Below are 100,830 nucleotides of genomic sequence, written 5' to 3'. Positions count from 1 at the left end.
AAATGAAAACCGGCTTCGGCTGGATTCAGGCCAAGCCGCCCTGCTCGATGGCGCCCTTTGCGGTCACGCCCGACGAATTGGGCGCGGACTGGGCCGAGGGGCGGATCGGCGCGGACCTTTCCGTCACATGGAATGGCGAGCGTTTCGGCCTCGTGCGCGGCGACCAGATGGGCTTTTCCTTCCCCGAGCTCATCGCCCATGCCGCGCGCAGCCGCGACCTTGTCGCTGGCACGATCATCGGGTCGGGCACGGTGTCGAATGCCGAATATGCCGCGCGCGGTTCGGCCTGCATTTCCGAACGCCGCGCCATCGAGATCATCGCCGACGGCAAACCCACCACGCCCTTCATGCATTTTGGCGACACCATCCGCATGGAGGCGATCACCAGCACCGGCGCCAAACCCTTTGGCGCCATCGATCAGGGGGTCCTCTCGGCCTGAATGGCTGCGATTTGCAGGTCACTGCAAGATTGAAGCAGACAGATAAAGACCCGAGCCGCCGTTGTTTTTGCGCCCAAAACTCGGCTCAAAATCGTCGAGGTTGATCTTGAAGGCCCCAAGGCCGGTGAGGTTCTGGTGAAGATCATGGCAAGCGGCATTTGCCATACGGACGCCTATACGCTCGATGGTTTTGATTCGGAGAGCATCTTCCCCAGCATTGTGGGCCATGAAGGCGCAGGCATCGTGCGCGAAGTGGGCGCGGGCGTCACCAGTACAAAAGCTGCCTTTCGGGCAAGATCAACCTGTGCACCGCGATCCGCACGCCGCAGTTCTGGCCGGAAAAGGATGTGAAAATGCTCTTGGAACGCAAGCTTGTGTGGCTCGAACAAGAACATTGCCCAATTCTGATCCCTTGTTTCGATCAGCATTCGATGGTCCCTCAACCCTCTGTCGCGATCACGGCGAACAGTTTGTGATGACCTCGAAGGAAACTGGCCATGTTCTCAAGAAACCATCTTCGGTCCGTTCTCAGCGGCGCGCTGCTTGCCGCCCAACCCGCCGCCGCGCAGGAAACCGTCACTCCCGCGCCCAATGCAGAAGCCCTGTTCCACCATCCCAACCCCTCGCTCAACCGCAATTTGCAGACCGCCTATCATATCATGAAGGACCTGCTGGAGGCGGGGCATTGGGACCAGGCCCCGGCCTATCTCACGCCGCGCTATATTCAGCATAACCCCAATGTCGCATCCGGGCGGGACACGGTGGTCCACTTTTTTGCCTCGATCGGCATGAAACCCAAACCCATCCCGGCGCGGCTTTCCGCTCCCGTGGTCAGCGTTCTGGCGCAAGGCGACAAGGTTGTGGTGGTAACGGTCGCCACAATGCCCGATCCGCGCGCACCGGGCAAAACCTATACGACCAGTTGGTTCGACATGTGGCGCTTTGTCGACGGCAAGGCGGACGAACATTGGGACAGCGCCACGTTGATGCCCGCGCCGCGCCAATAAAGCCGCCAATAGGGCTGGCCGCGCCAGCCCTATTTCACCAGAGCCGTATCCCGCCGAAGGTACAACGCCAGCCGACAATGCCATCGCGCCCAAAGCGTAACCTTCCTCTCTTACTTGCGATGCGCCTTCAGGTTGAAGGAAAGGCCGACTTCCGAACCGATCTGATCCGTCCCGCTCCATTGCCCGGTGCCGACATGAAGCGCGGCGCGGTCGAGCCGCGCGCTGCCTTTGACGGTGGCCGCATTATCGGCAATCCGCAGGTCGAAGTTCAACGTGACCGGCACCGTCACGCCATTGATCGACAAACGACCCTCGGCGGCAAATTTGCTGCCCCCGGCGGGCTTGAACCCATTGGCCACAAACACCGCCCGTCCCATCGGCGAAGAGCCGAAGAATTCCGGCCCCTGCAACATGCCGTCGCGCGTCTGGTCGCCGCTCGATGCGCTGACCAGTTGAACCGTTACGGTCAGTTTGGCTGCCTCCGGGTGGTCGGGATCATAGGTGACCTTGCCCGTCCATTTGCCAAAACGGCCCTCCACCGGCCCGCCATTGACTGTGGCAGAAAAACCCAGACGCCCGCCCGGCTCGATGGCCCAGTCATGGGTCAAGGGCTTGTCCGGCTCCGCCGATGCGGCGGCAACCGGGGCTTCCTCGACAGCAGGCGCTTCAGAAGCGACAGGCACAGGCGCAACGGGCGTGGGCGTAACGGGAGCGGGCGTGACGGCAGCGGCCGACACAGGGGCCGCCCGATAGATCCCCCAAGGCAGCGCGAAACTGACCCCCAGCCCGCCCAGCGCCAGCACCAACGCACCCCACACAGAGCGGACATGGGCGGGCATCATGCGCGGCACCACCCATTCCTCACGCCGCGCTGCCAACTGATGCTTCAGCGCCCCGCCGATATGCAGAACAATCAGCCCCGCGCCCAGCCATGCCAGCAGCGAATGCCCCGCCTCAATCCCATCATGCCAGTCATGGCTGATCGGCAGATGCGGCAGGGGCACCGTGTGAAACAGCAAGGTCGCCATCGCCACCGGCGCGGTTGAAACCAGCGCCCATCCCGTCAAAGGCCCGCCGATCATGAAGAGATAGAGCAGCCCATGGACGCCCGAGGCCAGCAAGGTCTGCCATCGCGGCCCCTCTACCGGCGCGGGCCGGGGCGAGGCAACCCGCACCGCCACCCTCAGCACCGAGAGCAGCAGGATGGCCATGCCGATGCTCTTGTGGAACTGAAACGCCGCGAACATCACCGCCGATCGCGGCATGTCGGTCATATGCCATCCCAGCCCCAGTTGAAATATCAGCAGGGCGGCAATCGCCCAGTGCAGGATGATGGCCATCGGGCGATAGTGGAGAGGGGCGCTGCTCATCTTTTACTTCTTCTTTGAAAATTCGGCGTCAATGTCGATGCTCACATCGTCGCCGACAAAGGGGAGGAAGGTTTTCATGCCGAATTCCGACCGCTTGATCTGCATATGGCCGGTCACCCCAATCCGCTTGTCATTGGCAAGACCCGTGCCCACCCCGATCAGCGTCACCTCCATCGGCACATCGCGCGTCACACCCAGCAAGGTGAGCCGACCATTGACCCGCGCATGGGTGGCGTCCACCCGCACCAGCCCACCGGCGACATAATGCGCGGTAGGAAAGGCCGCGACATTGAAGAACCCCGCCCCGCGCAATTCCTTGTCGCGCGCCTCCGTATCGGTGCTCAGCGAAATGGCGTCGACCGAAACGTCCAGCGTGGCGGCCTCAGGCTTTGCCGGATCGAAGGTCAATTCCCCGCTTGCCTTGGCAAAGCGCAGGGTGGTCTTGGAAAAGCCAAGATGATCGACCCGCGCGGCAACGGCGGTATGAGTGGGGTCGGCGGCATAGGTGCCGGATTCGATCCGGGCCACATCGGCCCCCTGACTGGCGGCCAGTGCGGGGGCGGCAACAAGAGCGGAAAGCAGCAGCGGGGTAAGGCGTTTCATGGATGGAGACTCCAAAGATACTTAACCATAGCAAAAATCAGCGCGTGTCGCGCGAAATCAGACGCACCGGCCCAATCAGCCCGGATGGCCGCAAGGGCGCATCGGCGCGATAGGTTTTCACCGCCGTCCAGGTGACCGGTCGGGCATCGGGCTGGGCGTCACCAATCAGGCGGTTAACCCACAAATTGGCCACCCGCACCGTCAGTTCATTGCGCCCCCGGCGCACCAGCGCGCCAATATCCACCCGATCGCCGCCAAACCACACTGTCCCGGCCAGACGGCCATTCACCAGCACCTGCGCCACATCGCCATAGCGCCCCAGGTCGATCATCAGCGGCGCGCCCGGCCGGGTTGAACGCGGCAAGGTGAAGCTGTTGCCATAGGTTATCTTGCCGGAGAAATAGCGCTGCGCCTTGTCCGCGCTGGTGTTGAGAGCGCTCAGGCGCGGCATCATCATGGGCGCGGGCGCGGCGAGGCCGGTGAAACTGACCCGCCATGGCGTGGTCAAGGAGAGGACCGGCTTTTCCACGCCCTGTGCAACCTTGGGCGGCGGGGAGTTGTGGAAGACGACAAACCGGGAATCATGCGGGGCAAGATCGAGCGGGATGATGGTCGCCGCGCCAGTTTTGCGCGCGGGGGCCGGAATGGCCGAACCATCGCGCGGGTTCCAGATTTGCGGCGCAGAGCCGGTGGCGCGCAGGGCGACCTCGGTTTTAACCACCTGATCGCCCGGATTGCTGACATAATAGAGGTCGCCTTCGGGCAGGATGCGGTGGACGAATTGCAAATCCGCGCCAGCAGGGGTCAAACTCTTCCAATCCGGGGCAAGGCCGAGCTTGCCCATAGCCGCTTCGACATCGCCGCTCGCGATGATGCGCGGATTGCGCCAAAGCGCATCGGCCTCACGCTCGAACTGCGCCGGATCGTCGGCCATGCCGGGTGATCGCTGCGGCTTGTCGCCAATGATCGGCACACCCGCCTCGGCCAGAGCTTTGAGACGACGCAGCGCGCCCAACGTCATGAACCGGCTGGTGCCGCCCAGCATGATGGCGCGATAGCGTGCGCCGCCGGGGCTGACCACCTCACGCCCCCCTTCAACCTTGAGAAGGCCCAGCATTTCGGCATTGAGGAAATCATAGCCGTAATGGCGCGGCAGGCCCTTGGGAATCCCGGCTGAAAAACCGGTGGTCACGGGCGTATCCTCACCGTTGAACACGGCAATATCGGCCCCGAACCGGCCCTGTTGCAACAGATAGGAACTGCGCGCGATATAATCGACCCATGGTCGCGCCATCTCGGCCCAGCTTTCGTGCCGGTTGAAATATTGCCCGAAAATGCCCAGCGAAAGGCCCGGCAGTTTCGTATCCTCGGGCTGGTGAACGCTGGTGTGGATGATGGGCCGGTTGACGCCCGCTGCAAATTCCAGATCGACCACGGGTTTGAGATCAGCGGGCGCAAAGGCCCATGGCGAATAGGCCGAGGTCATCGATTCCGCCGCCACCAGATTTTGCCCATAGAAATGCGCCACCGAGGCCGCGCTGCGCATATCACCAAGATAACCGCTGCGCGCGCCCTTGCCCCCCGTCCACGCCCAAAGCGCGGCCATCGGCACATCGGCACGTGCCCGCATCGCCATATCATCGCCCAGCACCGGGCGCCCCGCTTCCAGCGCCTCACCATACACCTTGAGGCCATTTTCATGCGCGACGCGGGCCACGGTGCCATAATGCGAGTCCGCCATCAGATCGGCCAAAGTCTGCCGAAAATCATGCAGAAACCGGTCCGATTGCACCGCCGAACTCACTACCACCCCGGTCAGCGCAGGCAGGAAGGGCAGCGGATCATAGCCGCGCCTGCGGCGGAATTCCTCCATCAGGCGCGGTGTCCAATTTGAGGCACCCACCTCGATACTGTCGGTCAGGATCGCGCGTATGCCTTTTTCGCCCATCCATTCCGGCCCAACCGCATCGCGGTAGAGCGCCAGATAACGCCGCATATAGCGTTCGACCGCCGCCGCATCATATTTGTCCACCTCAAGCCCGGTGGCCTCGGCGGTTGCGGGGTGGTTCGACTTGCCGGTCAGCGACCAGCCGAAGCGCAGGATGCGCCAGGCCCCGCCCGCAGGCGGAGTCCAGTCCAGTGTGCCGTCAGGTTTGACCTGCCCGGTCAGGTTCACAATATCAGCGGCGGGCACGCCGCCCTGCCCCGCAACGGGCGTCTCGATGGCGGCATAATCGGCAACGGTGGCAAAGCCCGCCTTGGTTTCGGCCTGATGCACGACAGGGCCGGACAGAAAGCGCAATTCGCCGATGCGGACCTTCGTCACAGGGCCGGAGGATGGGAACAGCGGAGTGATGTCGGCGCCCGCCACGCTGCCCAGAAAATTGTCGGCGGAGGGGACCGAGTTGGTCGAGATCACGAAGCGGAAGCGTGATGCGATGATCGGGCCGAATGCCATCGTGCTGGCCACCGCCGAGAGGCCCACATCGCCCACCTTGCGCCATGCGCCATCGACCTGCGCCTCCAGATGGGCGCGATAGCGCGGCGGGGCAAAGGGAGGCTGGGCATCGTGAACAAAAACACGAAGCGATTGCACCGAGACGGGGTGGTCATAAGCCATTTCCAGCACGGCGCTGCCATCAGCAGCCAAGGGCAGTTCTAGTGCGGTTTGCAGATCATCGTCCAGCAGCGCCGCCGCATCGCCCCCCATCACGCGCGGCATGGGCAAGGCCGCCGCGCGAACCGGCACCGCCAGAACGGCCACCTGCCCCGATGCCTCAGGCAATTTGCCATCCGCGCCGGAGGCAAAAGGTTCCGAACTCGGCAGGTTTTGAAATGGCCCGGTGACATGGGGCAGATCAGCCAACCTGCCGTTGAAACTTTGCCCGCCCAGCACATCGGTTTGTGACCAGACCAGTTTTTTCATCCCGTCTTCGGGCGGCACCCATGGGCCGCCTGTCTCGCTCCAGCCAGGCGAGGAAGCGATGGTGAATTCCAGCCCTTTTGCCTCGGCGCTCATCACAGCATGACGAAAGGCCTCTTTCCAGTCGGGCTGCATATAGACCAGCCGCTTGGGCACGATCTGCGGCGTGGCCAGCCCGGCATCGAAATTCTGCACCCCGCCGATCCCCATCCGGGCCATCCAGTCAAGATCCTTGTCGATCCCCTCACGCGTGATATTGCCGTTCAGCCAATGCCACCACACACGCGGACGCGCCGAGGCGGGCGGGTTTTGAAACCCCTCAACCAGCGTGGTCTGCGCCGCCAGCGGAGCGGCCAGCGCGCAACCGGCGAGCAGGGAAAAGAAAAGCAAGGGCTTGGGCATCAGCCGGACTCCGGTAAAAAGTATCCTCCGCAGCCTGCACGAGGCTGCGGAGGATCAGGAGAGGAACGTGGTCTATCCGCGCATCAGAACCGGGCCGACACCGTCCAGACGAAGGAGCGCGCCTGGCTGGGCACGACGGGATAGATGGCATTCGGGTTATATTGCGCCGCCGTCAGCCCCTGCCGGTTAAGGCTGGCAAGGAAGCCGGTGGCCGACCATGACATGATGCCGACCTGATTGAACAGGTTGCTGACGTTGAACTGGGCCTTGATATGCTTGGTGATGTTCCATGATGCGCCCATGTCCACCGTGGTGAAGGCGGGCAGATAGAAGGCGTTGGCCGCATTGGCCGCCCGCTTGCCAAGATAGGACACGGTGCCGAAGATTTTCACGTCCGCGATGGGCGCGTAATCGAACCCGCCGCGCAGGATGATCTTGGGATTATTATCCGCATCCCCGCGCGCGATCAGCGTCTTCACATCATCCGTGCCATCGCCTTTCGGCCCCTGCGCCCAGTTGTAGAAATTGCTGGCCTTGGGGTCCTGCAGCGTCAGATTGCCATGGAGATTGAGGCTGGGCGTGACGCGGGCGGCGGCGGCGATTTCGATACCGAAAGTCTTGATCTGGCCCTGAAACGCCGGTTCGACATATTGCTGGCCGGTCTGCGGCCCGGACGTATAGTTGAACACGGCGGGCACGTTCACGTTTTGCAGCAGGCTGTAGAACGGGAAGAATTGCAGGTTGAGGCCGCCGCGCACATATTTGATGCCCAATTCGACCTGTTGAATCCGCTGGGGCGCGGGGAAAGAGGTGGCGATTTGCCCCGGCGTGTTGATGCTCTGGATGCCGCCGAAATCGGGCGCCTTCTTGCCGTTGGAATAGCGGACATAGGTGGTCAGATTGTTGTTCACATCGTAATCGATGGCCAGCGAGTAGTTGAAGTAATTGTAGTTCCGCTGTGTACGATAGACCGCGCCCGCGCTGGAAACGCCATTGTCATAAAGCGTATAGGGATTGCCATCGACCCCGCCCACCGGCGAGCCAAAGCCCATGGGGAACAGGGCAAAGGGGCTGGAATTCCATGATTGGTTGCGGATGTCGTAATCAATCGCCTCCCAGCGACCGCCAGCTTCCAGCGTCAGCTTGTCGGTCACTTTCCAGCTATCGCCGAAGAAGAGTGAATATTGTTTCTGCGTGCCGTTATAGCTGGTCAGCGCAGGCTGACCCATACCGCCAAAGCCCGCCGGGCTGGTGACGAGATAGGGCGTGGAGGAACCATTGGGCGTATAGGTGACGGTCAGCATCTGGGGCTGAGGCGTCATGGTCATCAGGCCGATGCCCGGCGCGCCCGAATAATCGGTCGAGAGCTTGGCCAGACCGATAAACCCGCCCAGCGCAAGGTGATGATTGCCCACATCCCCCGTCAGCGTGAGCTGGTCCGAGATCTGGTTCGACCAAGACTTCTGCGCATTGCCAAAGCCGACATAGGCGCCGATATTGCCGGGCAGATTGCTGTTCGCAATGATGTTCTGATTGGGCAGATTGTTGGCGGTGACATTGAAATAGCCCGGCGCAAACACGCTGGCCGAACCGCCCGCTTGCATCGATGCGGCCAGAGTACCGCTGTTCGCATTGTAATAATTGAGCGTGCCGGGCTGGAGGAAAGCCGTGCCCATCAGGATGTTGACGATGGGGTCCTGCAGCGAAACCACCGACAGCACAGCGCCCGCGCCCCAGTTCGAGCGGTTATAGCTATAGCGCAGCTTGTTATCGAGCTTGAACGTGCCGCCCAGATCCTGCCGCCAATTCAGGCCCAGCGCCATCGACTCGTTCTGCACCAAATTGGACGGGTTCCAGCAACCGCTGCCACCGCCCACCACCGGATAGCAATGGCTGCCCGACACCGGTTGCAGGTTCGAGGTCACATTGGAAAAGCCCGGCGCGATCCGCGTGCCGCCAAAGGCGGGCGTGAACTCGTTCCACGTATTGGCATCATTGAGATATTTGCCGGTCAGTTGCAGCGAGCCGCCCTCATAGTCATAGAGCAGATTGGCCTTCACCTGACCGCCTTTGTTCAGCGCATAGCCGGCATCATGCGTGCCATTATCCAACCGCAGGAAACCGCCGATAGAATAATAGAGATTGTCGCGCAACTGCCCGCCGATATAGGCATCGGCGCGATATTGCGGCAATTTGCCATTGCCCTGAAGGCCGAATTTCAGATCAACCGCGACGCCCGGATCGGTCTTGCCGTTCTTTGAGATATAGTTGAAAATCCCGCCCGGAGCATTCGGCCCGGTGATCACCGCCGTGCCCCCGCGCAGACCTTCCAGCCGCCCCAGATTGATGTCCGAACGCAGGTAATAGTCCGGCCCGTAATTGCTGGCCGTCAGCAGATCGACCGGCAACCCGTCTTCCTGCAACGAGACGTAATAATAGCCGCCCGCGCCATCGAGCGAGTTGGCCGAAATCCCGCGCGAAAACACCACATTGCGGATTTCGCCCAGCGCCGAATTCACGAAAACGCCCGGCACGTTCTTGAGCAGATCGGCCGAGGAAACCGCCACCTGCTGGGCCAGATCCTTGGCCGTGACGACATTGACCGAGATGGGCGCTTTTTCCGCCGCCTTGGCCGCGAAAACGCCGGTCACGATGATCTCCTTGGCCTCCTGCGGGGCAGGCGCAGTCTGCGCGAAGGCAGCGCCTGCGGGCGCAAGGTTGCAGGCCATCGCCGTGGCCGAAAGCAGAAACCATTTCCTCATGTACAATCCTCCTGAATTTATTGAATGGAGGATGAAGATTTTCATGAAAATCACAGCAATTTATTCCCAATATCTTGAGAATAAATCAACCTCTCCACCCTATATAATTATTGTGATACTTTTTCATCACAGGCCGAAAACAATCCTCTGCGCACAGCGGTCCATCACCTGTTGGTCCATGCATTAGGACTTGCGCCGAAGGGAAAAGAGGGTCCAAAATCGCGCAAGGGACGGCATCCAGAACAAGCAACCCCGCCCCGGAACCATTCCATGCTGACAAAATCGCTCGAAATTGCGTCGCAAATCCCATCCCACGGCCCGCGCAAGGCCGCCATCCAACTGGTCGCGGAATTTGAAACCGCGCTGCTGGCCCATCACCGCGACGGCAGGCCGGTGTTCGGCCCCGAACGCGATCTGGCGCAGGACTATCAAGCCTCGCCCAAGGCGGTGCGGCAGGCGCTGCGGATTCTCGAATCGCGCTTTCTCGGCTCGGTGCGGCGGGGCGTGCATGGCGGGCTGGCGCTGCGGGTTCCCGCGATCGAGGAATCGGCCGAGCTGATGGCCATCTATCTGTCCGCCATCGGCGCCGGGCGGGACGAAGTGCGGGGCGCACAGGACATTCTGATGCCCGAAATGGCGCAACGTCCGACCGCCTCGCTCGATTTCGTGGGCGGCATCCTATCGGCGCTGGCGCAGACCTTTGACCGAGCCGATAACCACCTGCCCGCGATGGGCGACACGCGCGCGTTGGTCATCGCGCGCCGGATCGTGGCCGATCTTCAGGCCCGCCCGGTCCCGCCCGGCGGTCGGGCCAGGCTGGGCACGCTGGTCGAACTGGAGGAAACCCATTCCAGCGGGCGGCCTATCATTTTGCAGGCGATCCGCATTCTGGAAGAACTGGAGATGATCGAAATGGTCCCCGGTCGCGGCGGCGGCATCGCCTTGCGCCAGCCGTCGCCCGGCGCGGTGGTGCGCGCGCTTTATCCGCATTTCGTGCTGCAAAACCTGAACCGGGAAACCTCGCGCGACATCATCTGGTCGATCAATCTGGCCACCGCAACCTATGCCGCCGAGCGAAGAACGCCGAAACAGGCCTACCTGTTGCGGGCCACGCTGGACGAATTGCAGGCCCGCGATTTCGACACAGCCGACCATTCCGGACAAGTGCTGATCTGGCGGATGCTGGGCGATGTGGCGGGCAACAGGGTGCTGCATATGCTGGCGCGCTGCATCTTCTATTTTCAATTGCAATCCGATGCCGTGGCGCTCGAACGCATCCTCGAACCGCTGCCCGATGTGCTGCTCGACTATACGTGCCAATTGGCCCGCGCGGTGTGCGAAGGCGATGCCATGGCCGCACGCCATGCCGTGACCCTGTGCGAAAGCGTTGCGCGCAGTTGATTTAGGACCCTGTTTGCCACGCCCGATTATCGCAAGAAGCATCGCCATCCGGCCACCGGCGCAAGGGGCGCATAATCCCCACGCTCCATGGCTGTTCTTGCGGGGATCTTGTGATGGCGGCTTTCGATGCGTTCAACCGGCGCAGCTTTCTTCAAACCGGCGGTCTGGCTTTGATCGGCGCGCCGAGCCTGTTGCGCGCGGCCGCGCCCGACCGGCCGATGGTGGAAGCCGACGATGGCCGCCTGCTGGGTATCCATGACCGGGGCGTGAAAGTGTTTCGCGGCATTCCCTATGCCGGTTCAGTGTCCGGCACGGACCGCCGTTTCCGCCCGCCCGTGCCGCCGCCGACATGGAGCGGCATCCGCGATGCCTCGGCCTTTGGCGCCCCCTCGCTCCAGCCCGCCGGGCAACCGATGGGGCCGGGCCGCCCCGCCCCGGCCGAGGATTGCCTGTTCCTCAACGTCTGGACCCCGGCGCTGGATGGCAAACCCCGCCCTGTCATGGTCTATCAGCACGGAGGCGGCTTCGTCGTCGGCTCGGGCGCGGCCCCTTGGCAGGATGCGGCAAGGCTGGCGGCGGAGAATGATGTGGTGGTGGTGCAATCCAATCACCGCCTCGGCATCATGGGCTATCTCTATCTCGGTCAAATGCTGGGCGAGGACTATCCCGGCAATCAGGGGTTGATGGATCTGGTGATGGTGCTGCGCTGGGTGGGGCGCAACATTGCCGCGTTTGGCGGCGATCCGGGCAATGTCACGATCTTTGGCGAAAGCGGCGGCGGGGGAAAGACCGCCTGCCTCTATACCATGCCTTCGGCCGCGCCCTATTTCCACAAGGCCTCGATCGAAAGCCCGATCGGCCCCGGCCATATGGATCCCGATGCGGCCAGCGCCGTAACGCGCGAGGTGATGAAACGGCTGGGGATCAGCGATGCCAAAGCCTTGCTATCCCTGCCCGCCGAGGCGTTGATGAAGGCGCAGGCGGGCGACGACGCATCGGCGCAACCCGGCACGACATTGCCCGGCCAGCCTTCCGGCCCGCCATCCTTGATGTTCTGGCCCTTCATCGACGGCACCATCCTGCCCGAGGAACCCTTTGCGCGGTCTGCCCCGGCCATTTCCGCGCATAAACCGCTGATCATCGGCGGCTGCCGGGATGAGGCGGTGTTTTTCAACCGGCTCGATCCGGCGGCCTTCCGGCTGGATGAAGCGGGCCTTTTCGCCCGAGTGATCGCCATGGCCGGACCGCGCGCGGGCGAATGGATCGCCAGCTTTCGCGCATCCCGGCCCCATGCCAGCCCATCACAGCTCTATATGGCGATTGCCACTGCTGCGCCATGGCGCGCTCATGCCATCCATATCGCCGAGGCCAAGGCGCGTCAGCACGGCGCTCCGGCCTATGCCTATATCCTCGATTACCGCGACCCCACGCCGGTCGAAGGCACCGCCTATCCGCAGGGATCTCCCCATGCCTCCGACATTCCGATGAAATTCAACACCGCGCCCGAATTCGGCCCGCGCGCCCCGGCCCGCCTGAAAACCGCGCAAAACATGAGCCAGATGTGGGCGTATTTTGCCCACACCGGACGTCCCGCAGCCAAGGGGCAACCGCAATGGCCCGCCTATACGCTGGAGCGGCGCGAAACGATGATCATCGATGCGCAATGCCGGGTGGCGCGCGACCCCGAAGGCGCGGAACGGCGGTTTTTCATGCAACAGCCGGATGCCGAAGCCATCCGATAGGGGGCAAGCAGGGCGAAGCTGGTCAGCTTCGCCGGTTGCGGAATAGTCGCCGGGGATGCTGGTTGCGGTGGCCTGTCCACGGCGCGGCCGCACGTGACGATATAGCATTGTCCATCTCAAACTGACCCATGAAAAGGTCAGCGTCCGGCTTGTGGCCGATGGCGATGGAGATGCCGTCCACCGGCACATCCTCAACGCCGCCGGTTTCGTTGGAGTTGACCTCGCCTCCATTAGGCTACGGTTTGGTTTGCCCTGCTATGGCTTGCGCCCAATAAGGAAAGCGAGAGGAATGATCCTGCCTGTGCCCCATTCTGTCACGCGCGTGCGTTGGCGCGTGGTCTTTGCGCTGTTTGCCATTGCGGCGGTGTCTTTCCTTGATCGCAACAATATCTCCATCGCCGCCACCGCAATCCAGCAGGATTTCGGCCTTTCCAACCTGCAACTGGGCGCGGTGTTCAGCGCCTTTGTCGCAGGCTATGCGCTGGCCCAACCCTTGGCCGGGCGCGTCGCCGACCTGTTCGGCCCCACCCGCGTGATTGCCCTTGGCATCGTGTGGTGGAGCGCGCTGACAGCGGCCACCGCGCTGGTGCCGGGGGGCTATGCATGGTCGATGGGCGTGCTGATGGCGGTGCGCTTCCTGCTTGGTCTTGGCGAGGCGGTGATCTTTCCGGCCAGCAATCGCATGGTGGGCAACTGGATTCCCGCCAGCGAGCGGGGTCTGGCCAATGGCATCATCTTTGCGGGCGTTGGCGTGGGGGCGGGCATTGCCCCGCCGCTCATCACCGCGATCCTGATCCATGCCGACTGGAAATCGGCCTTTTATGTCAGCGCCGCGATTGGCGTGGCGATGATGGCCTTCTGGCTGATGACGGTGCGGGACCGTCCAGAACAGATGGCGGGCGTTTCGCCGGGCGAATTGCGCCTGATCCGCGAAGGGGCAACGGCCAGGGCCGAGGTGGCGCCAATGGGCTGGGGCGCGATCCTGGGCAATCGCACGCTGGCACTACTGGCCTTGTCCTATTTCACCTACGGCTATGTCGCCTACATCTTTTTCACATGGTTTTTCAAATATCTCTCCGGCGTGCGCGGGCTCGATCTCAAAAGCAGCGGGATCTATGGCATGTTGCCCTTCCTCGCCATGGCCATCGCCTCGCCGCTGGGCGGGTTCCTTGCCGACCGCCTGACCGCCGCCAAGGGCGCGCGAGTGGGGCGGTGTTACACCGCCTCGGCTGCGCTGGCCGTAGCCGCGATATTTGTCGCGCTGGCAACGCAGGTGGCGGACGCGCGCCTTGCCACGCTGTTCCTCGCCGGCGGCGCGGGCGCGCTCTATATGTCGCAAAGCGCGTTCTGGACCATCTCGGCCAATCTGGGCGGGCGCAGTGCCGGGTCCGTCTCGGGCGTGATGAACATGGCCAACCAGATCGGCGGCGTGGTCACAGCCTCGCTCACGCCATGGCTGGCCGACAGCTTCGGCTGGACCGCCTCTTTCGTCTTTGCCGCCTGTCTCAGCCTGCTGGGCGCTCTGGCATGGCTCTTCATCAATCCGAACGACCAGCTCGACACCTCCCTTTTGCAGGACCAAACCGATGCGTAAACTTGCTCTTGCCCTGATATTGCTGGCCACGCCCGCCCTCTCGGCGGAACCCGAAGCCGCCGCCTATCCCGCCCTCGCCCCGGTCAATGACCCGATGGTCGATGAATTCAACCGCGTCGAAGCCTCCAGCGTGGCCGATGCGATGGAGCAGCTTTACGGCATCCGCAATTACCTTCCCCATCAGTTCCGCCCCAATATGACCACCAAATTCACCGGCCGCGCGCTGACGGTTTACCTCAAGCGCGAGGAGCACAAGGAGGGCAGCCCGGCCCAGCAGGGCATGATCGACGCGATTGACGCGGGCGCTCCGGGTTCGGTCTATGTGATGGCGATGGACGGGGCCGAGGATTTTGCCGGGATCGGCGCGCTGATGTCCACCACGATGAAGGCGCGCGGCTTTGCGGGCGCGATTGTCGATGGGGGCTTGCGCGACACGCCGCAACTCTCGCGCCTGCAGTTCCCGGTGTTCAGCCGCTCGGTCGTCCCCTCCACCACGGTCAACCATTTCCGCTTTGCCGGATCAAACATCCCCGTCACCATCGGCGGCGTGCGCATCGAGGCGGGCGATATCATCGTGGCCGATATGGACGGCGTGGTCGTGGTGCCCAAGGCGCGGGCCGCCGAGATCCTCAAAAAATCGCGCGAGCTCGATAATGTCGAACACGCGATGTATCCCTTTATCGAGCGTTTCCGCAGCCTGAAGGCGGCGGTCACGCAATATGGGCGGCTTTGATATGGCCATCACGCTGTCGATCAACGGCGCGGCGCGCAGCGTCGATGCGCCCGATGACATGCCCCTGCTCTGGGTTTTGCGCGACGAACTGAATATGGTGGGCACAAAATTCGGCTGCGGCGCGGGGCTGTGCGGGGCCTGCACGGTGCATATGGACGGGGCGGCGGTGCGTTCGTGCCAGACGCCGCTGGGCGCGGTGGGCGCGGCAAAAATCACCACCATCGAGGGCGTGGGCGAAACGCCCATCGGCGCGGCGGTGCAAAAGGCTTGGGTGGCGGTGGACGCCCCCCAATGCGGCTATTGTCAGGCGGGCCAGATCATGTCGGCCAGCGCCTTGCTGGCTGCAACGCCCAAACCCACGCGCACTCAGATCACGCAGGGCATGAGCGGCAATTTGTGCCGCTGCGCCTCTTATCACCGGATCATGGACGCCATCGAACTGGCGGCGAAGGAAACATCCCATGCAGGCTGAACTTTCGCGGCGGTCATTCCTGCGCGCCTCGGCGCTGGCGGGCGGCGGGTTGCTGGTGGATTTTTCCGTTCCGGTGCACGCGGCGCAGGGCGCAGCGGTGCTGACCGCCTTTGTCGCCATCGACACATCCGGCGCGATCACCATCGCCGCGCGCAACCCCGAAATGGGCCAAGGCATCAAAACCAGCCTGCCGATGATCGTGGCCGAGGAACTGGACGCCGATTGGGCGCAGGTGCGCGTGGAACAGGCCGATCTGGACCCGGCGCGCTATGGGCCGCAATTTTCGGGCGCGTCGATGTCGACGATGATGGGCTATCTCCCGATGCGTCAGGCCGGCGCGGCGGCGCGCGATATGCTGGTTCGCGTGGCGGCGGCGCGCTGGGGCGTGGCGGTGGCCGAAATTTCCACGGCGGCCAGTGTGGCGCATCACAAGGCATCCGGGCGCTCCCTGCCCTATGCCGCGCTGGCGCAGGAGGCGGCGGGTTTGGCGCCTGCGAAACCGGGCGATCTGCGCCTTAAATCACCAGAGCAATTCACCATCATCGGATCGCGGCGCGGCGGGGTGGATACGCCCAAAATCGTGCGGGGCGATCCGCTTTACAGCATTGATACGCGCCTGCCGGGCATGCTCCATGCGGTGTTTGTCGGCCCGCCCTCGCCCGGCGCGGTGCTGCGCCGGGTGGATGATGCGGCGGCCAGAGCCATGCCGGGCGTCAAGGCGGTGATCCCCATCCAGGGCGTCAAGGCCAAAGGCACCTTTGCGGGCAGCGTCGACAGCCTGACCGACGGCGTGGCGATTGTCGCGACCAATTGGTGGTATGCCCAGCAGGCGCGCGACAAGCTGGTGCTGGAATGGGATGAGAGCGCCGCGCAAGGCCATGGCGATGCGGCCTATGCGGCGCGGGCCAAGGCGCTGCTGGATGCGGGCGGGGGCAAGGTGGCGTTCAAGGCGGGCGATGCGAAAGCCGCGCTGGGCAAGGCCGCCAAGGTGATTTCGGCGCGTTATGACTATCCTTTCGTGGCGCATAACACGCTGGAGCCGCAAAATTGCACCGCGCTGTTCAAGGACGGCAAGCTGACCTTCTGGGCGCCGGCGCAGCAGCCGGAAAACGGGCGCAAGCTGGTGGCGCAATGCGTTGGCGTGGCCGAGGGCGACATCACCGTCCATGTCACGCGGATCGGCGGCGGCTTCGGGCGGCGGCTGATGAGCGATTTCATGGCGCAGGCGGGCGCGATTGCCAAGGCCATGCCCGGCGTGCCGATCAATGTCCTGTATAATCGCACCGACGATATCACCCACGATTTCTACCGCCCCGCAGGCTGGCATAAGTTCAAGGCGGGGATCGACCAGTCCGGCAGGCTCACCGCCTTTACCAACCATTTCGTCTCCTTCGGCCCCGGCGAGGATCCGCAATTCTTCGCCAATATGGCGCCTTTCCATATGCCCGAAGGCTTGATCCCGGACATTGAGATGACCCATTCGGTGTTTCCCACCATCATGCCTTTGGGCGCGATGCGGGCGCCGACCTCCAATGCCCATGCCTTTGTGTTCCAAGGCTTTCTGGACGAGGTGGCGCGCGCCGGAGGGCGCAGCCTGCCCGCGCTGATGCTCGACCTCTTCACCGCCGACAAGCAATTTGGCGAGACCGACAAGGCGGGTGAGACGCCCCGCTCGTTCAACACCGCCCGCGCCCGCGCCGTGGTGCAAAAGGCGATGGCCATGTCGGATTGGGGCAATGTCCCGCGCAAGCCGGGCATCGGGCGCGGCTTTGCCTTCTATTTCTGCCATCGCGGCTATTTTGCCGAAGTGGTCGAAGTAGCGGTAAAAGGCAAAGCCGTCACCGTCCGCAAGGTCTGGGCGGCGGGCGATGTGGGGCGGCAGATCGTCAACCCCTTGGGCGCCGAGGCGCAGGTGCGCGGCTCGATCCTCGATGGATTGTCGCAAGCCCTTAATGGCCAGAAGATCACCATCGAAAACGGTCGCGTTCAGCAAAGCAATTTCCACGATCACCCCTTTGCCCGGATAGACCGCCTGCCCCCGGTGGAGGTGGCCTTTGTCCCCTCCGATGCGCAGCCGGGAGGGTTGGGCGAACCGGCCCTGCCCCCAGTGATCCCCGCGCTGGCCAATGCGATCTTTGACGCCACGGGCAAGAGGCTGCGCTCGATGCCCTTTGCGCTCTGAAACAGAAAAGCCGCAAGGCGTTGAAGGGGCTGGGCATGGACGGACAAAGCAATTAGAGGCGCAGCGACAGATCCAGCAAAGGGAGCATGAATGATGCGCGAGATTGGCGTCGGCCTGATCGGATATGGCCTTGCCGGGCGCGTGTTTCATGCCCCCTTTGTCGCGCTGACGCCGGAGCTGGCCTTGCGCGCCGTGGTCTCGCGCGATGTGGCCAAGGTCCATGCGGGCTTGCCGGGGATGGCGGTCGTGCCCGATGTCGCCACCCTGCTGGCGCGGCCCGATGTGGATCTGGTCATCGTGGCCAGCCCCGATGAATTTCACGCCGAACACGCCATCGCCGCGCTGCAGGCGGGCAAGCATGTGGTGGTGGACAAGCCCTTTGCCACCAGCGCCGCCGATGCCCGCGCCATGGCCGAAGCCGCAAACGCCGGCGGCAAGATGCTGACCGCCTTTCAGAACCGCCGCTGGGACGCCGATTTTCTCACCCTGCGGCGATTGATCGGCGAAGGGCGTCTGGGCGAGATCGTCCATTTCGAAAGCCATTTCGACCGCTGGCGCCCGGTTCCCGCCGATGTGTGGAAAGAGGCGCGCGCGGGCGGATCATGGCTCGATCTGGGGCCGCATCTGGTCGATCAGGCGCTGTGCCTGTTTGGCCGCCCGGATGCCGTCACCGCCGATCTGGCCGCGCTGCGCCCCGGCGCGCCCGCGCCCGACTGGTTCCATGTCGTACTGCATTATCCGGGCCGCCGCGCGGTGCTGCGCTCCAGCAAAATGGCCGCCGACCATTCCCTGCGCTTTGCCGTTCATGGCACAGGGGGAAGCTGGATCAAGCCGGGCATCGATCCTCAGGAACCGGCCATTCTGGCAGGCGGCGCGCCGGGCGGGCCGGATTGGGGGCTGGACCCGGTCATCGGCCATTTCACCGATGGCGCCGACCCTTCGCAATCCGCACCCGTGCCCAATGAACGCGGTGACTATCGCCTGTTCTGGCAGGCTTTGGCCGATGCGCTGAACGGCAAGGGCGACAATCCCGTCCCCGCCGAACAGGCGATCGCCGTGATGGAAGTGCTGGAAGCAGGCATGGCCAGCGCCGAGCAGGGACGCCGGATCAGCCTAAGCTGAGCTGCGCAATGGCGGCCACGATCCGGGGATAGGTTCCGCAGCGGCACAGATTGGTCACGCCCGCACGGATCGCGGCGGCATCGGGGCGCGGATTGGACTTGAGCAATCCGGCCACCGCCATAATCATGCCGGGCTGGCAATAACCGCATTGCGGCACTTGGGCCGCCACCCATGCCGCCTGAACCGCATGCAGGCCCTGCGCCGGGGTCAGCCCCTCGATGGTGGTGATGCTGCGCCCCTGCGCCATGTTGACCGGGATCTGGCACGAACGCATCGCCTCGCCCTCGACATGCACGGTGCAGGCCCCGCACAGCCCCGCCCCGCAGCCGAATTTCGTCCCCGTCAGTCCCAGATCCTCGCGCAGCGCCCAGAGCAGGGGCGTGTCCTCCTCGGCCTCGACATGGCGTTCCTGTCCATTGACCGTGATCGTGATCATGCATTTTCCAATTCGAAACGTTGCGACAGAGGCAGGCGGCGCACCCGGCCCGCGCCCGCGTCCGCTATGGCATTGGCAAGGGCGGGCGCAATCGGCGGCGTGCCCGCCTCGCCCGCATTGCCCGGTTTGGCACCGCTGGGGATCAGCGCGACCTCGATAGGCGGCACGTCGGCAAGGCCCGGCAGGCGCACATCGTTGAAATTGCTGATGGCGGGCCGCCCCTCGGCAAAGGAGACCCCGCCCCACAGTGCAGCCTGAAGGCCAAAGATGATGCCGCCGCTGATCTGGCTTTCCACGCCCGCCGGATCGACCATCACGCCGCAGTCAAACGCCGCCACGATCCGCCGGATCGCCAGCTTGCGCTTATTCACCCGCACCTCGACCGCCTGTGCGCAGACATGGCCCTCGTTATAGGTCAGCGCGATGCCGCGCCCCACGCCTTTCGCCTTGGGCCGGTCCCATCCGATCATCGCAGCGGCCTTGTCCAGCGCGCGCGCGATGCGCGGTTCACCGGCAAGCAGGTCGCGGCGATAGGCATAGGGATCGCGACCCGCCGCCCGCGCCACCTCGTCAATGAAGCTTTCAGCAAAAAAGGCATTCTGGCTCATCGTGACGGATCGCCAGAAGCCGACCGGGATCGCCAGATCGGCCTCGTGAAACTCCATCAGCTTCATCACAGGGGCATAGCAGCCATAGATGAGCAGCCCCGCCGCCGTGGGATCGGCCATGCCGGGAAAGCCGCGACGCCCGTGATAGGTGTTGATCGATTGCCCCGCGATCCGGCTGTGGATCGCGACAAGCGCCCCATCCGCACCTATCCCGGCCACGCTTTTCACCCTATAGGCCGGGCGGAACTGGTCCATCGCCAGATCATTTTCCCGCGTCCAGATCAGTTTGACCCAGCGCCCCGGCACGGCCATCGCGGCCTGCATCGCCGGAATGGGAAAGTCAGTCGCCCATTTGCGGCCAAACCCGCCGCCGAGGAACGTCACCTCCACCCGCACCCTGTCGAGCGGCAGACCCGCCATTTTGGCGGCCAGCGCCCGCACATCCTCAGGCGATTGCATCGGCCCACGCAGGGTCAATTGCCCATCGGCCAGAATCGCGCTGCAATTCAACGGCTCCATCGCGGCATGGGCCAGATAGGGCACGTCATATTCGGCCTCCACCCGGCGCGGCGCGGCGGCAAGCGCGGCCAGAACGGCGGGCTTATCGCCTCCTCCGGCACGCGGGCGCATGGTGGAAAAATCGAAATCGGGAAAGGGCAGCGGGGTTTTCTCGGCAAAGGCGCGGATCAGCGCGGCATCAATCGCCTTGTCATCCACCCCCGCCGTGGGCGAGGACAGCACGGTGAGCTTCAACGCCTCGGCCGCCTTTTTCGCGGTCCAGAAACGCGAGGCCAGCACCGCATAGCCGCCATCGACCGGCACCACCGCCACAACGCCCGACATGGCTTTCACCTGCGCCAGATTGGCGGCCTCAACCTTAGCGCGCGGATGCGGGGCCAGAGCCAGCGCCCCCACCAGCATATCGGGGCGCATCACATCGACGCCGAACTCGGCCCGGCCCGTGACCTTGGCGGCCAAATCTTTGCGCGGGCTTTTGCCGCCGATCAGGCGGAAATCAGCCGGGGATTTCAGCGCCACATCGCCCGGCACCGGCAGACGCGCCGCATCCTGCGCCAGCGCGCCATAGGTCAGCCGCCGCCCGCTGGCCGCATGGATGACCTCGCCCGCCTGTGTCGAAATCTGGTCCGCCGCCACGCCCCAGCGCGCCGCGCCCGCCTGTATCAGCATCGCCCGCGCCGCCGCGCCTGCCCGGCGCAAGGGCAGGAAATAGCCCACCGTGGTCGCGCTGTTGGCGGTCATCTGCTTGCCCATGCCGGGGTTGATGAAGGCGCGGTCCGCCCATGGCAGCAGCACCTGCATCCGCGCCCAGTCGCAATCCAGTTCCTCGGCAATCAGACGGGCGAGGGCCTCTTGCGTCCCCTGCCCCATTTCGGAGGAAGGGCAGGTAAAATGCACCGCGCCATCGGGCGCAATCGCGATCATCGCGCCAAAGCCCGCCCCGCCCTGCGCCCGCGCGGGAAAGCCAAAGCCCAGCGCCAGCACTCCCGCGCCCAGCCCATGCAGCATTTCGCGGCGGCTGAGATTGAGCACGCGGCTCATTTGCCGTCCACCAGATCGCGCGCGACCCTAAACCCAAAGATCCAGCTCACCTGATCCTCGGGATCGCGCCCGCGCCATGTCACCCGGTTGCGGAAAGCGGCCGAAATCCAGCTTCCCCCACGCACCGCGCGGCGCGGACATGCGCCCGAAACCTCATAGGCGCGGCCATCGCGCGGGGCATCGGCCGGATAGGGCGCGACATAGCAATCCTGCGTCCATTCCCAGACATTGCCGATCATATCATACAGGCCAAACGCATTGGGCCGATAGGTCCCCACCGGCGCCACCCCGGCAAAGCCATCGCGGCAAGGCACAGCCGCCGCCATGCCCCCCGCCCCGCCAAACACCGCCAGCGCGCCATCCTTCATCCCATCGCCATCCAGCACATTGGCATGGACACAGGCCTTGGCCGCGCCGCCTGCCCACGGAAATTCTTCCGAAGTGCCCGCGCGGGCGGCATATTCCCATTCGGCCTCGCTGGGCAGGCGATAGGGCTTGCCGGTCTTTTGGCTCAGCCATGAGGTATAGGCCCTGGCATCGCGCCATGACACGCAGACCACCGGACGGTCCGGCGCACCATCACCCGCGCCCTCGCCCGGATGGCGGAAATCGGCATCGGGGATGGCTTCGACCTTGCCCGTGGCGCGGATCAGGCTGCGACACCCGCGCGAGGAAGCATAGCCGGTGGCTGCGACAAAGGCGCCATAATCGCCATTGGTCACCTCACGCGTGGCCAGTGCAAAGGCGCGGGCGATGGTGACGGGATGAGGCGCGCCTTCGGGCCGGTCGGCCTCGCCCGCATCGGCGCCCATGGTGAAATGGCCCGCCGGGATCACCACCATCGCCGGACATACATCCTTGCAATCGCGGATCGATTGCGGCGCGGCCATGGCGGGCGGGGAAACGGCCAGCGCCAATCCGGCCAGAAACCAGCGATATGTCATGATTGTCTCCCCAATCCTTAAGCGCCTACGCGGCGATCTTGGGGCAAAGACTGCCCTGCGCGGGGCGCGGGGCAGTCGCTGTTGTCGCCAATGTCCGGCGAGCGGATAGAGCCGATCAGCCCGCCCTTTCGGCCACTTCCAGCACCACGCGTTCCGAGCTTTCCATCGCACTTTCCATGCCGTAATCGCTGCGCCGCGTATGTTCGCCGCAGAAATGCAGCACCTGCCACGGCTTGATAAAGTCGCGGCCAAAGGCGTTGACCTGACCGGGCGCGAGGCTGAAGCCGCAGCCCTTTTGCAGCGGATCGCGCATCCAGTCCTTATAGGCCACCACCTTGAGCAGGCCCTTGGACGCAGGGCGCAGACGCTCCAGTTCGGACAGGACGAAAGGCACCGCATCGGCGCGCTGCGAGATCGCCTGCGCCACCTTGCCCACCATCACCACCATCGCGCGGTGCTTGCCCTCGCCGGTGTGATTGTCGATGCCCCAGAACATGCCGATCGGCCCGTCGGTCGAGAAGCTGGCGGGCAGGCCGTCCGCCTTCCAGAAGGGCTTTTCGACGCTGAGATAGAGCCGCGCGGTATTGGCATAGGGCATATGCGTGATGGCATCGCGGGCGTGGGGATTGGGCGCGCCGGTGATCTCCACCTCGCGCAGCATCGAAAACGGCAGGCTGGAGATGACAAAGCGCGCCTGATAGGCGCTGCCGTCGATACAGGTAACGATCGCGCCCTTGTCGCTCATCGCGATCCGGCCCACGCGCTTGTTCAACCGCACCACATCGCCCAGTTTCGCCGCCATGGCGAAGGGCAATTGCTGGGTGCCGCCCACAATATTGTTGATCGAGGAAAGCCCGTCGATGGCATTGTGATCGTTGGTTTCGCCAAAGGGATGGTCGCGCTGCTCGCGTTCGCGCCCGCCGATGCGCCGGTCCGCCGCCCCGCGCGTCTCCTCCTGCCACATGCGCAGCATCGAGGTTTCATCCATACCGATCCCAGGCGCGGAATAGGCCGCCAATTCGATGGCGGCGGGCGAATAGCCCTTCTGCACCATCAATTGCCGCAGCGAAATATCCTGCGAGGCCAGCGCCGGATCGAGCCAGTCCGACAATTCCTTGCACGGGTTCCACTTGCTCGTCACCGCCTGACCCATCAACATCGGCGAAATCTTGCGCTCATCGCCCACCGTCTTGTTGAGCGGATTGTCGGCCCAGGTTTTCAGGTCGATCCACTGGTCCTTGTAACGGAAGCCAAAGGGCAGCAGGTCGCGGTCCTCCGGCGTCAGTTTCAGCCCGAATTTCATGCAGGCGTCGATGATCCGCGCATAGCCGCGCCCGATCTGGCTGGCCCCGACGTCCAGCTTGCCCTCGCTGGTGTCGAGCGTCTTGACCCGCCCGCCGACCATCGCGCCGGCCTCCAGCACCACTACCTTGAACCCCAGATCGCCAAGCATGAGCGCGGAATTGAGCCCCGAAAGCCCACCGCCGATGATCACCACATCGGCCTTTTCCGCCGCCAGCACGCCCTTGGCCAGCCCGGCACCCGGCAGCATCGCCCCGGCGCCGATCAGCCCGGCATTCATCAGAAAGTCGCGTCTGTCGAACATGCTCTTTTCCACCATTCTTCCCATATGGCCTGTCGCGGCAGGAGGCCCTTTCCGCGCGTTGGGCAGCGTTGCTTGCAAATTATTGCATCACAACCGGCAATTCCATGGCCATCCGCATCAGGTTTAACCGCCACACGGCCAAAACCAGTCTGAAGCGCTGCTCTTTGGGCGCGCGGCGTTGAATGGCCATGCACATTGCGGCGGGGTTTTGCACGGAATCCGCCGCCCGTTTCGGGGAGATTTGCATGAACTGGTCGCTTGCCTTGCTCACCCTGCTCCATCTGCTGGTGCCGATCTACTGGCTGGGCGGGGATCTGGGCACATTTTACAGCGCGGGCTTTATGATGGACGAAAAGAGACCGGCGGGCGAACGCCTGCTGGCGCTCAAAATCATGAACGGAATCGACATGGCCCCGCGCACCGTGCTGATCCTGACGCTGCCCACGGGCCTGTCGCTGGCGGCGGCCAAGGGCTGGTTGAACATCGCGCCATGGGCGCTGGCGGGCCTGTGGATGTTCAGCCTGATCTGGCTGGCGCTGGCCTGGGCGGTGCATCTGATCCATGGCCCGCGCGGGACCTTGGCGCGCGGAATCGACCTCAAGATCCGCTATGCGATGATCGCGCTGCTGGCCGGATCGGGGGTGGCGGGGCTGACCGGGCATCTGACTATGCCCTTCTTCATCGCCTGCAAATTGCTGGTGCTGGCCGCTTGTGTGACCACCGGGGTGATCGTGCGTTTTCAACTGGTGCCGCTGTTTCCCGCCATCGCCGCCATGAAAGCGCAGGGGGCCACGCCCCAAAGCGATGCCGCCATCCGCAAGGTGCTGGGCCAGACGCGTCCCACGGTGCAATGCATCTGGGTGCTGGTGCTGATCGCCTGCGTGCTGGGGCTGGGCACACCGGTTTAATCCGCCACGCGGATAGGCCGTCCTTTGTGCAAAATAGTCACCGATATTTGCATTCATATTGCACATAAGGCGGCGCACCGGCGCTCCCGAACCATGCCGGAGGATTATCATGCAACGCAAAGCCTTGATCGGCTGGGGCCTTGGCTCGTTCACCTCGGCGGCGCTGGTGGGGGCGGTCGGGCTGCTCCACCTACGTTTCATGACCGATTCGCTGGGCATGGCGATGGGGGCGGCGGGGCTGCTGGTGGTCCTTTCCAAGATCTATGATGCCGCCATCGACCCGCTGGTCGGCCTGCTGTGCGACGCCACCAGCACACGCTGGGGCCGCTATCGCCCCTATCTGGCGGGCGGCGCGCTGCTGGCGGCTCTTTCGCTGGTGATGCTGTTCAATGTGCCGGGCGGGTTGGGCAGCGCGGGGCTCCAGCTCTGGTCGGGCGCCTCGCTGCTGGTCTTTTCCACCGCCTATACGCTCTATCGCATCCCCTATCTGGCCATCGGGCGCCAGATCACCCAGGATTTCCATCAACGTTCGCGCCTGATGACCTTCAGCGTCTATGGCTCCTCCTTCGGCGGATTGGCGGCCACATCGGCCGCGCCATGGATGCTGGCCGCGCTCGGGGGAGACAGGGCGGCGCATGGGTTGCTGGCGCTGGTGCTGGCCGCGCTGGTGGCGGCGGGCGGGATCAGCACGTTCCTGCTGATCGACGGGTTGGAGGACGAGGAGGCCGCGCCTGAAAGAAAACACCTGAACTGGCGGCAGGGCCTGTCCGCGATCCGCGCCAACCGGCCCTTCTGCCGCCTGATCGGCTTTAAGGTGACAATGTTTGCCGGGCTGACGCTGCATGGCGCGGCGCTGCCCTATTACACGCGCCATGTCCTGCACGCCTCGGACAAGAGCCTCGCCTCAATCTTCCTGCTCCAGACGCTGGGCATGATGGTCAGCCAGCCCGGATGGGTGCGCATCGCGGGCCGTCTGGGCCGCCGCCGCGCGCTGATGCTGGCCGCGGGCGCGCAAACCTGCGCGATGCTGCTGTGGTATCTGGTGCCCGCAGGCCATCCCATGCCATGGGTGCTGATGCTGGGCGGGGCCGAGGGCCTGTGCTTCGGCGGCCTGTTCTTCGGCCTTTACACCGTGCTGACCGACACGATGGACCACGCCCGCACCCATCCCGCCATGGCCGAAAGCGAAGGCGCGCTGGCTGGGGTGTTCGTGATGGTTGAAAAAGCCACCGCCGCCTTTGGCACGTTCATTTTCAGCACGATCATGAGTCATGCGGGCTTCGTCTCGGCCCGCGATGCGGGCAGCGCCCAAGGCGAAAGCGTGGTGTTGGGCATCGTCCTGTCCATGTCGCTCCTGCCCGCGCTGGCCGCGATTTTGGCCTGCCTGTTCCTGCGACGGCCATCAGACGGCGAAATGGCCGGAGCGGCGCCTCATGGCCTGCCCGCAACCATGGCGATCGGCGCGCTGGCCATGGTGATGGTGATCGGCACCGCGCCCTCCCCTGCCCGCGCGCAGGGATCGGGCATCACCATTCCCCAGATCACAGCCGATGCGGGCGGTGTCTCGCATCTTTCCACCATTACCCTGCCCCGTGCGCCCGGCGCCGATCCGCTGCTGGTCAACGCGCGGCTGACCACCACCGACACGGAAATCGGGGTCAGCCCGCCCGGCACCTTCATCGACTGGCACCGGGTTTCCAGCCCGCGCCTGCTGGTGGTCCTGAGCGGCACGCTGGAGGTGGGGCTGGGCGATGGCGCGATCCGGCAATTGCACGCGGGCGACATCGTTCTGGCCGCCGACACCACGGGGCGCGGCCATACCAGCCGCGCCATCGGCACCACGCCGGTGATGGCCATGACCATCCGCCTGCCGCGCGAAGAGCCGCTCAAACCGCGCGCCTCCTCCTGCCCCGATGGCGTGGCGCCGGGCGATTGCGTCGCCAATCACCTGAACATTCAGCACAACCCTCAACCCGTGCCCAAGCCCTGAGAGGACAATCCATGCCTGTCGAAATCACCGGCCTTGTTTCCCATAACCGGGGCACCCCGCTCGATCACGCCCCGCCCGATCAGTTCGACCCCGCCGCCATGCTGGAAAGCGCCCAAGCGCAGGAAGCGGCGGGCTATGACCGGGTGCTGATCGCCAACAATGCGCTGATGCCCGACAGCCATGCCATCGCAACCCATGTTCTGGCGGGAACTCAGCGGCTGAAAGTCCTGCTGGCCCACCGCCCCGGCTTTATCGCGCCCACGATGGCGGCGCGGATGCTGACCACGATCGACAGGCTGGCGCCCGGTCGCATGGCCGTCCACATCATCGCCGGGCCCAGCGACAAGGAGTTGGAGGCCGACGGCGATTTCACCGCCAAGACCGACCGCTATGCCCGCGCCGATGAATATGTCGGCATTATGCGCCAGATCTGGGAAAGCCCCGCGCCCATCGACCACGAAGGGCGCTTCTATCGCTTCAATCAAGCCTTCAGCCCGGTCAAACCCGGCGCGATTCCCGTCAGTTGGGCCGGAACATCGCCTGAGTCCATCGCCGCCTGCGGCCGTCACGCCGACGTGTTTGCCATGAGCGGCGACACGATGACCCATATCGCCGGCCATCGCGATCGCGTGCTGGCGGCCGCCCATGGCCGCCCGATGGGCTTCATGATGACGGTATTGGTGATCCTTGGCGATACCGAGGCGCAGGCATGGGAAAAGGCCGATGCCGTCCTGCATGATTTCCGCGCAATGATGGCGCGCCTGTCCGCCGCCCAAGGCCCCAGCAATTTCGCGCAGTCCAGTCATGCAGGCGAGGCCATCCTTTCCAGCGCCGCTAGCGCCCATCGCCATGACCGCTGTCTCTGGCTGGGCGTGACCCATCTGTCGCAAGGGCGCTTTGGCAATCAGGCCGCGCTGGTCGGCACGCCCGATCAGGTCTGCGCCGCGCTGATGGATTATTACGCCATGGGCATCACGCGCTTTCTGATCCGCGGTTTCCGCCCCGATCAGGACGTGGCCGACTATGGCGAAAAACTCTTTCCCCGCCTGCGCGCCGCCGCGCGCGCCCATGATGCCGCCAATCAAGGAGCCATCCGATGACCATGCCCTATGCGATTACCCAGGACCATATCGACACCTATGCGCGCGATGGCGTGGTGGTGGTGCGCGGATTGCTGGATGCGCAATGGATCGCGCGAATGCAGGCGGCGATTGCCCGCGTTGCGGCCGATCCGGGGCGCTATGGCACGCTGGGGCCGTCCAATGGGGCGATGCTTTCGGTCTGCTATCTGTGGCGCAATGATCCCGATTTCCGCGCCTTTGTGATGGACAGCCCGATTGCCGAGGCCACCGGCCGCGTCATCGGCGCGGATCATATCCGCATGTATCACGATCATCTGTTTTCCAAGCCCCCGCTCAGCCCATCGATCATGCCATGGCATTGCGACGAGACGGCATGGCCGGTCAGCGGAGAAATGGCGCCCAATATCTGGACAGCCTTTACCCCGGTGAATGAAGAAAACGGGCGAATCGAATATGTGGCGGGATGGCATAGGCATTGTGTGGAGAAGGGTTTGACCTTTGGCTTTCGCCCCGATCAGGCCGATGGTCTGTGCCCCAATTTCGAAGCCGAGCGCGACAATCCCGATTTCGCCTTCCGCTTCGTCACTTTTGATATGGAGCCGGGCGACGCGGTGATTTTTCACCCTCACACGCCGCATTTTTCCAAAGGCAATGACAGTCCCGCTCTGGCCCGCACCGGATTGGCGGTGCGCCTGTTCGGGCATGACGTGCGCTGGCGCAATGCGCCCTACAAGGCGGCGATCCCCGGCGTGGAGGCGATGCCCGAGGGCGAATTGGTTGATGGGGCGCAGGATGTCTTGCCGATCCTGTGGCGCCGTGATGATCTGATGGTTGGCGCATAAGGAGCAATGCGATGATGAACCGCCGCGATATGGCCAAGATGATGGGAATGGGCGCCGCCATGATGGCAGGCGGGGCCGCCGCAGCGCCAAGAACGCCCGCCCCGATTGTTGCGCCCGCCGGACCATGGACGCGCTTTGGCCAGATCCGGCGCGGCGGGGGCGTGCTGCATTACGCCACACTGGGCGAGGCGCGCGCCGGGGTTCCACCCGTCATCCTGCTCCACAAGCTGGGCGGATGGCTGGCCGACTGGCGACAGGTCGCTCCGGCTCTGGCGCAGGGGCGGCAGGTGATCGCCTTTGACCTGCCCGGCCATGGCGGATCGCGGATGGAGGGGCCGCCGCCCTATATTCACACGCTGGGCGAGACGGCGGCCATGCTGTTTGGCGCGCTGGACGAGATGGAAATCCCGGTGGTCGATGTGATGGGCACGTCGCTGGGGGGCTGTATTGGCGTGGTGATGGCGGCGGCCAATCCCGATCGCGTGCGACGGCTGGGGGTGATTTCCAGCGCGCTGGGCGGGCGCAAGTCGCTGGAGGAAGTGCGGCAGGCGGTGGATGTGAAATTGAAGCCGATCTTTGACGCAGGCGGCCACCCTATGCCGACCGGGCCGGAATTACTGGTGGGCACGTTCGGCATGGTCCATGCCGATGCGATCAACGGCGAGGGTATCCAGAGCCGTCAGGCCGCCGATCTCTGGCTGCAACCGAGCGAACGGGGAGTGGGCGTGACCGATCTGCGGGCGGCGCTGCGCCGGGTCGAATGCCCGACCCTGCTGGTCTATGGCCAGTTCGACAAGGCCTATCAGCGTTTCCGCCCTTTTGCCGAGGCGGTGCTGCGCCGGGGCGAGACAGTGGTGGTGCCCGACAGCGGCGCATGGGTGATTCAGGACAATCCGCAGGCAACGGCGCCCTTGCTGGCACGCTTTCTCGACGCAGGATAGTGCAAGCAAAAAGAACCCGGGCCAACGCGGCCCGGGCCAGTGAGGGTCGTTGCAGGCACGGCGGCCCTTTTTGCCGTCTGCGCCCGGTTCCTTGGCGCCCTTTGCCGCAAAGGCCGGGGGCGAATTGTAAATTTTGCGCAATTCCGTTCAATTCATGATGCACAATATTGCGATACTATGTGCAATTCAGCCACCCCATCACCCCTGTCCGACAGGCGGACAGTCCGCGCGCGCATGCCAAATTGCGCACCGGATCTGCGCAAGGCTGATCGGCCGCAGGGCATCGGCAGCGCCGGGTTTGACAATTCGTGCAACACTCGTAAGCCTGATGCACAGACCTTCACCCCGTTTACGGACCAGCAGCCGATCGCATGAAGCCCAAAGGCCCCTCCAAACCCGCCGCCCCTAAATCCATTGGGCGCAAGGTCAGCGCCGATGATGTGGCGCGCATGGCGCAGGTCTCGCGCTCGGCGGTGTCGCGAACCTTTACGCCGGGGGCCAGCGTCGCGCCCCAAACCCGCGCCAAGGTGCTGGCCGCCGCCCAAGCGTTGGGCTATCGCCTGCAATCAGCCAGCAGCCAGCAGAATCATGGCCGCCCCAAGCGCGCCGCCGTGGTGATGGCCAACCTGTTTTCGCCCTATTTCTGCCACCTCTACGCGATGTTCGAGGACGAATTGCGCCAGCGCGGCTTCGAGGTGGTCTGGCGGGTCGTCAGCGATCTGGCGCTGCTGGACGTGACCGTTGGGGACATGGTCGATGAACAGGTTGACGGCATCATCGTGCTCTCCGCCGTGCCAGGCGCGGCGGTGCGCAAAAAGGTCGTTGCGGCCCGTATCTCGCTGGTGGTGATGGATCGGCAGGATGTGGTCGAAGGCGCCGCGCTGGTGTGGATCGACGGGCCGGAAATCGGACGCAGCATTGCACAATTGATGCAAAAGGAAGGCCGCAGCCGCCCCGCCGCGATTGCCGCCAATCCGCGCCGTCTGACCGAATTGCAGGCCTTTGCCCATGCCATGGAAATGGGGGGCAGCGCGCCCTGTCGCTGGGTCGATACGGGCTGGACCTATGAAAACGGGATCACCGCGGCGCGCGTCCTGTTTGCCGGCGAGGATCGGCCCGACGCGATCTTTGCCGCTTCGGACTATCTGGCCGTGGGCATTGTCGATGTGGCGCGCAAGGAATTCGGCCTGCGCGTGCCCGAGGATGTCTCGGTGGTCGGCTTTGGCGACACTTCGCAATCGCGCTGGCTATCGCACGCAACCTCCTCGATCCATCTGCCGCTGCTCTCGCTGGTGCAGACGGCGGTGTCGACGATGGCGGGGCGACTGGGGCCCAATGTGGCGCCGCCGCCGCGCATCTGGCTGGCCTGCGATGTGATCGAGCGCGAGACGACGCTGGGGCTGAGTTTTGCCAACAATCCCGCCGCCATCCCGCAATATGCCGATTAAAGAATAAGGCGCGATTCCACCACGCCGCCGCCGTTGATGCGATGCGCCTTGCCCGCCAGATATTGCGGCGAGTTGGCATAGGCGCGCGCCGCATCCGCATCGGCAAAGCGCAGGACCACCACCAGTTCGGACGGATCGACATCACCTTCCAGCACTTCGGCAACCTTGCCGCGCAGCATATATTCTCCGCCGAATGCCTCGGCGACGCCCGCCACGGCTTTGAGATATTCGGCAAATTTCTCACGATCATGAACACGGACCGTGGCGACAATATAGGCGGCCATAGGCCCTCCCTTTGCAAAAGCGGGGCGAACCCGAAGGCCCGCCCCAAACAGGTTTACATCTTGACCTTCAATTGAAGCCCAAAGGTGCGCAGATCCGGCAGGCCCACCAGAAGGGCCGAGAAATAGGCCGAATGGGCAAAGCTGGGGTCCAACACGTAATTGTCGGTCAGCGAAGTATAGGTCTTGTCGTTAAGCAGGTTGTTGACGAAAACATCGACCGCAAACCGCCCCTTCGACACACCGGCACGCAGGTTGAACTTATGCGCGTCCGGCGTCTTGGCGATATTCGCCTCGTTCGACCATACGCCCGACTTGAAATTCCAGTCGAGGCGGGTGAACCACTTGCCATCGGCCACATTCTTCAATTCGCCGCCCAGCACCAAGCCGACATTGGCCGAATATTTCGACGTATATTTCATCTCCTTGCCGGAGAAGTCATAGATGCCGGTCAACTGGCTGATGGTCGTGCTGCGGAAATATTTGATATCGCTGCCGTTCATCGCGCCGCCGGCTTCGATGCTCACAAGATCGCTGACCTTCCAGTTCGTATCGAGTTCCACCCCGTAAAGATCGACCGAGCCGGAATTGGCCGAGGTGTTGATGAAGGTGAAGCCGGTGGACGTGGTCGGATCGGCGGCCACGATGGTGATCGCGTTGATCTGGTTGCGCCACTGGGCATAATAGGCCGCAGCCGTATAGCGCAGGCGGCCGTCGAGCGCCTTGCCCTTCATGCCGATTTCGTAATTGGTGATCTTTTCGGGCGCGATGGTCAATTGCCCGCCTGCGGCCAGAGCGGCGGCCTGAACCGAAGCGGTCTGGGCCAGAATGGTGGTGTTGAACTGCGCCGGGTTCACGCCCTTGGCCCATGAAGCATAGACCATGGTCCGCGGGTTGATCTGCCAGTTGATAATCGCGCGCGGGGTGAAATTCTTATAGGTCTGCTGCACCAACAGAGCATTGCCCGCATAGGTGCCCGCCGGGATGAAGGCGCTGGACGCGATGGTCTGGCCGCCCGAACGGGCATAGGCGCCCAAAGTATCAATCTGATAGCGCCCCTCGATGCTGGCCGAAAGATTGGGCAGAACATCATAGGTAAGGCCGAAGAACATGCCCGTGGTGCGGTTTTCGCTCTTGCCGCCCGGCACCAGCAGCGATGCTGTCAGCGCGCCCGTGCCGCCGCCGCCGCCCGACCATGTGTCGGCTTTCAGATAGCTGACCCCCGCCACCGCGCGCAAAGGCCCGTGATTATAGGCCAGACGCCCTTCCATCGACCAGTCCAGATTGCGCCGTTCGACCAGATAGGGGAAATCGTAAAAGCCCTTGGGATTGGTGGTCGATGGGAAGCCGGAGGAATCGAACCCGTCCAGATCGATCAGCGTCGACCAGACCTCGCGGTTATACCCGGCCAGGAAATCGGCGGTCAGATCGCTGGAAATCTTGTAATTGACCGCCGTATGCGCATGCTGGCTCTTGCGCAGCAGGCCATAGCCATCAACGCTGTCGCTAGTCGGAATGACCCGGTTGCTGGTCAGCGCGAGGAATTGCTTGATCGCGTCGGTATTGACCGTGTTGGCCGAAATCGGATTGATCAGGCCCGGCACCGTCCCGCAGATATAGGCGTTGGACACCGTGCTGCCGAAACCCTGAACCCCGCGCGAATTGCCATTGAGCGTGCAATTGGACTGGTTGGCCGCCACCTTTGTGCCCGAAGCGGTGGTGATGTCATAGCCATACAGACGGGTCTGGGCGGGCGCTCCATCGCGGTCCTCGCTCATCATGCCGAACAGCTTCATCGTCAGTTTCGGGCTGGGCTTGAACACGATCAGCGCGCTGCCGGTGGTGGTCTTCTGATCGCCCAGCGTGCTGCCGTCATAGGCATTGCGCCACGAACCATTTTTGGAAAACCGCTCGCCCGTCACGCGGAAGGTCAGCATGTCGCCGATGATCGGCCCTTCGACCGTGCCTTGCAGCCGGTAATTGGCGCGCGTTCCCACCATGCCGGTCATCGTGCCAGCCCATTCGCCCTTGGGCTCCTTGGTGGTGACATTGATCGCACCGGCAAAGGTGTTGCGGCCGTAATAGGCGCTTTGCGGGCCTTTCACCACATCGACCTGCGCCGGATCGGACACCGAGGTCACCTGCGAAGGCGAGGAAACCGGCACGCCGTCGATGAACATCGAGGTGGTCGTGGCCAGCGTGGTCGAGGGCGTGAAGCCGCGCAGCACCACCTGCTGGAAAGAACGGTCAGCATGGCCGGATGAGCTGTTGTTGACATTCACCCCCGGCGTCGATCCGGCCAGATCGGTGATCGAAACGATGCCTCGCTGTTCCAGCGCAGCAGCGGTCATGGCCGTCACGGTGACGGGAACTTTGAGAATATCCTCGGACCGCTTGCGCGCGGTCACGGTGATGGCGCCCGGATCATTGGCGGCATCGGCGGCGGCCGGTTCAGACGCCTGAGCCGGGCCTGCGGCGGCCAGCGTGGCGCCCATCGCCAGCGCCGAAGCGGCAAGGTGGAACACGGAGAGAGAACGGATCGGTCGTGGGTAACGCGTCATGGTGATAACCCCTCATTTCAAGCCGGCCCACGCGGGGCGGCAACTTTCATCCCGTAAGATTGTCTGGGGCGGTCCTGCGTTTCGCCCCGGTGCTCATGCTGTTTGACCGGGCGTTATGCTCGCCCGTTGGCATCCGGGCGAAGATGGGCATCATGAACGAATGTGCACATGATTCTGCCTCGGACGAGCAAAAATTGCATCACGATCCGTTTTCCTGATGCACGATATAGGGCCTATTCGCCTGTCGGATGATGATATGCGCCGTCATATAGATGCAAGATTGCTCGAAAGCGCATGCATTCCCTTCCATAAAAGGGCTCAACCATCGCCTTTTTTCCGCCGATTCTTGGTAATAACTCCGCCTGTCGGATGACACTACGCCGCATCTTGGAACCACAGAGCGAATGCACATCAATGCACATATCTTGCAAGAAAGGATGTCCGCATGTCCGACGAAGCACCCATGAGCCCGCCGCGCCGCGCCCTGATACGCAACCTTGCTCTGGCGGGCATGGCCGCGCAGCTGGCCTCCCCGGCCCCGGCCCTGGCGCAAAGCCCGCCGCCCTTTCCGCTCGATTTTCACGGGACAGGGCCGATCCCGTGGTTTGCCCGCGCCTTCCATCTCTACACCGCACAGGACGGCAAGAGCCGGATCGAGAGCCTGCCCGTAAACGCCCCCGCCATGGGCGAAATTGCCCTGTTCCTGCGCCGCGAGGCCGAGCGCGTTTCCATCGGCGGCACCGGTCCCAACGCCGGTTTCAGCTTTCATGTCGCCAATCAGCCGACCCTGCTGATCCCGATTTTCGGCACGATGCTGATCGGGCTGGAGGATGGATCGTTCCACGAATTGCGCCATGGCGACATCGCCATCGCCGAGGATTGCAGCGGCAAGGGCCATATCTCACGCGCCGGGCCGCAGGGCTCGTTCATGGCCTCCGTGCAAATGCCCAAAGCGCTATGCCCCGCGATCGGCAGCAGCGAGCGCGACAAGCTGTGGTTTCGATGAGCGCCTATCAAGCCGTGGCGATCATGCCCACAGCCGATGGCGGGTCGCGCCTGATCGACCTGCCACTGGCGCTCTGTCGCAAAACGGACGCCGGTCTTTGGCAAGGCATCGCGGGCGCCACCGGATGGGGCATCACGCAGGGAACCGGCGAAGGCTATGGCGAGTGGCACAATTCGGCCATGGCGGGCCTGTCGATCGTGCTGCGCGGATCATGGGCGGTCGAGGCGGGCGATGGGGCGCGGCGGGTGCTGCGCCCCGGCGATATACTGGTGATGCTGGACACGGTCGGGCGCGGCCATCGCTCGCACACGCTCGAACAGCCCTGCACGGTGATCGGCATCGCCTTTGACGCGCCAACCGAGGCAAGGCTGAGGCAGGAGGCCGCCGCGATCAGCTAAGAAAAGCCAGAATGTCGGGCGCAATTTCGGCCGCGTCAAAGGCCAGAAACCCATGCGCCCGCCCCGGCAAGGGCCACAGCCTCCCATGGCGCAGCACCGGTGCAACCTGCTGCGTCACCTCCCAAAGGTCATCCTGCGCATTGATCACCAGCGCCTGCTGCTCCACCCGCGCCATCGCGCCAAGGAAATCATAGCGATAGACGCCCATATAGCCCCACGGCATCCGCGCGCCCAGCCGCAGACATTCCGCCATTGCCACATGGCGCTGCTCGCTGGTCATGCGCGCATCGCCCAGCTCACCAAAGATTGCCCAGAGCTGTTCGACATGGGTCAGATCGGCGCCGGGGCGGGGGAATTTCTCCAAAAGCATCGCCAGTCGCCGCTCGCGCTCATGCGCCGGATAGGCGGCCAGACCGAACAGCACCAACCGCCGCACACGCGCAGGCAAACTGACCGCCAGTTCGGTCGCGATGATCGAGCCGGTATGCGCGCCCATCACGTCAAAATTCCCGCCCGCGATCTCGCCCCGCGCGGCCAGATGGTCGATCAATCCCGCCATCACCCCCGCAAAATCGGGGATCGAGGCGGGCTCGGGCGGAGCATCGCTCATGCCATAACCGGGCGTGTCGGGCGCAATCACCACCCGCCCCCGCGCCAGCAGCGGCAGGATCGGCATCCATTCACAGGAATTGCTGGGCGTCTGATGCAGCACCAGCAGGGGCGGCTGTGTCACCGGTCCATCCGGGCGGACAATGCGGTAATGCAACTGGCCGAAACGGCTGGGCGCATAGGCTTTTTCAACAAGCATCCAATTTCTCCTGCGCCCGCGCGGTCATCACCGCCAGCAAGGCCGAAAGGGACAGGGCAACCCCGCCCACCAAAGCCATCGACCAGCCCACGCGGGCCGGATCGGCAAAGACGCGCTCGGTCAGCGTCGCCACCGCCAGCGGCCCCAGCGAGCCGCCGATCATCGTCATCACAAAGGCATAAAGTGCGACCGCCAGCCCGCGCGCCTCGACCGGCACCGCCTCGGCCAGAATGGACAGCATCGTCGTCCCATAGATCGCGCTCGTCGCCATCACCGTGGCCGTGATCGCCAAAGCGCCCGCGCCGCTCTGGCTGACAAAGCCCATGCAGGCCGGGATGGTCAGCAGCGCCAGCAAGGCGCTCATGCGCAATTTGGCCACCGTTCCGCCTGCCCGCGTCACACGGTCCACGACAATCGCCGCCAGCCCCGCCCCGATCAGCGAACAGACCATCTGCGCCGCGCCCAATTGCTTGCCCACATCGGCGGGCGCGTAATGATAGGCCCGCCCCAGCAAAGCCGCCCCCCAGCCCGAGGCCGCCGCCGCCCCCATCGCAAACAGCGCCACCGCGCCATAGAGCGGCAGCAGCACCCCGCGCCGCGCCGCCATGGCCGCAAAGGGCAGGTTGAGCGGTTGAGCATCCTTCTCGCGTCGGGTCTGCGCAATCGAGAGCAGCAACAGCGCCACCGGCAATCCCGCCAGCCCCATCAGCACAAAGGCAATCCGCCACGGCGCCAGATCGGCAATCCCCGGCCACCCGGCAAAACCACCCGCCGCGCCCGCCTGAAGCACCGCCCCGGTGGCCATCGAACCAAGCCCATAGGCCACCATGCTGCCCAGCACATAAAGCGCCATCGGCCGCCCGCGCCGGTCGGGCGCGAACATCTCGCCGATCATGCCCACAGCGCAAGGCCCAAGCACCGCCTCGCCCACGCCGATCACCAGCCGGGCAAGGAACATCTGGGTGAAATCCTGCGCCAGACCGCAGGCGATGGTGCCCGCGCTCCACACCAGAATGCCGCCGAACAGCAGGCGGCGCCGGTTGACCCGATCCGCGACATAGCCGAGCGGCAGCCCCACCGAGACATAAAAGACCGCAAAGGCAAAGCCTTGCAGCAGGGCAATATCCACCTCGCCAATCGCCAGATCGCGCCGCACCGGATCGACCATCAGCGCCAGCATCCCGCGATCCACCGTCGAAACCACCTGCGCAATGCACAGGATCAGCACCGCGCTCCATACCCGCCAAGGCTTCATGCCGCAGGCCCGGCGGGATTGTTGACCGGAACCCCCACGCCATTGATCGCGCGCGACGCCGGGCTGAGCAGAAAAGCGATGACATCGGCGATCGCATCGGGATGGGTCCATTTGGCCGGATCGGCGCGGGGCATGTCGCGGCGGTTGGCGGGCGTGTCGATCACGCCGGGCAAGACCGCATTCGCGCGTATCCCGCGCGGGGCCAGTTCAACGCTGAGCGCCTCGACCACGCGCAGAACGGCGGATTTGGCCGAGGCATAGGCCGCCATCCCCACCCCCGCGCGCGCCGCCGCCATGCCGCCCACGGCAACAATCGCCCCGCCATCGGCCAAGTGCGGCACGGCGGCCTGGACCACCGCTATCAGACTTTCGACGTTACTCGCGTGCATCGCGCGCCAGTCCTGCGGTGTGCATTCCAGTAGGCGCTGCATGGCAAACCCCCCGGCCAGATGCACCACCCCGTCCAACCCGCCCAGCGCCTGTGCCGCCTGCGCCACAACCTGCGCGGCGGCATCGTGATCGGCCAGATCAGCCGGACCGAACCAACCGGGCGCGACTGCACCATGGCGTCCGGCGACCGGCGCGATATGCCAGCCCTGCGCGGTCAAGCGCGCCATCGCGGCCATGCCCAACGCGCCGCCTGCCCCGGTGATCAGCACTCTTTTATCCGGCATCGAATCCGCCCTTTCCCTGAGCCCGCGCACGGTGGATGCACCCATGTGCAAGCCCCGCACGCAGCATCACCTTGCCCCCTGCACTCTATCCGGCAGGAGATCAGGCCATACGCCATTCACGATCTTGCACAATTTCTTGCACGTTTTATCAAGGCATCGCGCCGGAAAATTCCGATAGGCGGACATTCCATGGGGATTTATCGCATGCACAGAAATGCACAAGATAATCTCTCCTTATGAAACTTCTTGCTTTCCTGATGCAGACCGGCGGCCATATCGCCGGGTGGCGCCACCCCGATGCGCAGGCCAAGGCGCTGACCGATATCGCCTATTTCCGGCAATGCGCGGCGGCGGCGGAAAGGGGCCTGTTCGATGCGGTGTTCATCGCCGATTCGGTGGGATACCCGCCCGCTAAGAGCGCCGAGACCTTCGCCTGTCTGGAAACGCCCAAGCTGGACCCCGCCAGCATCGTCGCCCACCTTTGCGCCACCACCAGCCAACTCGGCTTCATCTGCACCGCCTCGACCAGCTATTCCCAGCCCTATGAACTGGCCCGCCGTCTGGCCAGCATCGACCATATTTCGGGCGGGCGCATCGGCTGGAACATGGTGGCCTCGACCATGGAGAACGAGGCGCATAATTTCGGCCGCGCCGCCCATTACGGCCACACCGAGCGCTATGAACGCGCCGAGGAATTTGTGGCTGTCGCCAAGCGCCTGTGGGACAGTTGGGAAGATGCCGCGATGGTGGCCGACAAGGCCAGCGGGCGCTATGTCGATCCCGCGCGCCTGCATGGTGTCGATTTTCGCGGCGATCATTTCGCCGTGGCCGGGCCGCTCAACGTGCCGCGCGGGCCGCAGGGGCACCCCGTTCTGGTGCAGGCCGGGGCCTCGGAGACCGGCAAGCGCTTTGCCGCGCGCCATGCCGAGGTGATCTTCACATCGCACCCCAGCCCTGACACGGCCCGCGCCTTTCGGGCGGAAATGCATGACCTTCTGGCCGAAATCGGCCGCGCGCCGGAAAGCCTGAAGATCATGGCCGCGATCACGCCCATTGTTGCCCCCACGCGCGAAGAGGCGCAGGCCATCCAGCGCGAGCTGGACGCGCTGATCCCTACGCCCGTCGCCATCGGCAAGCTGGAGGGCTTGCTGGGCAATTTTGACCTGTCGGGCCATGATCCCGACGGCCCGCTGCCCGATGTGCCGCAAAGCCATCTGTCGCAATCGACATGGGAGCAGGTTGTCGGCCTGGCCCGGCGCGAGAACCTCTCGATTGCCGAATTGGCGAGGCGCGTCGCGGCGGGGCGCACCAGCCGCTCAATCGCTGGCAGCGCCGCCGACATCGCGGATGAATTGCAGCATTGGTATGAGAGCGGAGCCGCCGATGGCTTTGTCATCACGCCCGCCTATCTGCCCGCGGGGCTGGAGGCTTTCGTCGAGGGCGTGGTGCCCGAATTGCAGCGGCGCGGCCTGTTCCGCAAGGAGTATGAGGGGGAAACCCTGCGCGACCGATTGGGGCTGGCGCGGCCCGCCAATGGCTACGAAACGGGCGAATATGCCCATGTTCAGCCCGAAATCTGGCCCCTCAAGGGAGACGCATAAGATGGCCGATTATGATCTGGTGATCCGGGGCGGTACGCTGGCCGATGGCACAGGGGCGGATCTGTTCGAGGGCGACATTGCCATTGCCGATGGCCGCATCGCCGCCATCGGGCAAATCGCAGGGTCAGGCGCGGAAGAAATCGACGCGCGCGGACAGCTTGTCACCCCCGGCTTTGTCGACATCCACACCCATTATGACGCACAGGTCACATGGGACAGCCATTTCTCGCCCTCCACCAACCATGGCGTGACCAGCCTGTTGATGGGCAATTGCGGGGTGGGCTTTGCCCCCTGCAAGCCCGAGATGCGCGAACAGATGATCGACGTGATGGAGGGTGTCGAGGACATTCCCGGCATCGTCATGGCCGAGGGTCTGCCGTGGAACTGGACCAGTTTTCCCGATTTCCTCGATGCGCTGGACCAGCGGCGGATGGACGCCGATTTCGGCGTTGCCGTGCCGCATATCCCGATCCGCGTTTGGGTCATGGGCCAACGCGCCGTTAAACGCGAACCGGCCACCGCGCGCGATATGCAGCGCATGGCCGCCCTTGTAGCCGAGGGCATGGCGGCGGGCGCCTTTGGCTTTTCCACCACCCGCGTCATCGGCCATCGCACGGCGGGCGGCGAACAATTGCCCGTCACCACCGCCAGCGAGGATGAATTGATGACCATCGCGTTGGCCATGCGCCCGCATGGCAAAGCGCTGTTCATGTCCGCCTCGGAATTTGACACGGCCAATGGCTTTTCCAGCGAATTCCGCCTGTTGCAACGCATCGCGCAGGAATCGGGCCACACCGTCACCTTCCCCCTGCTGCAATATGACGAGGCGCCCGACCGCTGGCTGGAGATCGCCGAAGCCTGCGCCAACGCGCGCGCGGCAGGCGCGGATATGCTGGGCCAGGTCGTGGGCCGCCCGGTGGGCGTGCTGATGGGGCTGCAATTGACGCTTCATCCGTTTCGCGGTTGCCCCAGCTATGATGCGATTGACGCGCTGCCCTTGGCGCAGCGGGTGGCGGCGATGCGCAACACCGAAACGCGCGCGGCAATCCTGTCCGAATATGGCGGGCGGCTGGACCCGGCGAAATATCCCGCCTTCATGCGCTATATCCATCTGTGCTATCCGATGGGCGCAGAGCCGGACTATTCCCCGCCCGAAAGCCGCCGCCTCGACAATCTGGCCGCCGCGCGCGGGATGTCCTTGCCGGAACTTGCCTATGACCTGCTGCTTGAGGAAGAGGGGCAGGCGATCCTCTATTTCCCGGCGCGCAATTTCACGCGGTTCAATCTGGATGTCGTGCGCGATATGCTGACGCGGGATGACACCGTGCTGGGCCTTGGCGATGGCGGCGCGCATTGCGGGGCGATCTGCGATGGCTCGATGCAGACCTATCTGCTCACCTATTGGGCGCGCGACCGGGTGGGCGAGAGGCTCTCGATCCCCCATGTCGTGCATCGCATGACCGGCCATACGGCGGGCGTGATGGGCTTAGCTGATCGCGGCATTCTGGCGCCCGGCATGAAGGCCGACATCAATGTCATCGACCATGACCGGCTGCATCTTTACCCGCCGCGCGCCTCTTTCGACCTGCCCGCCGGCGGCCGCCGCCTGACGCAGGAGGCGCGGGGCTATACCGCCACAATCCTGTCCGGCATCATCACCCACCGCGAAGACCGGCCCACCGGCGAGCTGCCCGGCCGCCTGCTGCGCCGCGCTCATTAAAGGTTTCCCATGCTGCTCAACCGCCCCCGCGCCGATGAACTGATGGACCGTGACGGCATTGACGCCATCGTCGCCTCCACCCCGATCAACACCTATTACCTGTCAAGCTGGGCCACAGACGCCAGTTGGGGCTTTGGCGATCTGGCGCTGGCCCTGCTGCCGCGCGACCACGCCAAGGAAGCCGCCGTCCTGACCGTCGAAATCGATACCGGCCAGCCTCAACAGGGCGGCGGCACATGGATGCGGATCGTGCGCGGCTATGCCCGCAAACCCGGCATTGGCGTTGGCGGCACCCAAGGCGTGCTGACCAGCGAGGGATTGCCGCAAAACCACCCGGAGGCGGTGGCCGATTACCTGCGCGAGATCGGCCTTGCGACCGGCGGCGCACGCATCGCCTTTGAGGATCGCGGGCTGGGGCTGGATGTGGCCGAAATGCTGGGCGGGGCGATCGAGGCGGTGGGCGCGCGCGATTTCCTGCGCGACATTCGCATGGTCAAGACACCCGAGGAAATGGGCCATATGCGCGCCGCCAGTCGCAAAACCGAACTGGCCCTGCAGATCAGCGCCGAAGCCATCGCGACGGGCGCCACCTGCGCCGAGGCCGAGCGCGTGTTCTGGTCCGCCGCCGCCTTGGGCGGGGCGCGGCCGGTGTTCCTACTGATTACCCCCTATCGCCCCGGCTTTGGGCGTCTGGATAAAACCGCCACGCTCCTGCCCGGCGATACCGTCACCTTCGACGCCACCACCGAATTTGCCCATTATACCAGCGACATTGGCCGCACCGCTGTCATCGGCATGCCCAATGCAGAGCAATTGCGCGTGTTCAACGCCACCCGTCTGGGCTGGCGGGCGGCCCTGCCCCATTTCCGTGCGGGCGCGCTTTCCACCGATGTCGAAAAGGCCGTGACCGCCGCTATTCAGGCCGCGGGAAACCCCGAATTTCGCGGCTGCGGCCTGCATTCAGTGGGGCTGGAACACACCGACCACCCGCACCCCAATGGCGGGATGCACACGTTCGAGTTGGTCGATGGCATGGTGATTTCCTGCGATCTGCCATGGATCGGGCCGGATATCGGCAAATTCCATTTCGAGGATATCATCTACCTCAAGGATGGGCAGGTCGAAATCCTCAACAACCCCGATGGCCGCCTGCTGGCCTGTATCGACGGCCGCACTGTGCCGGTGGAGTGACCCGACCCATGCGCGAATATCCCCCGGCGCGACAGGTGATCTGGCCCATGCTGCTCCTGTTTCTGGGCGCCAATCTCTACAGCATCGACCGCGCGATTGTCGGCGTGCTGGCCGAACCGATCCGCAAGAGTTTCGCCATTGGTGATGCGCAGATGGGCTTGCTGATGGGCATGGCCTACAGCCTGCTTTCGGCGGTGCTGGGGCTTGGTCTGGGCTGGCTGGTCGATCATCGTGATCGGCGGCGGCTGGTGGCGGGCGCCATCGCGCTGTGGAGCGCGGCGACCATCGCCTGCGGCCTTGCGCCCAGTTTCGCCGGCTTCTTTGCCGCGCGCATGGTGGTGGGATTGGGAGAGGCGGCAATTGCGCCCGCCGCCCTGTCACTGATCGCGGATCTGTTTGCGCCCGCAAGGCGCGGGCGGGCGATGGCGGTCTATTTCATCGGGGCCAGCATCGGTTCGGGCCTGTCGTCGGTCATTCCGGGCATGATCCTGCGCCATGGCATTGCCATCACTCTGCCCCATTTCGGGGCGCTGGAGGCATGGCGGACGTGTTTTGTCCTGTGCGGTCTGGGCGGGCCTGTCGTCTCGCTGCTGCTGCTGACCGCGCAGGAACCCACGCGCCACGCCGCCGCGCGCGAGGATAGCGCCCATATGGCCGCCAAGCTGGGCGCGCTATGGACAAGGCGGGCTTTGGTCGTGCCGCTCTATCTGGGCTTCTGCCTGTTCTATGTCGCACTGCTGGGCATCACCATGTGGACCGCGCCTTTCCTGACCCGCCACTATGGCCTGCCGATCGCGGCTTTCAGCGGGGCGCTGGGGCTGATGCTGCTGGTGACAGGGGTGTCGGGCTATCTGATCAGCGGGTTGCTGGCAGACTCGCGCCTGTCGAGTGGCCGGGCGGGGCGCATTCCCCTGCTCTGCGCGCTGCCCCTACTGGGCCTGCCCGCCGCTTTCGCCAGTTTCGCGCCCGATTATCGTCTCTCGCTGGCCATGCTGGGGATGATCGGCATCGCCATGCCAATGATCAATGTCGCGATGAACACCACGCTTCAGGACATTCTGCCCAACACGATGCGCGGCTTTGGCATGGCCATGCTGGGCCTGTGCAGCGCGATCATCGCGGGCGCGGGCGGGCCGTGGGTGATGGCGCTGGCCGGTGGCGGCTCTGGCGATCTTGGCCTGGCCTTCCTGCGCGTAGGCGTGCCGTTTCTGCTGCTTTCCTCGCTTTGCTTTGCCGCCGCATGGCGCGCGGCATCCGCTTCTTCTCAAAAGGACGAAAACCCATGAACAGCCGCCAGATGGTGCTGGCCACCTTTATCCATAACAGCGGCGCGCATCCGGGCGGGTGGCGCTATGGCGCCGATGCCGACCAGCATGATGTCGACCATTACGTCCGTCTTGCCAAAACCGCCGAGCGGGGCAAGTTGCATTGCTATTTCTCCGGCGATCAGCAAGGCCTGCCCATGATAAAGGGCCGCGACGCCTATGCCGCCACCGATTACGCGGGCAAGCTGGAGCCGACCACCCTGCTGGCGGCGCTTGCCATGGTCACCAGCGACATTGGCCTGATCGGCACGGTATCGACCACCTATAACGAACCCTATGCCGTGGCGCGCCGCATGGCCAGCCTCGACCATATCACCAAGGGCCGTGCCGGATGGAATGTGGTGACCAGCGCAGGCAACAGCGAGGCGCGCAATTTCGGCCATGACAGGCTGATGGACCACGATCTGCGCTATGAACGCGCGGAGGAATTCGTCGATGTGGTCAAGGCCCTGTGGGACAGTTGGGAGGACGATGCCGTCCTGCGCGACAAGGCCAGCGCGCGCTATTTCGACCCGGCCAGGCTGCGGCAATTGAACCACAAGGGGCGGTTTTTCAACGTGGCCGGGCCGCTCAATGTCGGTCGCCCGCCGCAGGGGCATCCGGTGATCGTGCAAGCGGGCGGATCGGGGCCGGGGCGCGCGCTCTCGGCCCGCACCGCCGATCTGGTGTTCACTGCGCAGAGCAGCAAGGACAAGGCCGTCGCCTTTTACGACGATATGAAGGCGCGGGCGGCGGCGTTTGGCCGCAATCCTGCGCATATGGCAGTGCTGCCCTCGGTGCAATTGCTGGTCCGCTCGACCGAGGCCGAGGCGCGCGCGGCGCAGGAGGAATTGCTCCACCTGATCCCCGATGCGCTGGCATGGGCCACCTTGCAGATGCAGATCGGGTTCGACCTGTCCGATTATGGTCCCGATGATAAAATGCCCGACATTCCCCTGACCAATGGCGGGCAATGGGTGCAGCAGGAACTCGTCCGCATGGCGCGCGCCGAGGATCTGACGCTGGGTCAATTGGCCAAGCGCGCGACGGTCAGCCGCGCCAGTTTCTCGATGGCGGGCACGCCGGAACAGGTGGCCGACATGATGGAGGACTGGTTCCGCGCGGGCGCTGCCGATGGTTTCTCGCTTTCGCCCAATTACCTGCCGGGGGGGCTTGAGGATTTTGTGGATCAGGTGGTGCCGATCCTGCAAAAGCGCGGATTGTTCCGCACTGAATATCAAGGCGATACGCTGCGCGACAATCTTGGCATCCCCCGCCCCGCCCATGCCCAGATGGGGCACGAGCCGGACCTCTGGGCCTGATTTGAGGCCGCCCCGGCGCGCGCCGGGGCGGCAACCCGTCAGCCCGCCACGGCCAGACAGACCATCTTTAAATTGAGATAATCGTCCATGCCGTAATGCGACCCTTCGCGGCCCATGCCCGATTCCTTGACCCCGCCGAAGGGCGCGACCTCGGTGGAAATCAGGCCCGTATTGACCCCCACCATGCCATAGCGCAGCGCCTCGGGCACGCGCCACACGCGCTCGTAATCGCGGGTGAAGAGATAGGAGGCCAGACCCGCATCGGTGTCATTGGCGATGGCGATCGCCTCCTCCTCGGTTTCAAACCGCACCAGACCGGCCACCGGGCCGAACGTCTCCTCGCGGCACAGCAAGGCGTCGGCCGGAACCCCGGTGATGACGGTAGGGGCAAAAAACGTGCCGCCCCCCGCCACCGGCGCACCGCCGGTCAACACCCGCCCACCGCGCGCCACGGCATCGGCGACATGAGCGCGGGCCTTTTCCACAGCCCGCGCGTCGATCAATGGTCCCTGATCAGATGGCCCTGCAAGGCCCGGCCCAACCTTCAGTCCCGCCACCCGCGCGGCCAGCGCAGCGGCAAAGGCATCGTAAATGCCCGATTGCACGATCAGGCGGTTGGCGCAGACGCAGGTCTGCCCTGCATTGCGAAACTTGCTGGCAATCGCGCCTTCGACCGCGGCGTCGAGATCAGCGTCGTCAAACACGATGAAGGGCGCATTGCCGCCCAGCTCCAGACTGACCCGCTTGACGGTCTCCATGCAGCGCGCGGCCAGCTTCTTGCCCACGCCCGTCGATCCGGTGAAAGTGAATTTGGCGATGCGCTTGTCGCCGGTCAGCACATTGCCGATGGGCGCGGCCTGCCCGGTGATGACCGACAGCACGCCCGCCGGAACGCCCGCCTGCTCGCCCAGATAGGCCAGAGCCAGCGCCGACAAAGGCGTCAGTTCCGAAGGCTTGATGATGATCGCGCAGCCCGCCGCCAGCGCAGGCCCGGCCTTGCGCGTAATCATCGCCAGCGGGAAATTCCACGGCGTGACGGCGGCCACGATGCCCACCGGCTCCTTGCGCACAAGGATGCGGCGGTCGGTCTGATGCGGGGTCAGCACGTCGCCGGTGATCCGCCGCGCCTCGTCGGCAAACCATTCGAGGAAGCTGGCCGCATAGGCCACCTCGCCGCGCGCCTCGGCCAGAGGCTTGCCCTGTTCGGCGGTCATGATGCGGGCCAGGTCCTCCTGATGGTCCATCATCAATTCGCCCCAGCGGCGCAGCACGGCCCCGCGCCCCTTGCCCGTCACGCGCGCCCATGCGGCCTGCGCAGGCACGGCGGCATCAAGCGCCAACAGCGTCTCGGCCTCGCCCAGATCGGGCACATGGCCGACAACCTCACCATCGGCCGGGTTGGTAACGGCGATACTGGCCGCGCCCGCAACCCATACACCGCCCACAAATGCCGCATCGCGCAGCAGCGCAGGCTCGGCCAGTTTCAGATCCATCATTTCGTCCTCTTCTCGCTCTTGTCGGCCAGCACCTGTTGCATCCACCAATCGAATTCCTCGATCCAATGGTCCACCGTGGTGCCGGTTCCCTTCATGCCAAAGCCATGGCCCCCGCGCGCATAAAGGTGGGTTTCGGGGCGATAGCCGGCGGCAAACAGCTTGGCGTAATAATCCGGGACGCCCTGTCCCACGGCCAGATCATCCTGCGCCATGGCGATGAAGATCGGCGGCAGCGCATCGGGCGCGGGGATCGGCTTGGGTTGCAGCCACGGCTCCTTGGGCGTGCCGGGGGGAAAGGGCAAATTGGCCGCCGGGATGGGCGGCGTCACCTTGGTAAAGGGCAGGCCATAGATCAGCCCGACGAAATCGGCGCGATCCTCCGGCCTTGCCTCATGGGCCAACATGCCCGCGACATGGCCCCCGGCGGAAAAGCCCACCACGCCGATCCGGTGCGGATCTATGCCGTAATCGGCCCCATGGGCGCGCAGATAGCGCAGCGCCAGCCGCCCATCGGCCAGCGCCGCCTCGCCCGCCTGTTCGATCCCGATTTCGGCGTTCATCCGCTTGTGCATCGCCGCCTCGGTTTCGCCCGGCGCGATCTGGACCACGCGATATTTCAGCACAAAAGCAGCGGTGCCATGCGCGGCCAGCCAGCGCGCCACGGCAATGCCCTCACTCTGGACCGAGAGGAAGCGGAAGCCCCCGCCCGGCGCCACGATCACCGCCGCTCCATTGCCCTTTTCCGGCAGAAAAGCCTGAAGCGTGGGCTGGCTTACATTCCACAGCCTCTGCCCGCCATCGCGCGCCTCCTCCTGCACCGGAATTTTCAGCGATCCGGCCCATGCGGGCGCGCCCTGTGGCCAAAGCACCACGGGGGCCTGTTCGCGGACCGGGGCGGCATACGCCATTCCCCTGCTCAGGCTCAGCGCCAGCAAAGCGCCCATAATCCTGCGTTTCTTTGTCACGCCTGTTTTCCCCTAGGCCGGTTTCGCACCCGGATGTGCGCGGCAGCCTCGCGCACCGGCAAGGCGGCTTGCCCGCTTTTTCCGGTGGGCGGACAAAATCGGGGCCGCAGTGGCCAAAGCGGCGCGCAAAAGGCCAGCCTGCGGCGCGAACCCCATTCCAGCAAGAGGCCCCCCATGGACATAATCGGCACGAAAATGGTGAGCGACGGCAAGACCGCGCGCCAGATCTTCGAGGAGGTGATGGCCAATCCCGCCCGCGCCAAATTCGGCTTTGGGGAAAAGCTGGCGATTGTGAACATCGATTTCCAAAACGCCTATACCCGGATCGACCGGTATAAGACCGCCTATGAAACCGATCCGCGCCAGATCGAGTATGTGAACACAATCTCCGCGCTGGCCCGGCAAAAGGGTATGCCGGTGATCTGGACCCATGTGGCCTATGCCGAGGATGCCAGCGACGCGGGCGTGTGGGGCACGCGGACCAACACGCCCGATTCCCTGCAAAACATCAAATATGACAGCGACCGCCACGCCTTCGACAGCCGCTGCGACATTGCGCCAGGCGATGCGGTCTATACCAAGCGTATGCCCTCGCCCTTTTTCGAAACGCCGCTGCAAAGCCTGCTGGTGTGGCACAAGGTCGATACGGTGGTGATGACCGGTGGCAGCACATCGGGCTGCGTGCGCGCGGGCGCGGTGGATTCGCTCTCGCGCGGCTATCGCACCATCGTTCCCATCGAGACCTGCGCGGACAAGCATGAGTCCTATCACTTCGCCAATCTGACCGACCTGCAATTGAAATATGCCGATGTTGAGCCGGTGCAGAGCGTGATCGACTGGCTGGAGGGCCGCCCCGATGCGTGAAGGCGCCCCAGACCCGGAACTCTATGAATTCCAGCGCTATCGCGCGCGCAAGCCTTTCGCTTGGCCGGGCGGCAAGAAGGTGGCGGTGTGGATCTCGCCCAATCTGGAATATTACGAGATCGACCCGCCCGCCAATCCGCATCGCAAATCATGGGCCAAGCCCCACCCCGATGTGGTCGGCTATGCTCACCGCGACCATGCCAATCGCGTGGGCCACTGGCGCATGGCCGATGTGATGAGCAAACATGGCTTTCCCGGCTCGGTCAGCCTGTCGGTGGCGCTGTGTCAGCACCACCCCGATGTGGTGGCCGACGCCAATGCGCGCGGCTGGGAGTTCTTCAGCCATGGCATTTACAACACCCGCTACTCCTATGGCATGGACGAGACCCAAGAGCGCGCGATCATCGAGGATTCGATCCGCACCGTGCGCGAGGCCACGGGGCAAACGATCCGGGGCTGGCTGGCCCCTGCGCTGACGCATACTCCGCGCACGCTGGATCTGATTGCCGAATATGGCATGGATTACACCTGCGACCTCTATCACGACGATCAGCCCTTTGCCGTGAAGGTCGCAAAAGGCCGCCTGATTTCCATGCCCTACAGCCTAGAGGTCAACGACCACTACGGCTTCTTCATCTATAATATGAGCCCGCGCGAATATGCCCAGACCCTGATCCGGCAATATGAGCGCCTGGCGGCGGAGGAAAGCGGCACGGTGATGTGCATCCCGCTCCATTCCTATCTGATCGGCCAGCCCCATCGCATTGGGCCGTTTGAGGAAGTGTTGCGCCATATCGCGGCGGATGCCGGAGAAGGCGGACGCGCGTGGATCACGCGAGCGGGCGATATCGCCGATGCATGGTATGACGCGCAGGAGGGCGGACAATGAGCCTCGACCCAACCTATCTGGAATATGCCAAGCGCGGACTGGGCTATGACCACGCGCTTTACCCTTACGCGCCCCTGCCCAAGCGCGCGCCTCTGGCATGGCCGTGCGGGCGGCGGGTGGCGGTGTGGTTCACGGTCAGCCTCGAATGGTTTCCGATTACCCCCTCCGACACGCCCTTCCGCGCGCCGGGCCATATGCAGACCGCCTATCCCGACTATCGCCATTACACCTCGCGCGAATATGGCACGCGGGTGGGCTTTTACCGGCTGCTCGATGCCTTTGATAAGGTGGGGGCCAAGGTCAGCGTTGCGGTCAATGCCGCGATTGCCCAGCGCTATCCCCAGATCATCGCGGATATTCTGAGCGCGGGCCACGAGATCATCGCCCACAGCACCGACATGAACGGCACCATCGCCTCAACCCTGCCGGTGGAGCAGGAACGCGCGCTGATAGCCGAGAGCCTTGCCACGCTGGAGCAGGCCACAGGCCGGCGTCCGCGCGGGTGGCATTCCATCGCCCGCTCGCAAAGTTTTGCCACGCTCGATCTGCTGAAGGAGGCGGGCGTCGATTACTGCGTCGATTGGGCGAATGACGAAATGCCCTTTGCCTTCAGCAATGGGCTCGTGAACATCCCGCTCAACCACGAATTGTCCGACCGCCAGATCATCAATGTTCAGCAGCAGTCGGTCGATTCCTATGCGCAGCAGGTGCTCGACGCCCATGATTGGCTGAGCGCCGAGGCACAGGCGCAGGGCGGCGGGCGGATGCTGCCGCTCCATCTCACGCCCTATATCATCGGCCTGCCCTATCGGATGGATGCGTTCGAAGGGCTGCTGGCCGATCTGGCCGCCCGCCCCGACACATGGTTCGCGCGCGGCGGCGACATTTTCGATGCCTTTACGGCAAACCAAGGATAATCCGACATGAAAGCCTATGAAATCGGCCCGCAAACCGGGCTGGACAGCCTGCACGCCGTCACGCGCGAAACGCCCAAACCCGGCTTTGGCGAGGTGCTGCTCAAAACCCGCCTCGTCGCGCTCAACAACCGCGACATTCAGGTGCTTGAAGGCCGCTATGGCGCGAAAAAGGCGGAAAACCGCATCCCCGTCTCCGAAGGCGTGGGCGAGGTGGTAGAACTGGGTGAAGGCGTCTCCGGTCTGGCCTTGGGCGACCGGGCGGTCTTTGCTCATTTCGTCAACTGGATCGACGGGGCTTTCTCGCTCGGCCATTTCGGCGTGGATTACGGCATCACCCATGATGGCTGGCTGGCCGAATATATTCGCGTTCCCGCCGCCGCGCTGGTCAAGGTGCCCGAAAGCCTGTCCGATGAACAGGTCGCCCCGCTCGCCTCATCGGCGCTGACGGCATGGCACGCGGTGGTCGAGGTCGGCCAGATCAAGGCCAGCGACACCGTTCTGGCGCTGGGCACGGGGGGCGTGGCGATCTGGGCGCTGCAAATCGCCAAGGCGCATGGGGCGCGGGTTATCATCACATCGTCCAGCGATGAAAAGCTCGAACTGGCGCGCAAGCTGGGCGCGGATATCACCATCAACTATCGCACAAATCCCGATTGGGAGGCCGAGGTGATGAAGGCCACCGGCGGCGCGGGCGCGGACATTATCGTCGAGACCGGCGGCTATGACACCCATGCCAAATCGATCCTCGCCGCCGCCGCCAATGCGCGCATCAGCTTTATCAGCGTGGCCCCGCGCGAGGGTGCCCCGGCGATCAATGTCGGCCTGGTGATCTACAAGAACCTTGTCCTCAAAGGCATTGCCGAGGGCAGCCGCGCGATGCTGGCCCGCCTAGTGCGCACCATCGAGCAGCAGAATATCCAGCCGGTGATCGACAGCACCTTTGCCTTTGACGAGGCCCCGGCGGCTTATGCTCATCTGAAATCAGGCAGCCATGTCGGCAAGATCCTGATCCGCGTTTCGGAATAAACAGCGCGCAGGCGGGCCTAGTCGCCCGCCTTCTCCTGCGGATAGGGGCCAAGCGCCAAAAGCAACAGCGCCGCCAGCACAAGGCAGCCGATTCCGCCCATCAGCGCGGCGCTATAAGCGCCGGTCATATCGAACACCTTGCCATACGCCACCGGGCCAATCCCGGCGCCAATCGCGATCATCACATAGAAAAAGCCATAGATCGCGCCATAATGCCGCGCCCCGAAATAGCGCGCGACCAGATAGGCCAGCAGGTCGAATTCAAACCCTGAACCCAGCCCCATGCCGATGATCGCCAGCGTGGCCATGCCCGGCGAAAGCCCATGCCCGGCCAACAGCCAATTGCCCGCCATCGGCAGCAGCAGCACCCCAAACGCCGCCCCCGGCGCCCAGACCCGGTCGAGCACCCAGCCTCCGCCCACGCGCCCGGCCACCACCGCCAGCCCGAAGGCCGAGGCCACCGCGCCGATCTGCGGCAGGGAAAAGCCCTGCGTTTTGAGGATATTTTCCAGATTGGGGATCGGCGCGGTCAAGGCAAAGGGCAGCAACAGAAACGCCGTCGCCATCAGCCAGAAGGGCCGCGTGCCCATCACCGCCCATACCGTGGGTTCGAATCCCACCCTGTCCGCCCTGCGCATTTCCTCGCCCGGCGGCGCGCGAAACAGCGCAAAGACCAGAGGCCATGCCACCACCAGCGGCAGTGCCCCGATCACCGCAAAGCCCATCCGCCAGCCATAATGGCCGATCAGCCATGCCGCAAAGGGCTTGATCGCAAATCCGGTGATCCCCGTCCCCGCGCTGACCAGCCCGATGGCAAGGCCGCGATGGCGGAAAAACCACGCATTGGCCAACCGTGTCCATGTGGCGTTGAGCGTGCCCGCACCAACCAACCCCATGACCGCCCATTGCGCATAAAACAGCGGCAAGGAACCATTGGTCAGCGCCAGGCTCATGAAGGAGAGCGCAAACAAAGGCACCGACCACAGCGCCACCGCCCGCGCGCCGAACCGGTCCAGCGCAAAGCCCGACAACGGCCCCGACAGCACCACCACCGTCGTCTGCACCGTCAGGCAGGTCATGAGCTGGGTAAAGGTCCAGCCATAGGCCCGCGCCAGTTCGGGCGCGAACATCCCGATGGTGTAGAAAGGCACCGGGCTGAGCCCCAGCGCGATGCCCACCATCCCGGCCAGAACGACGCTCCAGCCCTTGGCGCTGTCGACCGGGCTGCTGTCCAACGGCGCGCCCATCAGCGTGACAGCTCGACCAGTTCGTACCAGGTCTGCATATAGCCGCCCACGCCGCCCTGAACGAAGATCCCATCCTCATCGGCCGTGACCCAGAGTTCATAGGGCGGATGGGGCTGGCCGCCAGAGACCATCGCGCCATGCGGATCGGTGAATTCAAACTTGTGGCAATCAAAGGTTCCGGCCGGAACGGTGATCGTTTCCTGCCCCAGATAGCCCAGCCGCATCACGCTTTCGGCGATCACCGGGGGCGTGGCCCCGCGATGGTCGGGCGAGGGCAGGAAGCAGCGGAAATTGCGCGGCTCGGTGGTGGCGCGGTCGATCTTGCGAGTGATATAGGCGTCGGCCACGATGGGGTGAGTGCCGAAGCCGTCGAATTCTCCCTCGATCGGCATACGCTGCGACAGGCGGCCGATGCTGGGGCCATAGCTTTCGCATTCGACCATATCGGGGGTGAAACGGAACCAGCCCGAGCCCATGAACTTGTCGCCAATCACCAGACGGACGAAGCAGTCCATCGGCATGTCATTTTCGTCCATGCTGTAGGTGATGTCGCGGTGGACAGTGGGGGCCGGTTCGTCGATCTCGCAGCGCGCGCGCAAGGTCTTCTTGCCGTCTGCGTGATGGGTCCAGGTGAAATATTCGCGCCCGCGCTCCTCGCCCTCACGCCCCGGCTTGCGCGAGGTGTAGAGGATCTTGCCGGTGATGGTGCGATGCTGTTGCATTGGGAAATTCTCCGTGAATGTCAGGCTGGCCCGGAATCAGGCACCGGAATCAGGCGGGACCAGCGCAAGGATCAGATCGCGGCGCGCGACGGCATAATCAGGCGCATCAAACCGGGGCAGCGGGCGCAAGCCCACCCCCGTATCGCGCGCCACATTTTCGGTTGCAGCATAGAGCGGGTCATTGGCCCCGCAGGTGATCACCATCGGACAGGCCACCAGCGGCAGCCTCTCGCGCCCTCGCCAGCGAAAGGCGGCGTGATAGGCGCGGGCATAGGAACCGCGCGCCTTCAACACCTCGCCAACCCAGCCATAGAGATCATCGGGCGGCGGCAGGCCGGTGTCGCGGCGGGCGGCCCCGCTGCGCGCATACCATGGGAAGAACAGAAACTGGTCGCGACAGAATTGAAACAGGCGGGCAAGACCGGCTCCATCCAGATCAGCCGGGAAAGGCGGGGCGTAATGCGTGAGGACTTCCTCCAGCCCATCGCCATGGAAATCGGACAGGCCGTCGGCCACCACGCCTGCCACGCGATCCGGGGCCAGAATGGCCAATTCCGCCGCAATCGCCGCCCCGGTATGCATCCCGTAAACCAGCACCCGCCCCAGCCCCAACGCATCCATCAGATCGCGCAGGGCGGCGGCATAATCGGTGATGGCGGGCGCCTCCTGCGGCAGAGGGTCGCTGTCGCCGCAACCCGCCGTATCGGGCGCGATCACCCGGCCCAGCGGGGCAAGCCCTTCGACCATCCGCACCATTTGCCACGAGGACACAGGCGAGGGATGCAGCACCAGCAAGGCATCCGCCACGCCCGCGAAACACCCCTCGCCCGCATGGCGATAATGCATCTGGCCATGGGGCAGATCGGCAAAGGCGCGGCGGATGATCACGCTTCGATCACCTCCAGCAGCGCGCCTTCAGGCGTCAGCAACATGCCGGTGCGGCGGCCCTGATACAGCAGGCCCTGACGCGGGGCGGGCGGCACAGCCCAATGGGGCGAAAGACGCGCGAAATCGGGATGCTCCATCGTGGTGATGGCAACGCCGGGCGGCAATTGGCCCTCGATGCGCGGACGCGGGCATGCGCCTTGCGGATATTGGTCAAATTCCAGAAAGACGTGATCGCCCCAGCGCCCGGTCGAAATCTCGGTCTTCTGACCCTCGGGCAGGTCGAAACTCTTGGCGATCATCGAATAGCGGATCGCCACCGGATCGATCACCTCCAGCCCCAGTACATCGCGCGCCCAATCCATCGCCGCGCGCAGATCGGGGCAGGCCAGCACCATGATGAAGGGCCGGTCCACCAGCGATTGCGGCGCGGGCAGGCCATGTTCGGCGCCGGGCGCAAGGATCTGGGTCAGATAGACCACTTCCTTGTCCGCGCCCTTCACCTGCATCGGTTTGACGATGGCGAAACCGTCCAAAGGCTTGGGCGGGCCGATGATCTCGAAAGGAGAGGCCATCATCCGCGCATTCACCGCTTCGACATCGGTAACGCAAAGCTCAATCGCCGCCCAGCCATAGGAGCGGATGGGGGCGTAATCCTCCACCACATCGCCCTCGACAAAGCGCAGGAAAGTCTGCGCGCCCGAAGCGGGCTGCATCAGCGCATAGCGCCGCCCCGCACCGGCAGGCGCCATCCACAGCGCGGCCAGCCCGTCATCGACCAGTCCGCGCTCCACCACGGCATAATCCATCCATGCGGCATAGCGCGCCACCGCGTCATCCAGATCGGCCACAACATGCGTGGCGCATTTCAGCAAGGTCATCCCATCACTCCCGCAGCGCAGATCGCGGCCAGCGCGTCGGGCGCGGCCTCCAACCCGACAATGGCATCGGCCAGAGGCGCAGCCTGCGCGCCAAGACCGGCAAAATCGAGGCAGGCCTGCGCCTTGGCCTCTTGTTCAAGGGCCGACAAAGGCCATGCGGGCGAGCCGAGCTGGGCCGAAACATCCTCGATCATCTGCGTGCCATTGCTCAGGATCGCCATGGCGCGGGCGGGCACAAAGGCCGCCGCATCGGGATTGTCATCGGCCACCACGGCAATCCGCCGCGCCATGGCCAGCACCGCCGGATCGTCCAGCGCCGCACGCGTGAAATCGCCCAGCCCGATGCCTCCGCGCACCAGCACGCTGGCCGCCAGATAGGGCAGGCACAGTCGCGCATAGGCCACCTCCATCCCCGGCTTGGCCGGGCGGCCCACAAGGCGATGGATCAGCGACGGAGCGTGATATTCCAGCGCCGTCACATTTTCCGCGAGCAGCCCGCGCGCCATCAGTCGCTGCACCGCCACGATCCCGCCATGGCCCGCGCGGCCGGTGGGGAAAGGCTTCCAGCTTACCTCGGCAATCCGGTGGCCCTGCGCCAGCAGGGCGATGGCCGCGTCCAGTTCCTCGCGCACTTCCATCAGCGGGAAATAGCCGAAAGGCCCGGTGAGCGGATCGCGCACCCCCGGCATCCCGCCCCGCGCCAGATCGACCGCCACCAGCGCATTGCGCGCGGCCGCCGCCACCTGTACCGGCAGCGCGGGCTTGCCCTCCAGATGGGCCTGCATCGTGCCCGAAACCAGCGCGAGGGCATGGCCAAAGGCATCGAGCGCCATCTCGCGCCCCAACCCAAGCATCGCTGCGATCCCGGCCACACAGCCAAAGATCCCCGCCGTTGCGGGACGAAAGAATTTAAGCGGCCCGGGGGCCGCCAGACCCAGCGTGACCGAAACATCGACCCCCGCCACAATCGCGGTCAGGAATTGTTCGCCGCTGACCGGCACGCCCCGCGCCGCCTCGGCCAGCAGCGCCGCCAGCAAAGTGGCCATCGGGTGCAGCACGGCAGGTTCATGGACGCAGTCAAATTCCTGCCCATGGATCTGATAGGCATTCACAAAGGCCGCCGAACCCACCGGCAGGCGCAGGCCGGGCCGCCCCAGCACGCCCGCCACACGCCCCGCGCCCCAGCCCTTCGCCATGGTCAGCACCGCATCGGCGTGGGCCGCGCCCACCCCTGCCACGCCCACCGCCAACGTGTCATGCAGGAAAGCCAGTGCCCTTTCGCGCGCCGCGCCCGGCACATCGGCCCAGCGCAGGCCCAGCGCATGATCGACAAGGATTTCAGCGGGATTTTGGGCCATCAATGCGGCTCCTCGCCGCCCGACACGTTCATGCTTTCGCCGGTGATATAGGCTCCGTCATCGCTGCACAGGAAAGCCACCGCGCCCGCCGTATCGCCCGGCAGACCGGGGCGGCCCAGCGGAATGCGCGCGGCCATGCGCTTGAGATATTCCTCGACGCTGATGCCCTGAAGCTGCGCAAAATGCTCGTTCTGCCATGCGCCGAGCCCGGTCGTCACATGGTTGGGGCAGACGTTGTTGACGGTAATCCCATGCTCGCCCAATTCGATGGCGGCCGAGCGGGTCAGGCCCACCAGCCCGTGTTTCGAGGCGGTATAGGCCTGCGCATGGGGAAAGCCCGATTTGGCGGCCTGGCTGGCGATATTGATGATGCGCCCGCCGCGCCCTTGGCGCACCATGACCTCTGCGGCGGCCTGCAGGCCAAACCACGCGCCGGTCAGATTGACGTCGATCACCGCGCGCCAGTCATCGGGCGAAACTTCGGCCAGCGGCTTCATGATATAACCGATGCCCGCATTGTTGACCCAGATGTCCAGCCCGCCATGCGCGGCCACGGCATGTTCGGCCAGCGCCCGAACGCTGTCGGGATCGCGCACATCGCAGACGCAGGTGCTGGCAGGCGAAGGCAGGTCCGCGGCGATGGCCTTCATCTCATCCGTGCCGCCGATCATGCTGTCGGGTGTGGCGGCATCGCGGCTGGTGCCAATGTCGGAGATGACGAGGGTTGCGCCCTCCTCGCTCAGCCGTCGCGCGATCGCCTCGCCCAGACCGCCCCGGCGGCCCGAGCCGGTGACCACCGCCACCTTGCCCGCGAAACGACCGCTCATGCGACGATCTCATCCGTGGTGATGAAGGTCACGTCCACCATGCCCTGAAACGCGGCGGCCACGGCCTGCATCGCCTCGGTGGCCACATCGCGGCCGAACTGGTCCATGTCTGCAATGTCGAGCACTTCAATATGGCTGTAGGGAGGCTTAGCGTCGCTGCCCAGCAGGCCGGTGGTCTTGAACAGGCGAAACGAGTCAATCGAGGGCAGCCCGTTGGCCGTGGGCAGGTCCACCGTCTTGGCCCATTCGGTGTAGGCGGCCTCGTCCACGCCGGGCTTCAGGTTGAACAGGGCGAAAATCCGCATCTCACTTCTCCGCATCTGGGTGTGGCGGAGAAATTGGGCCGGAATGGCCGCGCGATGCAGGGGCGCGGGGCGGTGTGACCGCCTGTCGGTCAGGTCCGGGGTGGTTTTCGGATGAAGCGGCCCGTCGGGCTAGGTTTGCCCCACGCGACAGGCAATCCCCCATCCCGGCAAACACAATCAAGGACAAGCCCCGTGGCCGAAACCAAGCGCCCGAACAGCCCCGCCGCATCCTATGATGGCCCGCCCGATTATCGGGTGATCGGCCGCCATGGCGTCTTTCCGCAAACCAGCCATGATGAGATCGAACGGATCAATTTTCTGGCGCAGATGAACCGCCATCTGGCCGCGCGCGTCGTGCCCGGCGTCAAGGCCGCCTATGACGCGCGGGTCGCCCCCGGCTTTGCCGCCGCCCATGGCCGCCCCATCGCCACCCGCCACGAGGCGCGCAAGGCGATGCTGGAAGACCCTGCGTTCTGCACATGGTCGGCCCTGCGCCGCATGACGATGGAGCAGCGCCAGCAGGCAGGCCGATGGACCGTGATCCGCCAGCGCGAAGAACTGAACGAACGCGGCAAGGCGCTGATCGAAGGCGATGACCGGCTGGTGCTCAACCCTGCGCTGGCGATCCCGCGCTATGTTTCCGCGGTCGATCACCATTGCATGCCGGGCAGCTATCACCGCGAATATGCACCCGATGATTTCACCAATGGCGCCAATTACGACCATGCCGGTTTCGTCACCACCGGCGGCTTGCTGGGCAAATATTCCGATGGCGGCGGGCATGCCGTGGTGCAGTGGGTGAAGAAAAACCTGCCCGATTTCGCGCCCAAAAAGATCCTCGAATTCGGCGGCACGGTGGGCCATTCCAGCCTGCCGCTGGCGGCGGCCTTTCCCGATGCGGAACTGACGATTGTCGATCTGGGCGCGCCGGTGCTGCGCTATGGTCTGGCGCGGGCGAAATCGCTGGGGATCAACAATGTCCGCTTTGTTCAGGCCAGCGCCGAGGATCTGACCGGCATTTTCGAGGATGGCAGCTTCGACTGGGTGCAGACGACCATGTTCCTGCACGAACTGTCGACCCGCGCGCTGCGCAACATCTTTGCCGAAAGCCACCGCCTGCTGCGGCCCGGCGGCATCGTGCTGCATGTCGAACAACCGCAATATGCCCCCGACATGCCCCTGTTCGAGCAGGCCATGCGCGACTGGGATGCCTTTTATAACAACGAGCCCTTCTGGAGCCGGATGCACGAGATGGATCTGGACGCGGAAATGGAACGCGCCGGGTTCGATCGGGCCAAGATCATCCATGGCGGCGTCTATGGCGTGGTGGACCGCGAGATCTTTCCCGACGCCGCCGAGGACAACACCGAGGATTATGGCCGCAAGGCTGCATGGCATGTGATCGGAGCTGTGGCATGAGCTTTAACGACGCCCTGAACGAAGCCGGAGCCAAGCCCGCCGGCAAGCGCCCCTATTTCCTTGATCCGCAGGTCGAGCGCGTGCTGGCCATCACCATGAGCCTGATGCAGGAGCTGGCCGTGGCGCATCAGCGCGCCGATACGCTGGAACGCCTGCTCAAGGCCAAGGGCGTTCTGGTGGAAGGCGAGATCGACACCTTTGCCCCCGACGCCTCGGCCAGCGCCGAGCGGCAGATGTGGAACCAGGAATATATCGCCCGCATCCTGCGCATCGTCCAGCAGGAGAACGAGGCCGCCACCCTGTCCGATGATGTGGCCAGCGGTGAGATGGCCGACGATATGGTGCGGGACGCAGGCTAATGGAATTTGAATTTTCCATTCCCGTACTGGTGGTTGGAGGGGGCGCCTGCGGTTGCATCGCGGCGCTTTCCGCCCGCGATGCCGGGGCCGAAGTGCTGCTGGTCGAGGCCGATGAGCGGCCCATGGGCACGACCGGCATGTCGATGGGCCTGATCTGCGCGGCGGGCACCCGCGCACAGGCGGCCAAGGGCATCAGCGACAGCGCCGATGCCTATTACGACGACATCATCGCCAAGACGCGCGGAGCCACCGATCCGGTCATCGCCCGCGCGATTGCCGACCATTCCGGGCCGACGCTGGACTGGATGGCCGGGCGGCTGTCGATGCCGTGGGAACTCGATATGGGTTTCCGCCCCTCCTATGGCCTGTCCACCTATCGCATGCATGGCTGGCACGGCCATGACGGACAGGACATGGTCGATCTGCTGCACCAACGCCTTGAGGATGAGGGCGTGATGGTGATGCTGGGCGCGCGGCTGGTGGAAATCCATGCCGATGATGCGGGCCGCGTGTTGGGCGTCAGCCTGCGCCGCCCCGATGGATCGGTGGAGCAGGTGGGCTGCGAGAGCCTGATCCTGGCCAGCGGGGGCTATGCGGCGAACCACGATCTGCTGGCGCAATATATCCCCTCGATGGCCGAGGCCCGCAACAATGGGCATGAGGGCAGCGATGGCACCGCCGTCCTGCTGGGGCGGAAACTGGGGGCCGCGTTGGGCGATATGGGGGCCTATCAGGGCTATGCCATGCTGACCGATCAGCAGGGGATTTCGGTGGTGCCGGGCGTGATTGTCGATGGCGGGATCATCGTCAATGCGGCGGGCGAACGGTTCTGCGACGAGAGCGAGGACATTGCCGGGATGGTCCACCCGGTGATGGCGCAAGGGGGGCCGTGCTGGGTCATCCTTGATGAACGCATCGATGCGGCGCAGGCCTATACGCCCGAAATGAAGACGCTGGCCAGCCTGAACGCGGCCCGACGCGGCGCGGATGCGGCCTGTCTGGCGCAGTCCATCGGCGTGCCTGCCGAGGCCCTGACCGCCGCTCTGGCCGAAGCCGCGCAGGCCAAGGCGCAGGGCCGCCCCGACACCATGGGCCGATGCTGGGACGATGCCGCCCCGCCGCAGGGCGCCTTGGCCGCCTTCAAGGTGGTGGGCGCGATCTATCACACGCAGGGCGGGCTGCAAATCGACGGCGCGGCCCGCGTGCTGCGCGAGGATGGCACGCCATTGCCCAATCTGTTTGCCGGAGGCGGCGCGGCGCGCAGCGTCTCGGGGCCTGCTCATTGGGGCTATCTGCCCGCGATGGGGCTGTGCACGGCGGTCACGCTGGGGCGGCTCGCGGGTCTGTCGGCGGCGGCCCTCGTGGCCTGATCGCTTCATCCGACAGGAGGATAGATCTTCCGCCTGCCCCCCGCCGCCCGGTCCACTTGCCTATTTTAAACCCCATTCGATCCGAAAGGCCGTCATGTCTCAGGAAACCGCAACAATTTCCGCCCCTTGCCCCGCCGACCTGCGTTCGCGCCTTGCCTCAATCGTGGGCGAGGCCAATCTGCGCGAGGATGAGGCGAGCCGCCGTCTGTTCAGCGAAGACATCTGGAGCGCATCGGACCATACGGTGATGCTGATCGTTTCGCCGGGCAATACCGCCGAACTGGCCGCCGTGGTCAAGGTCGCGGTCGAGGCGGGCGTGGACCTTGCCCCGCGCGGCGCGGGCATGACCTATACCAGCGGCTATATCCCGACCACCGATACCACCATTTCGATCGACACCTTGCGGATGAACCGCATCCTTTCGATCCGCGAAGAGGATATGACGATCACCGTCGAGGCGGGCATCTCGTGGAAGGCCATCGACGATGCGTTGCAGCCGCTGGGCCTGCGCCTGCCGTTCTGGGGGCCGATGAGCGGGATATATTCGACCATCGGCGGCGGTCTGTCGAACCATAATGCCATGTTCGGTTGCGCACAGTACGGCACCTCGACCGAAAGCGTGATTGCGATCACGATGGTGCTGGCCGATGGCAGCGTGCTGAAAACCGGAGCGCGCGGACCGGATGGGGAAACGCCCTTCTATCGTCATTACGGCCCTGATCTGGCGGGCCTGTTCATGGGCGATGCGGGCACGCTGGGCCTCAAGGCCGAGGTCACTTTCCGCCTGATGCGCCGCCCGCAGTTCGAGGATTCGGTCAGCTTCAGCTTCAAGACCGGGCCGATCATGCTGGAGGCGCTGGCGGAAATGGCGCGCGCCGGGATCGCCTCGGAAACCTGCGGCTTTGATCCGGGCCTGACCAAGGTGCGGATGCGCCGCATGGGCATGACCAACGACGTCAAAGCGCTGGGCGCGGTGATGGCCAAGGAAAAGTCGGTATTCGGCGCGCTCAAGGCCGGCCTCAAGATCGCCACCGCCGGGCGCAGCTTTATCGAGGAGGAGGAATATCCCCTCCACATCACCGCCGAGGGTCGCTGCAAGGAAGCGGTGGCCGCCGACATCGCCAAGGCGCGCGAGATTGCCGCGCAATATGACGGCGTCGAAATCGCCAACACCATCGCCAAGGTGATCCGCGCGATGCCTTTCCCCCCGCCCAACTCGATCCTTGGGCCCGAGGGCGAAAGCTGGATTCCGGTGCATGGTCAGGTCTCACTGTCGAACGCGCCCAAGATGTTTGCCGACATCAAGGCCTATTTCGACGAGATGGCGAGCGAATTCGACCGTCTTGGCATCCACACCGGCTTCCTCTTCTCCACGCTGCACAACAATGCCGTGTGCATGGAACCGGTGTTCTTCTGGCCGCAGGGCTATCGCCCGGTGCATGAAAGCATGGTCGAACCCGCGCATCTGGCCCGCCTGAAGCAGTTGGGCGATGCGCCCGAGGCGAGCGCCATGGTCGCCGCCGCGCGCGAGAAGGTGAAGCGGATTGCCGAGAGCTATGGCTGCGCCCATTTCCAGATCGGGCGTTCGTACAAATACCGCGAGAGCCGCGATGAGGCCTTCCTACGCGTGCTGGACGCGGTCAAATCGGTGGTCGATCCCAAGGGGCAGTTGAACCCCGGCTGTCTGGGCTTTCCCGCGTGAGCACTTCCGGCTTGAACACCTACTGCGCGATCCGGCTTGAAACCATCGCCCCCTCGTTCCGCGAAGGTTGCGTGATCCGGGAATTGCCCTTGAGCGATCCGGCGCCGGGGGAATTGCGCGTGCGCAACCTCTATTGCGGGATCAACGGCATTTTCGACACGCAGATCGCGCGCGACGCCGTCGATTACGTGAAGATCGCCCTGCCCACCTACACCGGGGTCGAGGCGCTGGGCGTGGTGGAGGCCGTGGGCGAAGGCGTTGCCGATTTCGCACCGGGCGATGCGGTGGTCACCACGCGCTTTACCGGCGGATACCGCGAGGCCAATATCGCGCCCGCCGCCAATTTCCTGAAGGTTCCCTCGGCCGATCCCGACTGGCTGGCGCTGTGCAGCACCGGGGTTTCGGCGATGGTCGCGCTCGACGTCATCGGGCAATTGCAGCCGGGCGAGACAGTGGCGATTTCGGCGGCGGCGGGGGGCCTCGGCCATTTCCTCGTCCAGATCGCGGCGGCGCGCGGATGCCATGTCGTGGCGGTCTGCGGGGGCGCACAAAAGGCCGCTTTCGTGCGCTCGCTGGGCGCCACGCGGGTGATCGACTATCGCGCCGAGGATGTCGCCATGGTGCTGGGCAGCGAATATCCCAATGCCATTGATGTGGCGGTCGATACCGTTTCAGGCGCGATCTTCGACGCCTTCCTTGCCAATCTGGCCAACCATGGGCGGCTGGTGGTGGGCGGCGCGGCGGCCGATCTCAACGGCGTGCCCGAAATCATCAGCGGCCCGCGCATCGCCAACGCGATCTATTACAAGGGCGCTTCTGTGCGCGGCTTCATGAACGGCCTGCTGACCCCGCATTGGCCCGAAGCCCGCGAAAAACTCTTCGCGCTCTATGCCGAGGGCAAGGTGAAGGTGCATTTCGACACGCCGCGCTTTTCCGGCCTCGAAGGCATTTACGATGCGGTCGAACGCCTGCTTTCGGGCGCGTCCAGCGGCAAGGTCATCGTCGATCTGGGGGGTGCGGCGTAATGGCCCTCACGCTGCCGCTCACCTTGGCCGACAAGATCTGGGACGCGCATGTCACCGCCACCACACCCGCAGGATCGGATCTGGTGGCGATTGACCGGGTGTTTTTGCATGAACGCACCGGGGCATCGGCGCTTAAAAGCATGGCATCGGCGGGGCGGCCGGTGGTTGATCCGCGCCGCGTCTTTGCGGTGATGGACCATATCGTCGATACCCGCCCCGGCCGTGGCGACAAGACTTTGATGCTGGGCGGACAGGCTTTCATCACCGAGACCCGCGCCGCGGCCATCGCGGCGGGCATCACCCTGTTCGATGTGACCGACCCGGATCAGGGCATCACCCATGTCATCTCGCCCGAACTGGGCATCGTGCTGCCCGGCTGCACACTGGTCGCGCCCGACAGCCACACCTGTACGCAAGGGGCGCTGGGCGCGCTGGCATGGGGCATAGGATCGTCCGAGGCCGAACATGCGATGGCGACCGGCGTGCTGCGCCTGCCCCGGCCAAAGACGATGCTGGTGCGCTTTGACGGCGCGCTGCGCCCCGGCGTGACGGCCAAGGATATGGCGCTGGCGCTGATCGCGGCACATGGCGCGGGCGGCGGCGCGGGCCATGTGGTCGAATTTGCCGGGCCTGCGGTGCGGGCGCTCGACATTGAGGCGCGCATGACCCTGTGCAACATGGCCACCGAATTTGCCGCCATGGCCGCGATCATCGCGCCCGATGAGAAAACCTATGCCTATCTGGCGGGCCGCCGCTATGCGCCGACGGCTTTCGATGCCCCCTATTGGACGAGCCTGCATTCCGACGAAGGCGCGCGTTTCGACCGCACCATCGTGATCGATGCCGCCGCGATTGCCCCGATGATCACATGGGGCACCAGCCCCGAACATGCGATCCCTATCGACGGTGTGGTGCCCAGCGGGCCAACCCGTGCGCATGACTATATCGGCCTTGCCCCCGGTGCGGCGATCATCGGCACGCCCATTGACGTTGCCTTCATCGGCTCCTGCACCAATGCGCGTCTGTCCGATCTGCGCCGCGCCGCCGCGCTGGTCAAAGGGCGCCATATCGCTCCCTCGATCCAGAAGGCTCTGGTCGTGCCGGGCAGCGGGGCGGTCAAACGCGCCGCAGAGGCCGAAGGGCTGGACAAGATCTTTGCCGAAGCGGGCTTTGAATGGCGGGAAAGCGGCTGCTCGCTCTGCTTCTTTGCCGGCGGCGAGAGTTTCCCGGCGGGCAGCCGCAGCATCAGCAGCACCAACCGCAATTTCGAAGGCCGCCAAGGCCCCGGCATCCGCACCCATATCGCCAGCCCCGAAGTCGTCGTGGCCAGCGCGATTGCAGGCGCAATTGCCGATCCGCGTGATCTGGAGCCGCAGGCATGACCCCCTTTACCACCCTGTCCGCCATCGCCGCGCCGATGATGTTCGACAATATCGACACCGACGCCATCATCCCCAGCCGCGAGATGAAATCGACCGGGCGTACCGGATTGGCCGAGGGCCTGTTTGCCGGATGGCGCTATGTCGAGGGGCGCGTGCCCAATCCCGATTTCGTGCTGAACCGGCCTGAATATGCGGGCGCGCGGATCATCGCGGGCGGCGCCAATTTCGGCTGCGGCTCCAGCCGCGAACATGCCGTCTGGGCGCTGGCCGAATATGGCGTGCGCTGCATCATTGCCCCCGGTTTTGCGCCGATCTTTGCCGCCAATTGCATCCGCAACGGCTTGCTCCCGCTGGTCCTGCCGCGTGAGGCGGTGGAAAGCATCGCGGGGCGTGAGGTCTATATCAACCTTGCCGCCCAGACGCTGACCTGCGGCGATGAAACCTATTCTTTCCCCATCGAGGCCGAGGCCAAGGACATGCTCCTTGAAGGGCTGGACGCCATCGACCTTACCCTGAAATCGCGCACCGCCATCGCCGCATGGACCCATGCCGACCGCACGGCGCGCCCGTGGATCTATCTATGACTTTCATCACCATCTCCGAAGTCGGCCCGCGCGACGGGCTGCAATCGATCAAGCCCGTCATGCCGCTGGAGGCCAAAAAGGCGTGGATCGCGGCCGAGGCCGCCTGCGGCGTGCCTGAAATCGAGGTGGGCAGTTTCGTGCCCCCCAGCCTCTTGCCGCAAATGGCCGATACCGCCGAACTGGTGCGTTTCGCGCGCGGGATCGAGGGCTTGAACGTGGTCGCGCTGGTGCCCAATGCCAAGGGCGCGGCGCGCGCGGTCGAGGCGGGTGTGCATGGCTTTTCCGCGCCTTTCTCGATGAGCGAGACCCATTCGATCCGCAATGTCCGCAAGGACCACACGCAGATGATCGAGGAAATCCGCGCCATGGGCCGGATCGCGGCCGAAGCGGGCGCCCATTTCGCGGTCGGCCTCTCCACCGCCTTTGGCTGCACCATCGAGGGCGCCGTGCCGCAGGCCACCGTGGTGCGCATGGCAGCGGCCAGCATCGAGGCCGGGGCCAAGGAACTGAGCCTGTCCGACACCACCGGCTATGCCGATCCGGCACAAGTTCGCCGATTGGTGCGCGCCGTGCGCGCGCAGGTGGGCGATGCGCTGACCACACTCCACCTGCATAATACGCGCGGGCTGGGTCTGGCCAATGCGCTGGCGGGGCTGGATGAAGGGATCACCACATTGGATGCCTCGCTGGGCGGCCTTGGCGGCTGTCCCTATGCGCCGGGGGCCTCGGGCAATCTGGTCACCGAGGATCTGGTGCTGATGCTTAACGCGATGGGCTACAAAACCGGCATCGATCTGGAAAAGCTGCTGAAAGTGCGCGCCATTCTGGCCGAAGCCCTGCCGGATGAGCCGCTTTATGGTTTCACCCCCGATGCGGGCGTGATGATGGATTATCAGGAAAGGATCGCCCAATGAGCCAGAACCCCACCCCTCTGGCGGGCATCCGCGTGATCGAGTTCACCCATATGGTGATGGGTCCGGCGGTGGGCCATATCCTCGCCAGCCTTGGCGCCGATGTCATCCGCATCGAACCCATCGGCGGCGATACCACACGGCGGCTGCTCGGTTCCGGCTCGGGCTATTTCCCGATGTATAACCGAGGCAAGCAATCGATCTGCCTTGATCTGAAAAGCGCCGATGGCGTGGCGGTGGCGCGCGATCTGGTGCTCGGCGCCGATATTCTGGTCGAGAATTTCCGCCCCGGCGCGCTCGATCGCATGGGCCTGTCCTATGAGGCGATGGCCGATGCCAATCCGCGCCTGATTTATTGCAGCGAAAAGGGCTTCCTGCCCGGCCCTTATGAAAACCGCACCGCGTTGGACGAAGTTGCGCAGATGATGGGGGGCCTTGCCTATATGACCGGTCCTCCGGGGCGGCCTTTGCGCGCCGGGTCCAGCGTGATCGACGTGACGGGCGCGATGTTCGGCGTGATCGGCATTCTGGCCGCGCTGGAGGAACGCCACCGCAGCGGGCGCGGACAAAAGGTCGTGGCCAGCCTGTTTGAAACCACCGCCTATCTGGTGGGCCAGCATATGGCGCAATTCGCCGTGACCGAAAAACCCGCCGCGCCGATGCCTGCGCGCATTTCGGCCTGGGCGATCTATGATGTGTTTGAAACGCAGGACCTTCCGGTCTTCATCGGCGTGGTGTCGGACAGCCTGTGGGAAAAATTCTGCGCGCTGCTCGGCTTTGATCAATTGTGGGCCGATGAAAGCATCCGTGCCAACAACCAGCGCGTGCTGGCCCGCGACCGCATCCTGCCCATCGTGCGCGAAAAAGTGGCCGGGTTCACCCGCGCCGAAATCATCGCGCGGCTCGAAGGCACCGGCATCCCCTTCGCCCCGGTCAGCAAGCCTGAGGAATTGTTCGACGACCCCCAGTTGGCCGCAGGCGGGCTGGAGACGGTATTCCTTGACGACGGGCGCGAGACCAGGTTGCCGACCGTGCCGCTGGAAATGGCGGGGCTGCGGACGGGGGCCGAAAACCATCTGCCCCAGCCGGGGCGCGATGCGCGCGAGGTGTTGGGTGCGTTGGGCTATGATGACGGAAAAATTGAACAATTGATCGGGTCCGGGGCGGTTGGCGCCCTGTAAACCCGACAGTGGGGGAAAAACGATGAATGACATTTGCGATGAAAGCCATTTGATCAGCCGCCGGATGCTGATGGCGGGCGGGGCGATGTTGGGCGCGGCCATGGCCATGCCCGGAATGGCGGCCGCCGCGCCGATCGCCCGCGAAGAGGGCATCCCCACCGATGCCGCCGCCCGTATCGCCATCACGCGCCGGATGCGGATGCGCGCCGATGCGGGGCCGGTGTTCTGGTGGTTTCGCGGGCGCAATTATGCCCAGCAGGGCGCCAATCTGATCCCGATGTGCGACATGATCTTTGGCGCGCTGATGGATGTGCGGCCTACCGCCGATGGCGGACTGGTGATCAGCCAGTATGAGCTGGCCTTTCGCACCGCGCTGGATTCCGGCGTGCGCGCGGAAAAGCTGCTCAATCCGATCACCGGTACGATGGTCGATGTGCCTTTCGCCCCCGTCGGCCCGACCAAGGTGGTCTATAACGCGGATAACGTCCTGCAATTGCCCCCGACCATTGGTGGGTCGAAGTTCTCGGTCGAACACGTGCCCGAGCTTTTCTTCCGTATTGGTGACACCGTCTGTTTCCAGACCCACAGCCGCGCCCGCGCGGAAACGGCCGGGCAGAATGATCGCGTGCTCAATGATATGAGCATGATCTGCAGCCCTGCTGCTGAGGCCCTTGATCCCAAACGCGCATTTGTCAGCGCGACCGCCTATGGCACGGATGTCACCGATTATGCACGCTGGTGGAAAATGCCAGCAGGCTTAGGCACCCAGACGCTGCGCAGCGCGGGGATGAAAGTGGCCCGCTATGCCGATATGCCCGAAGACTGGCGCGCGATGGTGGCCAAGGCCGATCCGGCGATGGCGGCCGATCCGATGGGCGTGCTGACCCGCGCGGCGACCACCTATCGCAACTGATCCGTTAATACGAACCCGCACTTGGCCCCGGCGCTTTCAACAGAAGGCGCCGGGGTCTTTTTATGCCATATCACATAGACACAAAAAACGCGGCGGGTTTGGCCCGCCGCGCTTCTTTGCCCCTTTGAGAAGGCGTCTTCAGATCGGCTTGACCGTGCCGAGGAAGCAGATGCCCGAAATCGTGATCCAATAGACATAGGCCATGCAGCGCCCGAGGAAGAAGTCGCGCTCCAGCACGGCCTCGATCTTGGGATTGGGCCCCTGGGCCAGAATGCGGAACGCGGTGGTCCAGCGGCGCATAATCCAGCGCAGACCAAGACCGATGCACAGCGTAAAGCCATAAAGCGTGAACTTGGTGGCATACCAGCGCTGGCCCTCGCCCGCCTCGAACGGACCATGGCCCAGCAGCGAGGAAATGCCGACGAAGAAGATCGTGGGGATGAGGATATAGCGCACAGATTCGTCGATCTTGGTCAGCTTGATGCCGATATCGGTCTCGCGCTTGATGAACGCGCCCCAGCACAGCGCCAGCCAGCCTGCGACAAAGATCCACATGAAGGTCAGGAAATTGCCGCCATAGGGCTGAAGCCCATAGATATTGCCCATATGCAGACCCAGCGGCAGCAGCGTGATAATGCCGGTGCGCGCCAGAATGTCGATGCGATAGGCGGTTTCCATATGCCGCTTGCGCTCTTCCATCGAGAGTTTGCGGTTGAGGATATTATAGCTGGTCTGAAACACACCCCATTCGCCGCCCAGCCAATAGACCATGCAGATGATGTGTACCCAGCGCAGTACGAGAACTTCCTGAATCACGGTTTTCTCCCTGAGTTGGGACCGGCGCTGCGATCATGCGCGGCCCTGTCGTCGGGCGGTTGATGGCGCCGACGTCCTGCTGTGACGGATCCATCGCATGGGCGGCGCGCCTGCGGGTAGGCATCCCCGCGATACGCCCGCCTGTCGGTCAGGCGGGCGCGCATTTCGGTCAGAATTCGGCCAGCAACCGGCCCACGCCCTCGATCTTGTCCTCAATCCCGCAGGCGCGCAGGCCATGCCAGTAGGTCGCGGTATTGATCGCAATCACCGGCTTGGACAATTTCTGCTCATATTCCACGGCCAGATCGACCATCGAAAGATTGGTGCCCACCTGTACGATGGCATCCACATCATCGCCGTCCAGATAATCCAGAACCGGGCGCAAGTCCTCCGGCGTCACCTTGGCGATGTCGGTCCAGCGCTTGCATTCCAGCGGCTTGTCGCGCTTCACCTCAAAGCCCGATTCCTCAAGGAAACGGCGTACTTCGGTGTTGGCCACAGGGTAATAGGGCGAGACGAAGCTGACGGTTTTGACCCCACCATAGGCTTTGAGCGCGGCGGCCACCGATTCGGCCCCCGTGCTGGCGCCGACGCCGGCCACCGCCTCGACATCGGCCTTCCATTTGCGGCTGCCTTCGACCCCGCCGTAAAACGTCACCGCCGACATGCCCAGCACGAGATAATCGACCTTGGCCGTCATGACCGAGCGCACCGCATCATGGGTGGCGTCCGAAATCGCCTGTGTGCCGACCAGAAAATCCTCGTTGGAAAGCGCCAGCGGGTCCTCGACGTAGATGCGGCTGAAATGGTTGGTCACGCCCACCGGGCGCATGCGCTCCATGTCGGGCTGCACCGTGGTGTTGGTCGAAGGCGCAATCACCCCCATCAGCTTGCGCCAGCCCAGAACGTCACCCATGCGAATATACTCCTTGTTACAGGCAGGACGGGGGACCGTGCCTAGTTTGGATGGAAGAAGGGCGGAGCGTTTGACCGCCCCGCCCGAAAATTCACTCGACCGCTGCGGCCTGCGAGAGGCTTTCATACATCGCCTGTCGCATCAGATAGGCGCGGCGCTTGTCGTCATCGGCCTTCAGGTCGAGCATCGCCTGACGGCGGCGCTTGTGCGCTTCGTCAGCGCCGCCCTTGATAAAGGCCATGTTCTCGATCGTCTGCTGCTGGGTAAAGCTGTGCGTTACCGTGCGGCGCTGGCGATCATAGAGCGCAAGGCTCTGGTTAGTCTTGGAGCCCTTGAGCACCGGGTCCAGCTTTTCAAACAGGTTGAAAGCGTCATGCACGCCCGAATTCATCCCGAACCCGCCCAGCGGGTTATTGAGATGCGCCGCATCCCCGGCCAGATAGACGCGCCCGTTGCCAAAGCTCTTGGCCACGCGCTGGTGCACGCGATAGAGTGTGCGGTGGCCGGTTTCGACATGCATGTCCGTGCCCAGAAGGCGCTGGAAAATGCCGTCCTTGATCTCGTCGGATTTCAGATAATCATCGCCCAGCGAAGCATCGGTCGGCACCAGCACGCGCCACACCGAAGGCACGCGCAGCAGCACCAGCCATTCGGACGGGTCCGACACATAGTTCACATAGGCCAGATTGGGCAGATAATCGGCCAGCTCCAGCTTGGTGGACAGGGTGAGGAAACGTTCGGGATAGGTGAAGCCGTCGAATTCGATGCCAAGCCATTTGCGCACCACCGAATTGGCACCGTCGGCCCCGATCAGATAATCGCAGCGATAGCGCACGATATCGGTCATCGTTTCGACGCACAGGTTCACACCCGTATCGTCCTGCTCCAGCGTCAGCAGGCGATGGCCGAACAGCACCTTGGCATTGGGATATTGCTCCAGCCCTTCGGCCAGCCCGCGCGAGAGGTGATATTGTTCGCATTGGATGCGATAGGGATAGCGCGTGACATCGGAAATTTCCGACAGGTCGAAATCGACCACCTCGCCCGATGCGCGGTCGCGCCAATGATAGACCGGCGCCTTCAGCCCCCGATCGAGCAGCAATTGCGTGATGCCGATATCATCCAGCATTTCCAGCGTCGAAGGGTGGAACGTGGACGCGCGCAGATCCTGCGCGCAATCGAGCCCCGCCTCGAACACCACCACGTCATAGCCGGCCTTGGCCAGCAGGGTGGCCATTACTGTGCCAACGGGGCCTGCACCCACAATCCCCACCTGGCACCGTTCTACCCCTGTCATAGCTCATGCACTCCAAACCTCGGACTTGCACGGGATATGGACGCTTGGCCCCACGGTGATGCGGCATGTGGTGGAATTATCCGCACAGTGGGGATTGGCGCACTCTGCACAGGCATGCACGGCACCAATGGGCAGATTGCAAAAACTTCGGGACCATCATGAATGCGGGGAATTGTTGACATGCAAAGGGCAAAGAGGATCACGATGGCGGCGCTGAGCGCATTTCTGGCCACGAGTGCGATGGCCGGAGGCGTTGCCGGGGACGAGACAGTCTATCAGCAGCGATTCGCGCAATTCCTGAAAGATCCCGGCAATTTCCCTTATGCGCCGCTGGAAAAACTGTCCGGAGCCAAGGCATGGCGAGTGATGACGGCGCACACCGATGCCGCCATCGATCCCGCCGCTCTGGCCAAGGGCGATGCCTATGCCGCGGCGATGCGGTCCAGCGCCTTTCTGGTCTGGCACAAAGGCGCGCTGATCCACAGTTGGTATGGGCCGGGCATGGATGCGCAGGCGCCGATGCTGTCCAAATCGCTGTCCAAGCCGATCACCGCGCTGGCCGTGGGGCGCGCCATCGCGCTGGGGCGGATCAAGGGGCTGGACCAGCCGCTGTCCGAAATCATCCCCGAATTGCGGGGCACGCAAAAGGGCCGCATTCTGGTGCGCCATCTGCTCGACATGCGTTCGGGGATGCTCGATCAGGGGTTCAGCCCTGATCCGGCCCATCCGCTCAACACCGCCTATCTCTCCACTGACCATGGGCGCGAGATTATCGACACCTATCCGATGATCGCAGAGCCGGGCACGCGCTATGCCTATGCCAATGCCCCGTCCGACTTGGTGGCGCTGGTGATCGAGCGGGCCACCGGGCGGCGCTATGGCGAATTTGTCGGGGCCGAGGTGCTGGCGAAAATCGGCGCGCCGGGGGGCACCATCTGGGTCGACCGCGAAGGGGGCCTCGCCCATTCGGGCTGCTGCACCTATCTGCCCGCCGAGGCATATCTGCGCATGGCAATGCTGATCCATGCCGATGGCGTGTGGGGCGGCAAGCGGTTGTTGCCCAAAGGCTATACGGCGCAAATGCGCAAAGGCACGCCGCAGAACCCCAATTTCGGTCTGGGTATCTGGATCGGCCGGCCCTATCATCAGCGGCGCGGGTTTGGCGCTCCCGGTACATTGGGCCCGCAGGTGCTGCACAGCGAGCCCTACCTCGACCCCGATCTTTACCTGTTCGACGGCAATTCCAATCAGGTGGTCTATGTCTCGCCCAAGCATGACCTGATCGTGCTGCGCATCGGCGCCACCCCGCCCGCGCCGTCATCGACACAGGCGGAATGGGACAATGCCTATCTGCCCAACCTGCTGATCCGGGCGATCAGGCCCTGACCCGGTCGAGAAAGGCCTTCAGATCGCGGGTGAACAGCTTGGGATTTTCCCACATGGGGAAATGCCCAAGCGTGGGATATTCAATATATTCCACCCGCGTATTGGGGAAACGCCCCTTGGATTGCGCCGCGCTCTGGCTGATCACCGTGTCATAGGTGCACCATTGCAGCAGCACCGGCACGGTGACGGCCTCGGTCTCGCGCTTCACAATATCGGTCTTGAACAATTCGACATTGGCGGCCAGCAGCGCGGCCTGATTGGCGTAAGCACCCGGCAAATTGTCGGCGTCGAAAATACTGTCCACCATCCAGTCCTTCGGCTCGAAGGTGGGCGGCGTGGTATCCTTCAACACCTCGCGGAAAAAGGCATGGCTGCGCCATTGCGGCGTCCTGGCCTTCTGTTCGGCGATCAGCTCCATCATCCGCGCGCCGATCTTGCGCGTCTGGCTGGGGCGTTCGAGCGGCAGGATGGAAAAGGCCATCGCCGTAGCGTGCCCCGGATAGGCCCGATTATATTCCAACGCGACATTGGCCCCGTTGCTGGTGGACACCAGCGCAAAGCGGTCGTGCCCCAATTGCCGCATCAGCCCATCCATCAGTTCGGCAGCGCGCGGCGTGGTGTAAACGCCCTTGGGGTCCGGCCCCGACAGGCCATAGGGCGGCCAGTCAAAGCGAACGACGCGATAGTCGCGCGCCAGCAAGGGCACGACCAGATCCCATTCATGCAGGTTCACAATCGAGCCATGCAGCAGGACCACGACAGGCGCGCCCTTGCGCCCTTCCTCGCGCACATGGATGGGCACGCCATCGACCATCACGAAACGCGAGGGCGCCTTGGCCCAGCGCGCGACAACGGCGGCGCGGTCGGTATGCACATTGGGCGTTTCGACGGCGGGCGCGGCGCCCGCCATCAGCATCAGCGCCGCCAGCCCCCCGATCACGCCGCCATATCCGCAGGCCAGCGCGGCAGGCCCATCGTTTCGCGCAGCGTGCTGCCCGGATAATCCATCCGCAGCGCCCCCGCCGCCTGCAGGATCGGCACCACTTCCTCGACAAAGATTTCCAGTTCGCCCGGCATATAGGCCGGTTGCAGGGTAAAGCCGTCGCAGGCCCCGGCATCGACCCACTGGATCATCATATTGGCCAGTTGCGATGCCGTGCCGCGAAACACATTATGCCCGCGTGGCGTGCGCACATAGCCCGAAGCGAATTTGCCCAAAGGCAGGCCAATCGCAGCAGGCTTTTCCAGCGCGCGGCCGATGTCGGCCTTGGGGAAACAGGTCTGGCTCAGAATGTGATCGACCGGGATCGGCCCGGCCGGATCAAATCCGGTCAGATCGCAATTGAGCGATTCGGAGAGATATTCGATGCACAGCGCCTCGTCGGCCAGATCGAGGATCGCCTGATCCTTGGCAATCGCGGCGGCCTCGGTTTCGGCCAGGATGAAGGACAGGCCCGGCATGATCCGCACCGCATCGGGATCGCGCCCCGCCGCCGCCACGCGGGCGCGCATGTCATTGCGGAACGCGATGCCTTCCTCGATGGTCGGGGCCGAACAGAAGATCGCCTCGGCAATGCTGGCGGCAAAATCGCGCCCGTCGCCCGATTGCCCGGCCTGAACGAAGACGGGACGCGCCTGAGGCGAAGGCCCCAGCGCGGCATTGCGCTCGCGCCAGATGTCCTGCGCCTGCGCCACGGTCTGGGCGGCCATCTTATAGCGCTGCGACTTTTCGGGCAGTTCCTCATCGCCGAAATTGGGGGCGGTGTCGGGATGCGCGGTGGTGACAATGTTCCACCCGGCGCGCCCGCCGCTCATCCGGTCCATCGTGGCGAAACGCTCGGCCAAGCCTTCGGGCGACCAATAGGTGGTGGACAGCGTGTTCACCAGCCCGACATGCTGCGTGACCGAGGCGATGGCAGAAAGCAGCGCCATGGGATCAAGCGTGGGCATGGCCAGATGTTCGGGCGTGCGCCCGCGCACCCCGCGCGATTGCAACTGATCGCCAAAGACGATGGCGTCAAACCGGCCCTTTTCCACCAGACGCCCGACGCGAGCGTAATAATCCATGGTGAACACGCCCTCCGGCTCGGCGCCGGGATGGCGCCATCCGCTGGGATAATGGCCGATGCCCTGAAGAAAGGCCCAGAGATGGATCGGACGGGGCATCAGGCAATCTCCTCATGAATGTTGCGCGCGGTGGGCGGCGATGCCAGCGGCAGGCCCAGCCTCTCGCGCAAAGTGCCCGACGAAGGGCGACCCTGCGTAATCGGGGCAAGGGCCTTGCCGATGCGGGCCAGTTCGACAACGGGATTGGTCAGATCGACATGCAGCCCGTCGATCTCACCCGCCGCAAACCGCACGGCCATGGCGGCAATATCCACGTCCGGATCGACCCGCAGCAGACGGCGCGCGGCGGCGGGGAAAGCCTGCCCCTCGGCGGCGATCACCACATCAATGCCGGGTGCTGCAAAGGGCGAGGCGGCATCGCAGACCAGCAGCGGATGCCCCTGTTTCGGACGCATGGCGTTGACCGGGCCGCGCACCGCATAATGGGTGCCGACATAGTTGCTGGGACGCACCTTTGTCGTATCCAGATAGCGCCCGCTCTCCTTGTCGATGATCAGGCAATCATCATCCCAGCCATCCCAGAGCGCGCGCGTTGCCCGCACCAGATCGGCCAGTTGCGCCGCGCTGCCCCCCTGCGCCACCGGGCACCAGCCGAGCAGCCCGCCCGAAAGATAATCGACCGCCGAAAGCGAGCGCGCCACATGAAAGGGATGCGCGATCCGACTGGACACCAGCGGCACCAGCCCCAGCCGCGACACGCGCGGCGCGGCCCATGCGGCAATCACCTGCGGATCAAAAAGCAGACTGTCATGGCGGCCCAGCAACAGCAGATCGACGCCCGCCGCCTCAGCCGCGATCACGAATTGCGCGGCCATGGCCGGATCGGCCAGCGCCGGATCGCCAATGCCGGCGGAAAGGATAAAGCTTCTGGTCATACGACAATCACCGCTGGAGGAGAGGAATGGATGGTTTCACAGCCGTCTGGCGTGATGAGGACGAGGTCTTCGCAATGGGCCGAGCCGCCAAGGCCCGAATCGAGCACCGGGCAATCGACCGAAATCACCATGCCGGGGCGCAGCATCAGATCGGGCTTGCGCCAAAAGCCGCCCGCATCCTCGCCCGGCTCGTCCGTATGCGCGAGGCCGCAGGAATGCGGGCCAAAGCCGACCTGAACATCAAAGCCGCCGCGTTTGAGCGCATCCTGTCCGATCCGCACGATGTCGGAAAAGCGCAGGCCCGGCCTGATCTCTTCACGCACGGCCTGCCAGGCAAAGGCGGCGGCGTCCGCTGCGCGAGCGGCGGCGCGTGTGGGTTCGCCCACAAAGACCGTACGCGCGAAATCGCCGTGATAGTTCTGAAAATGGCTGACCGCATCGAGGAACAGCGCCTGTCCATCGGCAATGCGATGCGGGCTGGCCTCGGAGGATGAACGGTCGACGTTGAGGAACACCGCCGTATTGCCCCGCGCCGCCGTTTCCGCGCGGAACAGGGCGTGGAGATCGCGGTAGGAGGCCCCTGCCCGCGCGCCCCGCGCCACTGCCTGTAACGCCTCGACATTGGCGCGGGCGGCGCGCTGCATCAGCGCGATTTCCAGCGGCGATTTGATCAGGCGGATCTCGCGCATGGCATTGTCCGCCGCGATGCTGTCGCCTTCATGCCCATGGCGCGCCAGGACACCCGCCACCAGCGCATCGTCCCAGCCGATCCGCCCACCCCACGCGCCCATCTCGCGCAGCGCCGCCACCAGCGCCCCGCCCGCATGACGATAGGCAGCGCGGTGCTTCAAAGCCGCCGCGCTGATGGCAAAGCGGTGCTGCTCCATGGCCGACAAAGGCGCGAGTCCCCGATCCGGGCAAAGCGGAAAATCCCCATTCTGTCCCAGATTCTCGCCATCGCTCAGATCGTCATAGAGGAAGGCATCGACCGGCCCGCGCCCATCGGCATAGGTATAGAAATGCAGAAACCGGCTGGTGACCAACACCGGCCTATCGATCTGCCTGCGCGAGAGGATGGCGAAGGTCCCGGCGGGTTGGCCGATGCGCGTCCGCCCGATCTGGGGCCAATGGCCCAGCGCGTGAAACACATTGACCGGCTGGGCGCAGACCAGCGCGTCCAGCCCCCAGCGCTCCATCACGGCAAAGGCCTCGGCCAGATTGATCGGCCCGGCGGCGTTCAACCCGTCCAGCAGGACATTATCGGAGGCGTCGCTTTGTAACATGCCCGTAAATTGACCATGCCAAAGCGGCTATGCCCTCAGACAAAAGGCTTCTATCCGCCTGCTGGATAAGGTCAGGATGCGACAAGTGCGCAGGCCATGCCGGGTTAGCTTCGCTGTCCATGAGCCTGATCGATCCCCCCGTCATCACCCCCCCCATTATCACCAGAGCCTTCGTCACCATCGATGAAGGACAGATCCACCTGCGCCGGATGGAGGGGAGCGGCACGCCGCTGCTGCTGCTCCATGCCTCGCCCGCCTCGGGGTGGTTCAGCCAGCCTTTGATGCGGGCGCTGCGCGCGGCGGGGCATGAGGGGCCGATCCTGGCCCCCGACACGCTGGGCAACGGCGACAGCGCCGCCCCCGCGTCCGACCATCCCGATATCGCCTATTTCGCCGGGTCGATGGTGCGGATGATGGATGCGCTGGGCATCGACAAAGTCGATGTCTACGGCACCCATACCGGCGCGCGCATCGCCTGCGAAATGGCGGCGGCCCATCCCGAACGGGTGCGCCGCGTGGTGCTGGACGGCATCACCGAATATGGTGACGAATTGCGCGAGGCGGTGATCGAACATTACGCGCCGCGCGTTGAACCCGACGCCTATGGCCGCCATCTGATCTGGGCCTTCAACTTCTGCCGCGATCAGGCGCTGTTCTTTCCCCATTTCATGCAGGACGCAGGCCATCGCCTGTCCGTGCCCATGCCCCCGCCCGACATCCTGCACCGCATCACGCTGGACGTGCTCAAATCATGGGACACCTATTCGCTGCCCTATATCGCGGCGTTTCAATATCGCGCCTTTGACCGGATGGCATCGGTCGCCGCGCCCACGCTCTTGCTCAAGCCGGAAACCGAACTGGCGCTGCTTAACGCTTCGGTGGCGCGCGCGCTGGAGATATTGCCCGATGGCCGCGCCGCCGCCCTGCCCCCCGGAGACGCGGCCAAAGCCGCCGCAATCCTTGCCTTTCTGAAGGGAGCAGAAGCATGAGCGCGCGCCTTCCCATGAAAACCTGCCTTGGCTTTGGCATCGGCACGGTGGGCGTGTCGATCATGCTCAATGCGGTCACCGCCTATTACCCCGCCTTCATGACCACGGTTCTGGGCCAATCGCCCGAAATCGCGGGCTATCTGATGATGGGGGCCAAGCTCTATGATGCGGTGGTCGATATGATCATCGGTTCGATGAGCGATAAAAGCCGCAGCAAATGGGGCCGCCGCCGCCCGTTCATGCTGGCGGGGGCATTTCTGTCGGCGGCCTCGTTCCTGATGCTGTTTGCCCCGCCCGCGCTGGGGCAAGGCGCGCTGATCGCCTATATGATCGCGGCGCAGGTGATCTATTCCACCGCCTATTCGCTGTTTGCCGTGCCCTATATGGCGCTGCCCGCCGAATTGACGGAAGGGTTTGCCGAAAGAACCCGCCTGCTCTCCTTCCGCACGGTGTTTGTCTCGATCGGGCAAATGCTGGCCACGGCGGGCACGGCGGCGATCATCAAGGCGGGCGGCGCGGGCGGCCCGGCCTATGCCACGATGGGGCTGGTGATGGCGCTGGTCATCTTTGGCGCGATGACGGCCACGGTGCTCTCGGTCCCCGCCACCCATGCCGAGGAGGCCCATGCCGACGCCCCGCCGCCCCTTTCCCTGCCCCGCCAGATCGCGCTGATGGGGCGCAACCGGCCCTATATGCTCTTGCTGGGCGCCAAGGTGTTTCAATTCCTCGCCTTTGCCAGCATCGGGTCTTGCGGGCTGCTTTTCCTGCTCAACGTGCTGGGCGTGGGCTATGGCGGACAGATCCTGCTGACCTCGGTGCAGAATATTGTCACCGCGCTCTCGATGCCGCTCTGGGTGTGGAGCGGCAAGAAGATCGGCAAGCGCGGCACCTATCTTATCGGCGTCTTCATCTTTTGCGCCACGGCTTTGAGCTGGCTGGCCGCGCCCCATGCGCCGGGCAATGCCGAACTGATTGTGCGCGGCATCACCTCGGGCTTTGGCTCAGGCGCGCTGATCCTGATGTCGATCTCGATGCTGGGCGACACGATGGTCTATGACCGGGCGATCACCGGCATGGGGCGCGAGGGGCTGCTCTCCTCCACCGCCGCCGTGCTGGAAAAGGCCAGCTTTGCGCTGGGCGTGGCGGTGCTGGGCATATTCCTGCGCGCGGCCCATTATATCCCCACCATGGGCGGCAAGCTGGTGACGCAGCCCGACAGCGCGATCTTTGCGCTGACCATGGGCTATGCGGTGATCCCGGCGGCGATGTTCGTGGTGAACGGGGTATTTCTCTATCTCTACGATCTGGACGAGGGGAAAATGGCCGCCGCACGCCGGGGCGCGGCGGCCTAAGGGCCTATTTGAACAGACCTATTTGAACAGACGGGGCGCGAAATCGGCCAGATAATCGCGCCAGTTCATCCAGGTGTGGCCGCCCTCGCTCTCGTGATAGACATGGGCAATGCCGAAACGGTCAAACACCTCGCGGGTGGGCTTGACCGAGGCATAGAGGAAATCCTCGCGCCCCATCGCGAAATAGACCAGATGCATATCGCGCCCCGCCTGTTTGAGAGCGGCGGCATTTTCGGTGGCGTATTCCTCGATCCGTTTCGGGTCCACGCCGGTCTGGCTGCCGATGCCCACGCCCATCGAGAAAATGCCGATCCAGTGGAATGTGCCGGGCCGGGTCAGCCCTTCGCGGATCGCGTGCGAACCGCCCATCGACAGGCCCGCCATCGCCCGCGCGTCAGCCGTGGGCGTGCTGCGATAAGTCCGGTCGATCAGGGGGATCAGGTCGCGGGTCAGATCATCGCCGAAATCATGGGCGTGAAAATCAATCGCGCGGGCCGCATCGGGCGTATGGCCATCAGGCATGACCACGATCATCGGCTTGACCTTGCCCGCCGCGATCAGCCGGTCAAGGATCTGGTTCGCATGGCCGATCCCGGTCCAGCTTTCATCATTGTCGCCCGCGCCATGGACCAGATATAGCACCGGATAGCGCTGACTGCCGCCCTTTTCATAGCCGGGAGGGGTATAGACATGCGCCCGCCGCTTCGCTTTCAGCGATGCCGACCAGTAATCTACGCTGGCCACCGCGCCATGGGGCAGGCTGGCGTCCCAAGCCTGAAACTGGCTGCCGGGCACTTCAAGCACCGCCTCTATGCCATAGCGGGTGCGCGAAAAAGCCTGCGCATAGGGATCGGCGGTGCGGACCCCATCGACGCGGAAGGCATAGCGATAGGGGCCGGGTTTGAAGGGCTTGGCGGTCGTCCCGCTCCACAATCCGGTGTCGTCGCGGGTCAGCGCCAGCCCCTGCGGCGTGCCCACCGGAAAGCCCATGGGAATTACCTCGCCCGCATCCGAACTGGTGGCCAGCACGTCATGGGCCTGCGGGGCGCAAAGGCGGAACGTCACGCGGCCATCGGGCAGCACCTCGACCGATTGCACCGGCGGGGCCTGCGGAGTGAACCAAGGCTTTTGGCACGAAGCATTTTGCGCCTGCGCCGGATGGGCTGTTGCGGCTCCGGCGCACAGCAGGATGGGTAACAGGCGGCTGAACTGCTTGGTTTTTCGGCCCCGCATGGATTGTCTCCCTTTCGACTGGAAAGGGAAAAGCTGGCGCGGCGGGGCATATTCACAACGCCCCGCCATCCCCTATCCGCCCATCGGTCAGATCATCTCAGACGCCCCCCAAATCACACGACCGCGCAGACAGTCTTCCATTCGAGGTAATTGTCCATCGCCTGCTTGCCCGAATCGCGGCCCCAGCCCGATGCCTTGACCCCGCCGATGGCCAGCGAGGCGTCATACATCGCGTGGCAGTTGATCCATACGGTGCCGGCGCGGATGTCGCTGCTCATGCGGTGGGCATGGCTCAGACTCTCGGTCCAGACGCTGGCGGCAAGGCCATATTCGCTGGCATTGGCGGCTGCGACCACTTCCTCGACATCATCATAGGCCTGGGCCACCAGAACCGGGCCGAAGACCTCCTCGCGCACGATTTCGAAATCGGGCTTTACGTCAACCACCACGGTGGGGCTGATGAAGGTTCCCGCCTCGCCGCTCCGCTCGCCGCCCGCCAGCATGGTCGCGCCCTGCGCCTTGGCACGGGTCAGAAAGGCCTCGACGCGCTCGGCATGGCGGGCCGAAACCACCGGGCCCATCTGCGTGTCGGGCAACAGGCCATGGCCCATCTTGATGCTTTTGGCATAATTGGCCACGCCCTCAACCACCTGATCGTGGATCGAGCGGTGGACATAGAGGCGGCTGCCCGCGATGCAGACTTGGCCTGCATTGAAAAAGATCGCATTGGCCACGCCCGGAATCGCCAGATCCAGATCAGCATCGGGCATCACGATCGAGGGCGATTTGCCGCCAAGCTCCAGCGTCACGCGCTTGAAATTGGTCTTGGCCGCATCCAGAATGGCCCGGCCGGTCGCGGTCGATCCGGTAAAGGCCACCTTGTCCACGCCCGGATGATTGGCTAGCGCCGCGCCCGTCTCGCTGCCCAGCCCGGTCACCACGTTCAGCACGCCCGAAGGCAGGCCCGCCTGCGCCATCAGTTCGGCCAGACGCAGCGCGGTCAGGCTGGTGTCCTCGGCAGGTTTCAGCACGATGGTGCAGCCCGCCGCCAGCGCCGGGGCCAGCTTCATCGCGGTCAGCACCAGCGGCGAATTCCACGGCACGATGGCCGCCACCACGCCCACCGCCTCGCGCACGGTCCACGAACGCGTCTGTTTGCCGGCGGGCTGATAATTGATCGAATTTTCGATCGTATTGCCCTCAATGGTCATCGCCTGCCCCGCAAAGAAGCGGAACTGATTAACGGCACCCGGAATTTCGGCCCAGCGCCCGACATAGAGCGGCTTGCCCTGATCGAGCGTTTCCAGCTCGGCCAGCTCGTCAATATGCGCCTCGATCAGATCGGCAATCTTCCAGAGGATGCGCGCGCGCTCGACCGGCACCGTGGCGCGCCAGAGCGGCAGGGCGGCGCGGGCGGCCTCAACGGCGGCCTCGACATCGGCGGTGCTGGCCGCGGCAATCTGCGCGGTCTCGGTTCCTGTTGCCGGGTCAAGCGTGGGCAAGGTGCGCCCACCTTCGGCCTTGCGCCATTGCCCTGCGATAAACAGGCCCTCGCCCGCGCCGCGCCGGGCCAGAAATTCGCGCGAATCACTGCGCAGCGTGTTCAGATCAAGGGCCATCGGTAATTTCTCCATGATTGGCGCGTCCGCCTTGGCTTTGAACCTGCCCATGGGCCGGGGGAATGACCACTGCGCGAGGGTAAAAATTCGCTTGGCGGATAGTCCGCGCCCAAAGCCGGGCCAAGCGCGGCGATTGCGTTACGCCTTCACCCCATTGGCGCTGACGATCACGTCACAGCCTTAGAGCATCTGGAACCGGCAGGCCAAGGCCCCAGGCCAACAGCCGCCGGCACATGAAACCAAAGGAAGCCGGGGAAAATATGACCTACCGATTGGGTGTAGACGTTGGAGGGACCTTCACCGACCTCCTGCTTTTCGACCAGACCAGCGGCAAATTCTGGCGCCACAAGACGCCTTCGACGCCGCATGACAGTTCGGAAGGCATCCTGAACGGCGTGACCGCGATTTGCGAGAAGGCCGGGATCAGCCCTTCGGATGTGGAATTCTTCCTGCATGGCACGACGGTGGCCACCAATGCCGTGCTGGAGGGCAAGGGCGCGCGCGTGGGCCTGATCACCACGCAGGGCTATCGTCAGGTGATGCAGATCGCGCGGTCCTTTGTGCCGGGCGGCCTGGCGGGATGGATCGTATGGCCCAAGCCCGAACCGCTGGCCGCGCTTCAGGATACGCTGGAAATCGCCGGGCGCATGGATGCCGATGGCGTGGAAATCAGCCCCATCGACGATGCCGAAATTCGCGCCGTGCTGACGCAATTGCGCGATGCGGGCGTGCAGGCGCTGACCGTTTCGCTCGTCAATGCCTATCTCAACGGCGCGCATGAAAAGCGCGTGGGCGAACTGGCGGCTGAAATCATGCCCGATGTTCCGGTGTCGCTGAGCCACGAAGTCCTGCCCGAAATGCAGGAATATGAGCGCACGCTGACCACCGTTGCCAATGCCAGCGTCCGCCCGGTGATGCGCCGCTATGTCCGCAACCTGCGCGACAAGCTGCGCGGGGCGGGCATGGCCGGTTCGCTCAGCCTGCTGCGTTCTGACGGCGGGTTGATGTCGTCGGAAAAGTCGGAAGAGCATCCCGTCTCGCTCCTGATGTCGGGTCCGGCAGGCGGCGTCACCGGCGCGATTTGGGTCGGCAAGAATTCGGGCATCAGGAACATCCTGACGCTGGACGTAGGCGGCACCAGCACCGACGTCGCGCTGATCGAAGGGCTTGAGGCACGCCGCCAGCGCGACACCGAAGTGGGGCATTTGAAGGTCCGCGCCTCGGCGTTGGACGTGAAGACCGTGGGCGCGGGCGGCGGCTCGATCGCCTATGTGCCCGAATTGACCAAAGCCCTGCGTGTCGGCCCGCAATCGGCGGGCGCTGTACCCGGTCCCGTGGCCTATCAGAAGGGCGGCACGCTGCCGACCGTGACGGACGCCAATGTGGTTCTGGGCTATCTGCCCGAAAACCTGCTGGGCGGCACGTTCCAGCTTGACCGCGAAGGCGCGAAGAAGGCGGTGCAGACCATCGCCGACGCGCTGGGCATTGGCCTGATGGAGGCCGCGCGCGGCATCATCGACATTGTGAACGAGAACATGTTCGGCGCGCTGCGCATGATCTCGGTGCAGCAGGGCTATGACCCGCGCGACTTTGCGCTGATGGGCTTTGGCGGGGCGGGTCCGCTCCATGTCAACGCCGTGGCGCGTCTGATGGGTTCGTGGCCTGCGGTCTCGCCGGTTTCGCCGGGCGTGCTGTGCGCTCTGGGCGATGCCACCACGCGGATGCGCACGGAAACGGCGCGCAGCTTCTCCAAGCGCGTGGCCGATACGGCGGAAGAAGACGTGATCGCCGTTCTCGACGAAATGGCGCGCCAGACCCGCGCCGAACTGCTGGCCGAAGGGATCAACGAGGCCGACATCACCAGCCAGTTCGAACTGGACGTGCGCTATGAAGGTCAGGCCTTTGAAGTGCCGCTCTCCATCGACCCGGAAACGCTGCGCCGCGATGGCCTCAAGGCTGTCACCGACCGTTTTGATGCCGAACACCTGCGTCTTTTCACCTTCAACATGGATTCGGCCCACGAGCTGGTGAACCTGCGCGCGGTGGCCATGGGGCCTGCGCTCGATCTGCCTGCGCCCGAATTGCCCGCATCGGACGGCAATCTGGACCGCGCCAAGATCCGCGACCATCAATTGTGGGCCGATGGCGCGATGGTGCCCGCCGCGATCTATGACCGCGCGCTGCTGCAATCGGGCGATGTCATCCCCGGCCCCGCCATCGTCGTCGAAATGGACTCCACCACGCTGATCGAGGCGGGCTGTAACGGCACCGTCGATCACGTCGGCAACATCCTCATCAACCTCGCCTGAGAAGGAGGCAAACAACATGCCCGCACAGATCATTCAGGCCAATGAAACGCCTTTTGCCACCGTGGCCGTTGATCCGGTTACGCTCGACATCATCGAAAACGCCCTGCGCAACGCCCGTATCGAAATGGACGCCACGCTGGTGCGCACCGCCATGTCGCCCGGCATCCGCGAACAGGGCGACGCCTTCCCGCTGATCGCCGACTATCAGGGCCGCATGATCGTCGGCCAGTTCGGCAGCTATATCGGCCCCTTCCTCGAAGGGTTCGAGGGCACGGTCGAGGATGGCGATCTGATCTTCCTGTCCGACCCCTATTCGGTGGGCGGGGCGATCTCGCACTGCAACGACTGGCTGGTGCTGCTGCCCGTGTTCAAGGACGGGCGCCTGATCGCCTATACCTCGATGTTCGGCCATCAGAGCGACATTGGCGGCATGGTGCCCGGATCGATGCCGATCCACGCCACGTCGATCTTTCAGGAAGGCGTGCGCATCCCGCCCGTCAAGATCTGGAAGAAGGGCGTTTACAACGAAGACCTCATCAAGCTGGTCATGCATCAGAGCCGCACGGCCGACTGGTGCAAGGCGGACCTTAACGCGCTGATCGCATCATGCCGCGTGGCCGCCGCCCGCGTGGTGGAAATGGCCGCCCGCTTTGGCGATGACATGTTCACCTCGGCCACCGACCTGCTGCTCGAACGCAATTACCGCGCGATGAAGCATCTGATCGAAACCTCGATCGGCGAGGACAAGGTCAGCTTCGAGGATTACATCTGCGACGATGGCATGGGCTATGGCCCGTATAAGATCAAATGCACGATGTGGCGCGAAAATGGCCGCGTGGTGCTTGATTTCGACGGCACCGATCCGCAGTCGAAGGCCTCGATCAACATGTTCCTGAACGAGAACATGATGCGCATGTTCTTCGGCATCTACATGATCATGATCTTTGATCCGCAGATCCTGTTCAACGACGGCTATTACGACCTCATCGATGTCCGCATCCCCGAAGGTTCGCTGCTCAAGCCCAAGTTCCCCGCCGCATTGTCGGGCCGCACCCACGTTCTGGGCCGCCTGTTCGACATCCTTGGCGGGCTGCTGGGGCAAAAGACGCCGGAATTCCTCAACGCTGCGGGCTTCTCGTCCTCGCCGCACCTGTTCTATGCGGGCACGGACAAGAACGGCAAGTGGTTCCAGCTTTTCCAGATCGGCTTTGGCGGCATTCCGGGCCGCCCGATGGGCGACGGGCCGGACGGGCATTCGCTCTTCCCCGGCTTTACCAATGTGCCCAACGAGTTCCTCGAACGCTATTTCCCGCTGATCATCGAACGTTATGAAACGGTCGCCGATTCGGGCGGCGCGGGCCTGCATCGCGGCGGCAATGGCATCGACATGGTCTATCGCTTTCTTGAAGACGGCGTGATCGCCATCCATGACGACCGCTGGTTCGTGCCGCCTTGGGGCGTGAACGGCGGCGAACCGGGCGCCCGCGCGCGCAAGGTTCTGGTCAAGAAGGACGGCACCGAGATCGTCGTCGGCAACAAGCTGGAGGATTATCCGGTGGAGGCGGGCGATCGCCTGCACTTCATCACCTGGGGCGGCGGCGGCTGGGGCGACCCGCTGGACCGCGATCCCGCGCTGCTGGCCAAGGAATTGACGCAGGGGCTGGTGACCGAAAAGGGTGCGCTGCGCTATGGCGTGGTGCTGGTCGATGGCGCGGTGGATGCCGCCGCCACCGAGACTCTGCGCGCCAAAATGCGCGCCGAGCGCGGCCCCATCGAAACCTTCAACTTTGGCCCGGACCTCGAAACGCTGCGCGCCAATTGCCTTGCCGAGACCGGCCTGCCCGCGCCGCAGGCGCCCAAGTGGGGCACCGTCGGCTAAAACCTATCCGGCCCCGAAGGCACAGGCTTTCGGGGCCACCCAAAAATCGCAGGAAGAACATAATGGCCAATCCCATCCTTCGCCAAAAGCTGGAAAGCGGCAAATTCTTCGTCGTGCCCGGCATTCAGGACATGATCACGGCGGCCATCGCCAACAAGGTCGGCTTCGACATCGTCTATGGCACCGGCTACTGGCTGACGGCCAGCGCATGGGGCCTGCCCGACGCGGGCATCGCCACCTATACCGAAATGCTCAACCGCATGGCCACGCTGGTGCGCACCAGCGACAGCGCGGTGATCGCCGATGGCGACACCGGCTATGGCGGGCTGCTCAATGTGCATCACACGGTCAAGGGCTATGAGGCCGCGGGCGTCACCTGCATCCAGCTCGAAGATCAGGAATTCCCCAAGAAGTGCGGCCACACGCCCTTCCGCCGCTGCATCCCGGTCGAGGATATGGTCGACAAGATCAAGGTGGCGGTGGACGCGCGCGAGAGCGAGGACTTCCTCATCATCGCCCGCAGCGATGCGCGCCAGAGCGAAGGTTTCGACGCCCTGATGCGCCGCATGGAAGCCTATGACAAGGCCGGCGCCCATGTCATCTTCCCCGAAGCGCTGGAAAGCGAAGAGGAAATGGCCAAGGCCTGCGCCCTGTTTGACAAGCCGGTGATGGCCAATATGGCCAATGGCGGTTCGACCCCCATCCCCAACGCCAGCGTGCTGGAAGAGATCGGCTATGCCTATGCCATCTATCCCTCGCTGACCTCGCTGGTGGCGGCCACCGCCATGGAAAAGTGCCTGCGCGATCTCAAGGATCACGGCATTGGCGAGCCGGACGGTATTTTCAATTTCAAGGAATTCTGCGGCCTGATCGGCTTCAACGAAGTCTGGGATTTTGAAAAGAAGTGGGCAAAGTAAGACCATGAGCCAGACCATCACCGCCGCCGTGCTGACCCAGAGCGGCAACAACCCCGCCCCCTATAGCACGGGCAAACCGCTGGACGTGAAACCGGTGGAACTGGCCAATCCTCTGCCCGGCGAATTGCTGGTGCGGATTGATGCGGCGGGCCTGTGCCATTCGGATCTGTCGGTCATCAACGGGGATCGCCCCCGCCCGATGCCGATGGCGCTGGGGCATGAGGCGGCGGCGACGGTGCTGGCCCTTGGTGATCCCGACGAGCGCGGGATCGCGGTGGGCGACCGGGTGGTGCTGGTGTTCCTGCCTTCCTGCGGCCAATGCGTCGCGTGTCAGTCAGGCGAGGGATACCTCTGCCCGAACGGCGCGGCGGCCAATGGGCGGGGCGAATTGATGCGCGGAGGGCATCGCCTGTCATGCGATGGCGCGCATATCCATCATCATCTCGGCGTTTCGGCCTTTGCCAGCCACGCCGTGGTGGACCGGCGCAGCGTGGTGAAGGTGGACGCCGACATTCCGCCCGAAACCGCCGCTTTGTTCGGCTGCGCGGTGTTGACCGGGGTGGGCGCGGTGATGAACACGGCCGCCGTCCGTCCGGGTGAAAGCGTGCTGATCTACGGGCTTGGCGGGGTTGGCCTTGCCGCGCTGCTGGGCGCTTTGGCCTCTGGTGCGCAGCCTGTCTATGCGGTCGATCCCAGCGCGGAGAAGCGCGCGCTTGCGCTGGAACTGGGCGCGGCGGGCGCCTTTGCCCCGGGCGAGGAAGAGGCCGCGCGCGGGGCGGATGTGGTCGTCGAAACCGTGGGCAAGGCCGCCGTGCTGGCCACGGCCTATCAAGCGGCGCGGCGCGGGGGGCGGATTGTGACGGTCGGCCTGCCCAATCCGGGCGAATCGCTCTCGATCAACGCGCTCAGCCTGGTGGCCGATGGCAAGACTTTGATGGGCAGCTATATGGGTTCCTCAATCCCCTCGCGCGATATTCCGCGCTATGTCGCCCTGTGGCGCGCAGGTCGCCTGCCGGTGGAAAAGCTGCTTACCTCGATCAGCCCGCTGTCCGAAATCAACAGCTTGATGGACAAATTGGCCAGCGGCGCAGCCATTCGGCAGGTGGTTATTCCGGGGGCGTAAATGGATATACGTCAGACTGCGTATCCGCCTGTCGGATAAACTGGCGTCCTTTTCGGAAAAATGACAATCTCCTGACACTCTGGCGACAATAGAGTTTCACGGGAGAAACGGTCATGGAAAAGGGTGTCCCCATTCGGTCGATCACGCGGTCAATCGCTGCGCTGAAGGCCATCAATCGTCACGGCTCGCTTTCGATGATGGAAATCGCGAAGGCGAGTCAGGTGCCCTATCCCACCGCCTGCCGCATCGTGCAGACGCTGCTGTATGAGGGCCTGATCGAACAGGAGCCGGCCCGCAAGCGTTACCGCGCCACCGCGCTGGTGCAGACGCTGGCCACCGGGTTTCAGCATGACGATGAACTGGTGCGCATCGCGCGGCCCCATATCGTGGCGCTGACGCGGCGGGTGGGCTGGCCGGTGTCGGTGGCGATCCGGGTGGGGCGCGACATGATGCTGCGCGATTCCACCCATGCCAATTCCTCGCTGACTTTCGAACATTACTATCCCGGCTTCACCCTGCCCATTCTGGACAGCGCATCGGGCAAGGTGTCGATGGCCTTTGCCGATGACGAAGATCGCGAGATGATCCTGCGCTTTATGCGCGTCTCGCAGGATATCGACCTCAACTATCTGGCGACCGCCGAGGTCGGCCTCGATGTCGAACGCATCCGCGCCGAAGGCTATGCGGTGCAGGGGCGCAATCACCACAATCTGACGCCGGGCAAGACCTCGTCCATCGCCGTGCCGGTGTTCCGCAACGGCCATTTCGAAGCGGCGATCACGCTGGCTTTCTTCGTGGCCGCGATGAAGCTGTCGACCGCGCTCGAACGCTATCTCGACGATCTGAAGGCCACCGCTGCGGCCATCAGCCACGATCTGTCCAATGGCGCCCCGGTGGGCAGCGCATAAACAAAAGGGGCGGGAATTACCCCGCCCCTTTCCGATTAAAGCCGTGCCGTCACGGCCTTGGTTTCGAGATAGGCGTCCAGCCCTTCCCGCCCAAATTCGCGGCCCCATCCCGATTGGCCAAAGCCGCCGAACGGGATGTTCGTCCCCACCGCCCCGTGGCAATTGATCGAGACATGGCCCGCGCGGATGCGCTTGACCATGCGATGCGCGGTGGACAGATCGCTGGTCCACACGCTGCCCGACAGGCCGAAGGGCGTGTCATTGGCAAGGTCGGCAATGGCGTCCAGATCGGTCGTGGCAAATTTCTGTACCGCCATGACGGGGCCAAAGATTTCATCGTGCACGATCGACATATCGGGGCGGCAATCGGCAAAGATCGTGGGCGGAATGAAATTGCCGGGACGATCCAGCTTTTCCCCACCGCAGACCAGCGTGGCCCCCGCCGCCTTACCCGCCTCGATGTAACCCATCACCTTGGCGCTGTGCGCGTCCGAGATCATCGGCCCCTGCATCGTGGCCGGGTCCAGCCCGTGGCCCAGCTTCATACCTGCCGCAAAGGCGGCCACGCCCTCGACCAGCGCGTCGTGGACCGCCTCATGCGCAAAGATGCGCGTGCCCGCCATGCAGTTCTGGCCCTGAAGGAAGAAGGTGGCCAGCGCGACGCCCGGCACGGCCAGCGCCAGATCGGCGTCCGGCATCACCACCACCGGCGATTTGCCGCCCAGTTCAAGGCTGACCTTTTTGAGGTTGCCAAGGGCCGCCTGCACGATCTTCTTGCCTGTCACGGTCGATCCGGTGAAGCTGATCTTGTCCACCCCCGGATGCGCCGCCAGCGCCGCGCCGCAATCCCCGCCAAAACCATTGACGATATTGACCACGCCCGCCGGGAAACCGGCATCCAGAATCATCTGCCCCAGCGCCAGCACCGAGAGCGGGGTTTCCTCGCTGGGCTTCATCACCACGGTGCAACCCGCCGCCAGCGCAGGCGCCAGCTTCAGGATGGCAGTAGAAAGCGGCACGTTCCACGGCACGATCAGCCCGGCAACGCCCACCGGTTCGCGCAGAGTATAGGTCAGCGCCTCGGTTTCGGCGGCGATATGGCGCGGGGGGGCGGTGGTGGTGCCCTCGATCCGCATCACGGCGCCCGCGTAATAATCGACCATTTCCACGCAATTGGCCGTGGTCAGCCCGGCGATGAAACCGGGCATACCATTGTCGACAATGTCCAGCTCGGTCAAAAGGCGCGCATTGGCCTCCATGATCCGGGCAAGACGGAACAGGATCGCAGTGCGGTCCGAAACCGTCATCCGCCCCCATGCACCGTGAAAGGCGCGACGGGCGGCGGCCACGGCGGCGTCCACTTCGGCCGCGCCGCCGGTGGCGAAACGGGCCAGTTCAAGGCCAGTGGCCGGGTCGCGCGTGACATGCTCGCCGCTGCCGTCGACCCATGCGCCGTCGATCAGCAGGCGGTGCTGCCCACCCAGAAAGGCGGCGGTTTCGGGGGCGATGGCGTGGCCATCAAAGGGCAACACGTTCATACCTCCACCTTGCGCGGGTCATACAGGAACAGGCCGAGCGATTCCTCGTCCTTCATGCCTTCAAGGCCGAAGAAATCGGTGTTCTGCCCCTGCATCCGATCAGCATTGGCATTCGATTCCTGCTGGATGAAGGTCGCCCGTTCGTGGCGGGCCTTCTCATAGCGGGCAAGGCCTTCGACAGCGGAATCCGAGGCGGCCAGCGCACGGGCCAACACCACCGCATCCTCGATACCGCAGGCCGCGCCATGGCCAAGGAACGGCGTCATCGCATGAGCCGCATCGCCGATCAGCGTGACATTGCCGTCCAGAACCCAGGTCGGCATCGGCTTGCGCGCATTGATCGCCCATTTGAACATGGGCTGTGCCATCGCCGCTTTGAGCAGACGCTGCGCATCCTCACACCAATGGCCATAGATCGCCTGAAGTTCTTCGGGATCGGCGGGCGTCATCCAGCCTTCCTGATTCCAGCCTTCCTGCCGGGCGAAGAAGACGAAGTTCATCACCTTCGAGCCGCGAACATTATAGCGGTTCATCATTGCGCCAGGGCCGATGATAATGCCGGGGAAGTCGGAAAGATCCTGAATTTCCGGCGTCACCGGCACAAGGCAGCGCCATGCGACATGGCCGGTGAAATGCGGGGCATCGTCACCAAAGCGCTGGCGGATAGTGCTCTTCACACCATCGGCGCCAATCAACACATCCGCGCTGAATTGCCGCCCATCGGCCAGCGTCACCGTCGTTCCCTCGCTGGATACGACAGCAGCCCCGGCGATCATTTCCACCCCGGCGCGCTCGGCCGCACGGGTCATCACCCCGTGCAGATCGGCCCGGTGAACAGTGATGTAGGGCGCGCCATATTTCTCGCGCTGGGTCGAGCGGTCAAACGCCACCAGCGTGCGCCCGTCCTGCCAGTGCTGGATGCGCTGGCGGGTGGGTTCGACCGCAACGGCGGCGGCTTCCTCGCAGATGCCGATGAAATCCAGCCCCTTCATGGCGTTGGGCGTCAGCGTCAGGCCCGCGCCGATCTCGCCGAACTGGGGCGCGGATTCGAGCAGCGTCACCTTGAAACCCTGCTGGGCCAGCGCGGCCGAGGCAGTCATGCCCGCCACGCCCCCGCCAACGATCAGGATGGTCTGCGGCTTGCTCACTTTGCACCGCCTTCAAGCTGGCCGGGAATGTGGCTCTCGTGATTGGCCAGATACCATTCCGCGATCTCTTCGCGCGTGGCCCACCACACGCCGGGCAGGCTCTTGGCATGTTCGATGAATTCACGCAGCGCACGCACGCGATGGGCGCGGCCCGAAACATGCGGATGCAGGCCGACATTCATGATCCGCCCGGTCTTGGCGCCCTCGGCATAAAGCACGTCGAGCTCCTCGATCAGCGCATCGCGGAACTGATCGGTGGTGAAGTTCTTGCGCGTGATAAAGGTGAAATCGTTGATTTCATTAGAATAGGGCACCGAGACGATCGGCCCGTTGGGCGTCTTCAGCAGATAGGGCTGATCGTCATTCATGATGTCGCAGTAGAATTTGCAGCCATATTCGGCCAGAATGTCCGCCGTCTGCATCGTCCCGCGCAAGGACGACGAGAGCCAGCCCTTCGACTTGCGACCGGTGTATTTCTCGAACTGGTCGAGGCTGCGCAGGATGATGTCGCGCTCTTTCTCCGGCTGATGCGCGAAACTGGTCAGCAATTCGCCCTGTTCCCAATTATGCGTCAGCAATTCCCAACCGCGTTCAAGGCAGGCATCGGTCATCGCCTTGCGCCGCTCAAACGTCACGGCATTGGTGGTGCAGCTTGCCTTGACGCCCAGTTCGTCGAACAGGTCATAGAGACGCCAGATGCCCACCCGCTGGCCATATTCGCGCCAGGTGAAATTGGGAAAGTCCGGCGTGTTGCCGGGCAGGACATCGGGCAGGATCGCCGGGCCGCCCGCATAATAGGGCTTGTCGGTATCCTTGGTCAGATCCCACGTCTCAAGGTTGAAGGTCAGGATCAGCGCCACCCGCGCGCCATTCGGCCATTTCAGAGGCTGGCGGGCGGGAAGGGGAATGTAATCATAGTCCATGAGACGTTACTCGCTTGGCAAAATATGGTGCGACACAAACATTATTGAGCCTCCGCGCCCATCGGCAAGGGCTGACTCTCCGCAATGCGAACAAATGCGCATCAGGCCGACAAGACCTCCAGCGCGACGCGTTCGGAGGATTCCAGCGCGCCTTCCAATCCGCGCGCGCCGGTTGCGGTATGCTCGCCGCAGAAATGCAGACGGCCCGCCGGCTTGCCGATCTCGGTCATCACGCCCGCCACCTGTCCGGGGCTAAAATAGGCCCAGTCGCCCTGATTGAAGCGCTCGCCTACCCAACTGAAATAGGCCGCGCCGCGCAATTTGCCCTTGGTCGACGGACGGATCGCCTCGATCCCGGCGATGATCGTCGCCATCGCCGCCTCCTTGCCCATACCGTCCCAATAATGCGCCATCGCGCCGCGCGCCTGCACGGTAAAGCCGGTGATTTCCTCCGGCGTTGCGCCGAAACGCTGGGGCGTCACCACGCCGGTCACGCCATCGGTCCACATGCCGGGCGCAGCCTTGTCCTCTTCCCAGAACGGCGCGGTGGCGGTCAGGAAAGCGATGGACAAAGGCTGATAGGGCATGGTGGCCACGGCGCGCGCCTGAACCCCCGACAGGCCGGGCATCACATGCACATGACGCAGTGTCGAGAAGGGCAGCGAGGAGATGACCCTTCCGGCCACATGCACCGAACCATCGGCGCAGGTAACGGTGGCATTGGTGGCGGTGGTCTCGATCGCCACCACTTCCTTGCCCAGCAACAGATCGCCTTTCAGCATTTTGGCCATGGCGATGGGCAGGTTGAGATTGCCGCCCTTGACCGCCAGCGACTTGATCCCGGCCGCGATCTGCGCCTTCACAAAGCCATCGTTATATTCCAGCATCAGCGCCGAAACATCATAGGCATTGCTGCCGTAATAGGGCGAGACATCATTGGCCAGATGGATCGCCTGATCCGACAGGCCCTGCGCCTTGAGCCATTCATAGAGGGAAATATCGAGCGGGGCGTTGGCCGCATCGGCCCACTGGGTCCAGTCTTTAAGCCGCGTGTTTTTCGCGATCAGAACATTGACCAGTTCGGCGGGCATGAAAGTCTTCATCGCATCGGGGAAAGGGTTGCCCGGATGCTTGGCCCATTCCTCGCGGCTGAGCAGCTTGCCGTTGATGTAAAGCCCCGGCGCCCCGCCAATGCGATAGCGCGCGCCCACTTCCTCCAGCGTCACGCCCGCGCGCGCCGCCGCGTCAATGCCGCGCCCATAGCCTTCGGCCATGGAGTTGAAGCCCATTTCGGGATAGCCGGGCTGATCCATCAGCGTCATGATCCGCCCGCCCACGCGTTGGCGGCCCTCCAGCACGGTAACTTTCAGCCCCTGCTGTTCAAGCAGCCATGCTGTGTTCAGCCCCGAAATCCCCGCGCCCAGCACGATCACATCGGTGCCGCGCGGGGCTGCGGGCTTGGCCGCCTTGGCCGCTGCGCGCGCCATCGCGGGCGTGGCCGCCATCAGGCCCGCCATGCCAAGGCCAAGGGTAAATCCGCGCCGGTCAACGCCCATCTTCAAACTCCACGAAATGCCTGCCCGCAATGCACACTTTGGCCACCGCCCTGTCGATCCACCCCCGGCCCGTCACCACCTGTCGGATAGCGCACTTTCCGTTTCGGAAATCCTCGCAGATTGCCATCATCATGCCTCATGCAAAGGAGGCCTGTGCCGTCGGGGACCTGCCGCCTTGTGGCAAAGCCTGCGCGCGCTGATAAGGCGCAGGACTGTTATAAATGGTGGAGAAAGCGATGAAGTGCCTGCGCCCAGTTCTGTTGGTCGGCTCAATGCTGGCGGCCTGCATTGTTTCACCGCTGGCCCATGCCCAGAGCGCGCCCGCTGTGGCCGCTGTGGCCGCTGTGGCCGCCGCCCACCCCTATCTCTCGGTCGAACAATTGCGCGCCAAATACCGCGATGCGGCCAGTCGCTTCATGACGATCAAGGGCGTTGAGGTCCATTACAAGGATGAAGGCCCACGCAATGCGCCTGTCCTCTATATGGTCCATGGCTCGGTTTCCACGCTGCGCACTTGGGATGTCGTCACCGCACGGCTGAAATCGCGCTATCGCATCATCCGTTTCGACATTCCCGGCTATGGCCTGTCGGGCCGGATCTCCGATGATGTTGCGCAGAATGTCCAGCCGGTCGAGATCGCCGAAGGGCTGCTCGACGCGTTGAAAGTAAAAAAGGTAACGTTCGTCGGCGTGTCGAGCGGCGGCACCATGGGCATGTATCTGGCCGCCAAGCGCCCCGAACTGGTCGAACGGCTGATCCTGTCGAACACGCCCAGCGATCCGGTCGACACCAGCCATCTGGTGATGCCCAAGAGCTTCGTTGACGGGATCGCCCGCGCCAAGGCTAACGGGGGCTTTAACGACCGCCCCTACTGGGACGATTATCTGGGCTATTTCGCGGGCGATCCCAAGCGGATCAGCAAGAAAACCCGCGACGAATATTACGATTTCAACCGCCGCACGCCGGAAAAATACCCTATCGCGCTGGTCGCCCGGATCGGCGACGGCAAACAGGCCACGATCGAAATGGCCAAGGTCAAGGCGCCCACTTTCCTCATCTGGGGCGCGGGCGATCCGTTGCTGCCCGAAATCGCGGCCAACCATATCGCGCGATATCTGTCCAACGCCACGATCAGCCGCGTGCTGATGCCTGACGTTGGCCATTATCCCCCGCTAGAAGTGGGCGACCGCTTTGCCCAACTGATCGCCGCCTATGTCGAGGCCGGCACCCCCAAACTTTGAGAATGATCCGACAATGACCGCCACCACGCTCTATGAAAAGCTGTGGAACGCCCATGCCGTGGCCGAATTGCCCGGCGGCGAGACGCTGCTCTATATCGACCGCCAGATCCTGCATGAGGTTTCCAGCCCGCAGGCCTTTGTCGCCATGCGCGATGCGGGCCGCCAATTGCGCCGCCCGCAAACGCATATCGCCGTGGTCGACCATGCCGTGCCCACGCGAAGCCCGCGCGCCGACGGCATTCGCCATGGCACGATCGAGGACGCACAGGCCGCATCGCAGATTGCCGAGCTGGAAACCAATGTCCGCGATTTTGCCGTGCCCTATGCCGAACTGGACGGGGCCGAACAGGGCATTGTCCACGTGATCGGCCCGGAAAGCGGCTTTACCCTGCCCGGCACCACGATCGTCTGCGGCGACAGCCACACGACCACGCATGGCGCCTTTGGCGCGCTGGCCTTTGGGATTGGCGCATCGGAACAGGGCACGGTGATGGCCGCGCAATGCCTGCGCCAGAAACGGGCCAAGACGATGCGGATCGAGCTGTCCGGCACGCGCCATCCGCTGGTCTTTGCCAAGGACATTGCCCTTGCCATCATCGCCCGGATCGGCGCGGATGGCGCGGCGGGCCATGCGGTGGAATTCACCGGCCCGGCCGTGCGCGCCATGAGCATGGCCGAGCGCATGACCTTGTGCAACATGATGATCGAGGCGGGCAGCCGAGTGGGCCTTGTCGCACCCGACGATGTGACCTTCGCCTTCCTCAAGGGCCGCCGTCTGGCCCCCAAGGGCGCGCTGTGGGATCAGGCCGTGGCCGCTTGGCGCGATCTGGCCAGCGATGAGGGCGCAAATTATGACCGCGTGATCGAGATCGATGTGGCCTCGCTGGTGCCGCAGGTCAGTTGGGGCACGACCCCGGACCAGACGCTGCCTGTGGATGCCGCCCTGCCCGATCCCGCCACGCTGGAGGAAGGCCCGGCGCGGCGACAGGCGGAAAAGGCGCTGGCCTATATGGGGCTGACGCCGGGACAGAGCCTGACCGACATTGCCATCACCCATGCCTTCATCGGTTCCTGCACCAACGGCCGGATCGAGGATATCCGCGCCGCTGCCGCCATCGCGCGCGGGCGCAAGGTGGCCCCCGGCATCAAGGCCATCGTCGTGCCGGGCTCTGCGGCCACCCGCGCCGCCGCCGAGGCCGAGGGGCTGGACCGCATCCTGATCGAGGCGGGGTTTGAATGGCGCCTTGCGGGCTGCTCGATGTGCGTGGCGATGAATGATGACCGCCTCAAACCGGGCGAGCGCTGCGCCAGCACCAGCAACCGCAATTTCGAGGGCCGTCAGGGTCCGGGCGGGCGCACCCATCTGATGAGCCCGGCCATGGCCGCCGCCGCCGCCATCGCGGGCCATATCGCCGATATCCGGGAGTTTGCGGCATGAGCGAGCCTTTCACCACCCTGTCGGGCAAGGCCGCGCCGATGCCCGAAGAAAATATCGACACCGATATCATCTTCCCCGCGCGCTTTCTGCTGATCACGGCCAAGGCCGGGCTGGGCCGCTATGCGTTCCATGACCGCCGGTTTGATGCCAATGGCGCGGAAATCCCCGATTACGTGCTCAATCAGGCCTCGTTCAACGCCGCACCCTTCATCGTCGCGGGGGCCAATTTCGGCTCCGGCTCCAGCCGCGAACAGGCGGTCTGGGCGATTGCGGGCCTTGGCGTGCGCTGCATCATCGCGGCGGGCTTTGGCGAGATCTTCCATTCCAATTGCCAGCGCAACGGCATCCTGCCCATCACCCTGCCCGCCCAGACAGTGGCCGAACTGATGGTGGCGGCGCAGACCGAGCAGACCTTCGCCGTCGATCTGGAAGCGCAGAGCCTGACCGTGGGCAACCGCGCCTTTGCCTTTGACATCGCCCCCGAACGCAAGCTGGCCCTGCTCAACGGCTGGGACGAGACTTCGGTCCTGCTGCATCAATATGCCGGGGCGATTGACGAATTTGAAACACGCCAGAAGGCCAGCGCGCCATGGCTCTATGCCGAGGATGATGCATCATGAGCGACGATCTGCTCGAAAATTACAAGCGCGCCTATAACACCCGCGTTGGTTTCGGGAAAAAGCCCGCGCTGGTGATGATCGACTTTTGCCGCGCCTATTTCGAACCGGACTGCGATCTCTATTGCGGCCAGCCCGTCTATGATGCCATCGAAAGCGCGCTGCGCGTGCGCGAAGTGGCCCGCAAGGCCGGGGTTCCGGTCATCCTGACCTGTGTGCAATATCATGCAAGCGGCGTGGACGGCGGACGATTTTTCGAAAAGGCCGCGCCCTTGCGCTATTTCGTCAAGGGCCATCCGATGGCCGCATGGGGTCCGGGGCTCGAACCCTTCGAGGACGAACTGGTCATCCCCAAGCAATATCCCAGCGCCTTTTTCGGTACCTCGCTGGCCAGCACGCTGACGGCCATGGGGGTGGACAGCGTGCTGCTGACCGGGCTTTCCACCAGCGGCTGCGTGCGCGCCTCCTGCGTCGATGCGATGAGCCACGGGTTCAGGACCGCCGTCATTGCCGATGCCTGCGGCGACCGGCATTCCGGCCCGCATGAGGCAAATCTGTTCGACATGAACGCCAAATATGCCGATGTGATCGACGAGGCCGAAGCCCTGGCCTATCTCAGCGGTCTTTGACCCCCGATTGAAAAGCCTCCAGCCGCGCGCCCCATGGGGTGATCGCGGCGGCGGCCATTCCGGCGGGGTGAGGCGCCCATTGCGCCATCACAGGCCCGATGATCCGGCATCCCCCCTGCGCCGCGCGCTCGATGAACTCCTCCAGATCAGTGACGGGAAAGCGCAGCGAAGCCCATCCGCGCAGCGGCGGTTCGCGGTCGGAAAAATCATGGCCGCGCAAGCCATATTCGATGATCTCGACCGAACCTTCCATCCGCCCTTCGGGGTGATAGATGCCGATCCGCATCGGGATCTGCGCGGCGAGGCCCTCAGGCAATCCCATGCAGTTGGCCCCGCTGTCCTGCGCCGCCATGCCTTGCGTTTCCTGCACCGGCAACCAGCCGAAGCAATCGCGATAGAGATGCCGCGCCGCCTCGAAATCGGGCACGACCTGGGTTGAATTGAACACGAAACTGGCCGGGCCGGAAACGCCGTCATAGCCCTGAAGCGGCGGGCGCACCCGCTCCATCAGTGCGATGCATATGCCATCGGCATCGCTGCTCACCACCTCGCGCACGGCCAGCGGGCCGAAATCCCAGTCGGTGATCGGCGCATGGGCGACAAAACCCTGCGCCACCAGCGCGCGCTGCAAAGCCTCGATATCGGGCAGGGCGCGCAGATTGATGTCGAAAATCCCGCCCGGGTCCCATGCCTGCCCGCCCTCGCGGTTCAGGCCCGCAACCGGGCCTTCCACCTGGATCAGCCGGATGCGCCCGCGCGCCACGCCGGGATGACCGATCAGGACCTCACGCGCCCCGCCCGTCAGGCCCAGCAGGGCCAGCGCCCCGGCATCCACCGGCCCCTGCGCCAGCGCCGCAAACCCTGTGGCCGCGCAGAGCCTTGCCGCGCTTGCCCCGGCATCGGCCACGATGGCCACCACTTCTTCGAAACCATTGTCCAGTGCGATCATGGGCCAAGGCTGCGCTTCCTGCTCCCCGCTCTGCAACGACCGATCGCCACAATTCCGCCCATCGGATAGACCGCGCAAAGCGCGCCCATGCGTCCGCGCCTTCCATAGCCTGCGCGCCATGAGCCAATCACGACTGGGCGGCAGAACCGCCCTTATCACCGGCGCGGGTCTGGGTATCGGCCGCGCCGCCGCACTGCGCCTTGCCGAAGAGGGTGCGGCGGTCATCCTTGCCGACCGCAACGAGGAGCGGTTGCGCGAAACCGCAGCCCTGCTGGGCGATGCGCCGCATCTGGCCATCCCCTGCGATGTCACCAGCGAGGCGCAGGTGGCCGATCTGTTCAGCGCGGCGCTGGCTTGGCGCCCGCTCGACATTCTTGTCAACAATGTTGGCGGCGGGCGTTCGGGGCGGATTGCCGATCTCTCGCTGGAGGATTGGGAAGCGACGATGGCGCTGTCCCTGCGCAGCATGTTCCTGTGCACCCGCGCCGCCGTGCCGGGCATGGCGGCGCGCGGCTATGGGCGGATCGTCTGCCTCTCCTCGGGCGCACGCAACGGAACGGTGTGGAACGCCTTTTACACCGGCGCGGCGCCCTATTCGACCGCCAAGGCGGGGGTGATCGGCTTTGTCCGCGCGCTGGCCATCGAGCTTGGTGACAGCGGGATCACGATCAACGCCGTCGCCCCCGGCCCCATCGATACCGAACTGGCCGGGCCATACTTGCGCGCGATGGACGAACAGGGCCTTGAATATGCCCCCAGCCGCATGGTGCCGCTGCACCGGCTGGGCACGCCGCGCGAAGTGGCCGACGCCATCCTGTTCCTGGCCGGCGACGAGGCCAGCTATATCACGGGCACCACGCTGGATGTGGCGGGGGGCCGATAAACGCCAAGGGAGCCTGAAAATCATGGATCATCTGTCCCGCCGAAACCTGCTCGCCGCCGCGCCTGCCGCCGCCGGAATGGGGCTGTTGACGCCCGCTGCGCTGGCCGCCCCGGCCATCGTCAAGGGCGCAAGGCCCGATCTGAACGACCCGGCCGCCCGCGCCCGGATGCGCGCCCGCGTGATCGGTTCCTGCGCGCGCGAAACGGTGTTCATCTTCTACCGCCTGCACATCTATGGCTATAGCGGCGATGGCAATCTGATCCCCTTTTTCACGATGAACCACCTCAACGTTTCGGAATGGACCCCAAAGCCCGGCAATCAGTATGAATCGCGTACCTATGAGGCCGGGGTCTATTGCCGGTTCAATACCGACGAGCCGCTGGACGAATGGGTGAACCCCATCACCGGCGAA

Annotated in this window: 86 protein-coding genes and 1 pseudogene (1 of these 87 running past the window's edge); 51 read left to right on the top strand and 36 right to left on the bottom strand. The window is 64.4% G+C overall.

What is annotated here, in order from left to right:
- From GGR38_RS05900 to GGR38_RS05890, 3 genes and pseudogenes are all read left to right on the top strand, one after another.
- On the top strand, positions 1-440 hold a 440-nt coding region (locus tag GGR38_RS05900; RefSeq protein ID WP_183623611.1), incomplete at its 5' end, for a fumarylacetoacetate hydrolase family protein.
- 42 nt (positions 441-482) lie between these two features.
- Positions 483-769 (top strand): annotated as a pseudogene (locus GGR38_RS05895) (alcohol dehydrogenase catalytic domain-containing protein); the annotation flags it as partial.
- A 168-nt stretch (positions 770-937) separates the two neighbouring features.
- The gene (locus GGR38_RS05890; protein ID WP_183623609.1) at positions 938-1,447 is read left to right on the top strand and encodes a nuclear transport factor 2 family protein; all 510 of its coding nucleotides are present in this window, start codon (positions 938-940) and stop codon (positions 1,445-1,447) included.
- 110 nt (positions 1,448-1,557) lie between these two features.
- Here GGR38_RS05890 and GGR38_RS05885 read toward each other — a convergent pair whose 3' ends face one another.
- From GGR38_RS05885 to GGR38_RS05870, 4 genes are all read right to left on the bottom strand, one after another.
- On the bottom strand, positions 1,558-2,817 hold the full coding sequence (locus tag GGR38_RS05885) for a YceI family protein (RefSeq protein WP_183623607.1): 1,260 nt from the start codon (positions 2,815-2,817) through the stop codon (positions 1,558-1,560).
- Between the two features lie 3 nt (positions 2,818-2,820).
- Positions 2,821-3,420, bottom strand: coding sequence for a YceI family protein (locus GGR38_RS05880; protein ID WP_183623605.1), 600 nt, complete (start codon positions 3,418-3,420; stop codon positions 2,821-2,823).
- Between the two features lie 37 nt (positions 3,421-3,457).
- Positions 3,458-6,745 (bottom strand): glycosyl hydrolase, encoded by a 3,288-nt coding sequence (locus GGR38_RS05875; RefSeq protein ID WP_183623603.1) that lies wholly within the window; start codon positions 6,743-6,745, stop codon positions 3,458-3,460.
- Positions 6,746-6,828: 83 nt separating this feature from the next.
- The gene (locus GGR38_RS05870) at positions 6,829-9,507 is read right to left on the bottom strand and encodes a TonB-dependent receptor domain-containing protein (RefSeq protein ID WP_183623601.1); all 2,679 of its coding nucleotides are present in this window, start codon (positions 9,505-9,507) and stop codon (positions 6,829-6,831) included.
- A gap of 270 nt (positions 9,508-9,777) precedes the next feature.
- On the opposite strand from GGR38_RS05870, the gene GGR38_RS05865 reads away from it, so the two are divergent.
- The 7 genes from GGR38_RS05865 (at position 9,778) to GGR38_RS05835 (ending at position 18,753) form a co-directional block, all read left to right on the top strand.
- Positions 9,778-10,908, top strand: coding sequence for a FadR/GntR family transcriptional regulator (locus GGR38_RS05865; RefSeq protein WP_183623599.1), 1,131 nt, complete (start codon positions 9,778-9,780; stop codon positions 10,906-10,908).
- A 113-nt stretch (positions 10,909-11,021) separates the two neighbouring features.
- The gene (locus GGR38_RS05860) at positions 11,022-12,650 is read left to right on the top strand and encodes a carboxylesterase/lipase family protein (RefSeq protein ID WP_183623597.1); all 1,629 of its coding nucleotides are present in this window, start codon (positions 11,022-11,024) and stop codon (positions 12,648-12,650) included.
- Positions 12,651-12,939: 289 nt separating this feature from the next.
- The gene (locus GGR38_RS05855; RefSeq protein ID WP_183623595.1) at positions 12,940-14,244 is read left to right on the top strand and encodes an MFS transporter; all 1,305 of its coding nucleotides are present in this window, start codon (positions 12,940-12,942) and stop codon (positions 14,242-14,244) included.
- Positions 14,237-14,977: an RraA family protein gene (locus tag GGR38_RS05850; RefSeq protein ID WP_221227014.1), complete on the top strand. Its 741-nt coding sequence runs from the start codon at positions 14,237-14,239 to the stop codon at positions 14,975-14,977. The genes GGR38_RS05855 and GGR38_RS05850 overlap by 8 nt, the downstream gene beginning before the upstream one ends.
- 1 nt (position 14,978) lies before the next feature.
- Positions 14,979-15,449 carry a (2Fe-2S)-binding protein gene (locus GGR38_RS05845; RefSeq protein ID WP_183623593.1) on the top strand — a complete coding sequence of 157 codons (471 nt, stop codon included), beginning with the start codon at positions 14,979-14,981 and terminating at the stop codon, positions 15,447-15,449.
- Entirely contained in the window at positions 15,439-17,631 is a 2,193-nt protein-coding gene (locus GGR38_RS05840) for a xanthine dehydrogenase family protein molybdopterin-binding subunit (RefSeq protein WP_183623591.1), read from the top strand. Before GGR38_RS05845 ends, GGR38_RS05840 begins: the two co-directional genes overlap by 11 nt.
- 90 nt (positions 17,632-17,721) lie before the next feature.
- On the top strand, positions 17,722-18,753 hold the full coding sequence (locus tag GGR38_RS05835) for an oxidoreductase (RefSeq protein WP_183623589.1): 1,032 nt from the start codon (positions 17,722-17,724) through the stop codon (positions 18,751-18,753).
- Here GGR38_RS05835 and GGR38_RS05830 read toward each other — a convergent pair.
- The 4 genes from GGR38_RS05830 to GGR38_RS05815 all read right to left on the bottom strand — a co-directional run bounded on the left by GGR38_RS05830 (position 18,740) and on the right by GGR38_RS05815 (position 23,907).
- Positions 18,740-19,189, bottom strand: a complete 450-nt coding sequence (locus GGR38_RS05830) for a (2Fe-2S)-binding protein (protein WP_183623587.1) — start codon at positions 19,187-19,189, stop codon at positions 18,740-18,742. The two genes, GGR38_RS05835 and GGR38_RS05830, sit on opposite strands and share 14 nt — an antisense overlap.
- Entirely contained in the window at positions 19,186-21,357 is a 2,172-nt protein-coding gene (locus tag GGR38_RS05825; protein ID WP_183623585.1) for a xanthine dehydrogenase family protein molybdopterin-binding subunit, read from the bottom strand. Before GGR38_RS05825 ends, GGR38_RS05830 begins: the two co-directional genes overlap by 4 nt.
- Complete coding sequence (locus GGR38_RS05820; RefSeq protein WP_183623583.1) at positions 21,354-22,301, bottom strand: formylglycine-generating enzyme family protein; 948 nt, start codon at positions 22,299-22,301, stop codon at positions 21,354-21,356. Before GGR38_RS05820 ends, GGR38_RS05825 begins: the two co-directional genes overlap by 4 nt.
- A 115-nt stretch (positions 22,302-22,416) precedes the next feature.
- Entirely contained in the window at positions 22,417-23,907 is a 1,491-nt protein-coding gene (locus GGR38_RS05815) for a flavin monoamine oxidase family protein (RefSeq protein ID WP_183623581.1), read from the bottom strand.
- A gap of 245 nt (positions 23,908-24,152) precedes the next feature.
- On the opposite strand from GGR38_RS05815, the gene GGR38_RS05810 reads away from it, so the two are divergent.
- From GGR38_RS05810 to GGR38_RS05785, 6 genes are all read left to right on the top strand, one after another.
- On the top strand, positions 24,153-24,815 hold the full coding sequence (locus tag GGR38_RS05810; protein ID WP_183623578.1) for a hypothetical protein: 663 nt from the start codon (positions 24,153-24,155) through the stop codon (positions 24,813-24,815).
- 109 nt (positions 24,816-24,924) lie between these two features.
- Positions 24,925-26,805 (top strand): MFS transporter, encoded by a 1,881-nt coding sequence (locus GGR38_RS05805; RefSeq protein ID WP_183623576.1) that lies wholly within the window; start codon positions 24,925-24,927, stop codon positions 26,803-26,805.
- Between the two features lie 11 nt (positions 26,806-26,816).
- A complete protein-coding gene (locus tag GGR38_RS05800) occupies positions 26,817-27,905 on the top strand; it encodes an LLM class flavin-dependent oxidoreductase (RefSeq protein ID WP_183623574.1) in 1,089 nt (362 codons plus the stop codon).
- Complete coding sequence (locus GGR38_RS05795; protein WP_183623572.1) at positions 27,902-28,729, top strand: phytanoyl-CoA dioxygenase family protein; 828 nt, start codon at positions 27,902-27,904, stop codon at positions 28,727-28,729. Before GGR38_RS05800 ends, GGR38_RS05795 begins: the two co-directional genes overlap by 4 nt.
- A gap of 11 nt (positions 28,730-28,740) precedes the next feature.
- A complete protein-coding gene (locus GGR38_RS05790; protein ID WP_183623570.1) occupies positions 28,741-29,670 on the top strand; it encodes an alpha/beta fold hydrolase in 930 nt (309 codons plus the stop codon).
- A 371-nt stretch (positions 29,671-30,041) separates the two neighbouring features.
- Complete coding sequence (locus GGR38_RS05785; RefSeq protein WP_183623568.1) at positions 30,042-31,118, top strand: LacI family DNA-binding transcriptional regulator; 1,077 nt, start codon at positions 30,042-30,044, stop codon at positions 31,116-31,118.
- On the opposite strand, the gene GGR38_RS05780 is transcribed toward GGR38_RS05785, so the two are convergent.
- Both GGR38_RS05780 and GGR38_RS05775 read right to left on the bottom strand, forming a co-directional pair.
- Positions 31,115-31,402, bottom strand: a complete 288-nt coding sequence (locus GGR38_RS05780) for a DUF1330 domain-containing protein (RefSeq protein WP_183623566.1) — start codon at positions 31,400-31,402, stop codon at positions 31,115-31,117. The genes GGR38_RS05785 and GGR38_RS05780 overlap by 4 nt on opposite strands.
- A gap of 53 nt (positions 31,403-31,455) precedes the next feature.
- On the bottom strand, positions 31,456-33,960 hold the full coding sequence (locus GGR38_RS05775) for a TonB-dependent receptor (protein WP_246404246.1): 2,505 nt from the start codon (positions 33,958-33,960) through the stop codon (positions 31,456-31,458).
- 445 nt (positions 33,961-34,405) lie between these two features.
- On the opposite strand from GGR38_RS05775, the gene GGR38_RS05770 reads away from it, so the two are divergent.
- Entirely contained in the window at positions 34,406-34,966 is a 561-nt protein-coding gene (locus tag GGR38_RS05770) for a cupin domain-containing protein (RefSeq protein WP_183623565.1), read from the top strand.
- Positions 34,963-35,364, top strand: a complete 402-nt coding sequence (locus GGR38_RS05765) for a cupin domain-containing protein (RefSeq protein ID WP_183623563.1) — start codon at positions 34,963-34,965, stop codon at positions 35,362-35,364. The genes GGR38_RS05770 and GGR38_RS05765 overlap by 4 nt, the downstream gene beginning before the upstream one ends.
- Here the strand turns inward: GGR38_RS05765 and GGR38_RS05760 are convergent.
- From GGR38_RS05760 to GGR38_RS05750, 3 genes are read right to left on the bottom strand one after another with little or no spacing between them, the layout of a single operon-like run.
- On the bottom strand, positions 35,357-36,172 hold the full coding sequence (locus GGR38_RS05760; protein WP_183623561.1) for an alpha/beta fold hydrolase: 816 nt from the start codon (positions 36,170-36,172) through the stop codon (positions 35,357-35,359). The two genes, GGR38_RS05765 and GGR38_RS05760, sit on opposite strands and share 8 nt — an antisense overlap.
- Positions 36,162-37,427, bottom strand: coding sequence for an MFS transporter (locus tag GGR38_RS05755; RefSeq protein ID WP_183623559.1), 1,266 nt, complete (start codon positions 37,425-37,427; stop codon positions 36,162-36,164). The genes GGR38_RS05760 and GGR38_RS05755 overlap by 11 nt, the downstream gene beginning before the upstream one ends.
- Complete coding sequence (locus GGR38_RS05750; protein ID WP_183623557.1) at positions 37,424-38,101, bottom strand: SDR family oxidoreductase; 678 nt, start codon at positions 38,099-38,101, stop codon at positions 37,424-37,426. The genes GGR38_RS05755 and GGR38_RS05750 overlap by 4 nt, the downstream gene beginning before the upstream one ends.
- Positions 38,102-38,337: 236 nt before the next feature.
- Between GGR38_RS05750 and GGR38_RS05745 the strand changes: the two genes are divergently transcribed.
- From GGR38_RS05745 to GGR38_RS05725, 5 genes are read left to right on the top strand one after another with little or no spacing between them, the layout of a single operon-like run.
- Entirely contained in the window at positions 38,338-39,702 is a 1,365-nt protein-coding gene (locus GGR38_RS05745; RefSeq protein WP_183623556.1) for an LLM class flavin-dependent oxidoreductase, read from the top strand.
- A 1-nt stretch (position 39,703) separates the two neighbouring features.
- The gene (locus GGR38_RS05740; protein ID WP_183623554.1) at positions 39,704-41,422 is read left to right on the top strand and encodes an N-acyl-D-amino-acid deacylase family protein; all 1,719 of its coding nucleotides are present in this window, start codon (positions 39,704-39,706) and stop codon (positions 41,420-41,422) included.
- A gap of 9 nt (positions 41,423-41,431) precedes the next feature.
- The gene (locus tag GGR38_RS05735; protein WP_183623552.1) at positions 41,432-42,613 is read left to right on the top strand and encodes a M24 family metallopeptidase; all 1,182 of its coding nucleotides are present in this window, start codon (positions 41,432-41,434) and stop codon (positions 42,611-42,613) included.
- 8 nt (positions 42,614-42,621) lie between these two features.
- Positions 42,622-43,899: an MFS transporter gene (locus tag GGR38_RS05730; protein ID WP_183623550.1), complete on the top strand. Its 1,278-nt coding sequence runs from the start codon at positions 42,622-42,624 to the stop codon at positions 43,897-43,899.
- Positions 43,896-45,239, top strand: a complete 1,344-nt coding sequence (locus GGR38_RS05725; RefSeq protein ID WP_183623548.1) for an LLM class flavin-dependent oxidoreductase — start codon at positions 43,896-43,898, stop codon at positions 45,237-45,239. Before GGR38_RS05730 ends, GGR38_RS05725 begins: the two co-directional genes overlap by 4 nt.
- A gap of 38 nt (positions 45,240-45,277) precedes the next feature.
- Here the strand turns inward: GGR38_RS05725 and GGR38_RS05720 are convergent, their stop codons facing one another.
- Together GGR38_RS05720 and GGR38_RS05715 are read right to left on the bottom strand one after the other, a co-directional pair.
- Entirely contained in the window at positions 45,278-46,732 is a 1,455-nt protein-coding gene (locus GGR38_RS05720; protein ID WP_183623653.1) for an NAD-dependent succinate-semialdehyde dehydrogenase, read from the bottom strand.
- Entirely contained in the window at positions 46,732-47,700 is a 969-nt protein-coding gene (locus GGR38_RS05715) for an alpha/beta hydrolase fold domain-containing protein (RefSeq protein WP_183623546.1), read from the bottom strand. The genes GGR38_RS05720 and GGR38_RS05715 overlap by 1 nt, the downstream gene beginning before the upstream one ends.
- 174 nt (positions 47,701-47,874) lie before the next feature.
- On the opposite strand from GGR38_RS05715, the gene GGR38_RS05710 reads away from it, so the two are divergent.
- From GGR38_RS05710 to GGR38_RS05695, 4 genes are read left to right on the top strand one after another with little or no spacing between them, the layout of a single operon-like run.
- Positions 47,875-48,564 (top strand): isochorismatase family protein, encoded by a 690-nt coding sequence (locus GGR38_RS05710; protein WP_183623544.1) that lies wholly within the window; start codon positions 47,875-47,877, stop codon positions 48,562-48,564.
- On the top strand, positions 48,557-49,453 hold the full coding sequence (locus GGR38_RS05705; RefSeq protein ID WP_183623542.1) for a polysaccharide deacetylase family protein: 897 nt from the start codon (positions 48,557-48,559) through the stop codon (positions 49,451-49,453). The genes GGR38_RS05710 and GGR38_RS05705 overlap by 8 nt, the downstream gene beginning before the upstream one ends.
- Complete coding sequence (locus GGR38_RS05700) at positions 49,450-50,370, top strand: polysaccharide deacetylase family protein (RefSeq protein ID WP_183623540.1); 921 nt, start codon at positions 49,450-49,452, stop codon at positions 50,368-50,370. Before GGR38_RS05705 ends, GGR38_RS05700 begins: the two co-directional genes overlap by 4 nt.
- 6 nt (positions 50,371-50,376) lie before the next feature.
- Entirely contained in the window at positions 50,377-51,396 is a 1,020-nt protein-coding gene (locus GGR38_RS05695) for a zinc-dependent alcohol dehydrogenase family protein (RefSeq protein WP_183623538.1), read from the top strand.
- Between the two features lie 17 nt (positions 51,397-51,413).
- Here the strand turns inward: GGR38_RS05695 and GGR38_RS05690 are convergent, their stop codons facing one another.
- From GGR38_RS05690 to GGR38_RS05660, 7 genes are read right to left on the bottom strand one after another with little or no spacing between them, the layout of a single operon-like run.
- Complete coding sequence (locus GGR38_RS05690; RefSeq protein ID WP_183623536.1) at positions 51,414-52,643, bottom strand: MFS transporter; 1,230 nt, start codon at positions 52,641-52,643, stop codon at positions 51,414-51,416.
- Positions 52,643-53,365, bottom strand: coding sequence for a DUF3108 domain-containing protein (locus tag GGR38_RS05685; RefSeq protein ID WP_183623535.1), 723 nt, complete (start codon positions 53,363-53,365; stop codon positions 52,643-52,645). Before GGR38_RS05685 ends, GGR38_RS05690 begins: the two co-directional genes overlap by 1 nt.
- Before the next feature lie 36 nt (positions 53,366-53,401).
- Complete coding sequence (locus GGR38_RS05680; RefSeq protein WP_343058998.1) at positions 53,402-54,253, bottom strand: alpha/beta fold hydrolase; 852 nt, start codon at positions 54,251-54,253, stop codon at positions 53,402-53,404.
- Positions 54,250-55,131: a VOC family protein gene (locus GGR38_RS05675; protein ID WP_183623534.1), complete on the bottom strand. Its 882-nt coding sequence runs from the start codon at positions 55,129-55,131 to the stop codon at positions 54,250-54,252. Before GGR38_RS05675 ends, GGR38_RS05680 begins: the two co-directional genes overlap by 4 nt.
- The gene (locus tag GGR38_RS05670) at positions 55,128-56,489 is read right to left on the bottom strand and encodes an MmgE/PrpD family protein (protein ID WP_183623533.1); all 1,362 of its coding nucleotides are present in this window, start codon (positions 56,487-56,489) and stop codon (positions 55,128-55,130) included. The genes GGR38_RS05675 and GGR38_RS05670 overlap by 4 nt, the downstream gene beginning before the upstream one ends.
- A complete protein-coding gene (locus GGR38_RS05665; RefSeq protein ID WP_183623532.1) occupies positions 56,489-57,316 on the bottom strand; it encodes an SDR family NAD(P)-dependent oxidoreductase in 828 nt (275 codons plus the stop codon). The genes GGR38_RS05670 and GGR38_RS05665 overlap by 1 nt, the downstream gene beginning before the upstream one ends.
- The gene (locus tag GGR38_RS05660; RefSeq protein ID WP_183623531.1) at positions 57,313-57,621 is read right to left on the bottom strand and encodes an REDY-like protein HapK; all 309 of its coding nucleotides are present in this window, start codon (positions 57,619-57,621) and stop codon (positions 57,313-57,315) included. Before GGR38_RS05660 ends, GGR38_RS05665 begins: the two co-directional genes overlap by 4 nt.
- A gap of 192 nt (positions 57,622-57,813) precedes the next feature.
- Here GGR38_RS05660 and GGR38_RS24535 point away from each other — a divergent pair, with 192 nt between their 5' ends.
- From GGR38_RS24535 to GGR38_RS05610, 10 genes are all read left to right on the top strand, one after another.
- Complete coding sequence (locus tag GGR38_RS24535) at positions 57,814-59,040, top strand: class I SAM-dependent methyltransferase (RefSeq protein ID WP_343058997.1); 1,227 nt, start codon at positions 57,814-57,816, stop codon at positions 59,038-59,040.
- Positions 59,037-59,399 (top strand): hypothetical protein, encoded by a 363-nt coding sequence (locus tag GGR38_RS05650; protein ID WP_183623528.1) that lies wholly within the window; start codon positions 59,037-59,039, stop codon positions 59,397-59,399. The genes GGR38_RS24535 and GGR38_RS05650 overlap by 4 nt, the downstream gene beginning before the upstream one ends.
- The gene (locus GGR38_RS05645; RefSeq protein ID WP_183623526.1) at positions 59,399-60,769 is read left to right on the top strand and encodes an FAD-dependent oxidoreductase; all 1,371 of its coding nucleotides are present in this window, start codon (positions 59,399-59,401) and stop codon (positions 60,767-60,769) included. The genes GGR38_RS05650 and GGR38_RS05645 overlap by 1 nt, the downstream gene beginning before the upstream one ends.
- 94 nt (positions 60,770-60,863) lie before the next feature.
- A complete protein-coding gene (locus GGR38_RS05640) occupies positions 60,864-62,471 on the top strand; it encodes an FAD-binding oxidoreductase (RefSeq protein WP_183623525.1) in 1,608 nt (535 codons plus the stop codon).
- On the top strand, positions 62,468-63,496 hold the full coding sequence (locus GGR38_RS05635; protein ID WP_343058996.1) for a zinc-binding dehydrogenase: 1,029 nt from the start codon (positions 62,468-62,470) through the stop codon (positions 63,494-63,496). The genes GGR38_RS05640 and GGR38_RS05635 overlap by 4 nt, the downstream gene beginning before the upstream one ends.
- Entirely contained in the window at positions 63,496-64,878 is a 1,383-nt protein-coding gene (locus GGR38_RS05630; protein WP_183623524.1) for a 3-isopropylmalate dehydratase large subunit, read from the top strand. Before GGR38_RS05635 ends, GGR38_RS05630 begins: the two co-directional genes overlap by 1 nt.
- Positions 64,875-65,462 (top strand): 3-isopropylmalate dehydratase small subunit, encoded by a 588-nt coding sequence (gene leuD, locus GGR38_RS05625; protein WP_183623523.1) that lies wholly within the window; start codon positions 64,875-64,877, stop codon positions 65,460-65,462. Before GGR38_RS05630 ends, leuD (GGR38_RS05625) begins: the two co-directional genes overlap by 4 nt.
- The gene (locus tag GGR38_RS05620; protein WP_183623522.1) at positions 65,459-66,376 is read left to right on the top strand and encodes a hydroxymethylglutaryl-CoA lyase; all 918 of its coding nucleotides are present in this window, start codon (positions 65,459-65,461) and stop codon (positions 66,374-66,376) included. The genes leuD (GGR38_RS05625) and GGR38_RS05620 overlap by 4 nt, the downstream gene beginning before the upstream one ends.
- Positions 66,373-67,554, top strand: a complete 1,182-nt coding sequence (locus tag GGR38_RS05615; RefSeq protein ID WP_183623521.1) for a CaiB/BaiF CoA transferase family protein — start codon at positions 66,373-66,375, stop codon at positions 67,552-67,554. Before GGR38_RS05620 ends, GGR38_RS05615 begins: the two co-directional genes overlap by 4 nt.
- A gap of 22 nt (positions 67,555-67,576) precedes the next feature.
- Positions 67,577-68,467, top strand: coding sequence for a hypothetical protein (locus GGR38_RS05610; protein WP_183623520.1), 891 nt, complete (start codon positions 67,577-67,579; stop codon positions 68,465-68,467).
- 138 nt (positions 68,468-68,605) lie between these two features.
- On the opposite strand, the gene GGR38_RS05605 is transcribed toward GGR38_RS05610, so the two are convergent.
- The 3 genes from GGR38_RS05605 to GGR38_RS05595 all read right to left on the bottom strand — a co-directional run bounded on the left by GGR38_RS05605 (position 68,606) and on the right by GGR38_RS05595 (position 71,496).
- A complete protein-coding gene (locus GGR38_RS05605) occupies positions 68,606-69,283 on the bottom strand; it encodes a hypothetical protein (RefSeq protein ID WP_343058995.1) in 678 nt (225 codons plus the stop codon).
- 169 nt (positions 69,284-69,452) lie between these two features.
- A complete protein-coding gene (locus tag GGR38_RS05600) occupies positions 69,453-70,199 on the bottom strand; it encodes a maleate cis-trans isomerase family protein (protein WP_183623519.1) in 747 nt (248 codons plus the stop codon).
- A gap of 91 nt (positions 70,200-70,290) precedes the next feature.
- Entirely contained in the window at positions 70,291-71,496 is a 1,206-nt protein-coding gene (locus GGR38_RS05595; RefSeq protein WP_183623517.1) for an FAD-dependent oxidoreductase, read from the bottom strand.
- 204 nt (positions 71,497-71,700) lie between these two features.
- Between GGR38_RS05595 and GGR38_RS05590 the strand changes: the two genes are divergently transcribed.
- Positions 71,701-72,882, top strand: a complete 1,182-nt coding sequence (locus GGR38_RS05590) for a serine hydrolase domain-containing protein (protein ID WP_183623515.1) — start codon at positions 71,701-71,703, stop codon at positions 72,880-72,882.
- Here the strand turns inward: GGR38_RS05590 and GGR38_RS05585 are convergent.
- The 4 genes from GGR38_RS05585 to GGR38_RS05570 are packed head-to-tail and all read right to left on the bottom strand — an operon-like array spanning position 72,872 to position 77,167.
- Positions 72,872-73,822, bottom strand: a complete 951-nt coding sequence (locus GGR38_RS05585; protein ID WP_343058994.1) for an alpha/beta fold hydrolase — start codon at positions 73,820-73,822, stop codon at positions 72,872-72,874. The two genes, GGR38_RS05590 and GGR38_RS05585, sit on opposite strands and share 11 nt — an antisense overlap.
- The gene (locus GGR38_RS05580) at positions 73,819-75,048 is read right to left on the bottom strand and encodes an LLM class flavin-dependent oxidoreductase (RefSeq protein ID WP_246404245.1); all 1,230 of its coding nucleotides are present in this window, start codon (positions 75,046-75,048) and stop codon (positions 73,819-73,821) included. Before GGR38_RS05580 ends, GGR38_RS05585 begins: the two co-directional genes overlap by 4 nt.
- Positions 75,048-75,884, bottom strand: coding sequence for an LLM class flavin-dependent oxidoreductase (locus GGR38_RS05575; RefSeq protein ID WP_183623513.1), 837 nt, complete (start codon positions 75,882-75,884; stop codon positions 75,048-75,050). The genes GGR38_RS05580 and GGR38_RS05575 overlap by 1 nt, the downstream gene beginning before the upstream one ends.
- Complete coding sequence (locus tag GGR38_RS05570) at positions 75,881-77,167, bottom strand: M24 family metallopeptidase (protein ID WP_183623511.1); 1,287 nt, start codon at positions 77,165-77,167, stop codon at positions 75,881-75,883. Before GGR38_RS05570 ends, GGR38_RS05575 begins: the two co-directional genes overlap by 4 nt.
- Before the next feature lie 119 nt (positions 77,168-77,286).
- Here GGR38_RS05570 and GGR38_RS05565 point away from each other — a divergent pair, with 119 nt between their 5' ends.
- Positions 77,287-78,156, top strand: a complete 870-nt coding sequence (locus GGR38_RS05565; protein ID WP_183623510.1) for an alpha/beta fold hydrolase — start codon at positions 77,287-77,289, stop codon at positions 78,154-78,156.
- Positions 78,153-79,508, top strand: a complete 1,356-nt coding sequence (locus GGR38_RS05560) for an MFS transporter (RefSeq protein WP_183623509.1) — start codon at positions 78,153-78,155, stop codon at positions 79,506-79,508. The genes GGR38_RS05565 and GGR38_RS05560 overlap by 4 nt, the downstream gene beginning before the upstream one ends.
- Before the next feature lie 18 nt (positions 79,509-79,526).
- Here GGR38_RS05560 and GGR38_RS05555 read toward each other — a convergent pair whose 3' ends face one another.
- Together GGR38_RS05555 and GGR38_RS05550 are read right to left on the bottom strand one after the other, a co-directional pair.
- Complete coding sequence (locus GGR38_RS05555; RefSeq protein WP_183623508.1) at positions 79,527-80,741, bottom strand: alpha/beta hydrolase; 1,215 nt, start codon at positions 80,739-80,741, stop codon at positions 79,527-79,529.
- A 113-nt stretch (positions 80,742-80,854) separates the two neighbouring features.
- The gene (locus tag GGR38_RS05550) at positions 80,855-82,360 is read right to left on the bottom strand and encodes an aldehyde dehydrogenase family protein (protein ID WP_183623507.1); all 1,506 of its coding nucleotides are present in this window, start codon (positions 82,358-82,360) and stop codon (positions 80,855-80,857) included.
- Between the two features lie 260 nt (positions 82,361-82,620).
- Between GGR38_RS05550 and GGR38_RS05545 the strand changes: the two genes are divergently transcribed.
- The 5 genes from GGR38_RS05545 to GGR38_RS05525 all read left to right on the top strand — a co-directional run bounded on the left by GGR38_RS05545 (position 82,621) and on the right by GGR38_RS05525 (position 89,496).
- Positions 82,621-84,669: a hydantoinase/oxoprolinase family protein gene (locus GGR38_RS05545; RefSeq protein WP_183623506.1), complete on the top strand. Its 2,049-nt coding sequence runs from the start codon at positions 82,621-82,623 to the stop codon at positions 84,667-84,669.
- Positions 84,670-84,685: 16 nt separating this feature from the next.
- Complete coding sequence (locus GGR38_RS05540) at positions 84,686-86,548, top strand: hydantoinase B/oxoprolinase family protein (RefSeq protein WP_183623505.1); 1,863 nt, start codon at positions 84,686-84,688, stop codon at positions 86,546-86,548.
- Between the two features lie 62 nt (positions 86,549-86,610).
- Positions 86,611-87,465, top strand: coding sequence for an isocitrate lyase/PEP mutase family protein (locus tag GGR38_RS05535; RefSeq protein ID WP_183623503.1), 855 nt, complete (start codon positions 86,611-86,613; stop codon positions 87,463-87,465).
- Positions 87,466-87,469: 4 nt separating this feature from the next.
- Positions 87,470-88,588 (top strand): zinc-binding dehydrogenase, encoded by a 1,119-nt coding sequence (locus tag GGR38_RS05530; RefSeq protein ID WP_183623502.1) that lies wholly within the window; start codon positions 87,470-87,472, stop codon positions 88,586-88,588.
- A gap of 113 nt (positions 88,589-88,701) precedes the next feature.
- On the top strand, positions 88,702-89,496 hold the full coding sequence (locus GGR38_RS05525; protein ID WP_172340469.1) for an IclR family transcriptional regulator domain-containing protein: 795 nt from the start codon (positions 88,702-88,704) through the stop codon (positions 89,494-89,496).
- Between the two features lie 35 nt (positions 89,497-89,531).
- Here GGR38_RS05525 and GGR38_RS05520 read toward each other — a convergent pair whose 3' ends face one another.
- The 4 genes from GGR38_RS05520 to GGR38_RS05505 all read right to left on the bottom strand — a co-directional run bounded on the left by GGR38_RS05520 (position 89,532) and on the right by GGR38_RS05505 (position 94,661).
- A complete protein-coding gene (locus GGR38_RS05520) occupies positions 89,532-91,034 on the bottom strand; it encodes an aldehyde dehydrogenase family protein (protein WP_183623499.1) in 1,503 nt (500 codons plus the stop codon).
- A complete protein-coding gene (locus tag GGR38_RS05515; protein ID WP_183623497.1) occupies positions 91,031-92,182 on the bottom strand; it encodes an FAD-dependent monooxygenase in 1,152 nt (383 codons plus the stop codon). Before GGR38_RS05515 ends, GGR38_RS05520 begins: the two co-directional genes overlap by 4 nt.
- A complete protein-coding gene (locus tag GGR38_RS05510; RefSeq protein WP_183623495.1) occupies positions 92,179-93,105 on the bottom strand; it encodes a polysaccharide deacetylase family protein in 927 nt (308 codons plus the stop codon). Before GGR38_RS05510 ends, GGR38_RS05515 begins: the two co-directional genes overlap by 4 nt.
- Positions 93,106-93,206: 101 nt before the next feature.
- The gene (locus tag GGR38_RS05505; protein WP_183623493.1) at positions 93,207-94,661 is read right to left on the bottom strand and encodes a flavin monoamine oxidase family protein; all 1,455 of its coding nucleotides are present in this window, start codon (positions 94,659-94,661) and stop codon (positions 93,207-93,209) included.
- A gap of 236 nt (positions 94,662-94,897) precedes the next feature.
- On the opposite strand from GGR38_RS05505, the gene GGR38_RS05500 reads away from it, so the two are divergent.
- Genes GGR38_RS05500 through GGR38_RS05485 form a run of 4 tightly spaced genes read left to right on the top strand, consistent with a single transcriptional unit; the run spans position 94,898 to position 98,586 of the window.
- Positions 94,898-95,902, top strand: coding sequence for an alpha/beta fold hydrolase (locus GGR38_RS05500; protein ID WP_183623491.1), 1,005 nt, complete (start codon positions 94,898-94,900; stop codon positions 95,900-95,902).
- Between the two features lie 13 nt (positions 95,903-95,915).
- Positions 95,916-97,340, top strand: a complete 1,425-nt coding sequence (gene leuC / locus GGR38_RS05495) for a 3-isopropylmalate dehydratase large subunit (protein WP_183623489.1) — start codon at positions 95,916-95,918, stop codon at positions 97,338-97,340.
- Entirely contained in the window at positions 97,337-97,960 is a 624-nt protein-coding gene (gene leuD, locus GGR38_RS05490; RefSeq protein WP_183623487.1) for a 3-isopropylmalate dehydratase small subunit, read from the top strand. The genes leuC and leuD (GGR38_RS05490) overlap by 4 nt, the downstream gene beginning before the upstream one ends.
- Positions 97,957-98,586 carry an isochorismatase family protein gene (locus GGR38_RS05485; protein WP_183623484.1) on the top strand — a complete coding sequence of 210 codons (630 nt, stop codon included), beginning with the start codon at positions 97,957-97,959 and terminating at the stop codon, positions 98,584-98,586. The genes leuD (GGR38_RS05490) and GGR38_RS05485 overlap by 4 nt, the downstream gene beginning before the upstream one ends.
- Here GGR38_RS05485 and GGR38_RS05480 read toward each other — a convergent pair.
- Positions 98,573-99,535 carry a VOC family protein gene (locus GGR38_RS05480; protein ID WP_183623482.1) on the bottom strand — a complete coding sequence of 321 codons (963 nt, stop codon included), beginning with the start codon at positions 99,533-99,535 and terminating at the stop codon, positions 98,573-98,575. The two genes, GGR38_RS05485 and GGR38_RS05480, sit on opposite strands and share 14 nt — an antisense overlap.
- 118 nt (positions 99,536-99,653) lie before the next feature.
- Here GGR38_RS05480 and GGR38_RS05475 point away from each other — a divergent pair, with 118 nt between their 5' ends.
- The gene (locus tag GGR38_RS05475) at positions 99,654-100,418 is read left to right on the top strand and encodes an SDR family NAD(P)-dependent oxidoreductase (RefSeq protein WP_183623480.1); all 765 of its coding nucleotides are present in this window, start codon (positions 99,654-99,656) and stop codon (positions 100,416-100,418) included.
- Positions 100,419-100,440: 22 nt separating this feature from the next.
- Positions 100,441-100,830, top strand: partial view of a DUF1838 family protein gene (locus GGR38_RS05470; protein ID WP_183623478.1) — the 5' portion only. Its footprint extends 528 nt past the window's final position; the window shows 390 of its 918 coding nt (coding positions 1-390); the start codon lies at positions 100,441-100,443; the stop codon falls past the right edge of the window.

This window comes from Novosphingobium sediminicola, assembly GCF_014196525.1.
Classification (GTDB): domain Bacteria; phylum Pseudomonadota; class Alphaproteobacteria; order Sphingomonadales; family Sphingomonadaceae; genus Novosphingobium; species Novosphingobium sediminicola.
This window is presented reverse-complemented; position numbering and strand designations above follow the sequence as displayed.

Coding starts and splice junctions, on each gene's coding strand:
- GGR38_RS05890 (WP_183623609.1), top strand. CDS start 938: ATGTTCTCAAGAAACCATCTTCGGTCCGTTCTCAGCGGCGCGCTGCTT.
- GGR38_RS05885 (WP_183623607.1), bottom strand. CDS start 2,817: ATGAGCAGCGCCCCTCTCCACTATCGCCCGATGGCCATCATCCTGCAC.
- GGR38_RS05880 (WP_183623605.1), bottom strand. CDS start 3,420: ATGAAACGCCTTACCCCGCTGCTGCTTTCCGCTCTTGTTGCCGCCCCC.
- GGR38_RS05875 (WP_183623603.1), bottom strand. CDS start 6,745: ATGCCCAAGCCCTTGCTTTTCTTTTCCCTGCTCGCCGGTTGCGCGCTG.
- GGR38_RS05870 (WP_183623601.1), bottom strand. CDS start 9,507: ATGAGGAAATGGTTTCTGCTTTCGGCCACGGCGATGGCCTGCAACCTT.
- GGR38_RS05865 (WP_183623599.1), top strand. CDS start 9,778: ATGCTGACAAAATCGCTCGAAATTGCGTCGCAAATCCCATCCCACGGC.
- GGR38_RS05860 (WP_183623597.1), top strand. CDS start 11,022: ATGGCGGCTTTCGATGCGTTCAACCGGCGCAGCTTTCTTCAAACCGGC.
- GGR38_RS05855 (WP_183623595.1), top strand. CDS start 12,940: ATGATCCTGCCTGTGCCCCATTCTGTCACGCGCGTGCGTTGGCGCGTG.
- GGR38_RS05850 (WP_221227014.1), top strand. CDS start 14,237: ATGCGTAAACTTGCTCTTGCCCTGATATTGCTGGCCACGCCCGCCCTC.
- GGR38_RS05845 (WP_183623593.1), top strand. CDS start 14,979: ATGGCCATCACGCTGTCGATCAACGGCGCGGCGCGCAGCGTCGATGCG.
- GGR38_RS05840 (WP_183623591.1), top strand. CDS start 15,439: ATGCAGGCTGAACTTTCGCGGCGGTCATTCCTGCGCGCCTCGGCGCTG.
- GGR38_RS05835 (WP_183623589.1), top strand. CDS start 17,722: ATGATGCGCGAGATTGGCGTCGGCCTGATCGGATATGGCCTTGCCGGG.
- GGR38_RS05830 (WP_183623587.1), bottom strand. CDS start 19,189: ATGATCACGATCACGGTCAATGGACAGGAACGCCATGTCGAGGCCGAG.
- GGR38_RS05825 (WP_183623585.1), bottom strand. CDS start 21,357: ATGAGCCGCGTGCTCAATCTCAGCCGCCGCGAAATGCTGCATGGGCTG.
- GGR38_RS05820 (WP_183623583.1), bottom strand. CDS start 22,301: ATGACATATCGCTGGTTTCTGGCCGGATTGGCGCTGGCCGTTTCCCCG.
- GGR38_RS05815 (WP_183623581.1), bottom strand. CDS start 23,907: ATGTTCGACAGACGCGACTTTCTGATGAATGCCGGGCTGATCGGCGCC.
- GGR38_RS05810 (WP_183623578.1), top strand. CDS start 24,153: ATGAACTGGTCGCTTGCCTTGCTCACCCTGCTCCATCTGCTGGTGCCG.
- GGR38_RS05805 (WP_183623576.1), top strand. CDS start 24,925: ATGCAACGCAAAGCCTTGATCGGCTGGGGCCTTGGCTCGTTCACCTCG.
- GGR38_RS05800 (WP_183623574.1), top strand. CDS start 26,817: ATGCCTGTCGAAATCACCGGCCTTGTTTCCCATAACCGGGGCACCCCG.
- GGR38_RS05795 (WP_183623572.1), top strand. CDS start 27,902: ATGACCATGCCCTATGCGATTACCCAGGACCATATCGACACCTATGCG.
- GGR38_RS05790 (WP_183623570.1), top strand. CDS start 28,741: ATGATGAACCGCCGCGATATGGCCAAGATGATGGGAATGGGCGCCGCC.
- GGR38_RS05785 (WP_183623568.1), top strand. CDS start 30,042: ATGAAGCCCAAAGGCCCCTCCAAACCCGCCGCCCCTAAATCCATTGGG.
- GGR38_RS05780 (WP_183623566.1), bottom strand. CDS start 31,402: ATGGCCGCCTATATTGTCGCCACGGTCCGTGTTCATGATCGTGAGAAA.
- GGR38_RS05775 (WP_246404246.1), bottom strand. CDS start 33,960: ATGACGCGTTACCCACGACCGATCCGTTCTCTCTCCGTGTTCCACCTT.
- GGR38_RS05770 (WP_183623565.1), top strand. CDS start 34,406: ATGTCCGACGAAGCACCCATGAGCCCGCCGCGCCGCGCCCTGATACGC.
- GGR38_RS05765 (WP_183623563.1), top strand. CDS start 34,963: ATGAGCGCCTATCAAGCCGTGGCGATCATGCCCACAGCCGATGGCGGG.
- GGR38_RS05760 (WP_183623561.1), bottom strand. CDS start 36,172: ATGCTTGTTGAAAAAGCCTATGCGCCCAGCCGTTTCGGCCAGTTGCAT.
- GGR38_RS05755 (WP_183623559.1), bottom strand. CDS start 37,427: ATGAAGCCTTGGCGGGTATGGAGCGCGGTGCTGATCCTGTGCATTGCG.
- GGR38_RS05750 (WP_183623557.1), bottom strand. CDS start 38,101: ATGCCGGATAAAAGAGTGCTGATCACCGGGGCAGGCGGCGCGTTGGGC.
- GGR38_RS05745 (WP_183623556.1), top strand. CDS start 38,338: ATGAAACTTCTTGCTTTCCTGATGCAGACCGGCGGCCATATCGCCGGG.
- GGR38_RS05740 (WP_183623554.1), top strand. CDS start 39,704: ATGGCCGATTATGATCTGGTGATCCGGGGCGGTACGCTGGCCGATGGC.
- GGR38_RS05735 (WP_183623552.1), top strand. CDS start 41,432: ATGCTGCTCAACCGCCCCCGCGCCGATGAACTGATGGACCGTGACGGC.
- GGR38_RS05730 (WP_183623550.1), top strand. CDS start 42,622: ATGCGCGAATATCCCCCGGCGCGACAGGTGATCTGGCCCATGCTGCTC.
- GGR38_RS05725 (WP_183623548.1), top strand. CDS start 43,896: ATGAACAGCCGCCAGATGGTGCTGGCCACCTTTATCCATAACAGCGGC.
- GGR38_RS05720 (WP_183623653.1), bottom strand. CDS start 46,732: ATGGATCTGAAACTGGCCGAGCCTGCGCTGCTGCGCGATGCGGCATTT.
- GGR38_RS05710 (WP_183623544.1), top strand. CDS start 47,875: ATGGACATAATCGGCACGAAAATGGTGAGCGACGGCAAGACCGCGCGC.
- GGR38_RS05705 (WP_183623542.1), top strand. CDS start 48,557: ATGCGTGAAGGCGCCCCAGACCCGGAACTCTATGAATTCCAGCGCTAT.
- GGR38_RS05700 (WP_183623540.1), top strand. CDS start 49,450: ATGAGCCTCGACCCAACCTATCTGGAATATGCCAAGCGCGGACTGGGC.
- GGR38_RS05695 (WP_183623538.1), top strand. CDS start 50,377: ATGAAAGCCTATGAAATCGGCCCGCAAACCGGGCTGGACAGCCTGCAC.
- GGR38_RS05690 (WP_183623536.1), bottom strand. CDS start 52,643: ATGGGCGCGCCGTTGGACAGCAGCCCGGTCGACAGCGCCAAGGGCTGG.
- GGR38_RS05685 (WP_183623535.1), bottom strand. CDS start 53,365: ATGCAACAGCATCGCACCATCACCGGCAAGATCCTCTACACCTCGCGC.
- GGR38_RS05675 (WP_183623534.1), bottom strand. CDS start 55,131: ATGACCTTGCTGAAATGCGCCACGCATGTTGTGGCCGATCTGGATGAC.
- GGR38_RS05670 (WP_183623533.1), bottom strand. CDS start 56,489: ATGGCCCAAAATCCCGCTGAAATCCTTGTCGATCATGCGCTGGGCCTG.
- GGR38_RS05665 (WP_183623532.1), bottom strand. CDS start 57,316: ATGAGCGGTCGTTTCGCGGGCAAGGTGGCGGTGGTCACCGGCTCGGGC.
- GGR38_RS05660 (WP_183623531.1), bottom strand. CDS start 57,621: ATGCGGATTTTCGCCCTGTTCAACCTGAAGCCCGGCGTGGACGAGGCC.
- GGR38_RS05650 (WP_183623528.1), top strand. CDS start 59,037: ATGAGCTTTAACGACGCCCTGAACGAAGCCGGAGCCAAGCCCGCCGGC.
- GGR38_RS05645 (WP_183623526.1), top strand. CDS start 59,399: ATGGAATTTGAATTTTCCATTCCCGTACTGGTGGTTGGAGGGGGCGCC.
- GGR38_RS05640 (WP_183623525.1), top strand. CDS start 60,864: ATGTCTCAGGAAACCGCAACAATTTCCGCCCCTTGCCCCGCCGACCTG.
- GGR38_RS05630 (WP_183623524.1), top strand. CDS start 63,496: ATGGCCCTCACGCTGCCGCTCACCTTGGCCGACAAGATCTGGGACGCG.
- leuD (WP_183623523.1), top strand. CDS start 64,875: ATGACCCCCTTTACCACCCTGTCCGCCATCGCCGCGCCGATGATGTTC.
- GGR38_RS05620 (WP_183623522.1), top strand. CDS start 65,459: ATGACTTTCATCACCATCTCCGAAGTCGGCCCGCGCGACGGGCTGCAA.
- GGR38_RS05615 (WP_183623521.1), top strand. CDS start 66,373: ATGAGCCAGAACCCCACCCCTCTGGCGGGCATCCGCGTGATCGAGTTC.
- GGR38_RS05610 (WP_183623520.1), top strand. CDS start 67,577: ATGAATGACATTTGCGATGAAAGCCATTTGATCAGCCGCCGGATGCTG.
- GGR38_RS05600 (WP_183623519.1), bottom strand. CDS start 70,199: ATGGGTGACGTTCTGGGCTGGCGCAAGCTGATGGGGGTGATTGCGCCT.
- GGR38_RS05595 (WP_183623517.1), bottom strand. CDS start 71,496: ATGACAGGGGTAGAACGGTGCCAGGTGGGGATTGTGGGTGCAGGCCCC.
- GGR38_RS05590 (WP_183623515.1), top strand. CDS start 71,701: ATGGCGGCGCTGAGCGCATTTCTGGCCACGAGTGCGATGGCCGGAGGC.
- GGR38_RS05580 (WP_246404245.1), bottom strand. CDS start 75,048: ATGCCCCGTCCGATCCATCTCTGGGCCTTTCTTCAGGGCATCGGCCAT.
- GGR38_RS05575 (WP_183623513.1), bottom strand. CDS start 75,884: ATGACCAGAAGCTTTATCCTTTCCGCCGGCATTGGCGATCCGGCGCTG.
- GGR38_RS05570 (WP_183623511.1), bottom strand. CDS start 77,167: ATGTTACAAAGCGACGCCTCCGATAATGTCCTGCTGGACGGGTTGAAC.
- GGR38_RS05565 (WP_183623510.1), top strand. CDS start 77,287: ATGAGCCTGATCGATCCCCCCGTCATCACCCCCCCCATTATCACCAGA.
- GGR38_RS05560 (WP_183623509.1), top strand. CDS start 78,153: ATGAGCGCGCGCCTTCCCATGAAAACCTGCCTTGGCTTTGGCATCGGC.
- GGR38_RS05555 (WP_183623508.1), bottom strand. CDS start 80,741: ATGCGGGGCCGAAAAACCAAGCAGTTCAGCCGCCTGTTACCCATCCTG.
- GGR38_RS05550 (WP_183623507.1), bottom strand. CDS start 82,360: ATGGCCCTTGATCTGAACACGCTGCGCAGTGATTCGCGCGAATTTCTG.
- GGR38_RS05545 (WP_183623506.1), top strand. CDS start 82,621: ATGACCTACCGATTGGGTGTAGACGTTGGAGGGACCTTCACCGACCTC.
- GGR38_RS05540 (WP_183623505.1), top strand. CDS start 84,686: ATGCCCGCACAGATCATTCAGGCCAATGAAACGCCTTTTGCCACCGTG.
- GGR38_RS05535 (WP_183623503.1), top strand. CDS start 86,611: ATGGCCAATCCCATCCTTCGCCAAAAGCTGGAAAGCGGCAAATTCTTC.
- GGR38_RS05530 (WP_183623502.1), top strand. CDS start 87,470: ATGAGCCAGACCATCACCGCCGCCGTGCTGACCCAGAGCGGCAACAAC.
- GGR38_RS05525 (WP_172340469.1), top strand. CDS start 88,702: ATGGAAAAGGGTGTCCCCATTCGGTCGATCACGCGGTCAATCGCTGCG.
- GGR38_RS05520 (WP_183623499.1), bottom strand. CDS start 91,034: ATGAACGTGTTGCCCTTTGATGGCCACGCCATCGCCCCCGAAACCGCC.
- GGR38_RS05510 (WP_183623495.1), bottom strand. CDS start 93,105: ATGGACTATGATTACATTCCCCTTCCCGCCCGCCAGCCTCTGAAATGG.
- GGR38_RS05505 (WP_183623493.1), bottom strand. CDS start 94,661: ATGGGCGTTGACCGGCGCGGATTTACCCTTGGCCTTGGCATGGCGGGC.
- GGR38_RS05500 (WP_183623491.1), top strand. CDS start 94,898: ATGAAGTGCCTGCGCCCAGTTCTGTTGGTCGGCTCAATGCTGGCGGCC.
- leuC (WP_183623489.1), top strand. CDS start 95,916: ATGACCGCCACCACGCTCTATGAAAAGCTGTGGAACGCCCATGCCGTG.
- leuD (WP_183623487.1), top strand. CDS start 97,337: ATGAGCGAGCCTTTCACCACCCTGTCGGGCAAGGCCGCGCCGATGCCC.
- GGR38_RS05485 (WP_183623484.1), top strand. CDS start 97,957: ATGAGCGACGATCTGCTCGAAAATTACAAGCGCGCCTATAACACCCGC.
- GGR38_RS05480 (WP_183623482.1), bottom strand. CDS start 99,535: ATGATCGCACTGGACAATGGTTTCGAAGAAGTGGTGGCCATCGTGGCC.
- GGR38_RS05475 (WP_183623480.1), top strand. CDS start 99,654: ATGAGCCAATCACGACTGGGCGGCAGAACCGCCCTTATCACCGGCGCG.